Annotated in this window: 98 protein-coding genes, 1 tRNA gene and 2 pseudogenes (1 of these 101 only partly in view); 35 read left to right on the top strand and 66 right to left on the bottom strand. The window is 69.7% G+C overall.

From position 1 onward, the window contains the following. The 3 genes in view from ACFO8M_RS22930 to ACFO8M_RS22920 are tightly spaced (at most 53 nt apart) and all read left to right on the top strand, a layout consistent with a single transcriptional unit that may run on beyond the window. Positions 1–1,760, top strand: partial view of a Tex family protein gene (locus ACFO8M_RS22930; RefSeq protein WP_387979927.1) — the 3' portion only. It extends 583 nt beyond the left edge of the window; the window shows 1,760 of its 2,343 coding nt (coding positions 584–2,343); the start codon falls outside the window, past its left edge; the stop codon is at positions 1,758–1,760. A gap of 53 nt (positions 1,761–1,813) precedes the next feature. After that, on the top strand, positions 1,814–2,953 hold the full coding sequence (locus ACFO8M_RS22925) for a sensor histidine kinase (protein WP_387979926.1): 1,140 nt from the start codon (positions 1,814–1,816) through the stop codon (positions 2,951–2,953). Beyond that, entirely contained in the window at positions 2,950–3,621 is a 672-nt protein-coding gene (locus tag ACFO8M_RS22920; protein WP_387979925.1) for a response regulator, read from the top strand. The genes ACFO8M_RS22925 and ACFO8M_RS22920 overlap by 4 nt, the downstream gene beginning before the upstream one ends. Before the next feature lie 117 nt (positions 3,622–3,738). Here the strand turns inward: ACFO8M_RS22920 and ACFO8M_RS22915 are convergent, their stop codons facing one another. Further along, entirely contained in the window at positions 3,739–4,758 is a 1,020-nt protein-coding gene (locus ACFO8M_RS22915; RefSeq protein ID WP_387979924.1) for an ice-binding family protein, read from the bottom strand. Between the two features lie 423 nt (positions 4,759–5,181). Here ACFO8M_RS22915 and ACFO8M_RS22910 point away from each other — a divergent pair, with 423 nt between their 5' ends. Further along, the gene (locus tag ACFO8M_RS22910; RefSeq protein WP_387979923.1) at positions 5,182–7,311 is read left to right on the top strand and encodes an MMPL family transporter; all 2,130 of its coding nucleotides are present in this window, start codon (positions 5,182–5,184) and stop codon (positions 7,309–7,311) included. A gap of 47 nt (positions 7,312–7,358) precedes the next feature. Here the strand turns inward: ACFO8M_RS22910 and ACFO8M_RS22905 are convergent, their stop codons facing one another. Beyond that, positions 7,359–8,027, bottom strand: coding sequence for a hypothetical protein (locus ACFO8M_RS22905; protein WP_387979921.1), 669 nt, complete (start codon positions 8,025–8,027; stop codon positions 7,359–7,361). 155 nt (positions 8,028–8,182) lie between these two features. Between ACFO8M_RS22905 and ACFO8M_RS22900 the strand changes: the two genes are divergently transcribed. The 3 genes from ACFO8M_RS22900 (at position 8,183) to ACFO8M_RS22890 (ending at position 14,444) form a co-directional block, all read left to right on the top strand. Further along, positions 8,183–11,662 carry a tetratricopeptide repeat protein gene (locus tag ACFO8M_RS22900; protein WP_387979919.1) on the top strand — a complete coding sequence of 1,160 codons (3,480 nt, stop codon included), beginning with the start codon at positions 8,183–8,185 and terminating at the stop codon, positions 11,660–11,662. Positions 11,663–11,791: 129 nt separating this feature from the next. Beyond that, positions 11,792–12,352, top strand: coding sequence for an HdeD family acid-resistance protein (locus tag ACFO8M_RS22895; RefSeq protein WP_387979917.1), 561 nt, complete (start codon positions 11,792–11,794; stop codon positions 12,350–12,352). A gap of 91 nt (positions 12,353–12,443) precedes the next feature. Beyond that, positions 12,444–14,444, top strand: coding sequence for an acyltransferase family protein (locus ACFO8M_RS22890; protein ID WP_387979916.1), 2,001 nt, complete (start codon positions 12,444–12,446; stop codon positions 14,442–14,444). 44 nt (positions 14,445–14,488) lie between these two features. Here the strand turns inward: ACFO8M_RS22890 and argH are convergent, their stop codons facing one another. The 9 genes from argH to ACFO8M_RS22845 form a co-directional block, all read right to left on the bottom strand. Continuing rightward, on the bottom strand, positions 14,489–15,889 hold the full coding sequence (argH, locus tag ACFO8M_RS22885; RefSeq protein WP_387979914.1) for an argininosuccinate lyase: 1,401 nt from the start codon (positions 15,887–15,889) through the stop codon (positions 14,489–14,491). A gap of 31 nt (positions 15,890–15,920) precedes the next feature. Next, positions 15,921–16,472, bottom strand: coding sequence for an arginine repressor (locus ACFO8M_RS22880; protein WP_387979912.1), 552 nt, complete (start codon positions 16,470–16,472; stop codon positions 15,921–15,923). Further along, positions 16,469–17,386: an ornithine carbamoyltransferase gene (gene argF, locus ACFO8M_RS22875; RefSeq protein ID WP_387980794.1), complete on the bottom strand. Its 918-nt coding sequence runs from the start codon at positions 17,384–17,386 to the stop codon at positions 16,469–16,471. The genes ACFO8M_RS22880 and argF overlap by 4 nt, the downstream gene beginning before the upstream one ends. 2 nt (positions 17,387–17,388) lie before the next feature. Next, entirely contained in the window at positions 17,389–18,615 is a 1,227-nt protein-coding gene (locus ACFO8M_RS22870) for an acetylornithine transaminase (RefSeq protein WP_387979911.1), read from the bottom strand. Next, positions 18,612–19,514 (bottom strand): acetylglutamate kinase, encoded by a 903-nt coding sequence (gene argB, locus ACFO8M_RS22865; protein WP_387979909.1) that lies wholly within the window; start codon positions 19,512–19,514, stop codon positions 18,612–18,614. Before argB ends, ACFO8M_RS22870 begins: the two co-directional genes overlap by 4 nt. Further along, positions 19,511–20,665, bottom strand: coding sequence for a bifunctional glutamate N-acetyltransferase/amino-acid acetyltransferase ArgJ (argJ, locus tag ACFO8M_RS22860; protein ID WP_387979907.1), 1,155 nt, complete (start codon positions 20,663–20,665; stop codon positions 19,511–19,513). The genes argB and argJ overlap by 4 nt, the downstream gene beginning before the upstream one ends. Further along, positions 20,662–21,675 (bottom strand): N-acetyl-gamma-glutamyl-phosphate reductase, encoded by a 1,014-nt coding sequence (argC, locus tag ACFO8M_RS22855; RefSeq protein ID WP_387979905.1) that lies wholly within the window; start codon positions 21,673–21,675, stop codon positions 20,662–20,664. The genes argJ and argC overlap by 4 nt, the downstream gene beginning before the upstream one ends. 194 nt (positions 21,676–21,869) lie before the next feature. Then, positions 21,870–22,526, bottom strand: coding sequence for a response regulator (locus ACFO8M_RS22850; RefSeq protein WP_387979903.1), 657 nt, complete (start codon positions 22,524–22,526; stop codon positions 21,870–21,872). Then, positions 22,523–23,764 (bottom strand): sensor histidine kinase, encoded by a 1,242-nt coding sequence (locus ACFO8M_RS22845; protein ID WP_387979901.1) that lies wholly within the window; start codon positions 23,762–23,764, stop codon positions 22,523–22,525. Before ACFO8M_RS22845 ends, ACFO8M_RS22850 begins: the two co-directional genes overlap by 4 nt. Before the next feature lie 116 nt (positions 23,765–23,880). Between ACFO8M_RS22845 and ACFO8M_RS22840 the strand changes: the two genes are divergently transcribed. Continuing rightward, positions 23,881–24,306 carry a YrdB family protein gene (locus ACFO8M_RS22840; protein WP_387979899.1) on the top strand — a complete coding sequence of 142 codons (426 nt, stop codon included), beginning with the start codon at positions 23,881–23,883 and terminating at the stop codon, positions 24,304–24,306. Here ACFO8M_RS22840 and ACFO8M_RS22835 read toward each other — a convergent pair. The 12 genes and pseudogenes from ACFO8M_RS22835 to ACFO8M_RS22780 all read right to left on the bottom strand — a co-directional run bounded on the left by ACFO8M_RS22835 (position 24,284) and on the right by ACFO8M_RS22780 (position 34,671). Then, a complete protein-coding gene (locus ACFO8M_RS22835; protein WP_387979897.1) occupies positions 24,284–24,724 on the bottom strand; it encodes a DUF4190 domain-containing protein in 441 nt (146 codons plus the stop codon). The two genes, ACFO8M_RS22840 and ACFO8M_RS22835, sit on opposite strands and share 23 nt — an antisense overlap. 193 nt (positions 24,725–24,917) lie before the next feature. Then, positions 24,918–25,292, bottom strand: a pseudogene (locus ACFO8M_RS22830) (phosphatase PAP2 family protein); the annotation flags it as partial. 248 nt (positions 25,293–25,540) lie between these two features. Then, on the bottom strand, positions 25,541–27,121 hold the full coding sequence (locus tag ACFO8M_RS22825) for a penicillin-binding transpeptidase domain-containing protein (RefSeq protein WP_387979895.1): 1,581 nt from the start codon (positions 27,119–27,121) through the stop codon (positions 25,541–25,543). 135 nt (positions 27,122–27,256) lie between these two features. Further along, a complete protein-coding gene (gene pheT, locus ACFO8M_RS22820; RefSeq protein ID WP_387979893.1) occupies positions 27,257–29,737 on the bottom strand; it encodes a phenylalanine--tRNA ligase subunit beta in 2,481 nt (826 codons plus the stop codon). Between the two features lie 3 nt (positions 29,738–29,740). Beyond that, positions 29,741–30,808, bottom strand: a complete 1,068-nt coding sequence (pheS, locus tag ACFO8M_RS22815; RefSeq protein WP_387979891.1) for a phenylalanine--tRNA ligase subunit alpha — start codon at positions 30,806–30,808, stop codon at positions 29,741–29,743. A 186-nt stretch (positions 30,809–30,994) separates the two neighbouring features. Continuing rightward, the gene (locus ACFO8M_RS22810; protein ID WP_387979890.1) at positions 30,995–31,795 is read right to left on the bottom strand and encodes a TrmH family RNA methyltransferase; all 801 of its coding nucleotides are present in this window, start codon (positions 31,793–31,795) and stop codon (positions 30,995–30,997) included. Next, entirely contained in the window at positions 31,796–32,179 is a 384-nt protein-coding gene (gene rplT / locus ACFO8M_RS22805; RefSeq protein WP_387979888.1) for a 50S ribosomal protein L20, read from the bottom strand. A gap of 50 nt (positions 32,180–32,229) precedes the next feature. Continuing rightward, the gene (rpmI, locus tag ACFO8M_RS22800; protein WP_387979886.1) at positions 32,230–32,424 is read right to left on the bottom strand and encodes a 50S ribosomal protein L35; all 195 of its coding nucleotides are present in this window, start codon (positions 32,422–32,424) and stop codon (positions 32,230–32,232) included. Positions 32,425–32,502: 78 nt separating this feature from the next. Continuing rightward, positions 32,503–33,192 carry a translation initiation factor IF-3 gene (gene infC / locus ACFO8M_RS22795; RefSeq protein WP_387979885.1) on the bottom strand — a complete coding sequence of 230 codons (690 nt, stop codon included), beginning with the start codon at positions 33,190–33,192 and terminating at the stop codon, positions 32,503–32,505. A gap of 272 nt (positions 33,193–33,464) precedes the next feature. Next, positions 33,465–33,935: a PH domain-containing protein gene (locus ACFO8M_RS22790; RefSeq protein ID WP_387979883.1), complete on the bottom strand. Its 471-nt coding sequence runs from the start codon at positions 33,933–33,935 to the stop codon at positions 33,465–33,467. Between the two features lie 32 nt (positions 33,936–33,967). Further along, the gene (locus tag ACFO8M_RS22785; RefSeq protein ID WP_387979881.1) at positions 33,968–34,363 is read right to left on the bottom strand and encodes a hypothetical protein; all 396 of its coding nucleotides are present in this window, start codon (positions 34,361–34,363) and stop codon (positions 33,968–33,970) included. Next, positions 34,360–34,671: a ribbon-helix-helix domain-containing protein gene (locus ACFO8M_RS22780; protein ID WP_387979879.1), complete on the bottom strand. Its 312-nt coding sequence runs from the start codon at positions 34,669–34,671 to the stop codon at positions 34,360–34,362. Before ACFO8M_RS22780 ends, ACFO8M_RS22785 begins: the two co-directional genes overlap by 4 nt. A 187-nt stretch (positions 34,672–34,858) precedes the next feature. On the opposite strand from ACFO8M_RS22780, the gene ACFO8M_RS22775 reads away from it, so the two are divergent. From ACFO8M_RS22775 to ACFO8M_RS22755, 5 genes are all read left to right on the top strand, one after another. Continuing rightward, complete coding sequence (locus ACFO8M_RS22775) at positions 34,859–36,352, top strand: aminopeptidase P family protein (protein WP_387979877.1); 1,494 nt, start codon at positions 34,859–34,861, stop codon at positions 36,350–36,352. Between the two features lie 389 nt (positions 36,353–36,741). Beyond that, entirely contained in the window at positions 36,742–39,462 is a 2,721-nt protein-coding gene (gene acnA / locus ACFO8M_RS22770) for an aconitate hydratase AcnA (RefSeq protein WP_387980792.1), read from the top strand. Between the two features lie 70 nt (positions 39,463–39,532). Next, on the top strand, positions 39,533–39,943 hold the full coding sequence (locus ACFO8M_RS22765; protein WP_387979875.1) for a VOC family protein: 411 nt from the start codon (positions 39,533–39,535) through the stop codon (positions 39,941–39,943). Positions 39,944–40,033: 90 nt separating this feature from the next. After that, on the top strand, positions 40,034–40,492 hold the full coding sequence (locus tag ACFO8M_RS22760; protein WP_387979874.1) for a DUF3291 domain-containing protein: 459 nt from the start codon (positions 40,034–40,036) through the stop codon (positions 40,490–40,492). A gap of 89 nt (positions 40,493–40,581) precedes the next feature. Further along, positions 40,582–41,667 (top strand): NAD(P)-binding domain-containing protein, encoded by a 1,086-nt coding sequence (locus ACFO8M_RS22755; RefSeq protein ID WP_387980791.1) that lies wholly within the window; start codon positions 40,582–40,584, stop codon positions 41,665–41,667. On the opposite strand, the gene ACFO8M_RS22750 is transcribed toward ACFO8M_RS22755, so the two are convergent. The 5 genes from ACFO8M_RS22750 to ACFO8M_RS22730 form a co-directional block, all read right to left on the bottom strand. Further along, entirely contained in the window at positions 41,600–42,514 is a 915-nt protein-coding gene (locus tag ACFO8M_RS22750; RefSeq protein ID WP_387979872.1) for an endonuclease/exonuclease/phosphatase family protein, read from the bottom strand. The genes ACFO8M_RS22755 and ACFO8M_RS22750 overlap by 68 nt on opposite strands. 41 nt (positions 42,515–42,555) lie before the next feature. After that, positions 42,556–43,479: an endonuclease/exonuclease/phosphatase family protein gene (locus ACFO8M_RS22745; RefSeq protein WP_387979870.1), complete on the bottom strand. Its 924-nt coding sequence runs from the start codon at positions 43,477–43,479 to the stop codon at positions 42,556–42,558. A 550-nt stretch (positions 43,480–44,029) separates the two neighbouring features. After that, positions 44,030–45,445: an FAD-dependent monooxygenase gene (locus ACFO8M_RS22740; RefSeq protein ID WP_387979868.1), complete on the bottom strand. Its 1,416-nt coding sequence runs from the start codon at positions 45,443–45,445 to the stop codon at positions 44,030–44,032. 221 nt (positions 45,446–45,666) lie between these two features. Beyond that, positions 45,667–46,833 carry a VLRF1 family aeRF1-type release factor gene (locus tag ACFO8M_RS22735; protein ID WP_387979866.1) on the bottom strand — a complete coding sequence of 389 codons (1,167 nt, stop codon included), beginning with the start codon at positions 46,831–46,833 and terminating at the stop codon, positions 45,667–45,669. 94 nt (positions 46,834–46,927) lie between these two features. Continuing rightward, positions 46,928–47,644, bottom strand: a complete 717-nt coding sequence (locus tag ACFO8M_RS22730; RefSeq protein ID WP_387979864.1) for a DsbA family oxidoreductase — start codon at positions 47,642–47,644, stop codon at positions 46,928–46,930. A 156-nt stretch (positions 47,645–47,800) separates the two neighbouring features. Here ACFO8M_RS22730 and ACFO8M_RS22725 point away from each other — a divergent pair. Then, positions 47,801–47,875 (top strand) — tRNA-Val (locus ACFO8M_RS22725). A gap of 211 nt (positions 47,876–48,086) precedes the next feature. Here ACFO8M_RS22725 and ACFO8M_RS22720 read toward each other — a convergent pair. Continuing rightward, positions 48,087–49,178 (bottom strand): epoxide hydrolase family protein, encoded by a 1,092-nt coding sequence (locus ACFO8M_RS22720; protein WP_387979862.1) that lies wholly within the window; start codon positions 49,176–49,178, stop codon positions 48,087–48,089. A gap of 535 nt (positions 49,179–49,713) precedes the next feature. Between ACFO8M_RS22720 and ACFO8M_RS22715 the strand changes: the two genes are divergently transcribed. Continuing rightward, on the top strand, positions 49,714–50,013 hold the full coding sequence (locus ACFO8M_RS22715; protein WP_387979860.1) for a hypothetical protein: 300 nt from the start codon (positions 49,714–49,716) through the stop codon (positions 50,011–50,013). Between the two features lie 902 nt (positions 50,014–50,915). After that, positions 50,916–51,989 carry a phosphotransferase enzyme family protein gene (locus tag ACFO8M_RS22710; protein WP_387979858.1) on the top strand — a complete coding sequence of 358 codons (1,074 nt, stop codon included), beginning with the start codon at positions 50,916–50,918 and terminating at the stop codon, positions 51,987–51,989. A gap of 499 nt (positions 51,990–52,488) precedes the next feature. Here the strand turns inward: ACFO8M_RS22710 and ACFO8M_RS22705 are convergent, their stop codons facing one another. The 11 genes from ACFO8M_RS22705 to ACFO8M_RS22655 form a co-directional block, all read right to left on the bottom strand. Then, complete coding sequence (locus tag ACFO8M_RS22705; RefSeq protein ID WP_387979856.1) at positions 52,489–52,914, bottom strand: SRPBCC family protein; 426 nt, start codon at positions 52,912–52,914, stop codon at positions 52,489–52,491. A 275-nt stretch (positions 52,915–53,189) separates the two neighbouring features. After that, on the bottom strand, positions 53,190–54,824 hold the full coding sequence (locus ACFO8M_RS22700) for a glycoside hydrolase family 13 protein (RefSeq protein WP_387979854.1): 1,635 nt from the start codon (positions 54,822–54,824) through the stop codon (positions 53,190–53,192). Further along, positions 54,817–56,469, bottom strand: a complete 1,653-nt coding sequence (locus ACFO8M_RS22695; RefSeq protein ID WP_387979852.1) for a sugar ABC transporter substrate-binding protein — start codon at positions 56,467–56,469, stop codon at positions 54,817–54,819. The genes ACFO8M_RS22700 and ACFO8M_RS22695 overlap by 8 nt, the downstream gene beginning before the upstream one ends. A gap of 58 nt (positions 56,470–56,527) precedes the next feature. After that, positions 56,528–57,523, bottom strand: a complete 996-nt coding sequence (locus tag ACFO8M_RS22690; RefSeq protein WP_387979851.1) for an LLM class flavin-dependent oxidoreductase — start codon at positions 57,521–57,523, stop codon at positions 56,528–56,530. 14 nt (positions 57,524–57,537) lie between these two features. Continuing rightward, positions 57,538–57,831 (bottom strand): ArsR/SmtB family transcription factor, encoded by a 294-nt coding sequence (locus ACFO8M_RS22685; protein WP_387979849.1) that lies wholly within the window; start codon positions 57,829–57,831, stop codon positions 57,538–57,540. Positions 57,832–57,899: 68 nt separating this feature from the next. Then, positions 57,900–58,523 (bottom strand): GyrI-like domain-containing protein, encoded by a 624-nt coding sequence (locus ACFO8M_RS22680; RefSeq protein WP_387979847.1) that lies wholly within the window; start codon positions 58,521–58,523, stop codon positions 57,900–57,902. A gap of 43 nt (positions 58,524–58,566) precedes the next feature. Next, positions 58,567–59,805: an ROK family transcriptional regulator gene (locus tag ACFO8M_RS22675; protein WP_387979845.1), complete on the bottom strand. Its 1,239-nt coding sequence runs from the start codon at positions 59,803–59,805 to the stop codon at positions 58,567–58,569. Between the two features lie 24 nt (positions 59,806–59,829). After that, the gene (locus ACFO8M_RS22670) at positions 59,830–62,418 is read right to left on the bottom strand and encodes a beta-galactosidase (protein ID WP_387979843.1); all 2,589 of its coding nucleotides are present in this window, start codon (positions 62,416–62,418) and stop codon (positions 59,830–59,832) included. Further along, positions 62,415–63,341 (bottom strand): carbohydrate ABC transporter permease, encoded by a 927-nt coding sequence (locus ACFO8M_RS22665; RefSeq protein ID WP_387979841.1) that lies wholly within the window; start codon positions 63,339–63,341, stop codon positions 62,415–62,417. The genes ACFO8M_RS22670 and ACFO8M_RS22665 overlap by 4 nt, the downstream gene beginning before the upstream one ends. Further along, entirely contained in the window at positions 63,341–64,309 is a 969-nt protein-coding gene (locus ACFO8M_RS22660; RefSeq protein ID WP_387979839.1) for a carbohydrate ABC transporter permease, read from the bottom strand. The genes ACFO8M_RS22665 and ACFO8M_RS22660 overlap by 1 nt, the downstream gene beginning before the upstream one ends. 9 nt (positions 64,310–64,318) lie before the next feature. Further along, on the bottom strand, positions 64,319–65,590 hold the full coding sequence (locus tag ACFO8M_RS22655; RefSeq protein WP_387979837.1) for an ABC transporter substrate-binding protein: 1,272 nt from the start codon (positions 65,588–65,590) through the stop codon (positions 64,319–64,321). Between the two features lie 273 nt (positions 65,591–65,863). On the opposite strand from ACFO8M_RS22655, the gene ACFO8M_RS22650 reads away from it, so the two are divergent. Continuing rightward, positions 65,864–67,630 carry an ABC transporter substrate-binding protein gene (locus ACFO8M_RS22650; protein ID WP_387979835.1) on the top strand — a complete coding sequence of 589 codons (1,767 nt, stop codon included), beginning with the start codon at positions 65,864–65,866 and terminating at the stop codon, positions 67,628–67,630. A gap of 66 nt (positions 67,631–67,696) precedes the next feature. Beyond that, positions 67,697–68,638 carry a cation diffusion facilitator family transporter gene (locus tag ACFO8M_RS22645; RefSeq protein WP_387979833.1) on the top strand — a complete coding sequence of 314 codons (942 nt, stop codon included), beginning with the start codon at positions 67,697–67,699 and terminating at the stop codon, positions 68,636–68,638. On the opposite strand, the gene ACFO8M_RS22640 is transcribed toward ACFO8M_RS22645, so the two are convergent. From ACFO8M_RS22640 to ACFO8M_RS22625, 4 genes are all read right to left on the bottom strand, one after another. Then, complete coding sequence (locus ACFO8M_RS22640) at positions 68,625–69,803, bottom strand: hypothetical protein (protein ID WP_387979831.1); 1,179 nt, start codon at positions 69,801–69,803, stop codon at positions 68,625–68,627. The genes ACFO8M_RS22645 and ACFO8M_RS22640 overlap by 14 nt on opposite strands. Before the next feature lie 141 nt (positions 69,804–69,944). Then, positions 69,945–71,231, bottom strand: a complete 1,287-nt coding sequence (locus ACFO8M_RS22635) for a pectate lyase family protein (protein ID WP_387979829.1) — start codon at positions 71,229–71,231, stop codon at positions 69,945–69,947. A 176-nt stretch (positions 71,232–71,407) separates the two neighbouring features. Continuing rightward, a complete protein-coding gene (locus ACFO8M_RS22630) occupies positions 71,408–71,872 on the bottom strand; it encodes a peroxiredoxin (protein ID WP_387979827.1) in 465 nt (154 codons plus the stop codon). A 129-nt stretch (positions 71,873–72,001) separates the two neighbouring features. Then, positions 72,002–72,418 (bottom strand): DUF3052 domain-containing protein, encoded by a 417-nt coding sequence (locus tag ACFO8M_RS22625; protein WP_387979825.1) that lies wholly within the window; start codon positions 72,416–72,418, stop codon positions 72,002–72,004. Between the two features lie 377 nt (positions 72,419–72,795). On the opposite strand from ACFO8M_RS22625, the gene aceE reads away from it, so the two are divergent. Further along, on the top strand, positions 72,796–75,528 hold the full coding sequence (gene aceE, locus ACFO8M_RS22620; RefSeq protein WP_387979823.1) for a pyruvate dehydrogenase (acetyl-transferring), homodimeric type: 2,733 nt from the start codon (positions 72,796–72,798) through the stop codon (positions 75,526–75,528). Between the two features lie 118 nt (positions 75,529–75,646). On the opposite strand, the gene trxA is transcribed toward aceE, so the two are convergent. Then, complete coding sequence (gene trxA / locus ACFO8M_RS22615; RefSeq protein WP_387979821.1) at positions 75,647–76,021, bottom strand: thioredoxin; 375 nt, start codon at positions 76,019–76,021, stop codon at positions 75,647–75,649. A gap of 116 nt (positions 76,022–76,137) precedes the next feature. On the opposite strand from trxA, the gene ACFO8M_RS22610 reads away from it, so the two are divergent. From ACFO8M_RS22610 to ACFO8M_RS22575, 8 genes and pseudogenes are all read left to right on the top strand, one after another. Continuing rightward, positions 76,138–77,307 (top strand): PucR family transcriptional regulator, encoded by a 1,170-nt coding sequence (locus tag ACFO8M_RS22610; RefSeq protein WP_387979820.1) that lies wholly within the window; start codon positions 76,138–76,140, stop codon positions 77,305–77,307. Positions 77,308–77,400: 93 nt separating this feature from the next. Further along, positions 77,401–78,309, top strand: a pseudogene (locus ACFO8M_RS22605) (ACP S-malonyltransferase); the annotation flags it as partial. Positions 78,310–78,329: 20 nt separating this feature from the next. After that, entirely contained in the window at positions 78,330–79,283 is a 954-nt protein-coding gene (locus ACFO8M_RS22600) for a beta-ketoacyl-ACP synthase III (protein WP_387979819.1), read from the top strand. 26 nt (positions 79,284–79,309) lie between these two features. After that, positions 79,310–79,546, top strand: coding sequence for an acyl carrier protein (locus ACFO8M_RS22595; RefSeq protein WP_387980789.1), 237 nt, complete (start codon positions 79,310–79,312; stop codon positions 79,544–79,546). A gap of 2 nt (positions 79,547–79,548) precedes the next feature. Then, positions 79,549–80,766 carry a beta-ketoacyl-ACP synthase II gene (gene fabF / locus ACFO8M_RS22590; RefSeq protein ID WP_387979817.1) on the top strand — a complete coding sequence of 406 codons (1,218 nt, stop codon included), beginning with the start codon at positions 79,549–79,551 and terminating at the stop codon, positions 80,764–80,766. Between the two features lie 360 nt (positions 80,767–81,126). Next, on the top strand, positions 81,127–82,326 hold the full coding sequence (locus tag ACFO8M_RS22585) for a DUF418 domain-containing protein (protein WP_387979815.1): 1,200 nt from the start codon (positions 81,127–81,129) through the stop codon (positions 82,324–82,326). 75 nt (positions 82,327–82,401) lie between these two features. Further along, positions 82,402–82,941, top strand: coding sequence for a hypothetical protein (locus ACFO8M_RS22580; RefSeq protein ID WP_387979813.1), 540 nt, complete (start codon positions 82,402–82,404; stop codon positions 82,939–82,941). Positions 82,942–83,021: 80 nt separating this feature from the next. After that, the gene (locus tag ACFO8M_RS22575; protein WP_387979811.1) at positions 83,022–85,697 is read left to right on the top strand and encodes a Dyp-type peroxidase; all 2,676 of its coding nucleotides are present in this window, start codon (positions 83,022–83,024) and stop codon (positions 85,695–85,697) included. Positions 85,698–85,759: 62 nt separating this feature from the next. On the opposite strand, the gene ACFO8M_RS22570 is transcribed toward ACFO8M_RS22575, so the two are convergent. Continuing rightward, positions 85,760–86,596, bottom strand: a complete 837-nt coding sequence (locus ACFO8M_RS22570) for a phosphoribosylaminoimidazolesuccinocarboxamide synthase (protein WP_387979809.1) — start codon at positions 86,594–86,596, stop codon at positions 85,760–85,762. Positions 86,597–86,749: 153 nt separating this feature from the next. Here ACFO8M_RS22570 and lipA point away from each other — a divergent pair, with 153 nt between their 5' ends. Further along, positions 86,750–87,652: a lipoyl synthase gene (gene lipA, locus ACFO8M_RS22565; RefSeq protein WP_387980787.1), complete on the top strand. Its 903-nt coding sequence runs from the start codon at positions 86,750–86,752 to the stop codon at positions 87,650–87,652. A 72-nt stretch (positions 87,653–87,724) separates the two neighbouring features. Continuing rightward, positions 87,725–88,420 carry a DUF4191 family protein gene (locus tag ACFO8M_RS22560; protein ID WP_387979807.1) on the top strand — a complete coding sequence of 232 codons (696 nt, stop codon included), beginning with the start codon at positions 87,725–87,727 and terminating at the stop codon, positions 88,418–88,420. Between the two features lie 90 nt (positions 88,421–88,510). Here ACFO8M_RS22560 and ACFO8M_RS22555 read toward each other — a convergent pair whose 3' ends face one another. From ACFO8M_RS22555 to ACFO8M_RS22540, 4 genes are all read right to left on the bottom strand, one after another. Then, positions 88,511–88,930, bottom strand: coding sequence for a DUF3040 domain-containing protein (locus ACFO8M_RS22555; RefSeq protein WP_387979805.1), 420 nt, complete (start codon positions 88,928–88,930; stop codon positions 88,511–88,513). Positions 88,931–89,098: 168 nt separating this feature from the next. Next, positions 89,099–90,283, bottom strand: coding sequence for a DNA polymerase IV (gene dinB / locus ACFO8M_RS22550; protein ID WP_387980785.1), 1,185 nt, complete (start codon positions 90,281–90,283; stop codon positions 89,099–89,101). Positions 90,284–90,588: 305 nt separating this feature from the next. Continuing rightward, on the bottom strand, positions 90,589–91,749 hold the full coding sequence (locus tag ACFO8M_RS22545; protein WP_387979803.1) for an alkaline phosphatase family protein: 1,161 nt from the start codon (positions 91,747–91,749) through the stop codon (positions 90,589–90,591). Positions 91,750–91,862: 113 nt separating this feature from the next. After that, positions 91,863–93,989, bottom strand: a complete 2,127-nt coding sequence (locus tag ACFO8M_RS22540; protein ID WP_387979802.1) for an MMPL family transporter — start codon at positions 93,987–93,989, stop codon at positions 91,863–91,865. A gap of 263 nt (positions 93,990–94,252) precedes the next feature. On the opposite strand from ACFO8M_RS22540, the gene ACFO8M_RS22535 reads away from it, so the two are divergent. Further along, positions 94,253–95,344 carry a hypothetical protein gene (locus ACFO8M_RS22535; protein ID WP_387979800.1) on the top strand — a complete coding sequence of 364 codons (1,092 nt, stop codon included), beginning with the start codon at positions 94,253–94,255 and terminating at the stop codon, positions 95,342–95,344. Positions 95,345–95,372: 28 nt separating this feature from the next. Here ACFO8M_RS22535 and ACFO8M_RS22530 read toward each other — a convergent pair whose 3' ends face one another. From ACFO8M_RS22530 to hisI, 15 genes are all read right to left on the bottom strand, one after another. Next, the gene (locus ACFO8M_RS22530) at positions 95,373–96,035 is read right to left on the bottom strand and encodes a response regulator (protein WP_387979798.1); all 663 of its coding nucleotides are present in this window, start codon (positions 96,033–96,035) and stop codon (positions 95,373–95,375) included. After that, positions 96,032–97,213, bottom strand: coding sequence for a sensor histidine kinase (locus tag ACFO8M_RS22525; RefSeq protein WP_387979796.1), 1,182 nt, complete (start codon positions 97,211–97,213; stop codon positions 96,032–96,034). The genes ACFO8M_RS22530 and ACFO8M_RS22525 overlap by 4 nt, the downstream gene beginning before the upstream one ends. 105 nt (positions 97,214–97,318) lie before the next feature. Then, the gene (locus ACFO8M_RS22520; RefSeq protein ID WP_387979794.1) at positions 97,319–98,083 is read right to left on the bottom strand and encodes a methyltransferase domain-containing protein; all 765 of its coding nucleotides are present in this window, start codon (positions 98,081–98,083) and stop codon (positions 97,319–97,321) included. A gap of 160 nt (positions 98,084–98,243) precedes the next feature. After that, positions 98,244–98,840, bottom strand: a complete 597-nt coding sequence (locus tag ACFO8M_RS22515; protein WP_387979792.1) for a maleylpyruvate isomerase family mycothiol-dependent enzyme — start codon at positions 98,838–98,840, stop codon at positions 98,244–98,246. Positions 98,841–98,950: 110 nt separating this feature from the next. Then, positions 98,951–99,715 carry a WecB/TagA/CpsF family glycosyltransferase gene (locus ACFO8M_RS22510; RefSeq protein WP_387979790.1) on the bottom strand — a complete coding sequence of 255 codons (765 nt, stop codon included), beginning with the start codon at positions 99,713–99,715 and terminating at the stop codon, positions 98,951–98,953. A 2-nt stretch (positions 99,716–99,717) separates the two neighbouring features. Beyond that, positions 99,718–100,701, bottom strand: a complete 984-nt coding sequence (locus ACFO8M_RS22505; protein ID WP_387979788.1) for an NAD-dependent epimerase/dehydratase family protein — start codon at positions 100,699–100,701, stop codon at positions 99,718–99,720. A 39-nt stretch (positions 100,702–100,740) separates the two neighbouring features. After that, positions 100,741–101,724 carry a hypothetical protein gene (locus ACFO8M_RS22500; RefSeq protein ID WP_387979787.1) on the bottom strand — a complete coding sequence of 328 codons (984 nt, stop codon included), beginning with the start codon at positions 101,722–101,724 and terminating at the stop codon, positions 100,741–100,743. 21 nt (positions 101,725–101,745) lie between these two features. Further along, complete coding sequence (locus ACFO8M_RS22495) at positions 101,746–102,249, bottom strand: GNAT family N-acetyltransferase (protein ID WP_387979785.1); 504 nt, start codon at positions 102,247–102,249, stop codon at positions 101,746–101,748. Between the two features lie 268 nt (positions 102,250–102,517). Continuing rightward, positions 102,518–103,672: an FAD-dependent oxidoreductase gene (locus tag ACFO8M_RS22490; RefSeq protein WP_387979783.1), complete on the bottom strand. Its 1,155-nt coding sequence runs from the start codon at positions 103,670–103,672 to the stop codon at positions 102,518–102,520. Positions 103,673–103,697: 25 nt separating this feature from the next. After that, complete coding sequence (lgt, locus tag ACFO8M_RS22485; protein WP_387979781.1) at positions 103,698–104,738, bottom strand: prolipoprotein diacylglyceryl transferase; 1,041 nt, start codon at positions 104,736–104,738, stop codon at positions 103,698–103,700. Between the two features lie 123 nt (positions 104,739–104,861). Further along, positions 104,862–105,650 (bottom strand): tryptophan synthase subunit alpha, encoded by a 789-nt coding sequence (gene trpA, locus ACFO8M_RS22480; RefSeq protein WP_387979779.1) that lies wholly within the window; start codon positions 105,648–105,650, stop codon positions 104,862–104,864. Positions 105,651–105,652: 2 nt separating this feature from the next. Next, entirely contained in the window at positions 105,653–106,846 is a 1,194-nt protein-coding gene (trpB, locus tag ACFO8M_RS22475; protein WP_387979777.1) for a tryptophan synthase subunit beta, read from the bottom strand. Positions 106,847–106,926: 80 nt separating this feature from the next. Further along, complete coding sequence (gene trpC, locus ACFO8M_RS22470) at positions 106,927–107,727, bottom strand: indole-3-glycerol phosphate synthase TrpC (RefSeq protein WP_387980783.1); 801 nt, start codon at positions 107,725–107,727, stop codon at positions 106,927–106,929. Between the two features lie 6 nt (positions 107,728–107,733). Next, positions 107,734–108,321, bottom strand: coding sequence for a Trp biosynthesis-associated membrane protein (locus ACFO8M_RS22465; RefSeq protein WP_387979775.1), 588 nt, complete (start codon positions 108,319–108,321; stop codon positions 107,734–107,736). Further along, positions 108,318–108,662, bottom strand: a complete 345-nt coding sequence (gene hisI / locus ACFO8M_RS22460) for a phosphoribosyl-AMP cyclohydrolase (RefSeq protein ID WP_387979774.1) — start codon at positions 108,660–108,662, stop codon at positions 108,318–108,320. Before hisI ends, ACFO8M_RS22465 begins: the two co-directional genes overlap by 4 nt. Before the next feature lie 79 nt (positions 108,663–108,741). Between hisI and ACFO8M_RS22455 the strand changes: the two genes are divergently transcribed. The 4 genes from ACFO8M_RS22455 (at position 108,742) to ACFO8M_RS22440 (ending at position 112,841) form a co-directional block, all read left to right on the top strand. Further along, positions 108,742–109,410 (top strand): RibD family protein, encoded by a 669-nt coding sequence (locus ACFO8M_RS22455; RefSeq protein ID WP_387979772.1) that lies wholly within the window; start codon positions 108,742–108,744, stop codon positions 109,408–109,410. A 117-nt stretch (positions 109,411–109,527) separates the two neighbouring features. After that, complete coding sequence (locus ACFO8M_RS22450) at positions 109,528–111,291, top strand: BCCT family transporter (protein ID WP_387979770.1); 1,764 nt, start codon at positions 109,528–109,530, stop codon at positions 111,289–111,291. A 53-nt stretch (positions 111,292–111,344) separates the two neighbouring features. Next, positions 111,345–112,307: a quinone oxidoreductase family protein gene (locus tag ACFO8M_RS22445; protein ID WP_387979768.1), complete on the top strand. Its 963-nt coding sequence runs from the start codon at positions 111,345–111,347 to the stop codon at positions 112,305–112,307. 51 nt (positions 112,308–112,358) lie between these two features. After that, on the top strand, positions 112,359–112,841 hold the full coding sequence (locus tag ACFO8M_RS22440; protein ID WP_387979766.1) for a GNAT family N-acetyltransferase: 483 nt from the start codon (positions 112,359–112,361) through the stop codon (positions 112,839–112,841). On the opposite strand, the gene ACFO8M_RS22435 is transcribed toward ACFO8M_RS22440, so the two are convergent. Next, positions 112,804–113,811, bottom strand: coding sequence for a GlxA family transcriptional regulator (locus tag ACFO8M_RS22435; RefSeq protein WP_387979764.1), 1,008 nt, complete (start codon positions 113,809–113,811; stop codon positions 112,804–112,806). The two genes, ACFO8M_RS22440 and ACFO8M_RS22435, sit on opposite strands and share 38 nt — an antisense overlap. A gap of 112 nt (positions 113,812–113,923) precedes the next feature. On the opposite strand from ACFO8M_RS22435, the gene ACFO8M_RS22430 reads away from it, so the two are divergent. Then, a complete protein-coding gene (locus ACFO8M_RS22430) occupies positions 113,924–114,850 on the top strand; it encodes an NADP-dependent oxidoreductase (protein ID WP_387980781.1) in 927 nt (308 codons plus the stop codon). The last annotated feature ends 256 nt before the right edge of the window (positions 114,851–115,106 follow it).

The following is a 115,106-nucleotide window of genomic DNA, read 5'->3' as shown; positions in this document are numbered from 1 at the left end:
CCGGGGCCGAGGAGAAGGGCGCGAAGTTCTCCGACTACTTCGATTTCGCCGAGACGTTCACCACGCTCCCGTCGCACCGGGTGCTCGCGCTCATGCGCGGCGAGAAGGAGGAGGCGCTCTCGCTCGCTCTGGAACCGGGCGAGTCGGAGGAGGACGGGGCCGACTTCGAGGGCATGATCGCCGCGAAGTTCGGGATCCGGAACGACGGGCGGCCCGCGGACGCGTGGCTCGCGAAGACCGTCTCGTGGGCCTGGCGCACCCGCATCCTCGTCAAACTCGGCGTCGACCTGCGGATGCGGCTGTGGCAGCTCGCCGAGGACGAGGCCGTGAAGGTCTTCGCCGCGAACCTCAAGGACCTGCTGCTGGCGGCCCCGGCCGGGCCGAAGACCGTCATGGGGCTCGACCCGGGCTTCCGCACCGGCGTGAAGGTGGCCGTGGTCGACGCCACGGGCAAGGTCCTCGACGCCACCGCGATCTACCCGCACCAGCCGCAGAACCAGTGGGACGCTTCGCTGGCGACCCTCGGCGCGCTCGTCAAGAAGCACGGCGTGCAGCTCATCGCCATCGGCAACGGCACGGCCTCGCGCGAGACCGACCGCCTCGCGGCCGACCTCATCAAGGCCTTCGCGGGCACCGCCGAGCTGGCGAAGATCGTCGTCTCCGAGGCCGGGGCCTCGATCTACTCGGCTTCGGCGTACGCCACCAAGGAGCTCCCGGGCATGGACGTGTCCCTGCGCGGGGCCGTCTCGATCGCCCGCCGGCTGCAGGACCCGCTCGCGGAGCTGGTGAAGATCGAGCCGAAGCACATCGGCGTCGGCCAGTACCAGCACGACCTGACTGAGTCCAAACTCACCAGATCCCTTGAGGCCGTTGTCGAGGACGCGGTGAACGCCGTCGGCGTGGACCTGAACACCGCCTCGGTGCCGCTCCTGTCGCAGGTGTCGGGGCTCTCCGAGGGCGTGGCCGTGAACATCGTGGCGCACCGCGACGAGCACGGCCGCTTCGCCGACCGCAAGGCACTGCTGAAGGTGCCCCGCTTGGGCCCCAAGGCCTTCGAGCAGGCCGCCGGGTTCCTCCGGGTCGCCGACGGGGCGAACCCGCTCGACGCCTCGGCCGTGCACCCCGAGGCCTACCCGGTGGTCGAACGCATCCTGGCGGCCACCGGGGCGCCGATCGGCGCGCTCGTGGGCGACGCGAAGACCCTGCGCAAGCTCAAGCCCGGCGACTTCGCCGACGACCGCTTCGGCGTGCCCACGGTCTCGGACATCCTCGCCGAACTCGAGAAGCCCGGCCGCGACCCGCGCCCGGAGTTCAAGGCCGCCACGTTCAAAGAGGGCGTGGAGAAGGTCTCGGACCTCCAGCCCGGGATGCTCCTCGAAGGGGCCGTGACGAACGTCGCGGCCTTCGGGGCGTTCGTCGACATCGGCGTCCACCAGGACGGCCTGGTCCACATCTCGGCGCTCGCGAACCGCTTCGTCGAGGACCCGCGCGAGATCGTCAAGCCCGGCGACGTCGTCAAGGTCAAGGTCATCTCCGTCGACCTCCAGCGGCAGCGGATCGCTCTGACGATGCGGCTGGAGGACGAGCCCGAGAAGGGCGGCGGTCAGCAGGGCCAGCGCCGCGGCCAAGGCCAGGGCGGCGGAGGCAACAAGGGCGGCAAGGGGAACGGGCGGCAGCAGCCGCGCCAGCAGGGCGGTCGTCAGGCCGCCCCGGAGAGCGCGATGGCCGAGGCGCTGCGCCGCGCGGGCCTCACGAAATAACGTCAGAGGAGCGCCCGGCTCCGCGACGGGCGCTCCTCATTAGGCTGGGATGCGTGCTGAACCGCTTCGCCGTGCAACGGGTCGACCTCGTCGTCGGGTTCGTCAACGCCGTGATCGTCGTGGGTTGGACGCTCGTCGCGTGGTCGCTGAAGATGCGCGACACCGAAGGGCTCAACGAGCCGCTGGCCTGGCTGATGATGGCGATCACCGTGGTCGTGCTGTTCTGGCGCAGCTCGTACCCGCTCACGGTCACGCTCGTCACGCTGGCCTGCACGCTCGTGTACTACCCGGGGTCGTCCACGGACGGGCCGATGCTCCTGGCGTTCGTCATCGCGCTGTACACGCTCGCGGCACTGGGCCACATCTGCGCTGCGGGCATCATCGCGGGCCTGACCTTCGTGGTCATCGTGGTCTCGGAGGTCATCGCGGGTTTCACGCACATGACCGCGAGCGAGACGTTCATGCTCGGCGGGTGGGTCATCGCGGTCCCGGCGATCGGGGCGGTGGTGGCGAACTTCCGGCGCTACCGGGCCGAAACCACTGTGGCCCTTGCCGAGACGCAGAAGCGGAGCGTGGCCGAGGAGCGGCTGCGGATCGCGCGGGAGCTGCACGACGCGGTCGGCCATCACCTGTCGCTCATCAACGTGCAGACGGCGGCGGCGCTCCGCAAGCTCAAGCGGGACCCGAAGTTCCGGACCGAGGAGACCCTGCAGGTCATCGCGGACACGAGCCAGTCGTCGCTGCGGGAGCTGCGGGCGATGGTCGGGGTACTGCGCGAGCCCGGGGAGGCTTCGCCGACGGGGCCGGGGCCGAGCCTGGAGCAGCTGCCGGCGCTCGTGGACGCGGCACGGGCCTCGGGGCTCGACGTGGATCTGCGGGTGGACGGCAGCGCGGTGCTGCCGGTGGCGGTCGACGCGTCGGCGTACCGGGTGGTGCAGGAGTCGCTGACGAACGTGCTGCGGCATGCGAAGGCGAAGCGGGTGCAGATCAAAGTGGTCACCGGGACTTCGACGCTGGCGGTCGCGGTCCTCGACGACGGCCTGGCGGATGCCAAGGGCGCCAAGGCGGCTGGAAACGGACTGACAGGGATGCGCGAGCGGGCCGAGAGCCTCGGCGGTACGTTCAACGCGGGGCCGCGCGACGACGGCGGCTTCTCGGTCGAGGCCACGTGGCCGCTGGAGGTTGACAAGTGATCCGGGTGATGCTGGTGGACGATCAGCGGCTGGTGCGGGCGGGGTTCGCCTCGATCCTCGGCGACGAGGAGGACATCGAGCTGGTCGCAGAGGCGGGCGACGGGGCCGAGGCCCTGGAGTTGGCGCGGCGGCACCGTCCCGACGTGGCGCTCATGGACATCCGCATGCCCAATATGGACGGCTTGGAGGCGACCGAGCGGATCGGCCGGGACTCCAAGCTCGACGGCGTCAAAGTGGTGATCCTGACGACCTTCGACGAGGACGACTACGTGTACCGGGCCCTGCGGGCCGGGGCGAGCGGGTTCCTCGTGAAGGACACCGACCCGGACGAGCTGATCCACGCGATCCGGGTGGTCGCGGCGGGCGAGGCGCTGATCTCGCCGAAGGTGACGCGGCGGCTCATCGGCGAGTTCGCCGGGCGCATCGCCCGGCCGGAGCCGAGCTCGAAGCTCAACGCGCTCACCGAGCGCGAGACCGAGGTCCTCAAGCTGGTGGCCACCGGCATGAGCAACGACGAGATCGCCGGAACCCTGTTCCTGGCTCCCGCGACCGCGAAGACGCACGTCAGCCGCATCATGTCGAAGCTCTCGGCGCGCGACCGGGCCCAGCTGGTCGTCACGGCCTACGAGTCGGGCCTGGTGCGCCCGACCTGGACCGACGGCGAGTGACCCGACTCCGAGAGTAGGGCTCCCGGAGCACCTGTCATCCGGGGGAAGGCGGAGATGCCGGGAGCCGGTGCGCTCAGGCGCAGCCGGTCCGTGCGCAGTCGGACCGGCCGGCGTTGATCAATCCTGTCGTGCGCGGCGCCGTGCGAAGATCGCGAGCAGTCCACCCGCTGCGATAAGCGCGAGTCCCGCGGCCACGACGGTCGTCAAGACTCCGTTGCCGGTGGTGGGCAGTCCTTCTCCGTACCCGGAACCGCCGGCCGAATCATTCGAGCCCAAGCCCGAGCCAGAGCCCGAGCCTGAGCCCGAGCCCGCGCTGTCGTTGTCAGAGTCGGAGGACGACGTCGCCCCGCCGGAGCCACCGGAACCGCCACCGGGACCGTCCGTCCCGCCAGGGCCACCAGGGCCGTCGGTCGGGTTGTCCGTCGGACCGTCCGTCGGCGGGGACGTCGGCGCGCAAGCCGGCGCGGTGATGGTATTGGTGTCGAGCGTCACCGCAGCGGTCTGCGCCAATGCGCGGCCCTCGAGCGTCGCACCGGTGTTCATGGTGATCGACGCCGAGGCCATGATGTTCCCGATGAAGTCGGTCCCGGTCCCGAGCGTCGCCGAACTGCCGACCTGCCAGTAGACATTGCACGGCGAGGCGCCGTTGACGAAGATGACGCTGCTGTCCGACGCGGTGATGAGTGTCGAATCGATCTGGAAGATGAAGACGCCCTCGGGATCTTCCTCGAGGTCGAGCGTCAGTTGACCGGTGAGCTGCGCCGCGGAGATCCGGTAGACCCCGGCCGTCAAGGTCTCGCCGCCCAGTTCCGCGGCCAGATTGGTGAACGGGGTGCGTCCGGCCGCGTCGTTGTAAGCGGTCGTGAGGTCGAGCTTCGCCTGGTCGGCGACGCCGTCTGCCAGATGCGTCTCACCGCCGACGGTGCCGGGCGGGAAGCCTACGGCCGCGCTGCCGGGGCTGACGCCGAGGCTCTGCTCCAGCGTGGTGTCCCCTGTGTTGGTGACGGTCGAGCCCGCCAGAACCGAGAAATCGGCGGCCGTCCCCAATCCGACCGGCGCTTCCTGGGCCTGGGCGCCGCCTGGGTACGACAAGGTCAAGGCGGCGGCGATTCCCACGGTCGCGGGTATGGCGACCACTGGTGTGAGCGTTCGCCACCGAAGTCTCCGCAGGCCTGCCTTCATTTGGTTCCCCCGTTTCCGCCGTCCGGCAAGGAGTTCCATGTCGGAACGACGATCGTCTCGAGCGATGCTCCAAAGAGCACGCAATGACCACTCAATCACGCATTCAGCTGATATGACGCAGTCTTGTGATTTCGGCGTGCTTCCGTCAGACCGGGGCCGAACGAATCCGAGGCGACCGTACGGACGGCACGACGCCGATGACGGCGCGGCCTGGCGTGATTGCGGAGCAAGGCGAAAGACCAGGCCATCAGCGCCTCGCACTAGCGCGTATGCGACCGGGGATGTACGTCCGGCGGCAGCCCTGATCTCCGAGGCGTAGGGCAATGAACGCTGCTGAGACGATGCGGAGAGGCGGCCTCGACCACGACAGTTGTCGGCATGGAACCACACACACCCTCGAAGCCCTCGGCGATGGCGCGCCTGTCCGGTTGGACGCAGCGCCGCCCGCTGATCGCACTCCTCCTCTGGGCCTTGATCTTCGCCGCCGCCATCGGTGCGTCGAGCGCGGTCGGCTCCGCCTTCGAAGACGACAACGCGATGCCCGGCACCGAGTCGCAGGAGCTCTCCGACCTCCTCGACGAGCGCGCCCCCGATGCGAACGAGACCACCGTCCAGATCGTGTTCGGAGCCGACGATGTGGCCGCCGAGCAGGACCGCGTCGCGGACTTCCTCGCCGACCTGGCCGACGAGCCCGGCGTGACCGCCGTGAACGACCCGTTCGCCGAGTACGGCGCTCTCAGTGAAGACGGCACGGTCGGCTACGCCACCGCGACCTGGGACGGCACCACCGCTGAGGCGGCGGAACTGATCCCGATGGCCCAGGAGGCCTCCGGCGACGGCGTGACGTTCGCGCTCGGCGGCGACCCGATCCGCGAGGCCGGCGAGGGCGGCGGCGGTGCGGCCGAGGGCATCGGCATGCTCGCGGCCCTGGTCATTCTCGTGTTCATGTTCGGGTCGTTCCTGGCCGCGAGCCTGCCGCTCATCACGGCGGTGTTCGCCGTGGGCACGGCGTTCTGCCTGTCGATGCTGGTGTCCCATGTGGTCACGCTGCCGACGTTCCTGGCGCCCATCATGTTCCTCATCGGCTTCGGCGTCGGTGTGGACTACGCGCTGCTGATCTTCGCCCGCTTCCGCTCCGAGCTCCAGAACGGCGCGAGCCGCAAGGCCGCCGCCACGACGGCGCTCGACACGGCCGGACGCTCGGTCCTGTTCGCCGGCTCCGTGGTCATCGTCGCGCTCATGGGCCTGTTCGCGCTCGGCCTGGGCTCGCTCCAGGCGGTCGCGATCGCGGTGGCGCTCACGGTCCTGGTGACGATGCTCGCGTCGGTGACGCTGCTGCCCGCGCTGCTGGCGCTGTTCGGCAAGCGGATCGAGAAGTCCGTGCGCAAGAAGGCCGCGAAGGCGAAGCGGGCGCCGGGCGCCCGCTGGATCGGCTGGTCGCGGTTCGTGGAGAAGCGGGCGTGGCTCGCGATCATCGTGGTCACGGCCGGTCTCGCGGTCCTCGCGACGCCGCTGCTCGACCTGCGCCTGGGCTTCGCCGACGCCGGGACCGACGCGGAGGGCACGACCAGCCGCGAGGCGTACGACCTGCTCTCCGACGGGTTCGGCGAGGGCTTCAACGGCCCGCTCATGGTCGTCACCGACGGCACCGAGGCCGAGGCCGCAGCCGCCTACGAAGCAATGTCTGATATGGACACGGTCGAGATGGCCTCGCCGCCGTTCGCGATCGGCGACGACCTGTGGATGTCCACGGTGGTCGGCACGGCGGGCCCGGCCGACCAGGCCACGGTCGGTCTCGTCCACGAACTGCGGGACGAGGTCCTGAACGACGTCGAGGGCACGCAGCTGGTCGGCGGCTCGACCGCCGCCGCGATCGACTTCAGCGACATCATGATCGAGAAGGCCCCGCTGTTCCTCCTGTTCGTGGTCGGCCTGTCCCTCCTGCTGCTCATGGTCGTCTTCCGCTCGGTCCTGATCCCGATCAAGGCCGCGATCCTCAACCTGCTGACGATCGGCGCGAGCCTCGGCGTGGTCGCGTGGATCTTCCAGGAGGGCATGTTCGGCATCCCGGCCGGACCGGTCGAGGCGTTCGTCCCGGTGATGTCCTTCGCGATCATCTTCGGCCTGTCAATGGACTACGAGGTGTTCCTGGTGTCCCGGATGCGCGAGGAATGGCAGCGCACCGGCGACGCCCGCGACGCGGTCCGCCGGGGCCTGGCCTCGACGGGCGGCGTGGTGACCGCCGCGGCGGCGATCATGATGGCGGTGTTCGGCTCGTTCGTCCTCGACGACGCCCGCCTCCTCCAGCAGTTCGGCATCGGCATGGCGGTCGCGATCTTCATCGACGCCTTCGTGATCCGCTGCCTCCTCGTCCCGGCCGTCATGAAGGTCATGGGACGCGGCGCCTGGTGGATCCCGAAGTGGCTCGACAAGGCCCTCCCCCACGTCACCGTGGAACCCGAGACCGCACCGCGGCCGGCCGAACGCGAACTCGCGCCAACCCGCTAGAACCGCAAAGGAAACCCGAGGCCCCGGCACTGCGCCGGGGCCTCACCCTATTGACCGGCTGCGGACCGGAACTCGGCCAGTTCAGCCGGGGACGACAACCGCACCACCGCGCCGATCTCGGCCATGTACCGGCGCCGTTCGGCGGGGAAGCCCGCGAGGACCGCCGCGGGGTTCTCGAGGAGTTCGGCGTAGATCTGCTTGCCCTGAGCGAAGAACAGGTCGACGAGTTTGAGAGCGCCGTCCAGCGCGGCCATCACGTTCGCGGGGTTGCGGTCGAGGCCGCCCCAGTACGGGATCGCCTCGGCTACTTCGGCGTTCAGCCGCTCGGCCTCGTTCCGGACGGCCGCGACCGGGTCCTCCGGGTCGGCCTGATCCCAGCGCCTCCAGACCGCGGCGGCCTGGTCGTACTCGGTCGAGGTCAGGAACTCCATGACCGTGAGCCGACCGCCGCCCTCCAGCGCCGAGTCCAACTCGACGCGCGGCAGCAGCGGATTGCCCGGGCGCGCCCGGCACAGCCGCACGAAGACTTCGTAGGCCGGCTCGAACGGGCTGACCCGCGCGGCCAACTCGCCGTCGGGCGAACGCCACACGGTGGCCCAGTCCCCGACCCCGCAGACGTTCCACCCGTCGGCCAGCAGCCAACCGGCGGCCTCCCGATGGTTCAACTCCGCCAAAGCGGCCGGATCGGACAAGAACCCGCGCAGCACATCACTCACGCCCGCAGCCTACGCAAGCGCGGAGCGCCGGCGAAGCGATTTTCGGCCCGACGCCCCGCGGAGATCGGGCTCCTTCCGGTCCGCGCCAAGGGTGGTGCCGCAATAGACTGACCGGCAGCAGTTCAGCTTCCCTCTCACCGCCAGGAGTGGACGACTTGACCGGCGACATCCCGAGCCTGCAAGACGTGCTTCGGCAGCGCCAGCCGCACGACTTCGTCGGCAGAGGCGCCCGATTGGCCGAATTCGGTGCCAACCTCGCCCTGCCCCTCGCCGACCCCGACCGGCGATTCATCGTGAACCTCCACGGTGTCGCGGGTGTCGGCAAGACCTTCCTCGCCCAGCAGTACCGGCGGCTGGCCGAATCGAAGGGCGCCGTCTGCGCCTACGTCGACGAGGACTGCTTCGACATCGTGGAGACGATGGCCGCGGTCGCGGCGGACTTCGACCTCCAACAAGTGCGGATGCCCGGGTTCGAGACACAGTTGGCGACCTATCGCCAGCGCCGCCACGAGCTCGAGAGCGACCCGAAAGCGCCCATCGGCGACCTCGTCACCTCGACGACGGTGCGGATGAGCATGTCGATGATGAAGACGGTTCCCGTGGCGGGGATGGCCGCCGAGGTGATGGACCCGGACGCGGTCGCCAACCAGCTGAACCGGCTCCGCCACTACCTGGGACAGCGATTCAGCAAGAGGGCCGACATCGACCTGCTGCTGAAGCCGGTCGAGGTCCTGTCGAAGGCGTTCGTCGCCGGGCTCAACGACTTGGCCGAGGAGCGGCCGGTGGTGCTGTTCTTCGACACGTTCGAGCGCACGGCCCCGTTCCTCGAGACCTGGCTGCTGGACCTGTTCGGAGGCAGGTTCGGGAACTTGACCGCGAACCTGGTGACCACGATCGGCGGACAGCATCCGCTGTCGAGCAGCGGGTGGATGCCGCTCCGCAGCCTCATCGCCACGCACCCGCTCGAGCCGTTCACCGAGGAGGAGGCCCGAGACTTCCTGGCTCGGCGCGGGGTGTCCGAGGCCAACGTGGTGAAGGTGATCCTCGGGCTGTCGGGGCGGATTCCGATGTGGATGGCGACGCTGGCCGAGAAGAACCCGCAGGATCCCGGCAGTGTGCTCGACCCCAGTGAAGGGGCGGTGCAGCGGTTCTTGAAGTGGGAGCCCGATCTGGAGCGGCAGAACATCGCGAAGACGGGCGCACTGCCGAGAAGGTTCAATCGCGACATCCTCGCCGCGGCCGTCGGCAGCGAGGCGGATGTCGAAACGCTGTTCGGATGGCTTTGCCTGCTGCCGTTCGTCTCGCGAAGCTCGGAGCACTGGCGGTACCACGACGCGGTCCGCGATCCGATGGTGCGGCTCTCCCGCACGACCTCGCCGCAGCAATGGCGTGAAACGAACCAGCGGCTCGCCGATTTCTTCACCGCGGAACGGGCCGCACTCGGATTGTCCGAGGAGGACGGCTGGGCCGACGCGGGCTGGCAGAACCTGCTGATCGAGGAGCACTACCACCGCTTGTGCGCGGCACCGAACAAAGCGCTCGCCGCGGCGCTCGAGCTCGCGGCGAGCTCGACGGTGGAAGGCATCTCGTTGGCCCGACGGTGGACGGCGATGCTGACATCAGCGGGCGCTGCCGCGGATTCCGAGCAAGTGCAGGGCTGGGGTCGACGACTGACGGAACTGCTCCAGGGCGAAGAGGCCGACATCATCGCCTTGCTGACCGAACTCATCGAGCGTGCCAAGCTCAGGCCCGAGGGCAAAGCGATCGCCCTCTCGATCCGCGGTGAGGCGAGAAGAAAGCAAGAGCAGTTCGCTCTCGCGTTGACCGACTTCGACCAGGCCGTCAACGTCCTCCCCGATCGGCCCCGACTTCATCGGCGGCGCGGCGCCATCATGCGTGGTCTGGGACGTTTCAGTGAGGCGCTGACCGACTTCGACCGGTCGATCGCGCTCGATCCCGACGACGGGCAGTCGCACGCCGAACGCGGCGAGACCTACCGGCTGATGGGCCGTGACGAGGAGGCCATCGCCGACCTCGACCGAGCCGTCGCACTCGACCCCGGAAACGATTGGGCCATCGCCTCGCGTGCGGCCGTCTACGAGAAGTCGGGACGCTTCGAGGAAGCCCTTGCCGATTTCAACCGCGTCATCGAACTCGACCCCGACTACGCCTGGGCCATCGCGAAGCGGGGCGTCACCTTTCAGTCCCTGGGACGCTTCGAGGAAGCCCTTGCCGATTTCAACCGCGCCATCGAACTCGACCCCGATGACGCCTGGAACCTCACCGCGCGCGCCGCTGCCTACCGATCCGTGAACCGCGACGAGGAGGCCTTGGCCGATCTCGGCCGCGCCATCGAACTCGGTTCGGAGAACGGGTGGACCTCTGCCGAGCGCGGGGCCTACTACCAATCCCTGCACCGCTATGAGGAGGCGCTGACCGACTTCAACCGCGCCATCGAGATCAAACCCGACTACTCCTGGGCCATCACCCAGCGCGGCCGGGTCTACGAAGCCGTGGATCGCTATGAGGATGCTCTGGCGGATTACAGCCGCGCTATCGAACTCGACCCCAAGAGCCGACTACCGATCGCCCTCCGCGGCTCCATGAATCGGGAATTGGAACGCCACGAGGACGCCCTGTCCGACTTCGACCGGGCACTTGCGATCGACTCCGACATCGATTGGGTCCTCGCCGAGCGCGGTGCCACTCACCGCGCCCTCGGGCAATACGAGGCGGCGTTCACGGACTTCGACCGCGCCATCGAACTCGACCCCGAATACCAGTGGGCCATCGCCCAGCGCGGCGGCACGTATCAGCAGTTGAAACGCTACGAGGAGGCGCTCGCCGACTTCGACCGCGCCGTCGAACTCGACCCCGCAGACGACGTGGTCATCGCCATGCGCGGCAGCGTCTACCGGAGCTTGGGCCGCTACGAGGAGGCGCTCGCCGACTTCGACCGCGCCGTCGAACTCGACCCCGAATACCAGTGGGCCATCGCCATGCGCGGCAGCGTCTACCGGTACCTGATCCGCTACGAGGAGGCGCTCACCGACCTCGACCGCGCCATCGAACTCGACCCCGGTGCGGATTGGGTCCTTGCCGAACGCGGATACGCCCATCAAGCCCTGAACCACTATGAGGAGGCGCTCCTCGACCTCGACCGCGCCATCGAACTCGACCCCGATTATGAGTGGGCCATCTCCGTTCGCGGGTACGTTCAGCTCCGCAACGGCCGGTACGCCGAGGCTCTGGCCGATCTCGACCGCGCCGCCGAGCTCGATCCATCGAGCAGCTGGACCCGGTTCTTGAAAGCGTGCGTGCTGCGCCTCCAAGGCGACGAGCAGCAGCACCGCCGGGAGATTCTCGCCGCGATCGAACTGGTACTGGCCGAGGCGCAGGCCGAACCGGACGACGCGGTCCACAAGTTCAACCTCATCGTCTGCCGGATCGCTCAGGGACAGGCCGCGGCGTCGAGGGAGATCCTCGGCGACCTGATGAGTGCCGCCCCGGCCGACCTGGCGATCATCGAGTTCCTCGAGGACCTCGAACTCCTCTGCTCGTTGCCCGGAATCGACCTTGTACTGGTCGCCGAACTCGAAGCGCGCGCCCGGACCGGGCTCGGGCGGTCTCGATGAACGCCAGCTTCCGCGGTCGGGCGCCCAGGTCGGCAGCGCAGTCGCATTCGTCCGAAATAGCGCTCCTCAGTCCTGTTGGGTCTAGCCTGAGGCTGAGAGTGTTATCGCAGGTGGAACGGGGTGGTCGCGGTGCTCGAATTGCTCGCCAAGAACTGGGCCTGGGTGCTGGTGCGGGGCGTCCTCACCATCGTCTTCGGTGCCATGGCCGTCTTCTGGCCGGGGATCACGCTGTACGTGCTCATCATCCTGTTCGGCGCCTATGCCATCGTGGACGGCGTCACCGCGATCGTCATGGGCACGCGGCGGTCCTATGGGCGCGGGTTCCTCATCGCAATGGGCGTCCTCGGTGTCGTCGCGGGCCTGATCGCCCTGCTCTGGCCGGGCATCAGCGCGCTCGCGCTGCTGTACGTCATCGCGTTCTGGGCGATCGTCACCGGCATCGGCTCGATCGTCAGCGGCTTCGGGGTCTCCCGCGATGCGGGCGGGCGCTGGCTCTTCATCATCTCCGGTCTCGCCGGGGTCGTCCTGGGCGTCCTCCTGCTCGTCAACCCGGAGGAAGGCGCGGTCGCGCTGGTCGTGACCATCGGGTTCTTCGCCATCATCTGGGGCTTCTTCACGGTCTTCACCGCCGTGCGGCTCCGTCGCCTCGCCAAGGAGCTCGACGCCCGGCAGGACTTCACGGATTTCTAGGACTGTTCGGTCAGCGAGCCTCCATTCGCTGTTCACCTCGGGTGCAGCCCTGGAAAACCTTTGACTCGCGGCTTTTGCGTAGAATCCTCGCGTGCCGACTAGAACTGAATTCCGCCCTGAGCTTCAGGGACTGCGCGCCTTCGCGGTCCTCCTCGTCGCCGTCTACCACATCTGGTTCGGCCGGGTCTCCGGCGGCGTCGACGTCTTCCTGTTCCTGACCGGGTTCCTCATCACCGGTTCACTCGTGCGCATGGTCGAACGCGAAGGCCGAGTGCGACCGCTGACCTTCCTCTCGCGGCTCGCCCGGCGCCTGCTTCCCGCGACCGCCGTCGTCCTGATCGCAGTGCTCGCCATGGGATGGCTGCTGCTCCCCGAGACGCGGCTCTACGACGTCGCGGCCCAGACCGTGGCTTCCGGCCTGTACTACGAGAACTGGGCCCTCGCGGCGAACGCCGTCGACTACGTCGCCCAGGACAAGCCGCTGAGCCCGCTCCAGCACTTCTGGTCGCTCTCGATTCAGGGCCAGTTCTATCTGGTCTGGCCCGCGCTCATCGCCGTCGCGGCCCTGTTCGCACGGAAGTTCAAGGCGCGCTTGCGCATCGCGGTGTTCGCCGCGTGCGCTGCGGTGTTCGCCGTTTCCTTGGCCTACTCGGTGGTCACCACCGCCGAGCGGCAGGCCTGGGCGTACTTCGACACCGGGGCCCGGCTGTGGGAGTTCGCACTCGGCGGGATGCTCGCGATCGCGCTGCCGTACCTGCGACTCCCCCACCGCGCGCGGGTCGGGCTCGGCTGGGTCGGCCTCGCCGCGCTGCTCTCGTGCGGTGCGCTGCTCGAGGTCTCGACGCTGTTCCCCGGCTGGATCGCCCTGTGGCCCACCGGAGCCTCGCTCCTCGTCGTCGTCGCGGGCACGACCGGCAGCAGGTGGGGCGCCGACCGACTGCTGACATGGCGGCCGCTCGGCTGGATCGGCGACCACTCCTACTCGCTGTACCTGTGGCACTGGCCGATCCTCGTCGGCTACTTCTACATCGCCGGGCGCTCCACGGCCACGATCCTCGGCGGCCTCATCGTGCTCGCCCTCTCGATCGCCGCCGCGGCACTGACGAAGCGGTTCGTGGAGGACCGGACCGCGCCGAGCCGCAAGTGCAGCCGCCGCTGGTCGGTCGCGATCGCCGCCGCTTTCCTGGTCCCGGTCATCGCCACCGCCGGTGCGGCCCAAGCGCAGCTCGCCGTCGAACAGGAGCGGCTCGAAGCCGAGATCGCCGAGGCGCTGGAGGACGGGGACGCCTACTACGGCGCGGCGGTCCTCGACGACCCGTCGCTCGCCGAATCACTCCCGGACGAGGTCCCGCCCATCCCGCCGCTGCAGACCGTCGCCGAGGACGTTCCCGCGGTCTACGAAGGCGAGGAGAGCTGCGACGGCGCCAGGCGCCTGTGTGAGCACGGCGATCCCGAAGGGACGCAGACGATCGCGCTGGTCGGCGCCTCGCGCGTCGCCCAGTACTTCCCCGCGTTCGAACGGGCCGCCTCGGACAACGGCTGGCGGCTCCTCGTGTTCTCCAAGAGCAGCTGCCAGTTCACCTCGGATCCCGGCGCCGAGGAGAAGGACGGCGAACCCGACCCCGAATGCGCCGACTGGAACGACTGGGCGCTCGGACAGCTGGAAGAGCAGCGACCGGACCTCGTTGTGGCGCTGTCGGACAGGGCCCACACCGACGACGAGCGCACGTACCCGGGCTTCGTGGACCAGTGGCGCAGGCTCGACCAGTGGGGCGTCCCGGTGCTGGCGCTGCGCGACCTGCCGCGCTTCCCCGAACCCGTGCCGGAGTGCGTGGCGCGCCTCGGGGCCGGGGCCTGCGTGTTCGACGTCGAGCCGAGCCACGACGACACCGACCCGACAGCCGACCTGGTGTCGGTGCCGGGCAACGTGACGTTCGCCGACCTCACCCCGTACGTCTGCCCCGACGGCGAGTGCCCGGCCGCGATCGGGAACGTCCTCGTCTACAGGGACACCTCGCACCTGACGAATACCTATGCGGCGACGCTCGCCCCGGTCGTCGAGCGGACGGTCATCGAGACCACCGGCTGGTAGGCGAAAGGGCCCGCGCAGCTGCTGCGCGGGCCCCTTACGTCGGATTACTTGGCTTGTGACCAAACGTTCCAGGAATCGATCTGTTCACGGACCCGCGCGAGTTGATCGGCCACGGCCTTCGGGCCCGTCGAGCCCGGGGTCGTGCGGCCGGCCAGCGCGCCGTCCACGTCGAGGACCGCCTTGACGGTCGGGTCGAGGTGCTCGGAGATGCCCGCCAGGTCGGCGTCGGCGATCTCGTGCAGCTCGATGCCGCGCGATTCGCAGTGGGACACGCAGGCCCCGGCGATCTCGTGGGCGCTGCGGAACGGGACGCCCTTGCGCACCAGCCAGTCCGCGATCTCTGTCGCGAGGCTGAAGCCCGTGGGGGCCGAGGCGCGCGGGACCTCCACGTTGAACTTCATGGTCGCGACCATGCCGGTCACGGCCGGGAGCAGGAGCGCCAGGTTGTCGAGGGAGTCGAAGACCGGCTCCTTGTCCTCCTGAAGGTCCTTGTTGTACGTGAACGGCAGGCCCTTGAGCGTCACGAGCAGGCCGGTCAGGTTGCCGACGAGGCGGCCCGACTTGCCGCGCGCGAGTTCGGCGACGTCGGGGTTCTTCTTCTGCGGCATGATCGACGAGCCCGTGGAGAAGGCGTCGTCGAGCTTGACCCAGCCGAACTCCTGGCTCGACCAGAGGATGACCTCCTCCCCCAGGCGGGAGAGGTGGATGCCGATCATCGAGCACGCGAAGAGCAGCTCAGCGGCGAAGTCGCGGTCGGAGACGCCGTCGAGCGAGTTCGCCACGGGGCCGTCGAAGCCGAGTTCCTCGGCCACGGCCACCGGGTCGAGCGGCAGCGACGAACCGGAGAGAGCACCGGAGCCCAAAGGAGACAGTGCGGCGCGCTTGTCCCAGTCCCGCAGGCGGTCCAGGTCGCGCAGGAGGCCCTGGGCGTGGGCCAGGAGCTGGTGGCCGAGGGTGATCGGCTGGGCGTGCTGCAGGTGGGTCATGCCCGGGGCCGGGGCGTCGACGAGACCGGCGGCCTGCTCGGTCAGGGCGCTGACCAGGTCGGTGAGGTCGGCGGCGAGGCCACGCGCGTGGTCGCGGCAGTACAGGCGCAGGTCCGTGGCGATCTGGTCGTTGCGCGAGCGCCCGGCGCGGAGCTTGCCGCCGAGATCGCCGAGGCGTTCGACGAGGCCGCGTTCGAGCGCGGTGTGCACGTCCTCGTCCGCGACGGTGCCGGTGAAGGCCCCCGAGGCGACGTCCTCGCCGAGTTCATCGAGGGCGGTGAGCATCTGCTCCAGTTCGGACTCGGTGAGGAGTCCGGCCCGGTTGAGCACGCGCGCATGGGCTTTCGAGGCCTTGAGGTCGTACGGCGCGAGGCGCCAGTCGAAGCCGATCGAGGCGTTCAGTGCCTCCAAGGCGGCGGCCGGGCCGCCCGAGAAGCGGCCTCCCCACAGTTTCGACATTACGCCGCGTCCCCCTTGCTGTGCTGCACGGTCATTGCTGGTTCTCCTTGGCGTCGTTCGCAGTCGCGGACTCGTTGGCGGCGTATGGGTCAGGCCCCTTGCCGGCCCAGTGGAGCATCTGGTCGGCCACTTGCGCGCCGGTCACGCCGTCGCGGGCGATCACGGCGATGGTGTCGTCCCCGGCGATCGTGCCGATGACGTCGTGCAGGCCGGAGCGGTCGATCGCGCTGGCGAGGTACTGGGCTGCACCGGGCGGGCACCGCAGGACGGCCATGTTGCCGGAGTGGTCGGCGCCCACGAGGAGTTCGCGCAGGAGGCGCTGCAGGCGGTCGGAGGCGACCTCGGTGTCCCGAAGGGGCCGTTCGCCTTCGGCGAAGATCGAGTAGACGGCGCTGCCGCCGTCGGTGCCGCGGACCTTGACCGCGCCGAGCTCTTCGAGGTCGCGCGAGAGCGTGGCCTGGGTGGCCTCGATGCCGTCGGCGGCGAGGAGGTTCGCCAGTTCGGTCTGGGAGCGGATGGGGCTGCCCGAGATCAGCTCGACGATGCGGGCCTGGCGGGCCGCCTTCGTGGTGGGCTGGTTCATGACCGGTCCCCGACGAGCCAGGCGAGGAGGGCCTTCTGGGCGTGGAGGCGGTTCTCGGCCTGGTCGAAGACGCGCGACTGGGGTCCGTCCATCACCTCGTCCGTGATCTCCTCGCCGCGGTGGGCGGGGAGGCAGTGGAGGACGATCGCGTCGTCTGCGGCGTGGGCGAGGAGTTCCCCGTTGAGCTGGTACGGGGTGAGCTCATCGATGCGCTTCTCGCTGTCGGCCATGCCCATCGAGACCCACGCGTCGGTCGAGACGACGTCGGCGCCGGTCACGGCCTCGACCGGGTCGGTGGTGACGACGACGGACCCGCCGGTTTCCGCGTTGATCTCGGCCGCGCGGGCCAGGACCTCGGCGGCGGGCTGGTAGCCCTCGGGGGCGCCGACGCGGACGTGCATCCCGGCCATGGAGCAGGCGATCACGGTGGAGTTGCCCATGTTGAACGCGGCGTCGCCGAGGTAGGCGACGCTCGTGCCCTTGAGCGGGCGGTGCTCGGCGATCGTCTGGAGGTCGGCGAGGAGCTGGCAGGGGTGCCAGCCGTCGGTGAGCGCGTTGACGACCGGGACGCTCGCGTTCGCGGCGAGCTCTTCGATGCGGTCGTCGCCGAAGGTGCGGATCACGATCGCGCTGACGTACCGGGAGAGGACCCGGGCGGTGTCGGCGACGGTCTCGCCGCGGCCGAGCTGGGTGCCCTGGGCGTCGATCACGACCGAGTGGCCGCCGAGCTCGCCGATGCCGATGTCGAACGACAGCCGGGTGCGGGTGGAGGGCTTCTCGAAGACGACCGCGACGGCCTTGGGGCCCGCGAGCGCGGGGTAGCCGTGACGGTCGGCCTTCAGCTTCGCGGCGAGGTCGAGGATCTCGGCCTGCTGCTGGACGGTGAGGTCGTCGTCTTTGAGGAAGTGCTTCAGGGTCACGGTCGACCTCCGGGGGCGTGAGGCTTGTGGGGCGACGGGTGTGGGTGAACGATGTCGAGTGCTTCGATGAGCTTGTCGCAGAAGGCGTCCAGCTCGGCCTGGGTGATGGTGAGCGGGGGCGCGATCCGGATCGTGTCGGGCCGGGGGGCGTTGGCGAGCACGCCGAGGCCGATCAGCCGCTCGACCACTGCGGGGGCGACGGGCTCGGAGAGGGCGATGCCGCGCCACAGGGCCTGGCCGCGGATCTCGGTGACGCGGGGGTCGGCCGCGAGGCGGGCGTCGAGGTGCTCGCCGAGGGCGAGGACGTTCTCGAACAGGTGGTCGCGCTCGATGGTGTCGATGACGGCCAGCGCTGCGGCGCAGGCGATCGGGTTGCCGCCGAAGGTCGTGCCGTGGACGCCGGGCGTGAAGCTCGCGGCGACGCCGGCTCCCGCGATCATGGCGCCGATCGGGACGCCGCCGCCGAGGCCCTTGGCGACGGTGATGATGTCGGGTTCGACGTTCTCGGCGTGGTGGGCGAACCAGGCGCCGGTGCGGCCGAAGCCGGACTGGATCTCGTCGAGCACGAGGAGCGCCCCGGTTGCGGCGGTGAGTTCCCTTGCGGCCGTGAGGTAGCCGGGGGCGGCGGGGACGACGCCGCCTTCGCCTTGAACGGGTTCGAGGAAGACCGCGGCGGTCTCGTCGTCGACGGCGGCCTTGAGCGCGTCGACGTCGCCGAAGGGCACGAACTCGACGTTGCGGCCCAGCGGTTCGAACGGTTCACGGATGGCGGGCTTGCCGGTGATCGAGAGGGCGCCGAGGGTGCGGCCGTGGAAGCTGTTCTCGGCGGCGACGATCTTGGTCCGGCCGGTCTCGGCGCCGGAGAGGAGCGCGAGTTTGAGGGCGGCCTCGTTGGCCTCGGTGCCGGAGTTGCAGAAGAACACCTTGCCGTCGATCTGCGCCAGGTCGAGCAGCTTCTCGGCGAGCTCGACCTCCTTCTCGTGCAGGAAGAGGTTCGAGGTGTGGGCGAGCCGGGCGGCCTGGGTGCTGACGGCCTCGACCAGCGCGGGGTGGTTGTGTCCGAGGCTCGAGACGGCGATGCCGCCGATCATGTCCAGGTAGGTGTTGCCGTCGACGTCGGTGAGGGTGCGGCCCTCGCCTTCGCGCAGGACCACCGGCGGGAGGCCGTAGTTGCCCATGAGGAAGGTGGAGAACCGGGTCTTGATCTCGTCCGAGTAGGTCATTTCGCCTCCATGACCATGGTGCCGACGCCGTCGGTCGTGAAGATCTCCAGCAGCGTCGAGTGGGGGACGCGCCCGTCGATGACGTGCGCTTGGGGGACGCCGCCCTTGACCGCCCGGAGGCAGGCCTCCATCTTCGGGACCATGCCCGCTTGGAGGGACGGCAGCATGCCGGCGAGTTTGTCGGTGGTGATCTGCCGCAGCAGCGAGGCCTTGTCGGGCCAGTCCTCGTAGAGGCCTTCGACGTCGGTGAGGACGATGAGCTTCTGCGCGCCGAGGGCCTCCGCCAGGGCGGCGGCGGCGGTGTCGGCGTTGAGGTTGTAGAGGACGCCGTCGTGGTCGAGGGCCACAGTGGAGACGACGGGGATGCGCCCGGCGTCGATGAGGTCGTCCACGGCGGCGGTGTTGACGGAGGCCACGTCGCCGACGCGGCCGACGTCGACCTGCTCACCGTCCACATCGGCCCAACGCCGCTTGGCGGTGAACAGCTGGGCGTCCTCACCGGACATGCCGACGGCGAACGGGCCGTGGTTGTTGATGAGCCCCACCAGTTCCCGGCCGACCTGGCCGACCAGGACCATCCGGACCACGTCGGCGGCCTCGGGGGTGGTGACGCGCAGGCCGCCCTTGAACTCGGAGGCGATGTTCAGCTTCGCGAGCATGGAGGAGATCTGCGGGCCGCCGCCGTGCACGACGACGGGCTTGATGCCGACGTAGTGCAGGAACACCATGTCGGCGGCGAACGCGGCCTGCAGCTCGGGGTTGATCATGGCGTTGCCGCCGTATTTGACCACCACGATGGAGCCGGTGAAGCGCTGGAGCCACGGCAGTGCCTCGATGAGGGTCTCGGCTTTGCCGAGGGCCTTCTGGAGGTGCGGTGCGAGGTCGTCGGTGAGACTCATGTGCTGTACGCCGAATTCTCGTGAACGTAGTCGTGGGACAGGTCGTTGGTCCAGATCGTCGCGGACGCGGGCCCGTTGTGGAGCTGAATGTCGATCTTCACTTCGCGGCCCTTGAGGTCGACGAGGTCGCGCGGTTCGCCCGCGGCGCCGGCCTTGCAGATCCACACGCCGTTGACGGCGACGTCGACCGCGTCGGCGTCGAAGGGCGCCTTGGAGACGCCGACGGCGGCGAGGATGCGGCCCCAGTTCGGGTCGGAGCCGAACAGGGCGGTCTTGACGAGGTTGTCGCGGGCGACGCAGCGGGCGACCTCGACGGCGTCGTCCTCGACCGCGGCACCGGAGACGGTGATCGAGACGTCCTTGGTGGAGCCTTCGGCGTCCGAGAGCAGCTGGTGCGCCAGGTCCTTGCAGAGTTCGGTGAGCGCCGAGATGAACTCGTCCGCATCGGCTTCGCCGCCGGAGGCGCCCGAGGCGAGGAGGAGCACGGTGTCGTTGGTGGACATCGACCCGTCGGAGTCGAGCCGGTCGAACGAGTACCGGCAGGCGGTGCCGAGCGCGGCGTCCGCGAGCGGCTGGTCGACGACCGCGTCGGTGGTGAGGACGACGAGCATCGTCGCGAGGCCCGGGGCGAGCATGCCCGCGCCCTTGGCGATCCCGCCGACCGACCAGCCCGCGGGGCTGCGGACGACGGCGTTCTTCGCGACGGTGTCGGTGGTCATGATCGCGGCCGCGGCCTGCTCGCCGCCGTCGGCGGTGAGCGCGGCGGCGGCGGCCTCGACGCCGGGCAGGAGCTTGTCCATCGGCAGCTGCTCGCCGATGAGACCGGTCGAGCAGACCGCCACTTCGACCGCGCCGCAACCGAGGAGCTCCGCGGTCTTCTCAGCGGTGGCGTGCGTGTTCTGGAAGCCCTGCGCACCGGTGCAGGCGTTCGCGCCGCCCGAGTTGAGGATGACGGCCTTGAGCTTGCCGGTGGTGAGGACCTGCTGGGTCCACTTGACCGGGGCGGCCTTCACGCGGTTGCCGGTGAAGCGGCCCGCCGCGACCTGCAGCGGGCCCGTGTTCTCGACGAGCGCCATGTCCGGCTTGCCGGAGGCCTTGAGCCCGGCCGTGACACCGGAGGCCTTGAAGCCCTTGGGAGTCGTGATGGTCACGGTGCCACTCCGTTCACGGTGAGGCCCGCGGCCTCGGGGAGGCCGAGCATGAGGTTGGCGCACTGCACGACCTGACCGGCCGCGCCCTTGCCGAGGTTGTCGATCGCGGCGGTCACGATGATCCGGCCCGAGTCCTTGTCCACAGTGCCCTGCAGCTGGACGGCGTTGGTGCCGTAGGTCGCCGCGGTCGAAGGCCACTGGCCCTCGCGCAGGACGCGCACGAAGTGCTCGCCGTCGTAGGCCTTCGACAGGGCCGCGTGCACGTCGGCGGCGGTCACCTCGGCCGTGGCCTTGGCGGTGACCGTGGAGATGATGCCGCGCGGCATCGGGGCCAGCAGCGGCGTCATCGAGAGCGACGCGGCGCCGGAGGCCTGCTTGATCTCGGGCACGTGCTGGTGCGCCCCCACCTTGTACGGGCTCATCGAGCCCATGACCTCGCTGGCGAGGAGGGCCTTCTTGGGGGCGTTGCCCGCGCCGGAGGTGCCGGAGGCCGCGACGACCACGACGTCCCCGGGCGAGGCGATGCCCGCGTCCAGGAGCGGCCGCAGCGCGAGGATCGTGGCGACGGCGTAGCAGCCGGTCGCGGCGACCCGGGTCGAGGCGGCGACGGCCTCGCGCTGGCCGGGCAGCTCGGGCAGGCCGTACGTCCAGGTCCCGGCGTGCGGGCCCGGGTAGTAGGCTTCCCAGGCCGCGGCGCTCTCGAGGCGGTGGTCGGCCCCGAGGTCCACGATCTTCTGGTCGGCCGGGAGCTGGGCGGCGAGCGCGGCCGACTGGCCGTGCGGGAGGGTCATGATCACCAGGTCCGCCTCGGCGAAGGCCTCCGGGCTCGTCGGGGTGAAACGTCGGTCGCCGTACGCGGTGAGGTGGGGGTGGACTGCGGTGATGAACTCACCGGCGTTGCTGTGCGCTCCCGCGGCTACGACCTCGAGCTGCGGGTGGTCGGCGAGCAGCCGGAGCACCTCGCCCCCCGCATAGCCGCTGGCGCCCGCCACGGCGACCTGGTACGTCACTGGAAACCTCCGAGTTGAATGACTATGCAGAGTACTGTATCAGCATTCAATCGAAGTTTCACACTGGTATTCCGGGAGCTGGGACGTGATCATCGCCCCTGTTCGCGGGCGACGACCGACCACCCCGCCCCGCTCTCAGCGGACCTGCTCGCGGGCGACGACCGACCGCTGGCCGCCAGGGCCCTGCCCCGCCTTCAGCGGGCCCGCTCGCGGGTGAAGATTGCGGCCTGGACGCGGCTGGCGAGGCCCAGCTTGGCGAGCACGCGGGTGACGTGGGACTTCACCGTCGCCTCGGCCATCCCGAGCTCCGCGGCGATCTCCGCGTTCGACATGCCCTCGCCGATGAGCGCGAGCACCTCGGTCTCGCGCGGCGTGAGGCTCGCCAGCCCCGCATCGTCGACGCTGATCGGCGCGTAGGCCGGGCGCGAACGGGCGAACTCGGCGATGAGGCCGCGTGTCACCGCCGGGGAGATGAGCCCGTCGCCGCGCGCGATCGTGCGCACCGCCTCCACGAGGGTCGCGGCGTCCGCGTCCTTGAGCAGAAACCCGCTGGCCCCGGCCCGGAGCGCGTCGAACACGTTCGCGTCCTCGCCGTAGCTCGTCAGCACCAGCACGTCGGCCTTGCCGCGCAGCTCCGCGGCGGCCGCGATGCCGTCCTTGCGGGGCATGCGCACGTCCATCACGACCACGTCGGGACGCAGCTCCTTCGCGAGCGCGACCGCCTCGACCCCGTCGGCGGCCTCGCCGACCACCTCGATGTCCGCGTCGCCGTCGCCGTTGCCGCTCTCCAGCAGCATCCGCAGCCCGGCGCGGACCGCCGCGTGGTCGTCGGCGAGCAGGACCCTGATCATCGGCGTTCACTCCATTTCGGGAAACGGTTCGCTTGCGGCACTTGCGGTGCGGGCCCGTCGAGCCCGCCGGTGGGAATCTCGGCCCGGACGCGCCAGCGGCGGCCCTCGGGTCCGGCCCGGACCTCGCCGCCGAGGATCCGCACCCGCTCGGTCATGCCGACCAGTCCCGCTCCCCCACCTGGCACCTCGCCCCCGCCCGGGCGAACTGCGTTCTCGACCTCGACGGTCACTTGCGCGTCCTCGTAGCGAATCGCGACCGAGGCGTCCGAACCGTACTTCAGCACGTTCGTCAGCGCCTCCTGCACCACCCGGTAGGCGGTGAGCTCCACCTCGCCGGGCAGCGCCCGCTCGGGCCCCTCGACGGTGAAGTCCACGTCGAGGCCGACCTTGCGCATCCGCTCGACCAGCTCGGGCACCTGGTCGAGCCGGAACGACGCCAGCTCCTCGCCGATCCCGTTGTCGGCCGCGCGCAGCAGGCCGATGATGCGCCGCAGCTCCGCCAGGCCCTCGACGCTTGACGAGCGGATCGCGGCCACCGAGGTCCGCACCGTCTCGGCGTCGAGGTCCTTGCGGGCCTGGAGCGCCGTGGACTGCAGGGCGATCGCGGACAGGTAGTTGGCGACCGTGTCGTGCAGTTCGCGCGCCATCAGCGTGCGCTCGCGCAGGACCGCTTCGCGGCGGCGCACGTCGGCGAGCCGGTCGGTCTGCTCCGCCCGCTCCGCCTCGAGCTCCGCCCGCTCGTGGGCCTGGCGCACGATGATCGCCGTGAAGATCGGCGAGGCGATGACGAGTGCCGCGATCGCCATGATGCTGATGACCGGCGCGAGCCGGCCGTCGACCGCCGCGACGTAGACGCCCGTCGCCAGCACGGCGGTCACCGCGACCGGCAGCATGATCTTGAGGCCGCGCCGGGACCCGTAGCGGGCGTACGCGTACAGGTTGTCGGTGAACACGAACACGACGGCGAGGGAGAACCCGATCGCGGCTTCGGCGCCGAAGCCGACGAGGCCGAGGGCGAGGGTCATCCCGGGCCAGGTCCGCCGCAGGACGACGCCGGTGCAGACCAGGGCCAGCGGAATGAACCGCACCGCCTGCGGCACTGCGATCCCGAACCGCTCGTAGCTGCCGAGGGCGAGCAGGACCGACCCCACGGCGAACAGCAGGACGGCGGCGATCACGGAAGGGCGATGCACGCCGGTGAAGCGGTCGGCGATAGAGCTGCGAGGCGGACTGGGCATGTCCCCATCCCATCACGTCCCGACCGGCCCGGCCTCGGTCTGGATGCCTATCCCCGCATACGACTTTGGTCGTACCCGGCGCGACCGGCCGGTCCCGGGGACGCCATCATTGACGCGTGTCCAAAAAAGAACACCCCTCGACCAACGGCGCTGTCCCCGCAGAGGCCGAATGGGCCCGGTACGCCGGACCCGCCCGAACCCTCGTCCTGCTCAACGCGCTCCTGGCGTTGACGCTGGAACTGACGATGTTCGCCCTCGTCGTCTGGTGGTTCCTCGCGCTCGACCTCACGCTGTGGGCGCGGGTGCCGCTCGCGGTGGCGGCCTTCACCGCGTTCGCGACCCTGTGGGGGCTGCTGGTCTCGCCGAAAGCCCGGTACCCGTTGCCGACACTGTGGACCGTCGTGTTCAAACTGGCCGCGTACGGCTGCAGCACGCTGGCCCTGTGGGACCTCGGCTACCCGGTCGCGGCCATCGTCTTCGCGGTGCTGGCGGCGGCCAACACCGCGGCGGTCACGTACGTCAGAACCAGGCCGGCAGTCTGAACATCCAGGTCGGGTCGTCGGTGGGCCACGAGTCAGAGGTGGGCCAGTCGCCGTTCTCGAGCTCGTTGACGGCGGAGCCGAGCAGCGCGAACATGGCGATGTAGTAGACGATCCAGACGATGGTCGCGGCGATCCCGATCCAGCCGCACACCACTCCGGCGGTGGCCATGCCGTCGCCGCCCTCGCCCGTCTCCTTGATCTGGCGCTTCGCGATCGTGCCGAAGATGACCCCGAGGATGCCGAGCGGGCTGCACACGCCGACGATCCCGCAGACCATCGCCGCGATCGCCATGCCGTTGGTCGGGCGCGGCGGCTGGTACGGGTAGCCGTAGGGCGGCGGGTACGGCGCGTACGGGGGCGGCACGGGCGGCTGCTGCGGGTACTGCGGCGGCTGGGCGTTGGGGTCGGGCGTCGACATCGGGTACCTCTCGGAAGGATCGGGCGTGCACCCAGCTTAAGCGCAGGGAGCCAGTCCCCGGCGCCCCAGCGGCGTTCGCGTCGGGCGAGCCGCCTTCGCGAAGGGCGCGTTCACGATCGAGCAGGGGCGTCAGCGCCCACCAGGCGAAGACGGCGACGCCCCAGCCGATCGCGGCGCCCGCGATCGTGTCGGTCAGCCAGTGGGCGTGCTGCCAGTTCCGGGCGAGCATCATGGCGAGCGTCAGCAGGACCCCGACCGGCCACCAGAGCTTCAGGTGCCGGGCCGGGATCACCAGCACGCCGATGACGACGACGAGCGCGGCCATCCGGGACGTGTGCCCCGAGGGGAACGCCCAGGAAGCGGTGTCGACCATGATGTCGACCGGGCGCGGGCGTTCGGCGATCGCCTTGCCCAGATCGGTCACCAGTTTCGTGGCCGCGAGCGCCGTGCAGGCGTAGACGGCCGAACGCCAGCGCCGCAATACGAGCAGGGCCACGATGCCGATCGCGAAGACGCCCAGGCCGATCTCGGCGCCGAGGCGGTTCAAGGACTCGGCGAAGCTCCACATCAGGCCCTCGTCGGGACCGCCTACGAGGCCGTTCCACCAGTCGTCGAGCCCCTGCCACGGTGGCCCGGTCGGATCGGCGCGGACCCAGATCGCGTCCCCGATCACCGCCAACGGGACGACGATCGCCAGGATCAGGAGCAGCCGCGATCGTGGGAAACCGTTGGGAGTCATGCGCGGCATCGTATCCAAAGGGGTAACGGTCGCCTTCCGGTGCGGTTCCCGGTTCGGGAAGCCGTCGCGCCCTAGCCTCAGCAGAGCGGCCAGTTGCAGTCCTCCGTGGTCGACGGTTCAGGATCGGGTTCCGAGGTCGTCGGGTCCGGCTCTGGCTCTGCTGTGGTCGGGTCGGGGTCGGGGTCGGGCTCCTCGGAGGTCTCATCTTCCGAGGGCGAGTCGGATTCGCTCGGGGACGCCGATGCGCCGCACCCTTCGGCGTCGGGGTTGGTCTGGCAGTACTCGCTGTCGGGGTCGATCTGGCCGTCGTCGTCGACGATGTCCTCGGTGAGGTCCTCGCCCGCGCCGGAGGCTCCCGGCAGCTGCTCGGCCTCGTAGCCGTTCTCTTCGATGGCGGCGTCGATGACGTTCTGCCACAGCGGTATGCCGCCGTCGGCCGCGGCCGTGCCGTTGGCCCAGGCGGCGACGCTCAGCTGCGGTATCGCGCCCACGAACCAGGACTGGGTGGTCTCGCCGTAGAAGTCGGCGGCGACGCCGAAGAAGTCGCGGTCCTCGATGGCCTCGGCCTCCCCGAGGCCCACGTACTGGAGGTCCTGGGCGGTGGTCTCGGCGAGGGCCTGGTTCGTGCTGATGCCCTGGTCGGCATCGACCTCGGCGTCGCCGGAGTCGATGACGCGTTCGATGAAGTGGGTGTCGGCCTGGAGGCCGTCCGCGGCGATGGTGGCGTAGACGCCCGCCATGTCGACCACGCTCACCGGGTAGGTGCCGAAGTCGGTGGCCTTGAGCCCGCCGTACTCGCCCGTCGCGAGGTCGTAGACGGTGCCCTCGCCGTCGGCGATGGTCTTGAGCCCCATGCCTTTCGCGGTTTCGAGCACCGCTTCGACGCCGTACTTGTCGGCGACGGCGTCCATCGCCGCCATCCGGTTCTCCTGCACGGCGGCGGCCAGCGTGACGTCGGTGTCCTCGTCGCTCCACCAGGATTCGATGGAGGCGCCCGCTTCGAGCGCGGTCGCGGCGGTGATCATGTCGAACACCGAGGACGGCGGATGCGGTGCGGCCGCGCTGATCTGGTCGGTGCCGGTCTCGCCCTCGGCGCCGTAGTAGCAGCGCACCGCGCCGGTGCCGGGTTCGATGGCGACGACGCCGGCTTCGCCGGAGGTCTCCTCGGCGGCCTCTTGGAGGGCCTTGTCGAGGGTGAGGACGACACGGAGGCCTTCGGGGCGGGAGGCCTCGTCGTAGAGCTGGTCGGGGGTGAGGCCGTAGCGGGCTTCGAGTTCGGCGTTGATCTGCTCGGCCAGCGAGGGGTGCTTGTCGGCGAAGTCGGCCGGGAGGGCCTGGCCGCCCGCGTAGAGGTAGGCGGCGTTCTCCTGGTCGCCACCGCCCGCGCCGCCGTCGGGGAGGTTGCCGAGCACGATCGAGACGCCGATGGCGATCACGAGGCCGACGGCACCGGCGACCGCCAGGTGGAGCCGGTTGAGCTCCAGGTCGTTCAGTTTGCCAGGCAACGGAATCGCGATGGCCGAGGTCGCGGCCGCGCGGCGTTTGCCGCTGTAGCCGGAGCCGGGGGCTCCGGCTCGGCGGTGCCCGGACGGGCCGCCCTGCTGCGAGCCGGTCCGCCTCCGCCGCCTGCCGACGCGAGAGGGGTTCCCGTTATTCACAACACGTACCTTAAAAGGCCCGGACCATCCGGTAACCCCCGGCTCCGGTCTTACACGGCGTAACCGTCTGACGCGGTCACGCGAAAGGGGCGCAGCATCGCACCTGCGATATTGCGCCCCAAGCGTTTTCCGTGACTATTCGCGAATGGACGCGCCGAAACGGTCGGCCGCGACCGCGACCGCCGAATCGCGCACGGCCACGCCCTCCTCGTTGGTGAGGGTCCGGTCGGCGGCGCGCAGCTCGAGCTTGAACGCGAGGGACTTGCGGCCCTCGCCGAGCTTCGCGTCGCGGTAGACGTCGAACAGGCGCAGCGAGTCGAGCAGTTCGCCGGCGCCGTCGCGCAGCGCGGCCTCGACATCGCCTGCCGGCACGGTCTCGGCGACCACCACGGCCACGTCGATGAGCGTGGCCGGGAAGTGCGAGATCACCGGCGCGGGCGCCAGGCCGGGCAGCGGCAGGGCCGTCAAGTCCAGCTCCATCGCGACGGTGCGGCGCGGCAGGCCGAGACGCCCGCAGACCTCCGGGTGCAGTTCACCGGCGTGGCCGACGACGACGCCGTCCACGCGCAGCTCCGCGCACCGGCCCGGGTGCCACGGCGCGGCCTCCCCTTGGGCGACTTCGAGCTTCACGCCCGAGGCGTCGGCGACGACCTCGGCTGCCTCGACCGCGTCGGCCCAGTCCACGGCCCGTCCGGGCACGTCGACCCCGGCGGGCGCGGCCTGGCCGCACAGCACCGCGGCCACGTGCCGCGGCTGCACCGGCAGCCGCCGGATCGCGGCGGCGATGGCCTCGTCGGCGGGCCGCTTGGAGACCGGCAGCTCGACCACGTCGAGCTCGGTCCAGCCCTCGGCGGGCTGGAAGACCAGGCCCTCCTCGAAGACCGCGAGGTCCTTCGTGCCGCGCGCGAGGTTGAGGCGGACCGCGTTCAGCAGGCTCGCGAGCACGGTGGTGCGCAGCAGCGGCGCGGCGTCGTCGAGCGGGTTGAGCACGGCGACGGCCTCGCGCTGCGGGTCCTTCTCGTCCAAGCCGAGCTCGTCGGCGCGGTCGCGGGTGACGAACGGGAACGTGTAGGTCTCCACGAAGCCGTTGTCCGCCAAAGCGCGAGCCACGCGGCGGCGGCGCCGTTGCGAGGACGTCAGTCCGGTCCCGGCGATCGCACGCGGGATCGAGGACGGGATGTGGCCGTAGCCGTGGAGCCGGGCCACCTCCTCCACGAGGTCGGCCGGGTCGGTCAGGTCGGGGCGCCACGAAGCGGGCGTCACGGTCAAGACCTCGTCGCCCTCCACAGTGCATCCGGCGGCCTCCAGCATGGACACCACGGTCGCGCGGTCGTAGTCCACACCGATGGTCTTGGACGGCAAGGTGACCGGGATCGAGATCGGCGTGATCGGCTCGCGGTGGTCGATGTCGGCCACGGTCTCCACCAGGGTGCCGCCGCCGTACTCGACGAGCAGGTCGGCCGCGCGCTGGGCGGCCAGCAGCGAGATCGCCGCATCCGCGCCGCGCTCATAGCGCTTGGAGGCCTCTGAGGTCAGCTTGTGCCGCCGCGAGGTGCGCGCGATCGACGTCGGGTTCCAGTGCGCCGCTTCGATGAGCACGTTGCGCGTGGTCGGCCCGACCTCGGAGGTCTGGCCGCCCATGACGCCGGCGAGCGACAGCGGGCCGGTCCCGTCGGTGATGACCATGTCCTCGGGGTCGAGCTTGCGCTCCACGTCGTCGAGGGTCTTCAAGGTCTCGCCCGGCTTCGCGCGACGCACCACCATGACGTCCTCGAGCGCGTCGCGGTCGAAGGCGTGCAGCGGGTGCCCGAGCTCGAGCATCAGGTAGTTGGTGACGTCGACGGCCAGGCCCAGCGGGCGCATCCCGGCCTGGGCGAGCCGCTTGGCCATCCACTCCGGGGACTCGGCGTTCGCGTCCACGTCGCGCACTTCGCGCAGCGTGAACCGCGTGCATCCGCCGTTCTCCACAACGCTCTTGTCAACAGTGATCGGGTAGGGCGGGTGCTCGGTCGCGGCGGGCTCGACGGCCTTCGCGGCCGGGTCGGTGAACGCGACCCCGAGGCGGTGGGCGACTTCGCGCGCGACGCCGCGCACCGAGAAGCAGTAGCCCATGTCGGGGGTGATCGCCAGCTCGAAGACCACGTCGTCGAGGCCCACGAGCGGGCGGGCGTCGGCGCCCACTTCGCCCTCGGGCAGGACGATGATGCCGTCGTGCTCGTCGGAGACGCCGAGTTCACGAGCCGAGCAGATCATGCCGTCCGACAAGCGTCCGTAGGTCTTGCGCGAACCGATCTTGAAGCCGCCGGGCAGCTCGGCGCCGGGCAGCGCCACGACGACCAGGTCGCCCTCGGCGAAGTTCCGCGCGCCGCAGATGACCGAGCGGGGCTCGGCCTCGCCGACCTCCACCCAGCAGTGGCGGATCGGCTTCTTGAACTCGGTGAGCTCTTCGATGGAGGCGACGCGGCCGACCACGAGCGGGCCGGAGACGCGCCCGCGCAGGTCGTCGACCTCTTCGACTTCGAGCCCGGCCTCGACCAGGGCGGCGTCGAGCGCCTCCGTGGTCAGGTCCTCGGGCAGCGCGGCGTACTCGGCGAGCCAGGAAACGGGAATCCTCATCGCTTACTCCTCCACCTTCAGCCCGGCGGGGAACCGGACGTCGCCGTCGATGATGTCGCGCAGGTCGGTGATGCCGTGGCGCAGCATGAGCGCGCGCTCCACGCCCATCCCGAACGCGAAGCCCGAGTAGACCTCGGGGTCGATCCCGCAGGCGCGCAGCACGCGCGGGTTGACCATGCCGCAGCCGCCCCACTCGATCCAGCGCGCGCCGTCCTTGTGCGCGGCGAACCAGACGTCGACTTCGGCGCTCGGCTCGGTGAACGGGAAGTACGAGGGCCGCAGGCGGGTGATCGCGTCGGGCCCGAAGACCGACTTCGCGAAGTGGTCGAGGGTGCCCTTGAGGTCGGCCATGGTGATGCCCTTGTCGACCACGAGGCCTTCGGTCTGGTGGAACACGGGCGAGTGCGTCGCGTCCACCTCGTCGGTGCGGTACACGCGGCCGGGCGCGACCGTGTAGATCGGCGGTTCCTGCGTGAGCATGGTGTGGATCTGCACGGTCGAGGTGTGCGTGCGCAGCACCATGTTCGAGCCGTACTCGCCCTTGCCGTCGGCGATGTGGAAGGTGTCCATCATGGTCCGGGCCGGGTGGTCCGGGTGGATGTTGAGCGCGTCGAAGTTGAACCACTCGAGTTCGACCTCGGGGCCTTCGCCGATCTCGTAGCCCATGGCCACGAAGAGGTCGGCGATGCGGTCCATCTGGACGTTGATCGGGTGGCGCGCGCCTTCGCGGCGGCGGGCCGTGCGGGCCGTGACGTCGACGGTCTCCTCGCTGAGGATCCGGGCCGCCTCGGCGGCCTTCAGGATCTCCTCGCGGGCCTCGAACAGGCCGGTGATCTCGGTGCGGGCGGCGTTCACGTTGCGCCCGGCCTCACCCCGTTCCTTGCCCGGGATCGAGCCGATCGCCCTGCGGGCCAAGGAAACCGGTGCCTTGTCGCCGAGCGTGGCGGACTTGGCGGCGGCGAGTTCCTCAAGGTTGGAGGCGGCCTCGATGATCGCGGCGGCGTCCTTGACGGCCCCGGCGAGGGCCTCGGGCTGGAGCAGGCCAGCCTCGTTCTCGTTGTCTGTGCTCATACGTCTTTCTCCTGGCGGGACCGAAAAGGAGTCTAAAGAAGGCACGCGGCTCGGCCGCAGCCCGCCAAGGAGGGTGTGGACGACTAACGCCACAGCCCGCACCCGGCGGGCTGGATAAATTCGCGGTAGCCGTAAGACATGACGTCATTCTAACTTCCCTCTTCGGTGAAGCTTGCGAGCCGTCAATCAGCGCCGCTGGGCAGCCGCACTCGCGTAAAGGCACACCCCGGCCGCTACGGCCAGGTTCAGGCTCTCGGCCTTGCCCCAGATCGGGACGCCGACCTTGCGGTGCGCCAGCGCGGCGGTCGCTTCGTCGAGGCCGTGGGCCTCGGAGCCGAACAGCCACACGGTGGGCGCAGCCAGGTCTCCGGCGGCGTCGAGCGCGTACAGGTCGTCGCCGTCGGCGGCCGCGGCCAGGATCTGGGCGTGGTCGAAGACGTCGAGGAGGTCGGCGGTGTCGGCGGCGCGGACCACCGGCAGGTGGAACAGGCTCCCGGCCGAGGACCGCACGCACTTGCCGTTGTACGGGTCGACCGAGTCGGTCCCGAAGACCACGCAGTCGGCCCCGGCCGCGTCGGCGGCGCGCAGCACCGTTCCGGCGTTGCCGGGGTCGGTGATGCCGTGGAGCACCGCGACCAGCTTCGCCTCCATGGGGAGGCTCTGGTCGAGGAAGTGGCAGACCGCGACGAGCCCTTGCGGGGTCACGGTCTCGGCCAGCGCGGCGAGGCCGTCGTCGGTGCACGGGTGCACATGGGCGCCCGCGCTGACCGCTGCATCGATCAGGTCCGAGTGACGGGCGTCGGCTTCGAGGTCGTAGAACAGGTCCTCGACGACCCCGGCGGCGATGGCCTCGCGGACGGCCTGCGGCCCTTCGGCGAGGAACCGCTCGGCCTTGTCGCGGCCGCGGCGGCGCTGCAGCTTCCGGGCAGCGACAACCCGGGACGATCGCGCGGTGAGCGCATCCGTCCCGGGTTCGTCGACTGACATCTACTGCTCGGCGGGAGCGTTGACGTCCGCGGGGAGGGCCTTGCGGGCGACCTCGACGAGGGCGGTGAACGCCGTCGCGTCGTTGACGGCCAGCTCGGCGAGGATCTTGCGGTCCACCTCGACCTCGGCGAGGGACAGGCCCTGCATGAAGCGGTTGTAGGTGATGCCGTTCGCACGGGCGGCCGCGTTGATGCGGGTGATCCAGAGCTTGCGGAACTCGCGCTTGCGGTTCTTGCGGTCGCGGTACGAGTAGGTGTACGAGTGGAGCAGCTGCTCCTTGGCCTTGCGGTACAGGCGCGAGCGCTGCCCGCGGTAACCCTTGGCCTCTTCGAGTACGACGCGGCGCTTCTTCTTGGCGTTCATCGAACGCTTGACGCGTGCCACAGTTCAGTCTCCTTGCTTTAAAACCGGATGGAAGTCAGACGGGGGGACGGCTACTGGCCGAGCAGCTTCTTGACCTGCTTGACGTCGGCCGGGGCCACCTGGACGCGGCCGTCACCGGCGCGCTTGACACGGCCCGACTTGTGCTCCATCAGGTGGTTCTTGCCGGCCTTGCGGCGCATCAGCTTGCCCGAGCCGGTCACCTTGAACCGCTTCTTGGCACCGCTGTGGGTCTTCATCTTCGGCATCGTGTTCTCCTCTGTGTTCAATGCCGGTCGGGTGCGGGCGCACGGGGGCGCCCGCTTCCGGCCGGTGAATGCTCGGGGTCAGGCCTCGGGTGTTTCGGCGGGCGTCTCGGTGGGCGCCTCCGCCGGGGCTTCTTCGGCCTGCTGCTCGGGCTGCTCGGCATCGCTGCCGCGGCTGCTCTTGCTGCTGGTGCGGCCGCCGCTCTTGGCGATCTCGCCCTTGGGGCGGATCGGGGCGACGACCATGATCATGTTGCGGCCGTCCTGCTTCGCGGCCGACTCGATGATCGCGAGATCGGCGAGCTCTTCCGCGAGCTTGTCCAGCAGACGCCGGCCCAGCTCGGGGCGCGACTGCTCGCGACCGCGGAACATGATCGTGATCTTGACCTTGTCGCCGGCCGTGAGGAACCGCACGATGTGACCCTTTTTGGTCTCATAGTCGTGCTTGTCGATCTTCGGCCGAAGCTTCATCTCTTTGATGACGGTCTGCTGCTGGTTGCGGCGCGAAGCGCGAGCCTTCTGGGCGGACTCGTACTTGTACTTGCCGTAGTCCATGAGCTTGCAGACCGGCGGACGGGCTGTGGGCGCGACTTCGACCAGGTCCAGGTCGACGTCCGCGGCCAGTTGCAGAGCCTTGTCGATCGACACGATGCCGACCTGTTCTCCTGCTGGGCCGACCAGGCGCACTTCCTTGGTCCGAATCTGGTCGTTAATGCGCAAATCGCTGATGGGGCCTCCTTGGTTCGCGATTCTCGCCGGTGCGATGTGCACTGGCGCCCCTGTGGCTGTTCCGGTCGTCGGGACGGATGCCCCGGCGGCTTGTCGTGCAAGCGTGACCCAGCACAGGCCTCACGAAATGAGGTCCCCAAAAGAAAAGACCCCAGCCAAAGCCAGGGTCCACTCCAAAGGTACGGCGATCATGTCGCCGTACGTGACCCGTTCGCCTGTCGGTCCCCCGTGAGGGGGTCCCGGCTGCGGGTGGGAGCTGGACTCCGCTTGCTGCACCACCCTCGGGCGGTGCGATCGACACGCAATACTAGCACCTAGCTGCGGGACTGCTCCAAGAGTGCTCGCAGGTGTTTGATCGCCGCCACAGCGCGCCCCTTGTCGCTGACCTGGACGGCCATGATCGACATCTCGTCGTCGTCCGCGAGTTCGACGGTGGCCCAAGTCATCTTGTCGGTGAAGTTGATCGCGGTGACGACCTGCCACGGGAAGTAGCGCTTCGAGGCGACGTTGGTGACTTCGATGCCCTTCTCGTCGGCGCGCACGCGCAGGCGCAGGAAGCTGAGGGCGATGGCGGCGCCGATGACGCCGAGGCCGATCATGGCGATCTGGTCGACCCAGGTGATGGTGCCGCCCTCGTAGGTCCGGTTGCCGAGGGTGAAGGACAGGGCGGTGAAACCGCCGAACGCGATGACCGCGCCGATCCAGGCCCCGATGCGGGACTTGCGGGGCCGGTAGTCGATTTGACCGAGATCGCTCATGGTCTGCTGCTCCTGTACGGCGGTCACGCCCACTCCTCCATTGTCCAGCGGTTCACGGCTCAAGGCAATTGGTCGATCTCGAGACTCGAGTCGAATGCAAGCAGCGTCTTCGGCTCGCCCGTCACGATGGGCCAGCCGGGGCGGTTCAGGCCACACCAGGCGACGTGCCCGGCGGCTATGTTTCCGTGCTGGCGCGAGCGCGACAGCATGAGCCCGACGTCGCGGGCGGACTTCTGGTCGAGGTCCATCACGACGGTGACGGGCAGGCCGAGCAGGACCTGGAGCGCGTCGCGGTCGCGGCGGCGGGCCTGGGACCAGGCCTCGGCGAGGGCCCCGGACGGGATCACCAGGACGACGTTCTGCTCCAACGCGGTGAAGACGACGGCCTGGGGATACGGCATGGAGGTGGCGAAACCGACGATGGCGGACACGTCCAGGATGCGGCCGCCGATCACGTAGCGGCCTCTCCGTCTTTGTCCTTGCCGTCCACGCCGAGCTTCTCGCGGGCCCAGGCCAGGTGCTCGGCGCTGGGGGCGTGGCCCTTGCGTTCGAAGAGGTCCTGGAGTTCGGAGAGCGAGCGGTCCCGTTCGAGGCGTTCGGCGACGGCCGCGGCGACGTACTCGTCGACCGAGGAGGCCCGGCCGACCGCGACGAGGCGGCGGATCTGCTCGAGCTGGGAGCCGGAGAGCGTGACGCTCGGGCGCGAGGGGCCCGCCCCCGCTCCGGCGGGGGGATTGAGCGACGAATTGGCGCGATCGGTCACGATTTCCAGGGTAGCGGTGACTCAGGCGTTCGCACTAGCCGCCATCGCCGTCTCACGGGCCCCTCTCGACGAAGCTTGCGAACCGTGAATTCGCGCCGGCGAAGCTTGCGAGCCGTGAATCGGTGCTGCGGTACCGTCGTGGTGAGGCACATCCACCTCGCATTGACCTTGTTGGGAAGGACCTGTCATGGCTGAGAAGAAGTCCGGCGAGCGGCCCCACGACCCCAAGTTCCCCGAGAAGTTCCTGAACTTCATGCGCACCGGCTGGGGCGCGACGGAACTGGACGTCGCCGAGTCGGCGCAGGCCGCCTACACGGCCCGCCGCCGCGAAGCGGTCTCAGCCGCCTTCCCGGGCGAGACGATCGTCGTCCCCACCGGCGCCGAGAAGACCCGCTCGAACGACACCTTCTTCCGCTTCCGCGCGGGCTCGGACTTCGCATGGCTCACCGGCGACCTCGACCCCGAGGGCGTGCTGGTGCTGCACCCGAACGGCTCCGGCCACGACGCGGTGCTGTACCGGCGCCCGCGCAAGGGCTACGACTCCGACGAGTTCTTCCGCTCGGCGAAGTACGGCGAGCTGTGGATCGGCCGCAAGAAGTCCCTTCAGGAGACCAGTGTCGAGCTGGGCGTCGAGGTCCGCGACGTGGAGCGCCTCGAAAGCGAGCTCCAGGGCGTCGAGCGCGGCAAGGTCCGCGTGCTGCGCGGCTTCGACTCCTCGGTCGACGCGCACTTCGCCGCCGAGGAACCGAACCAGGACGCCGACGGCAGGCCGCAGCTGACCCGCGACGGCGAACTCGCCGCGGTGCTCTCCGAACTGCGCCTCGTCAAGGACTCCTGGGAGCTCGCGCAGCTCCAGGACGCCATCGACATCACCGTGCGCGGCTTCGAGGACGTGGCGCGCGTGCTGCCTTCGAGCGGATCGATCCCGGAGCGGACCCTCGAAGGCGTGTTCGGGTTGCGCTCGCGCCTGGAGGGCAACGGCCTCGGCTACGACTCGATCGTCGGCGCCGGGTCGCACGCGACGACCCTCCACTGGATCACCAACGACGGCCAGACCACGCCGGGCGAGCTGATCCTCATGGACATGGGCGTGGAGAACAACCACCTCTACACCGCCGACGTCACCCGCACCCTCCCCGTGACCGGCCAGTTCACGCCGCTGCAGCGGGAGGTCTACGAGATCGTCCACGCCTCGCAGCAGGCCGGCATGGACGTCATCAAGCCCGGCACCGAGTTCCAGGAGATCCACCAGACCTGCATGCGGGTCCTGGCCGAGGGCCTCAAGGGCCTCGGGGTCCTGCCGGGCTCGGTCGACGAGGCGCTCGACAAGGACTCGATGACCTACCGCCGCTGGACCCTGCACGGCTTCGGGCACATGCTCGGCCTCGACGTGCACGACTGCGCGAACTCGCGTCCCGAGAACTACCACAAGGGCGCCGTGCAGGAGGACTACGTGCTCACCGTCGAGCCGGGGCTGTACTTCCAGGCCAACGACGAGCTCGTGCCCGAGGAGCTGCGCGGCATCGGCATCCGCATCGAGGACGACGTGCGGGTCACCGCAGAGGGCTGCGAGAACCTCTCGGCCGGACTGCCGCGCACCGCCGACGACGTGGAGGCCTGGCTCGCCGCCCAGCGCGAGGCCGGTCCTCGCTTGGCGAGTGCGAGCCGTAAATTTGACTAGCTTGGCGGTGTAGTCGCAGGTAGCGACAGGGGTCACAGGGCCGGTGACGGTCCTGAATGCCCAACGCGTATAGTCCGAATTAAGACTTATATCCACCGCACCGGGCCGGCGGCGGCGAGCATCACCGCACATCAACGCCAGCCGCCGCCGGCCTTTAAACCTCCTCTTGGTCCCGGATGCGCACTCCCGCAAGAAGAAACAGCCTCGCAGCCCCTCGTTAGGCTCGGCTAAGAAACCCCCCTGAAATACCGAGTGCTACAGTTGCGTCAGTTAAATAAGACGGACGTACTGTTTAAGAGTCGGCCGCTCTGCCCGACCCCGGTTCCCGACCCTTCAGGTTGGGGCAGACTGAAGCCGACCTTCAAATCCTGAATCGAGGAGCTCTCATGGTGAGCACGGACTCCTTCGGCGCCCGCGAGACGCTGCGGGTCGGCGAACACGAATACGACATCTTCCGCATCGACAAGGTCGAGGGGCACGAGCGGCTGCCGTACAGCCTCAAGGTCCTCCTCGAGAACCTGCTGCGCAACGAAGACGGCGCGGACATCACCGCCGACCACATCCGGGCGCTCGGCTCCTGGGACCCCGCCGCCAAGCCCAGCACCGAAATCCAGTTCACGCCCGGCCGCGTGATCATGCAGGACTTCACCGGCGTCCCCTGCGTCGTCGACCTCGCCACCATGCGCGAGGCCGTCCGCGACCTCGGCGGCGACCCGTCCAAGGTCAACCCGCTCGCGCCCGCCGAGATGGTCATCGACCACTCCGTGATCGTCGACTTCTTCGGGCACCCCGACTCCTTCAAGCGCAACGTCGAGCGCGAATACGAGCGCAACCGCGAGCGCTACCAGTTCCTGCGCTGGGGCCAGACCGCCTTCGACGAGTTCAAGGTCGTCCCGCCCGGCACCGGCATCGTCCACCAGGTCAACATCGAGCACCTGGCGCGCGTCGTCATGACCCGCGACGGCGTCGCCTACCCCGACACCTGCGTCGGCACCGACTCGCACACCACGATGGAGAACGGCATCGGCGTCCTCGGCTGGGGCGTCGGCGGCATCGAGGCCGAGGCCGCGATGCTCGGCCAGCCGATCTCGATGCTCATCCCCCGCGTCGTCGGCTTCAAGCTCTCCGGCGACCTCCCTGCCGGGACCACCGCCACGGACCTCGTCCTCACCATCACCGAGATGCTCCGCGACCACGGCGTCGTCGGCAAGTTCGTCGAGTTCTACGGCGAAGGCGTCACCTCGGTGCCCGTGGCCGACCGCTCCACGCTCGGCAACATGGCCCCCGAGTTCGGCTCCACCTGCGGCATCTTCCCGATCGACGAGCGCACCGTCGACTACCTGCGCCTCACCGGCCGCAGCGACGAGCAGATCGAACTCGTCGAGGCCTACGCCAAGGCCCAGGGCATGTGGCACGACCCGTCGAAGGAAGCCGAGTACTCCGAGTACCTCGAGCTCGACCTCTCCACCGTCGTGCCCTCCATCGCCGGACCCAAGCGCCCGCAGGACCGCATCCAGCTCGACCACGCCGGGCACCAGTGGCGCCGCGACGTGGCGAACTACGTCCACGACGAAGCCGGCGAAGAGTCCTTCCCGGGCTCCGACTCGCCCGCGCAGAAGGCCAACGGCGACCGCCCGCACAACCCGCAGACCGTCAAGACCGAGAACGGCGAATTCGAGCTCGACCACGGCGCCGTCGTCATCGCCGCGATCACCTCGTGCACCAACACCTCGAACCCGTACGTCATGGTCGGCGCCGGCCTCCTCGCCAAGAACGCCGTCGAACTGGGCCTGCTCTCCAAGCCGTGGGTCAAGACCTCCCTCGCGCCGGGCTCGCAGGTCGTCACCGGCTACCTCAACCGCGCCGGTCTCAGCCCGTACCTCGACAAGCTCGGGTTCAACCTGGTCGGCTACGGCTGCACCACCTGCATCGGCAACTCCGGCCCGCTCCCCGAGGAGACCTCGGCCGCGGTCCAGGCCGGCGATCTCGCCGTCGCGGCGGTCCTCTCGGGCAACCGCAACTTCGAGGGCCGCATCAACCCGGACATCAAGATGAACTACCTGGCGTCCCCGCCGCTGGTCGTCGCCTACGCGCTGGCCGGCTCGATGGACCTCAACCTGACGACCGACCCGATCGGCCAGGGCAAGGACGGCCAGGACGTGTTCCTGCGCGACATCTGGCCCACCGCCGAAGACATCCGCGAGGTCGTCGACAGCAACATCGGCCGCGAGATGTTCCTCAAGGAGTACGCCTCCGTCTTCGACGGCGACGAGACCTGGCAGTCGCTGCCGATCCCGACCGGCAACACCTTCGAGTGGGACGACGACTCGACCTACGTGCGCAAGGCCCCCTACTTCGAGGGCATGCCGGCCACCCCGGCCGCCGTCGAGGACATCGCGGGCGCGCGCGTCATGGCGAAGCTGGGCGACTCGGTCACGACCGACCACATCTCCCCCGCCGGCTCGATCAAGGCCGACTCGCCCGCCGGCTCGTACCTGAAGGACCAGGGCGTGTCGCCGGCCGACTTCAACTCCTACGGCTCGCGCCGCGGGAACCACGAGGTCATGGTCCGCGGCACCTTCGCGAACATCCGCCTGCGCAACCAGCTCGCGCCGGGCACCGAGGGCGGCTGGACCCGCGACTTCACCCAGGCCGGCGGCCCGGTGTCGACCATCTACGACGCCTGCCAGAACTACGCCGCCGAGGGCACCCCGCTGGTCGTCTTCGCGGGCAAGGAATACGGCACGGGCTCCAGCCGCGACTGGGCGGCCAAGGGCACGCGCCTCCTGGGCGTCAAGGCCGTCATCGCCGAGTCGTACGAGCGCATCCACCGCTCGAACCTCATCGGCATGGGCGTGCTCCCGCTCCAGTTCCCTGAGGGCGAGTCGCACCAGAGCCTCGGCCTCAGCGGCGAGGAGACCGTCTCGATCTCGGGCGTCACCGCGATCAACGAGGGCATCCCGGCCACGGTCACCGTGTCCGCCGTGAGCCCCGACGGCACCGAGACGACCTTCGAGGCCGTGGTCCGCCTGGACACCCCGGGCGAGGCCGAGTACTACCGCAACGGCGGCATCCTGCAGTACGTCCTCCGCGGACTGCTGGCGGAGTAGCGCCGAAAGCGGGCGAGGGGCGGACCGTTGTCGGTCCGCCCCTTCTCCTTATCCCCCAAGGAGGAAGACCATGACCGACCCCGCCCGGTACCGCGATCCCCGCGGCGCCTCGCCCTTCGGCTACGGCGTCCACCACGTGCAGCTCGCGATCCTCCCCGCGGGCGAGGACGCCGCCCGCGCGTTCTACGTCGAGGTCCTCGGCATGACCGAGGTCGAGAAGCCGCCGGAGCTCGCCAAGCGCGGCGGCCTGTGGCTGCGCACCGACGCCCTCGAACTCCACCTCGGCGTCGACCCCGGCCACGCGCCCTCCGCGAAAGCCCACCCGGGCATCCTCGTCGCCGACCTCGACGCGCTCGCCGCCCGCCTCGAGCCCGCCGGGCACCAGGTCGCCTGGGACTCGGACTTCATCGGCTACCGCCGCTGCTACACCCGCGACCCATTCGGCAACCGCCTGGAGTTCCTGACGCCCCTGGGCGATTGAAGTCTCGGCCGAATCCCAGTCGACTGGGGTCCGACTGGGTTTCGCGCGCGGGCGTTGACGACGGGCTGGCGGCGCTGGCAGGATTTCGCCATGAGTGCGGGATATGAACTGGCGCAAGTGAACATCGGGCGGATCCTGGCTCCCTTCGACAGCGAAGTGATGCGCGGCTTCACCTCCAAGCTCGAAGAGGTCAACGCCGTCGCCGACACCGCCGAGGGGTTCGTGTGGCGGCTGATCGACGAGAACGGGTCGGACGCGACCGACTTCCGGGTGTTCGACGACGAGTGGCTCGCCGTCAACATGTCCGTGTGGACTTCGCCGGAATCCCTGAACGCCTACGTCTACGGGCCCGAGCACCGCGCGATGCTCCGGCGGCGGCGCGAATGGTTCGCGCACCTCACCGAGGCGTACTCGGCCATGTGGTGGGTCCCGGCCGGGCACCGGCCGACCCTGCCCGAGGCCGAGAAGCGGCTCACGATCCTCCGCGAGAAGGGCCCGACCGCCGAGGCGTTCACGATGAAGGAGTTGTTCCCGAAGCCGGAGGCGTAGGGAACGGGGCGGCACAGCCCGGCGCCGGCTGAGTGAACGGCCTCACCTCGCGGAATCGCCGGTCGCCCTGGGCCGTTCCACTAAAGGTGATTCGCGAGGTCGAGGTCGTCGTCATCGGGGCCGGGCAGGCCGGGCTCTCGGCCGCCTACTTCCTGCGGCGGCACTTCGAGCCCGAGACCGAGTTCGCGGTGCTCGACCACGCTCCGCACGCGGGCGGCGCGTGGCAGTTCCGCTGGCCCACCCTCACCTTCGAAACGGTGAACGGCGTCTACCGCCTGCCCGGGATGAGCGTGCCCGAGCCCGACCCGTCGACGCCCGTCTCCGGCGTGATCGCGGACTACTTCGCCGACTACGAACGCGAATTCGACCTGCGCGTCCAGCGACCCGTCTCCGTGAACGCGGTCCGCCCGCTCCCCGACAAGCGCCTCGAAGTCGACACCGACCGGGGCACCTGGATCACTCGCGCGCTCATCAACGCCACCGGCACCTGGGAGCGACCGTTCTGGCCCCGCTACGCCGGACAGCGCACCTTCGCCGGTCGGCAGCTGCACACCGCGCAGTACCGCGGCCCCTGGGAGTTCGAGGGCCTGCGCGTCGCCGTGGTCGGCGGCGGGATCTCCGGGATCCAGCACCTCCTCGAGATCGACCCGCTCGCCGCGTCCACCCACTGGATCACCCGCCGCGAACCGCAATGGCGCTCAGGCGATTTCAACCCCGACCGAGGCCGCGAGGCCGTCGCGATGGTCGAGGACCGGGTCCGCCGGGGCCTGCGACCGCAGTCGGTCATCAGCGTCACCGGCGTGCCGCTCACGCCCGCGATCCAGGCCGCACGCGACGCCGGGGTCCTCGACCGGCTGCCGATGTTCGACCGGATCACACCCGAGGGGCTGAGCTGGGACGACGGCCGGTTCATCCCTGTCGACGTCCTCTTGTGGGCCACCGGGTTCCGGGCCTCGCTCGACCACCTCGCGCCGCTGAAGCTGCGCGGGCCCGGCGGCGGGATCGTCATGGACGGCACCCGCGTCGCGGCCGACCCGCGCGTGCACCTGGTGGGCTACGGCCCCTCGGCGAGCACCGTGGGCGCGAACCGGGCCGGACGCGCGGCCGTCAAGGAGCTGAGGGAGCTCCTCGGTGAGAAGCGGTCTGCCGCCGCGAACGCCGAGGCACAAGGTTGACCAGCGCCTGGACCGGCCAGTGGTCCGAAGGGGTCAGGCCGCCTTCGGTGTAGGCGTTCACGCCGATCTGGTGGATCTCGACGGTGCAGTCCCGGCTCGGTCTGGCGAGGATCCAGTCCATGCGGGTCGGGCCCTCGACCGGCTCGGGCCGCCAGCGGTTGAACGTGGCCCAGCCGGGCGTGACCCGCTCGGCCGCGGTCTCCCAGGCATCGCTGAGTCCACCGCGCGTGAGCGCCCGGTACGTCGCGGAATCGGGCCCGCAGTTGAAGTCCCCGGCCACGATCACCGGGTCGAGGAACTTCGCGATCGTGCGCAGGAGGAGCTCGGCGCCCTTGCGCCGGGCCTTCTCGGAGCGGTGGTCGAAGTGGTTGTCGACCACGTAGAAGCGCTGGCCGGTCGCGCGGTCCTCGAGGTGGACCCAGGTGAGCATCCGGACGGTGCCGCTCCCCCAGTTGCGCGAGCCGATCACGTTGGGGCGCTTGGAGAGCCAGAGATGGTCGTATTCGAGCGGGGTGAGCCGGGCGGCGTCCCAGAAGATCGCGGTGGCCTCGCTCCGGGAGCCGCCGCCGCGCCCCAGGTGGACCCAGTCGTAGCCGTCGAGGTCCTCGCGCAGTTCGAGGAGCTGGCGGAAGCGGCCTTCCTGGGTGCAGACGATCGTGGGCAGTTCGTTCTCGAGCACGGCCTTCACCAGGGGCCGGCGTTTCCACCACGAGTGCGGGGCGTGACCGGAGGCCGATTTGAGGTTGTAGGTCATGACATGCAGGAGCGGGGGCTCGACGGGCCCCAGCAGCGGGTGGCGCCCGTGCGTCGGCGAGCCCGTTGGGGCGGCGATCAGCGCGTCGTTCACGTTTTCGATCCTATTCGCGCCGCCGCCGCCCCGACGCCCGTTTACGGGAGCTCGATGAGCGCCTGGGCCGGGAAGTGGTCGGAGGGCGTGGCGCCGTCCTTGGAGTAGGTGTTCACCGCGGCCTTGACGATCCGGACGTCCGGAGTGGTCAGGATCCAGTCGATGCGCCGGCCGGTCTCGGTGGGGGTCGGATCCCAGCCGTTCCAGGTGGCGTAGACCGGGGTGACCAGCTCCTCGGCGGCGAGCATGGTGTCGACCAGGCCGCCGTCGGTGAGGATCGTGTAGGTCGGGGTCTCGGGCACCTGGTTGAAGTCCCCGGCGGTGACGACCGGCAGGCCCTGCTCGATGAAGGGGGAGATGACGTCGAGGTTCATCTGCGCGCCCTTCTGGCGCGCGTCCTCGGACTGGTGGTCGAAGTGGTTGTTGACCACGTAGAAGTCCTTGCCCGTGCGCAGGTCCTGGAAGCGGACCCAGGTGAGCATCCGGACGACGTTGTTGCCCCAGCTCTTGGAGCCGATGAGCAGCGGGGTGTCGGAGAGCCACAGGTGGTCGTACTCTAGCACCTTGAGGCGCCGCCGGTCCCAGAAGACCGCGGTGGCCTCGCTCTTGGAGCCGCCGAGGCGGCCGAGGTGAATCCAGTCGTGGTCCTTGAGGTCTTCGAGGACGTCCTGGTTCTGGCCGTAGAGGCCCTCCTGCGTGAACAGGATGGTGGGCCTCTCCCTCATGAGGACGGTCTTGACGAGCGGGCGGCGCTCGTCCCAGGTGCGGGGCGACGGGTCGCCGCCTTCGTAGCGGAGGTTGAAGGAGATGAGGTGGAGCTCATCGCCTCGGGGAGCGCCGATCAGGGATTCGCTGAGGGTCTCCTCCGCGTGGGCGGTGCCGGACAGGGCGCCGGAGGCGACGGCGGTGGCGCCGAACGCGAGGCCGGCGCCGAGGACATTGCGTCTACTGAGGATGTTGGTCATGGAACCTCTATATCTCAGGTGAAACCGGGTGGATGCCAAGTGAACGACAAATGCCGCATTCGGACAACCCACAGTTCGTGAACGCGCAGCGAATTCACCTCGGCCCCAAGGGAAACGCCCTCACCTTCCGGGCCGGGCGTCTCATGATCCTAAAGCGGCAGTGCTCCGGACGCGAGGATCGCGGTCGCCGCGATCAGGCCGGTCCAGTCGAGGGCGCCGACCACGGCAAGCGGATCGGTGACGGGCTTTTCTTGGGGCTCATGGCCTTCTCATGCGACGTCGTAGGTGAGCAGGCCCCACATCGCGGCCAGCGTGCCGCCGGTCCACAGGAGCATCCAGTTCACGGCAGTGCTCGGGTGCATAGGCGCTCTTGAGGAGCTGGTGCCCGACGGGGGTGATGCGGCGTTCGCGGAGCCCGTCGAGCGTGGAGAGGCCGACGGCGATCGTGCTGAGCAGCAGCACGACTCCGAAGGGGCGCCCACAAGAGACGGCGGCGGGCCCGCGCCCGCCGCCGTGTTCCCAGTTTCCCGATGGTCTGCCGCTTGCTGCTTCAGCGCTTTCCGGCGTGGCTTTCGAGGTAGGCGCGGATCGCGGCGGGGTCGTCGGTGCCGGCCCAGCCGATGTAGGCGTCGGGGCGGATGATCTTGGCGGTGCCGTCGGGGGCGGCCGAGGCCGCGTTCGCGACGAACTCACCTTCGTAGGACTCGGTGCTGTCGAGGACCACGAACTTCCCGCCGCGCAGCGCCTCGTAGAGGCGCGAGCCGTCGGCGAGCGCGATGTCGTTGGCGCGGTGGCCGACCAGGGCGTCCTCGCCCTTGTCGTGGCCGTAGTGGATCCCGACGCCGCTGATCATGCCCATGGCCTTGGCCTCGATCGGCTTGATGTGCAGCGCGGTCGCGGCGGCGAGCCCGCCGATGGCGGCCTTGAGTTTGGAGCGCTCGGCCGCGAGGCGGATGATCGCGCCGCTGGAGCGCAGGACCTGCTTGCCGACGGGGTGGCGCTCGCCGTTGTAGGTGTCCAGCAGGGCTTCGTCGGCGCCGCGGAGGACCGCGGCGAGCTTCCAGGCGAGGTTCGCGGCGTCCTGGAGGCCGGTGTTCATGCCCTGGCCGCCCGCCGGGGAGTGGCAGTGGGCGGCGTCGCCGGCGAGGAAGACGTTGCCGTCACGGTAGTTCGGGACCTGGCGCTCGTCGGAGTGGAACCGGGAGATCCAGCGGGCGTCGTGCATGCCGAAGTCGGTACCGAACGCGAGCCGCGCGGCCTCCTTGACCTCCTCGAGTTCGATCGGCTCGTCGTCGGCCTTCTGGTCGGCCGAGTTCCAGGCGAAGATCCGCCAGTACTCGTCGCCGAAGGTGGCGACGAAGCAGAAGGCGCCGTTGATGCCCTGGATGGCCGGGCTCTCGGCCGGTGGCTCGGCGAGCTTGACGTCGGCGAGCATGATCGACTTCAGCACCGACTCGCCCGGGTAGGGCATGCCGATGGCCTGGCGGACAGCGGACTTGACCCCGTCGGCGCCGACGACGTAGCGGGCGGTGTGGTCGCCCCCGGCAGTGTGGAGGGTGACGCGGCCGTCGGCTTGGTCGAGCCCGGTCACCTTGGCGTCGTAGAGGATCGAGGCCCCGGCTTCGAGGGCCCGGCGGCGCAGGACCGTCTCCACGTTGTACTGCGGGGTCATGAGGAGGTAGGGGAAGCGGGTCTCGAGCTCGGCGAGGTGGAGGGTGACGCGGTTGAACAGGCGGATGCCGGGCAGCTGGGCGCCGCCGTAGGCGATCAGCTCCTCGGCGATGCCGCGGGCGTCGAACTCCTCCAAGGTGCGGGCGTGGACACCGAAGGCCCGCGAGAGGTTCGAGAGGTTCTCCCCACGACTTTCGAGGACGAGGACGTCGACCCCGGCCTCGGCGAGGTCGCCCGCGAGCAGGAGGCCGGTGGGTCCGGCTCCGACGACGATGACTTCGGTTTGCTTCGACATGGCGTGCTCCTTGGGGGTGGATCGAGACGATTAATTCATCACCTGATGAATTAAAGGTAGAGCAGCGTGCGCCCGAAGGGAACCCCTACGGGCGCATTGTGATCCAGAAGATAAGAAGGGCCGGAAACGGCTTCAGGGCCGCGGGAGGTGAGAAGCCCGCGGCCCTGAATCGTACTGCCGAAGAAAGGTTAGCATAACCTAACTTGCGACCTCAAGGGCGTTCACCAGCGCAGGAACGCGCCGACCCCGCCCGCTTCCTCATCGAGAAGGACGCCTTCGCTGAGGAACGACACCTTCGCGTCCGAAGCCACCGCCATCTCGATCATCGCCTCGCCCATCTGGGCATCGGCGATGGCCGCGGACAGCTCCGGCTCCCCCGGCGCGATGGAGTCGGCCAGGACCGTCCCCTCCGGGATCCGCCGGCCGCTCCACGTCGAGTCGCGCTCGATGACGAGCCGGTCGACCCGGGCGTCCTGCAGAGCGTCGATCACGGCCTCCGAACCCGCGACGGTCTTGCGCGGGGACTCGGCGAAGTCGGCGGTGAGGCGCTTGTCGCGGTCCGCCCGCGCCGCCGCGATCTCCGCGGCCAGGGCCTGCTGGATCTGGGCGGGCGTGGACTGGCTGAGGACCAGCTGCGAGGCCACGACCTCGGCTTTGAACCCGTTGCGCAGCGACTTGGAGGCCGCTTCGACGAGTTCGGGTTCGCCGGTGACGACGAGCAGCTCCCAGCCGAAGGTCGCCACGTGCTCCTCCAGGCTGGAGTGGGCGGCGGCGAGGAACTTCTGGAGGTGCTCGGCGATGCGGTAGTCGAACAGGTCGTGCTGGTTGTTCGACGTGGCGCTGTCGCGTCCGCCCCAGGCGCTGTGGGAGGCGCCGGGGCCCTTCATGACCCGCCATTCGGCGGTGTCGAGCGCGAAGTGGAGCCCTGAGACCTCCTCGCACTTGCCGAAGCGGCTGTCGAGGATGCGCATGCCCTTGCCGTCGACGACGGCGATGCCGATCGGGGCGCCCTCGGCCCAGGCGCCGAACATCGGGGCGATGTGGGAGCGGGGGGCGAGCGCGACCCGGTCGGTCAAGGGCGTCTGCATCTCGACGTTGTACCTCTGGCCGCTGGCGAGGCCGACGAACAGCGCGCGGCCGATCCCGGGTGCGCCGGGGCGGACGAGCTGCTCGATGTCGAGCTTCATCTCCTCGATCCGGCGTCCGAGCGCGGAGCGCGTGCCGTTGTCGACGGATTCGAGCAGTTGCTTCAGGCCCTGGTCGAGCCGGGTCTTCCAGGGCGGTTGGCTGCCTTCCTGGCGGGGGTCTGCGTTGACGTAGAGCGAGAGCACGCCGGTGTCGTCGCGCAGTTTCACCAGTCTGAGTTGCGTCTCGCGGTCCATCGGCATGGCGATCGCCTCCTCGTTCGAGCGGGATTCGCCTCAGGATATTCCCAGAGGTGCCCGTTCGTGAAGGTTTCGCAAGTTACGCCCGAAGCGGCTGCTAGATCGGGCAGCCGTCGGGGCCGCACGCCTCCGCGTCTTCCGCCCCGGCGATGGTGGTGACCGCCGGTCGTTTTTCGCCCCAAGCCTTCTCGAGGATCTCGGCGAACAGCTCGGTGGGCTGCGCGCCGGAGACGCCGTACTTCTCGTCGATGACGAAGAAGGGCACCCCGGTGGCCCCGAGCGCGGCGGCCTCGGCCTCGTCGGCGCGCACGGCCTCGCGGTAGGCCTCGGTGTCGTCGAGAACGGCCACGACCTCGTCCTTCTCGAGCCCGGCGGCGACCGACACGTCGATCACGCGCTGGCGCTCGAAGATGGAGGCCTCGTCGGCGAAGTTGGCGGCGTAGAACGCCTTCCAGACCTCGGACTCGAGGCCCTTCTCGGAGGCGAGGTGCAGCAGGCGGTGCAGGTCGAAGGTGTTGCCGTGGTCGCGGCCCTCGGCCTGGTAATCGAGGCCTTCGGCGGCGGCGAGGTCGCGCAGCCGGTACTCGCCGGCCTGGGCCTGCGCCGGGCTCATCCCGTACTTCTTGACGAGCATCGACACGACGGGGGCGGTGTCCCCCGGCTCGCGGTGCGGGTCGAGCTCGTACGAGCGGTGCCGGACCTCGACCTCTACCTTGCCGTCGAGCTCCTCCACGGCCTTGTCGAACCGGGCTTTCCCGACGTAGCACCACGGGCAGGCGATATCGGACCAGATGTCCACACGAAGCTTTTCCACGAAGGCTCCAACACTTGAAGCTTCCATTGAATTCCAGGCTGTGCCCCACACCTCCCCCGCGCCCACGATGCGGACTGGTCCCACCACCCGGCACTCGCGCCCAAGTCCCCGTTCAGGTACCCTTTCTCAGGCTCGGCGCGCCTCAGCGCGCCCTCCGGGTGCTTAGCTCAGCGGTAGAGCACCTCCCTTACAAGGAGGTGGTCACAGGTTCGATCCCTGTAGCACCCACCATGCCGCGCTTAGTGCAACTCTTGGCACGGCTAACACCGGATACGCGGACTGCTTTGCGGCCCGCGTTCTTGCGTTCAGACTCGGCCCGTTCGAGGTGCTCGATCAAGGGTTTCATGGCCTCGCGGTATTCCTGCACGCGAACCCACGACCAGACGCGGCGGGGCGAATCATGTCGTCTGGCGACATGATCCGCCCCTGCGGCTTTGACGTTCTAGTCGAGGTTCCCGAAGAACTCGGCGATGTCTGCGGCCAGCTTGTCGGGCGCGACGTGGTGCATGTAGTGGCTCCTGTCCTCGTATACGTTCCAGGAGCGGACGTCGGCGTGGTCGCGCTCGGCGAAACTGCGGATGCCGTGGAAGTCGCCCGCCGAGCCGGCGAGCGCGAGCGGCGCGGTCGTCTGACCGGTCGGGTCCTCGGCCTTGTCGTTCTCGAAGTAGATCCGCATCGAGGAGCCGGCAGTACCGGTGAACCAGTAGATCGCGACGTTGGTCAGGACGAAGTCGTCGTCGCCTTCGTCCATGAGCTGCGCGTTCCAGCCGAGCAGGCCGACCGGCGAGTCCGCCAAAGCGTGCGCCAGCGTCTGCGGCTGCTGGGCCTGCAGCAGATTGAACGCGAATTTGTTCTGCATGAACCAGTCGAGGGTCTCGAGGGTGCGCTGGTCGTCCTCGGTGAGCGTTTCGAACTCGGCGGGGTCGCCGCTCGGGAAGGAGAACACCTGCGTGACGTGCACGCCCGCGACGTGCTCGGGGTCGACCCGCCCGACCTCGGGCGAGATCATCGACCCGGCGTCGTTCCCGGCCGCGCCGTAGCGGGTGTAACCGAGGCGGGCCATCAGCTCGGCCCAAGCGCGGGCGATGCGAGCGTTGTCCCAGCCGGTCTCGGTGGTCGGGCCCGAGAAGCCGAAGCCGGGGATCGAGGGGATCACAAGATGGAAGCCGGCGGCAGTGAGCGGCTCGATGACATCGAGGAACTCGACCACCGAGCCGGGCCAGCCGTGGGTGAGGATGAGGGGGAAGGCGTCCTCGCGCTCGGAGCGGACGTGGAGGAAGTGGATGTTCTGGCCGTCGATCTCGGTCGTGAACTGCGGGTGGGCGTTCAGGCGGGCCTCCCAGGCGCGCCAGTCGTACCCGTTGCGCCAGTACTCGACGAGCTGCTTGACGCGGTCGGCGCTGACGCCGTAAGTCGTCTCGGACCCGGCGATCTGGTCGGTGAACCGGGCCCGGGCGAGGCGCTCGTTCAGATCCTTGAGGTCGGCTTCGGGGACGTCGACGGTGAATCGCTTGATGCTGTGCTCGTTGCTCATGACCCTTACAATTCCGTGCGCGGCGCCGCCCTCGCGGGCCAATTCTCAAACTCCTCGGCCGCCGATCAGCGACGACGGGCAAGTCGGGCTCGACGGGACCCTCATTCTCACCCCCGCGCCGCGTTGCGTTGCAACGTATCTCGAACCGTGCCATACCTCCCTGCATAGTGGACTCTCAGGGAGATGGCAGGCCACGCTGGCACCACCTGAGCAGAAGAGCACGCACGATGCGGAACGCCGAGATTCCCGATTGACATCACCCTCGGCCTGGCGATGAGTGCGGGCGGCCTGTTCGCCCCGGCGTCCGGGTTGATCGCCGAGCGGCACGGTCCGGAAGGGGTGTTCACGGTGCTCTGCGCCGTGCCGCTGGCCGCGGTGGTGCTGAGCGCGTTCCCGAAAGCGCCCGGGCAGCGAACATGAGGAAATCGCTGAAACGCTGACAGTAGCGACCATGCGTTGTGTGATGAGACTGCCGCAGGGCGCAGTGACCACACGGGGGTGGTCCGCCGCGGCGACATCTCTGGAGGTACGTCTCATGCGATTCTGTTTGAAGGTGCGGATCCCGGTCGAGGCCGGGAACGACGCAATCATGAACGGGAAGGTCCAGCCGGCGTTCAAGGAGCTGTTCGACCGACTGCAGCCCGAGGCCGTCTACTTCATCACGCTGGACGGGGCGCGTGGGATGGAGGTGTTCTTCGACATGAAGGAGCCGTCGCAGATCCCGACGATCGTCGAGCCGCTGTTCCAGCAGCTCAACGCCAAGATCGAACTCCTCCCCGCCATGAACTTGGACGATCTCATGGCCGGACTGAAGCAGGCCGAGGAAAGCCGGTAACACGAAGCGGGGCGGCGCAAGGCACTCCGCCCGCCTAGGGGCCTCAGCGCGGCGGGCCGTCGACTCCCGCACGACGAGGCACGTCGCGCGCTGCACGTGGCGCGAGTCCGGGACCTTGCCCGCCGCCAGGTCCAGCACGGTGCGGGCCGCGAACCTTGCCAGCCTGGCGTAGCGACTGCTTGGCGCTCCTCAGCCTGCCGCGAGCCGGTCGACACTGCGGCGGCTGATCCCGTACTCGGCCGCCAGCACCTTCCGGCAGGATCAGGAGACGCTGGTAGCCCTCGGGGGCCAGGCGGTCGCGGATGGCGCGTGGCCGGGCGTCGCGCGAGGCTGCCGCCAGGTCCGAGACTCTCGGTTCGGGCTGACGCCGTTCCGGGGCCGCGGCGGTCGAAATGACGTCCCGGACGCGCACCAATAGGGCCGTGACCTGAGGTGATGAGTTGCAGTAAGCGGTGCCAGGGTCCACAATGGATCGATGATCTGAATATCTTTCATATCCATTGTGTTGCAATGTATCTCACTTGCAGATGGGTAATGTCGGTCAGTCTCGTCTGGCCTGCAATCGAACCGTGTCGCACCCCCTCTCCGCTCTTTGCCGGTCAAGCGTCGGGTCCAAAACCGTCACGAAGCCCGCAGAACCCCCGGCCACGGAACAACCAGGCTGAACCCGTCTCGCTTGGCGGCGCTGCGGCAAGGAGGCTGGTGATCGGGTGCTTGATCCGGCTGGATCGAGTTGGTAGGCTCCGGCTGACGGCGTCGACCGGACGCCGAGTCGTGGAACGTCCGCCCCAGCCGGGGTTCCATCGGCGAAGGGGAAGTCGCCCTCACGGTCGTTGAACGTCACAGGCCATCTCTGCATACCGCGCCGCTGGGGGACGAGGGTGTCACGAGGAGGCTTGCCCATGACGAAGGACGGCAGTTTCAAGAAGATCGTTCGCCACCACGCGAAGGACACCGGTCAGCGTTACACCGAAGCCCTGACTGATCTGGAGGGTCTGGGCGGGCGAATGCATCACGAGCCCGCAGGTGAACGCCTGCTCGCCCATCTGAGGGATCGCTACGACATCGACTCGGTCGCGGCGACCAAGCTCAGCGTGCACAAGACCTACGTCTTCCGCATCGACCGCACGGACGGCGACCCGTGGATCGCACGGGCCTTTCCCCCCGCCCGCCCGCGGGCAGGCGTCGAGGGCGACGCCGCGATCCTGCGGTTCCTGGAGCGACAGGGCTACCCCGCCGAGCGCCTGGCGGTCGATGACGCGGTCTCTGACTTCGACGGCAGCACGGTCCTCATCACGCGGTTCGTTGAAGGCGGCCGGCTCCCCGACAGCCCGGAGAAGTTCGCCATGATGGGTGACCTGCTCGGACGGCTGCACACGCTGCCCCACGACGAGTCCTGGAGCCGACCGGGGGGCGCTAGCGGCGAGGACCCCCGCCGTGAAGGCACCCCGCGCCAGGACCTGCTCGCCGCCCTGGCGTTCCTCGACGCCGTGGACACCAAAGTGCCGGCCGCCGAGCGCGGGCGATTCGAGCGGCTCAGGAACCAGGTGCGCTCAGCCGACGACGGTGGGGGCCTTCCCGAGGGGCTGCTGCACGGCAATCTCCTGCACGCCCCCGATCACGCCATCCTGAGCGAGCAGGGGCCGGTCGCGATCAACTGGAAGGCATCGGGGCGCGGACCACGCCTCGCCGACTTCGCCTACCTGATCTGGGGCACCGGGTCATGGAACCCGCGACGGCCCGACCAGGAGCGCATCGACGCTGCCGTGGGCGCCTACCGCCAGTACGTCGAGCCGACCGACGACGAACTCGACCGGCTCGAAGCGATCATGTACCTCCGGACGCTCTACCTCGCCTGCTTCGGCTACCGACGCGCAGTCATCACCAACTCCCGGTTCGACGAATGGTGGCTCATCCGACCACAGGACTACTTCAACTCCACCGCCCAAGCAACCCGAGCCGCATTCCGTCGATAGGCCACCGATATGCGGGACCGAGACATTGCGGAACTGAGAGCACCATCGCATCTCGTGATCAAGCGGTGAGGCCGTCACGAAGCCTGACACAGAACCGCTACCTCACCTTCAACATCAAGCTTCCCTGGAACCCAACATGCGATGTCCTCCGCTCAAACCGCCAGGAGCCGGTAGATGCTGCGGCGGCTGATCCCGTACTCAGTCGCCAGCGCCTTCTTGCAGACTCCGGCACGCGCCGCGACTAGGAGTTGCTGGTAGTCCTCAGGGTCCAAGCGTTCGCGAATGGCCCGAGGTTGACCGTTGCGGGAGGCAGCCGCCAGCTCGGAGACTTGTGGCGCCGACTGGTGCCGTTCCGGGACCGCCGCCGCCGAAATGACGGCCCGTACGCGTGTCAACATGGCCGTGACCTGAGGTGATGAGTTGTAGTAAGCGGCCCTAAGGTCCACCACGATCGGAGCACTTCTCAAGCGCCTGTCATCGCCCTCACGCTCGAATCGCGTCAGCCTTCGGCTTCGATCAAGCGCTCGATGTTGGCGAGGCTGCGCTGCATCGCGGCTGCGAGCTGGTCCCTCATTGAGTCGTCGACGGGGAAGACCGCTCTGATGGTGAGTTTGGTGGTGCTCGGTCGCAAGGACTCGAAGCGTGCGCGGCCCTCGACCCGCATGGGGCCGTCGTTGATCACGGCGCCCATCGCCCGGTCGCGCTCGAACTCGACGATTTCCATGGTCCCTTCTACCGGTGTGCCGAATCTGCTGTTCCGTCTCTGAATGACGGTGCCGACCCCGAGGGGCTCGTCCGAGTCCAGCCACAGCTCGATGTTCGGGTCCCAGCGCGGGTGGTTCTGGACGTGATGGTCCGCGTAGAAGGAGAAGACGTCGCTGACCGGCCGCTCGATGACGGCTGAGACCTCAATGGCGACACTCATGTTCCCCCCTCGTCCTTGCGTGGACAAGGGCATTCTGAGTCCGGGCAGGGCCACGCACCAAGTAAATGCGGGCATCGATATCTCTCGCTGCGGCAGCGCCGCCTGGCGGGTCGGGGCCGGGATGGAGCTGCGAGTCGATCCATAACGCCAACGGTCAGCCCGCATTCGCATGCCGCCACGTCGATCGCGGCGGCGGCGAACCGGCCGGCATCATCGTGCTCACTCTGGCGGGTGAGCGACCAGATCACTCGATTCCTGCCGCTGCCGCAGCAGCACTAGCCGGTCCAGACCGCGCAGTCCGGCGGCAGCATCCCGGCGTCGACTGGAGCGCTCGAGAGGAGCGGTGCGCCTGGGAGGCCCAGGTGTTCCAGGGGGACCGGGTCGGAGTTGAAGCTCACCGCGCAGGCGAAACCGGGGCCGCGGGTGAAGGCGAGGATTCCCTCTGGGGCGGGTCGCAATGCGAATGCGCCGCCGCGCAATTCGGCTCGGGTCCGGCGGAGGGCTATGGCGCGCTGGTACAGCGAGAGCGTCGAATCGGCCGCGCCGCGCTGCTGGGCCACGCTCAGGCGGCCCCATGTGGACGGCTGCGGCAGCCAGGGATCCTGGCCGCCTTTGGGACTGAAGCCGAACGGGGCCTCGTCGCCGTCCCACGGCAACGGGATGCGGCACTCGTCTCTTCCCGCCCTCGCACCGCCCGAGCGGTGCCAGATCGGGTCCTCGTGGAACGCCGCCGGGAGCGGCGGCGCCTGCGGCAGGCCCAGTTCGTCGCCCTGGTACAGGTACGCGGAGCCGGGCAGCGCGAGGCTCAGGAGGGCCATCGCCCGCGCCCGCCGCAGGCCGACCCGCTCGATGCGGTCCAGGTCGCCGTCGAGGTCCGGGCCGTCGAACCACTCGACGTCGCCGCGGTCGCGGGCGCTTTCGGCGGCCAGGCGCGTGGCCGCGCGGACCTCGTCGTGGTTGCCGAAGACCCAGGTGGGGGTCTTGCCGACCGCCGCCATCTCGTCGATCGAGCGGCTGATCGCGTCCCGCACCGTGTCGAGAGACCAAGGCGCCCAGAGGAACGCGAAGTTGAACGCCTGGTCCATCTCGTCGGGCCGGGCGTAGCGGGCCACCCGCTCGACGTCGCGCAGCCGCGCCTCAGCGACCATGATCCGGTCGGGCTCGTACGAGTCGAGGACCTTCCTCCACTCCCGGTAGACCTCGTGCACGCCGTCCTGGTCGAAGTAGGGCCGGTTCCCGCTCACGCCCGCGAACGCCGTGTCGGGCAGCCCGTCCGGTTTGATCAGGCCGTGCGCCACGTCGACGCGGATGCCGTCCACGCCGCGGTCGAGCCAGAACCGCAGCACGTCGGCGAACTCCTCGCGGACCTCCGGGTTCTCCCAGTCGAGGTCCGGCTGCTCGGGTGCGAACAGGTGCAGGTACCACTCGCCGTCGGGGAGCCGGGTCCAGGCCGGACCGCCGAAGACCGACCGCCAGTTGTTGGGCGGCTCGGCCCCGCCGGGGCCGCGGCCGGGACGGAACACGAACCGTTCGCGGGCAGCCGAACCGGGTGCGGAGGCCAGCGCCTCTCGGAACCAGGCGTGCCGGTCGGAGGTGTGGTTCGGGACCACATCGGTGATGACGCGAAGGCCCCGCTCATGCGCGGCCGCCAGCAGCTCGTCGAAGTCCGCCAGGGTCCCGAACTTCGGGTCCACTCCGCGGTAGTCGGCCACGTCGTACCCGCCGTCCACCATGGGCGAAGGGTAGAACGGCGTCAGCCATATGGCGTCGACCCCGAGTTCGACCAGGTAGTCCAGTCGGGAGCGGATGCCGGCGAGGTCGCCGATCCCGTCGCCGTCGGAGTCGGCGAAGCTGCGCACGTAGATCTGGTAGATCAGCGCCGCCGCACTCCAGTTCGAGCCGCTAGTCAATCCGCTCCCCCGTCCTCTGCTCCGGCAACCCTTCGATCGCCCTGCGGCCCAACACCTCCTCGAGGCGCCTCGAAAGCTGCCGTGCCGCGGGAGCGACCTCGTCGCCGTCCACCAATTGCACCATTGTCCGCTGCATCGCGGCCCACACCTCCCCCATCTCGGGGATCGACGGCATGAGGTCGCCTACCCGACAGGCCTCGTAGAACGACCGGACCGCCGGGTCGGACTCGCGGCTGCTGTCCAGGACCTCCCGCAGCGTCGGCACGTGCGGCCACACCTGCCGCAGCTCGGAGGAGACGTCGCTGCGGGTCAGGTGGTCCACGATCAGGTCCCGCGCGATGGCCTTGTTGCGGCCTCGGCGCGTCAGGAAGAACCCGTGGACCGAGACCATGGGCTTGATCGGCGCGACGCCTTCGAAGGGCGGCACCGGTCCGACCGCGAACCGCAGCCCGGCCTGCTGCGCGTCGCTCAGCATCCGCGACGTGCACAGCAGGTATGGCGTCCGGCCCGTCACGAACAGCTCCACGGCCTCGTCGCGGCCGATGCCGGGGCGCAGGCAGTCGAGTCCGGCGCTGCCCAGCTCGCGGAACCGCTCGAAGCCCACGTGGCTCGGCGGCGTGTCGACATGCAGCTCAGCGGGGTTCAGGCTCCCGTCCGCGCCCGACCCGAAGAACCGGCCGCCGCCGGCGAGCACCACCGGGTACATGTAGTACGGGTCGGGGACCTGCATCACGAAGGAGTGCTCGACCGCGCCGGTCCGGCGCAGTTCCTCACCGGCCGCGAGCATGTCTTCAAAGGACGAGGGTGCTTCCGGGGCGAGGTCGGTGTTGCGGATCAGCGCGGTCGAGTCGAACGCGTAGGGAATGCCGTACAGGTCCCCGCGGTACGCCATCGCTTTGAGCGCAAGCGGATCGAAGGCCTCCCGGTGCTTGGGCGACAGGAGGATCGGCTCGATGAGGCCGCTCTCGACGAGGCCGCCGATCCAGTCGTGGGGCCCGATCACGATGTCCGGCACCGGGTCCGAGGCGCCCGTGTCGAGCAGCTCGTCCCGCAGCTCCTCGATCTTCCCCGTCCGGAAGCGCGCCTCGACCTCGAACTCGGCGAGGAACCCGGTGAAGAACTGCCGCAGCGCTTTCACCCGCTTCGCGTCGCCCCAGATGAGCACCCGCTGCCCGAGCTCATGCAGCTGCCCCTGCCGGTCGCGGATCCAGCGCCGGCCCGCGGAGTCGGTGAAGGTGACCTCGACTCGGCAGTGCTCGGGATGCTCGGTTCGCACTGGGCTGCTGTGGACCACCGGCTCTGAGGCGGGCGGCACGACCGCCAGGTCGAAGCGCTCGCTCGAGTTCGGGTCGTGGATGTCGAGGACCGAGAACTTGGCGTCGTACACCGGGGTCTCGGAGGCGTTGCGCACGTAAACGCCCCACCCGCCGTCCACGTCATCGTGGCCCCACCACGCGGAGACCAGCGCGGCCTGGCTCCGCCGCTCCAATGATTCCTGCTTCTTGCGCGTCTCGGCGTTGGCCTCGTCGCGCGAGGACTCGATGCGGTACACGCGCATGGCGGCGATCGCGGCCACCGCCGCGAACGCGAGCGCGCCGAGCGAGGAGACCGCCGAGAGCCAATCGGGGATTTGGGTCCAGTCCACACGCCAAGCCTACGAACCCGGTTCGCCCCATGGGGTTCCGCACGGATCGCGGCGGCGATCAGGCCCGGTGGGCCATGGCCTTCGCCGTCAGTTCGACTGAGCGGACGCGGTCGGCGACCTGTTCGGCGTGGTGGGCGGTGATGATCTCATCGGCCCCTGCGGAGGCGGCGAACGCCTCCAGGAAGGCGCGGACCTCGTCCGGGGTGCCGGCCACGGTGTACTTGGTCATGGCCGAGAGCTGTTGTCCGCCTGGGGAAACGAGGAAGGCGTCGATCTCGTCGTCGGTGAAGTCCCGGCCGCCTTGGCCGCGTGCGATGAAGGCGCGGGCCCGGTTGCGGTAGGAGGTCCGGCGCTGCGCTTCGGCCTCGTCGCGGTCTTCGGCGGCGAAGACGTTGGCCCCGGCGATCACGTACGGTTCGGCCAGCTGCTCGGACGGCTGGAACTCCTCGCGGTAGACGGCCACCGCCTCGTGCAGGGCGTCCGGCGCGAAGTGGGAAGCGAACGCGTACGGCAGGCCGAGCTTCGCGGCGAGCTGCGCCCCGAAGAGGGAGGAGCCGAGGATGTACAGGGGCACTTCGCCGACGGGGACCGGCACGGACTGCACGCCCGGCACCCGCGACTCGCCCTTGAGGTAGCCCTGGAGTTCCAGCACGTCCTGCGGGAACGTGTCGGAGGAGGTCGCGTCGCGGCGGATGGCGCGCATGGTCTGGCGGTCGGTGCCGGGCGCGCGGCCCAGGCCGAGGTCGATGCGGCCGGGGAAGAGCGTCTCGAGGGTGCCGAACTGCTCGGCGATCACCAGCGGGGAGTGGTTGGGCAGCATGATCCCGCCCGCACCGAGCCGGATGGAGTCGGTGTGCTCGGCGACGTGGCCGATCACGACGCTCGTCGCGCTCGAGGCGATGGTCGGCATGTTGTGGTGCTCGGCGTACCAGACCCGCCGGTAGCCGCTGCGTTCGGCGGCGCGGGCGAGCTCGACGCTCGCGGCGAGACTCTCGCGCGCGGAACGGCCCGGCGCGATCGGCGCCAGGTCGAGGATCGACAGGGCTGCGGGCATATCGGGTGCCTTTCTCACAGACTGCGGTGGAGGTCTTCGGTGAACGCGCGGATGCGCTCCTCGTCGCGCCGGTAGTAGATCCACTGGCCGCGTCTGGTGGCCTGGAGGAATCCGGCGCGCTGGAGGATCGCGAGGTGCGCCGACACGGTCGAGGCGGAAGCGCCCGCCTTGACCTGGATCAGCCCGGCGCACACGCCGAGCTCCGCGGTGTCCCCGCAGGGGAAGTTCGCGGCAGGGTCCTTGAGCCAGTTGAGGATCCGCAACCGCGTCTCATTGGACAGGGCCTTGCATTCGTCGAGCACGTCCACCGTCCTTCGGCATTTCGCTAATTTCCGAAACTATCCCGATCCGGGTGCGGTCGGCACCATGAGCCTCGTCACCGCTTCGCGGGCTTCACAGGCTGCCGCAGGATCGTCTTCAGTTTTGCGGGCGCGGTGCGGCGCGCATCGCTGAGGTAGATCTCGTGGTGGTCGCCGTTGAAGGTGAGGTTGTTGTGCGGCAGGTAGTGGTCGTGCAGCTTCTCCAGCGTCGGCGTCTCGCTGTCGTACGAGCCGATGTGCAGGATCTGGACGCAGGTGCCCTCGTTGATCGTGCGCAGCCGGAGCTTCGCGAGCGCGGGGTTCGCCTTCTTGCTCCCGGCCTTCTTGACGGCTGCCACGACCATGTCCTTGTCGATCCAGTCCGGCTGGCCGATCAGCATGGTCCACTTCCACTCCTCCTTGCGGCGGGTGAGGAACACGCTGGGGTCGTCGGCCCGCCACAGCCCTTCCATCGGGGCCACCACGAAGTCCCTGCCGAGGTCGTTCTTGCTGGCGAACTTCAGCGCGTAGGCCGTGCCGTAGAGGGCTTCGACGGCTTGCCCGTACACGGCGGAGGTGTTCGGGTCGCCCTTGCCTTCGACGGCGAGGTACTGAAGCTCGGGCACCTCGACCACTTTGAAGGCCTTGGTCGGTGCCGTGTAGAGCGCTTTGCGGGCCTTCTTGACGTCGTACTTCTCCATGCCCCGCAGTCTTCCATTGCGGTGCGACACAAGTCGTCGAAGCTCAGATGGCGGTCGGGACGCGGGTGGTCACGAGGCCGACGTCGCCGAGGAAGCGCTCCAACGCGATGGTCGCTATGCCCGTGGCGACCGAGTTGCCGCGGACCGTCGAGACCTCGATGGCCAGGTCGGCGGCGGAGTCGCCGGGGGCCTCCTCGTGCACGCGGCGGCGCACGGCCGGGACGAGGTGGTCGCCCAGCGCCCATGCGGTCCAGCCGGTCAGCGTGATCATCTCGGGGTTGACGATCGCGACGAGGTCGGCGATCGCGGAGCCGAGATACCGGGCGGTGCGTTCGAGGGTCTCGGTCAGCGCGGGGTGCGCGGGCGGCTCGAGCGCGGCGGCCAGTGCGCCGATGAACTCGCGCTGCAAGGGCACCGCGGCGAGCGGGTGCTCGGGGGCGATCGCGGCCAGGGTCTGCTGGATCCCGGCCGCGCCCACATAGGCCTCGACGCATCCCTGTCTGCCGCAACGGCACCGGCGGCCGTCGAGGGCGAGGAGGCTGTGGCCCCACTCCCCCGCGCCGTTCTGGGCGCCGCGCAGGATCGTGCCTTCGAGGACGATCCCGGCGCCCACGCCGGTGCCGAGGTTGACGGTGATCATGCTCTTGTGGCGGCGGCCCTCGCCGAACCACAGCTCGGCGGTGGCGATCGCCTTGAGCGGGTTGTCGACGACGATCGGCAGGCCGATCCTGTCGCGCAACCGGTCCACATGGAGCCAGGCCTCGTTCGGCACCACCACGGAGACCTCGGTCCAGCGCTGCATCCCGCCGGGGAGCGAGATGCCCACGCCGAGCACGTCCTCACGGGCGACGCGCGCACCCTCGACTGCGCAGTTCTCAAGCGCGCAGTCGAGGGCTCGCACGATCGCGTCGATGACGTAATCGGGCTCGTCGTGGTGCTCGTCGGTGGCGACCTCGGCCGAGGCCAGCTCGTCGAGCGCGGAGTCGAACACGGTCGCCCGCACGTACGTCTCCGCGACGTCGACCCCGACGATGCGGCCGCGGTTCCCGTTGAGCCGCAACGTCGTCGTCGGCCGCCCGATGCGCCCGCCGGTGCGGCGGGCCTCGGTGACGATGCCGCCTTCGAGCAGGTCGCTGACGACCGTGGCCACCGTCGCGTTGCTCAGGCCCGTCACCCCGGCCAGGTCGCCCCGGCTCGCCTCGCCCGCCGCCAGCAGCGCGTGCAGGACGTCGAGCCGCGACTCGCTGCGGATGTCGCGGGAGGTGCGCCGGGTGACGGCCATGTGGACTCCTGGTTCGCTACTGGATCATTCCGGCGTGGCGGCGGCGCTCACGCTCGCGAGGCGCGGCCGGTCGCCGCCGGCGGTGCCGCGGACCAGCAGGCGCACCGTGCCGGTGTTCCATGATTCCGGAATCCACAGTCGCCCAGGGTCCCCGCCGGTGAACTTCGGCCGGGCCGCGTCGTCGAGCCAGACGCGTCCCAGCAGTTCACCGCGCACGAACGCGCTGACGCGCACCTGCTCGCCCTCGAACCGCAGCGAGCGGCCGCCGGACGGGACGGCCACGTCGAGCCAGGTCTCCTCGCCGGGCGCGAGTTCGAGCGGCAGCTCGATCCCGGTGCCGCTGCCATCCTTTTGGGACAGTTCAAGGAGGGCGTCGTCGGCTTGCGCCTCGACCTGCCAGTCTCGCACAGCCTCCAGGCGCAGCAGTGTCGCACCGCCGCCGTCGACCGGCCAGTGCGACATGGTGATCGCGACTTCCCGGCCCGCGCCGGGGGCGAGGTGCACCCACGGGTCGTTCGGGCTCACGATGCTGGAAACGCCGTCCACCGTGATCTCGCACGGGGTCTGGAGTCCGTCGAGGTGCAGCGCGTAGCCGCTGGTGCCGTCCACGGGCAGGGCGCGCCGGTACGTGGCCGGGCGCCCGATCCGGGTGCTGCTCCAACCGGCGAGCGTGCGCACCGGGGCCGGTTCGCCGGCCCACTGCTCGCCGCCGTCGACGGTCCACAGTGAGGCGATGTCCTCGCTCGATGCGATCGCCCAGACGCGGCCGAGGCCGCGCAGGGAGCCGATCGCGAGACCGGGCAGACGTGAGTCGTCGAAGTTGGCGTGGCCCCAGGTCTCCACCGTGGCGTCGAGCCGCGAAGCGCCTCCGACCGGGATGCGAACCGTCGCACCGAACTTCGCGAAGCTCGGCAGCGCCGAGCCGTCGAGCGCGAGGTCCACGATGTCGCCCGCGCCTTCGATCAGGAGCTCCGCGATGCCGTCCACGGCGGCCGCGTAGTGCGTGCGGCCCCGGTAGACGCCGACCGCTTCCGAGGCCGGGGGGAACTCGTGCGCGGTCGTCTCGCCGGAGCGGGTCTCCAAGTCGAGACGCGTTGCAACGGTGAGGATCTCCGGTTCCGGCAGCGGCTCGGAGATGACACCGAGGGTGTCGTCCGGGGTCGCCACGTCCTCGGGGTGGAAGACCTCGACGGTCCAGCGGTCCCCGCCGGAGTACACCTCGGTGAGCACGGGCGCACCGAGTTCGGGCGCGTCGAGCTCGACGAGTTTCACGCCGTCGGCGCCTTCGAGCGCGATCGTGCTCGGCACGCGCGAGGCGAACTCGAGCCCTTGGGAACCGGCGCCCACGAGGTCCGCCGAAGCGAGCCGAAGCGTGCCGGGCAGGCCGAAGCCCGCGAGCGGCAGGTCGCGCAGGACCAGCGCGCACGAGAAGGGCGCCAACGCGATCGCGGTCTCGGGCAGGTCGCCCGAAGCGGCGAGGGTCGCCGTGCCCGCCTCGTCGCCGAGGTTAGGGACGCCGGTCACCGTGCCGCCGCCGTCCAGGACCAAGGTCGAGGCGGAGGCGCTGGTGGAGACGGTCGCGTCAACGAGCGCTTCGGCGGAGGTGGCCTCGGCCCTGGTGAGGGCCGGGCCGAGCGTGCGGGCGAAGGCCGCCAGGACGCGGGCCTCGGCCGTCTCCGAGCGCGATTCGCCCACAGGGGACAGATAGCCGCCGAAGTCGTAGTCGTGGGTCATGAACCCGCCCGGGTCGCCCCAGTTGCCGACCGAGGGCGTGTACCCGAAGTCGTAGCCGGAGGCCTGGAGGTACGGCGCGAGCAGGGTCGCGCCGCTGACCAGGAGCCGCCGCAGCGTCGTGTGGGCACGGTTGGTCTCGGTGACGAGCAGCGGGAGTCCCTTGGCGCCCACGAGGTCGGCGTAGCGGCGGACCTCGGCCTCGACGAACGGCGAGCGGTCGTCGGGGTAGAAGTTGAACGCCGGGGCCACGCCTTCGACACCGCCCGTGGAGCCGATCAGGTCGCCCTGGCCGGCGCAGGCGACGAGCGGCACGTCGATGCCGTGGCCGATCGCCATGTCCCGCAAGGCGGTGAGGTAGGCGTGGCGGTCGTGCGTGTCGAAGAAGTCGAGCTCGTTCTCGAGCTGGACGGCGATCACGCTGCCGCCGCGGCCCCACTGGCGTTCGGCGAGGAGCGGCATGGCCTGGTCGAACCAGCGCTGGACCTGCGCGAGGAACTTCGGTTCCGCTTGGCGCAGCCGGAGTCCGTCTTCGAGTGCGAGCCACGAGGGCAGCGCGCCGCCGTCCCATTCGGAGCAGATGTACGGTCCGGGCCGGGCGATGACCGCGAGACCGGCCTCGTGCGCGAGGTCCAGGAACGCGCCGACGTCGTGGCGGCCCTCGAAGTCCCACTCGCCCGGGGCCGTCTCGTGGAAGTTCCACGGCAGGTAGACGTCGATCGCGCGGTAACCGGTGGCGCGGACCTGCGCGAGGCGCGCCTCCCAGACCTCGCGGGGAAGCCGGAAGTAGAACAGCGACGCGCACAGCAGCGCTTCCTCGCGGTCGTCGAGGACGAGCCCAGAGCGTCCGAGCCGGACGGTCGCGGTGGACGGATCAGTCACTTCACACCAGCACTTCCACCTTGAAGGTTCATTTCGTACAGGTACTTCTGGCCGAGGTAGTAGATGACGATCATGGGGAGCGTCAGGATGATCGAGCCGACCATGACGAGGTTCCACGGCGGCAGCTGCATCTCGTTGCTCGTGCCCGTCATGTACTGCAGGCCGAGGGCGAGCGGCATCGATTCCTCGGAGTTGAGGTAGATGAGCGGGCCCATGAAGTCGCCCCATGCGTGCGTGAGCGTGAAGATCGCGATGGCGGTGAGGATCGGCCACATCATCGGCAGGACGATCCGGCGGTAGACGCCGAAGTAGCCGAGCCCGTCCATCTGAGCGGCCTCGTCGAGCTCGCCCGAGATGCGGGAGACGAACTGCCGCACCAGGAACACGTTGAACGCGTTGGTGAAGAAGTTCGGGATGATGAGCGGCAGGTACGTGTTGACCCAGCCGAGTTCCTTGAACAGCAGGAACTGCGGGATCATCGTGATCTGCGCGGGGATCATCATCGTGGCGAGCACGATGAGGAACATGACGCCCTTGCCGGGCGCGCGCAGCCTCGCGAAGGCGTAGCCGACGAGCGACGAGGACAGCACCTGGCCCACCGCGGACAGGGTCGCGATGATGACCGAGTTGGTCACGAAGCGCCCCACGGGCAGGCCGGTCGCGGTGAAGACCTCGGTGAAGTTCCTCCACTCGAACTCGGTCGGGATGACCGTGAACGCGTTCTGCGAACTGGTCAGGTCGCTCGACAGCGCGATCGAGATCATGAGGATGAACGGCACGAAGAAGATCGCCGAGACGACGAGCAGCACCGCGTAAGTGGCGGGCGAGGCCTTGAAGACCGACAGCCCCCTCGTGGCGAAGTCGGCCGCGGACTTCTTCCGGCCCTTCTCGACCGCGTGGTCGGGACTCTGGGTGGCGGTCATCAGCGCACCTCCGTCTCGTAGAAGACCCATTTGCGGGACGTGCGGAACGCGATCAGGGTGAAGGCCATGATCACGACGAAGAGCAGCCAGGCGACCGCCGAGGCGTAACCGAAGTGGTAGAACTTGAACGCCTCGTCGAACAGCAGCGGCACCACGGTCTTGCTGGCGTTGTTCGGACCGCCACCGGTGAGGATGTACACCTGCGAGAAGATCTGGAACGCCCCGATCAGCCCCATGATGAGGTTGAAGAAGATCACCGGGGTGATCTGCGGGAACGTCACGGACCAGAACTGGCGCCAGGGAGTGGCTCCGTCGATCTCGGCGGCCTCGTAGAGCTCGCGCGGGATGCCGTTCATCGCCGACAGCAGCAGCACGGTCGCTCCGCCTGCGCCCCATGCGGACAGGACGATCAAGGCGGGCTTGACCCAGGCCTCGTCGATGAGCCAGTTCGGCCCGTCGATGCCGATCCACCCGAGCAGGTCGTTGAGCGGACCTGAAGGCGCGAGCACCATCTTGAAGACCATCGCGGTCGCGACGAGCGGGACCAGCGTGGGCAGGTAGATGAAGGTGCGGAACAGCTTGCGTCCGCGCACCCGCTTGTTGAGCAGGTTCGCGAGCCACACGCCGATGACCAGGCCGAGCGGCACGGAGATGAGCGCGTAGTAGAAGGTGTTGCCGAGCGCCTTCCAGAAGATCGGGTCCTCGGTGAGCGCTTCGGCGTAGTTCTGCAGCCCGACGAACTCGGGCGCCGTGAACGAGTCCCACTCCGTCAACGAGATGTAGATGGAGGCGATCATGGGGCCGAGCAGGAACCCGACGAACCCGATCAGCCACGGCGAGATGAAGAGCCAGAAGTAGAAGGCTTCCTTCTTGCGGCGGCGGGACATTTTGGCGCGGGGGCGGCGCCCGCCGGCGCGGCGCGCAGTGGTGCGCGCCGCGCCGGTGGCTTCGCCGACGTCGATCGACATGAGAGCGTCCTACTCGATGGTGGACTCGAGTTGCGTCTGGATCTTGTCCAGCTCGGTCTGGGCGTCGCCGCCCTCGTTCCAGAAGGTGCCGAGGTTGTCGTTGAAGGCCGCCTGCATCTCCTCCCACTCCGGGATGAACGGAGCGCGGAAGATGAACTCGGAGGACTCGCCGAACGCGGCCATGTTCAGGCCCTCAGGCGCCCACGCGGGCTTGAGGAACGCGTCGGACTGCTGCACCGCGATGTTGGCGGGCACGTCCTGGGCCTTGTCGATGATGACCGTCTGGGCCTCGGTGTCGGTCAGGAAGTCGATCGCTTCGAAGGCCTTCTCGGGGTTGTCGCTGTCGCGGGTGATGGACAGGCCGGAACCGAAGGCGGAGACCGCCTGCTCCTGGCCGCCCCACAGCGGGGCGATGCCCCAGTTGATGTCGGACTCCAGGAGCCCGCCGATGCCCCAGAAGCCGGTGGCGTTCATCGCGACGGTGCCCGCGGCGAAGGCGGGGTCGCCGCCCATGTCCGGGCCCATGTCCGCGTACTCGGCCGCGGTCGGCGCGTAGTGGTACTTGTACTGCAGGTCGTTGGCCCACTGGAGGGCTTGGACGACCTCAGGGGAGTTGACCGTGGGCTTGCCGCTGTCGTCGATGATCTGCCCGCCGTTCTGGTAGGCGAAGCTCCACCACTGGGCCCACCAGCCCGCGCCCGAGAAGCCCCACTGCTCACCTGGGATGGTCAGTTTCTCCATGGCGGCCTGGGCGTCTTCCTGGGTCCAAGCGGCCGTGGGGTACTCGACGCCCGCGGCGTCGAACAGGTCCTTGTTGTAGTAGAGGATCATCGCGCCGGAGCGGTCCGGGATCGCGTAGGTCTGGTCCTCGTAGGTGTACAGCTCTCCGGCAGGTCCGAAGCGCTCGTCCATGTTGAGGCCGGCCGACTCGATGTACTCGTCGAGGGGAAGCAGCTGGCTCTTGGAGGAGTACGAGTTGACGTTCTCGGCGACCTGCATGATGTCGGGGCCGTCGCCGCCCGCGATCATCGTCTGGACCTTCTGCGCGTACTGGTCCGAGGGGATCAGCTGGAGTTCGATCTTGGTGTCGGGGTTCTCGGCCTCGAAGAGGTCGATGCGCGCCTGGTAGGTCTCCTTGTCGAGGTCGCCGCCCCAGACGACCATCTTGAGGGGCCCGTCGTCGCCGGAGTCGCCTCCGCCGCACGCCGCCAGAGCTGCTGCACCGAGCATCACCGTTGCGGCGAGCCCGGCGCCTCTGCGCCACTTAGCCTTGTCCACCATGTCTTCCGCCTCCTTGCGGTCGGGGGTTCGGACGCCGACGGGCCGTCGGCGCGAGTTAAGACAAGGCAAAATCTAACCCATAGATTAAGGGTTGAATAGATGCGATGGATAACAATTTCGCTGCGGTGAACATGGGATGACAGGACTGAGTTGGCGATCGAACGCAGATACACTAGTATTCCTATCGTTTTAGTTGACTTCCATTTCGAGTGGCATTATGGTGTGATGCGTGCCTGTGGGCACTTCCCCCCATATATCGCGAAAGGGTCTGCCATGCCCGAGACCGAGCCGCGTCGCGGCTTTTGGACCAAGTCAGCAGCCGTCGCCACCGCCGCCCTCACCCTGGTGGCGAGCGCCTGCGGCACTGATGATGCCGCCGAGACCGGTGCCGGCTTCGAGGACTGCCTGACCGAACCCACCACCTGCAACTCCGGGCCCCGAGCCGAGGGCGGCGACCTGGTGTGGGCCGTGGGCGGCCAGTGGGAGGCCTGGGGCCAGGCCGACCTCTACGGATCCAGCCTGTCCACTTCGATCGTCAACCAGCCGCTGCGCCCCACCGTCTTCACGTACGACCAGTCCGGCGAGATCCACTACAACGACGGGATCTACTCCGAAGGCCCCGAACTGCTCTCGGAGGCGCCGATGACGGTGGCCTACCACCTCAAGGAGGACACGACCTGGGGCGAGGGCACCCCGATCGGGATCGACGACTTCCTCTGGCACTGGAAGGCCACCTCCACCGACGAGGCCCAGTGCGCCGGCTGCACCCCCGCGACCGACTACGGCTCCAATGTGGCCTCCATCGAGGAGGGCGAGGACCACACGATCGTCGTCACCTACAAGGACGACTACCTCGACGCCGAGTGGTACGCCGCCCAGGTCATCACCCACCCCGCGCACATCGCCGAAGCCCGAGGCCACACCGACTGGCGCACCGACCCGGCCGTGATGGCCGCGTCCGTCGCCGACTTCTCGGAGAACCCGCCGCTGGACTACAGCGCCGGCCCGTTCAAGATGGTCGAAGGCGTGCTCGGCGACTACGCGAAGTACGAGCCGAACCCCGAGTGGACCGGCTCGCAGCAGTCGACACTCGACTCCTTGACGCTCAAGTACATCGAGGGCGCCGACGCGATGGCGACCGAGCTGCGGCAGGGCACGATCGACGGCGCCGCGCCGAGCAGCTTCGACCCGGAGATCCTGGACCAGCTCGCGGGCGAGCAGGACCTGAAGTTCAGCGTCGCGCCCCAGTCGGGCTGGTCCCACATCGACGCGAACTTCGACAACCCGTTCCTGGCCGAGGAGCCGCTGCGCAAGGCGATCTTCACCGCGATCGACGCCGACGAGGTCAACGCCCGCGCGTACGGATCGGCCTTCGCCGACACCGAGACGATGAGGAACGTGCTCTTCCGTCCCGACTCGGAGTACTTCACCGACCAGATCGGCGACTCCGGGCTCGGCTCGGGCGACCTCGACGCGGCCCGCGCGATCCTCGAGACCGCCGGGTACACCTGGAACGGCGACGCGCTCCTCACCCCTGCCGGCGAGCCGGTGTCGCTGCGCTTTCGCACCGGCATCGAAGGCGAGGCCTTCAACCCGATCATCCAGGACCTCGTCATCACGTACCTGGGCGACCTCGGGGTCGAGGTCACGACCGACCCGATCCCCAACGGAGAGCTCAACTCCGTGCTCGAGGCCCGCGACTGGGACCTGATCCTGTTCTCCTGGATCGAGACCCCGCTGTTCGCCGCCTCGGCGCTCGACTACTGGGGCGAGGGCAACCACACCGGGTTCCAGAGCGCCGAAGTGGACGCGATCGTCGCCGAGCTCGCCACCACGCTGGACCGCGACCGCGCGGCCGAGCTGAACAACCAGGCCGCGCAGATCTCCCTCGACGAGTCGGTGCAGCTGCCGCTCGCGTGGACGCCGGCGCTGGTCATGGTGAACAAGGACGTGGTGAACGTCCGCGACAACTGGGCGACCACGATGCGGGTCTTCTACAACGTGGGCGAGTGGGGCTACCTCGACGAGAACGCCGAATAGGCCGATGCGGCCGGGCTTCGGCCCGGCCGCGGCATCTGCCGACCGCGCTCGCATAGGCTCGGAGCCGTGAGCGATGCGGCAGAGGTGAAGTCAGAGAGCGTGATCACGGTGCTGGTGGCCGCGCTGATGAACCTCGGCATCGCCGTGGCGAAGCTCGTCGCCGGGCTCCTGGGCGGGTCGGCCGCGATGGTCTCGGAGGCGGCGCACTCGGCGGCCGACACCATCACCGAGCTCATGCTCTACATCGCCTTGCGCAACAGCGTGAAGCCCGCCGACGAGCGGCACCCGTTCGGCTACGGCAGCACCCAATACATGTGGGCGGCGCTCGCGGCGGCGTTCACGTTCGTGGCGGGCGGCCTGTTCTCGATCACCCACGGCTTCCACTCGATGAACGGCGGCGCCGAGGGCGACTACCGCATCTCGTATGCGGTCCTTGCCATCTCGTTCGTGCTGGAGGCGGTCTCGTTCGGACGGACCATCGTGCAGCTGCGGAGCGAGTCCCGGCACTGGAACGTCCGCCCGCGCCTGTTCCTGCGGCACACGCCGGACACGAGCCTGAAAGCGGTGTTCCTGGAGGACCTCGCCGCGCTCATCGGCCTCGTGCTGGCCGCGACGGGCCTCCTGCTCACCGAGTTCACCGGGAACCCGGTCTACGACGGGACCGCGTCAGTCCTCATCGGCGTGCTGCTCCTGATCGTCGCCGTGCTGCTCGGCCAGGCGAACCTGTCGCTGCTCATCGGCAAGAGCCTGCCGTCGCGCTTCCAAGAGGAGCTGCGCGCCGAGCTCGAAGCGGGCGAGGACATCGCGGCAGTGCAGGAACTCCTGACCCTCCAACTCGGACCGACATCGGTGATGGTCGCCGCCAGGATCGACTTCCGCGACAGCGCGAACGGCGAGGCCATCGAACGTTCCTGCCGGGCGCTCGAGGCGCGGCTGCGCGAGCGCTACCCGATGGTGCGGTACGTGTACCTGAGCCCTTGGGGGGACGCGGACCTCACCCCTCGATGACCTCCTGGGCGTTCGCGAGGTAGCCGCGCATCTCCTCCTGCCAGGCGTACGTCTCGTCTTCGATGTCGAGGTAGTAGCGCAGCTGCGCCTGCTCCCAGGCGTGGTCGGCGGCCTCGCGGAAACCGGACTCATCGCCGCACGCGGCGAAGTCCGCGGCGAGGTCGCGTTCGAACGCGAGCCAGGCTTCGACATCGGCCACGTCGGGGACCTCCTCGGGGACCTCGGGCCAGGGCCCGGTGGTCTCGGTGCCGATGTCCGCCGGGTTGACCGTCTCGCCGGCGGCGACGAGGTATTCGCGGACGAGGATCCGGTCGTTCTGGAACTCCCAGCCGGTCGAACCACGGTCGGCGAGGCAGTCGAGCAGGGGGCCTTCGGCGTCGGCGGTGCGCTCGGCGTACCGCTCGTGCATGGCCTGCCCGTCGCCGTTCGGCGGCTCGGGGCGGTAGAGCCAGTCGGTCCAGCCCTCCTCCTCGTTCTCCGAGGCCTGGAACTCGCCGTAGACGGCCTCGACCATCTCCAGGAGGCAGCCCTCGGGGGGCGGGTTGACGTAGACGCCCTCGCCGCTGGCGTCGGTCTTGGTGCCGGGGCCGCCCAGGTCGGGGTACTTCGCGGCGGCCCAGGTGTCGCCCCCGTAGGCGACGTACCAGGCGAACTGGTCGGCGGGATCCTGGAGGTAGAACTCGTCGAGCTCGTCCGTGAACATCTCCGCGGCGAGCTCCTCGCCCATCGACAGCGCCAGCTCGGCCTGCAGCTCGGCCTCGTGCTCGGCGTAGAGGGCCGCATCGAAATCCTCGGCGCCGTCCAGGGCCGCCCACTGCCAGAAGCCCCGCCGCTCGGCCTCTTCCACAGTGGGCAGGAAGGTGTCGTACGGCGGCGCACCGAGCAAGTTGTCGGTCTCCGGGGGCACCATGGAGTTGAAGATGCCGGGGTCGTGGAGGGTGAAGCCCTGTTCCTCCAGGCAGTCCTGGATGATCCGGGCCTCGGACTCGTCGAGTTCTGCGGTGAGGCGGTTGCTCTCGTTGTACATGTCCGTCAGCCGGCCCTCGTAGGCCGCGAAGTCGAGGTCCTCCTCCGGTTCTTCGAACCAGGAGCAGCCGGCGGCGGCGGTCAGGGCGAGGACGGCGGCGGCGATACCGATCCGCTTGAGCAGCAAGGGGAATCCCATCGTCGGAGTCATCGCCGCATAGACGCGCCGAGTCCGTTCCCGGGTTGCACCGCTTCGCGGCTTTTCTCCGGCCGGCGAACGGGCCGCCTTCGCGAGGCGGCCGGGCGCACCGATCGGTCGGATCGGTGCGCCCGGTTGCCGTCAGCGGAGCTTTTCTGCTCCGGCCCAGGCTTGGACCAGGCCCGGCACGGCCCAGGTGGTGTGGATCTTCCCGTGGAGCTCCGGGAACTCCGTGATCTCGCTCGTCATGGGGGCTTCGGGGTGCGCCTCGTTCCAGGCGGCGAGGAGGTCGACCCACTCGCCGTTGAAGAGGCTGCCCTCGATGTGCATGGCGTCGCCGCCCCAGTTGTAGAGCGCCTGCGAGGGCTCGACGCCCTCCATGTCCCAGGCGTTGTTCTCGGCGTAGATCGCCGAGTACTTGCCCGAGCCGATCGAGTAGTAGTACGGGTAGTCCGTGTCGGGGTCGCGCGTGAAGTAGTTGTTGTACACGTGGGCCTGGCCCCAGCGCAGTCGCGGGGAGCGCTGGCCGGTGGTGTCGAACCAGTTGTGGTGGATGGTGACCCGCAGCTTGTCGGCCTCGCCGTAGCGGTCGGAGTCGGTGTTGCCGATGAGCATGGTCTTGTCGTGCGCGCCGATATGCGACCAGGAGACCGTGATGAGGTCGGAGGCGCGCACGATGTCGATGCCGCCGTCGAGGTGCTCGACGTGGGCGCCCCAGATCTCGGGTTCGGCGTAGTCGTCGTAGCCGCCGTCGTCGACGGTGAGGTGGTCGAGCCACACATGGGTGGCGCCGCTCAGCTCGAAGTTGTCGAACTCGCCGTCCCAGGCGTCGCCTTCCCAGGCGGGGAAGCAGTCGTAGGAGTTGTGGATGCCGAGGTTGCGGACGATCACGTTGTCCACGTTGCTGATGTAGAACGAACCGTGGGTGACCGAGGCGGCGCCGTCTCCGACGATGGTGGTGTTGGCGCCGATGTTGAGCAGCACGTGTTCGCGGTAGGCGTCGTAGGAGCGGTCCCGGGCCTCTTCGACCGGTCCGGCGGGGGCGTTCCAGCCCCAGACCTCGGGATCGTAAGTCTCCAGGTAGGACTCCCAGGTGTAGCCGGGGTCGTTCCAGGCTTCGCAGGTGAGCGCGCTGCCGTCGGCGTCGGTCCAGGCGTCGATGTCGCCCTTGACCTTGACGATCTTGGGCTCGTCGCCTTGGACGGCCTCCTTGAGCTCGGCCCAGGTGTCCACGGTGTACACGTGGTCGCGGGCGGCGTCGGCGCCGCCGGTGGTGCCGCCGTCGTAAGCGGCCCAGCCGTCGTTCGCGGCGAGGGTCTGGCGGCCGAGGTCGTGGCGGCCGTGCGCGTCGGCGGCGCCGGGCACGGACGTGGCGGCCAGTGCCGCGATCGCGGCAGCGGCGAGGACTCGTCTGACAGGACCGTTCATCGTCGAATGTCCTTTCGGGGTGAGGGGGCGCCCGGTTCACGGAAACCGGTTGCAGGAAACCGATTGCCCTAGCCTGTCGCAACAGGAACCCCATGTCAAGCATTCGACTATGTCAATATCAGCGGACACGGAGAAGGGTCGCCGAGGAAATCCCCCAGCGACCCTTTCGGCTCGTCCTAACCCTGCAGCTCGGACAGGGCCTTCTGCCAGGCGCCCTGGTCGCGGGCCTCGCCGGGCATGTTCATCTCGGCGAAGCGCACGACGCCCTGCTTGTCGATGACGAAGGTGCCGCGGTTCGCCATGCCCTTCTCCTCGTTGAAGACGCCGTAGGCCTGGGCGACCTCGCCGTGCGGCCAGAAGTCGCTCAGCAGCGGGAACTCGAAGCCCTCGCGCTGCGCCCAGACCTTGTGGGCGAACGGGGAGTCGATGGAGACGCTGAGGACCTGGACGTCGTCGGTCTGGTAGGCGTCGAGGTTGTCGCGGATGCCGCACAGCTCGCCCTCGCACACGCCGGTGAAGGCGAACGGGTAGAACACGAGCAGGACGTGCTTCTCGCCGAGGAAGTCGGCGAGGCTGACCTCCTGGTTGTTCTGATCTTTCAGGGTGAAGCCGGGGGCCTTGGTTCCGGGTTCGATCGGCATGCGCGCTCCTAGCGGTCCGGCCCTCGGCGGAGGGCCTGCTGGTCTCTGGCGCCCTGAACGTTATCGCCATCCGCGCGCGCCGTGGACCGGGCCCGCCCGGAGAGGACCCTCGCGACAGCTCCCGTCCGCTCAGCGGCGGGCGACGACCATCCGGGAGGCGACCCAGTCCGGGGACGCGTTCAGGGTCTTCGTCGATTTGAGACCGGCGAGGGCCATGGACTCCTCGATGTCGGCCGGCTCGATGTGCCCGGGCCGTCCGGCCTTGGGGGTGAGGAGCCAGACCACGCCGTTGTCGGCGAGGGGGTCGCGCGCGTCGAGCAGGAGGTCGACGAGGTCACCGTCCTCTTCGCGGCACCACAGGAGCACCGCGCCCACGATCTCGTCGGAGTCCTCGTCGAGGAGCTCCCCGACGGCGTCGATGACGGCGGTGCGCAGGGCCGCGTCGACATCGGTGTCGAAGCCGATCTCCATGACGGATTCGACACCGTCAAGCCCGAGTCGCTGCACCACACTCGATGAGTCCACCGGGCTGCTCGGAGCGTTCACTACATCCCCTCCATAAGTTGGGCTGCCAGAGCGTACCGCTCGGCTCTGCACAGCATATGAACTAGAGCATATGGCGTGCGGCATATCCGGCGCTCGCGCCCGCGCGCGAAAGAAGCCCGGCCGGGCCGTTCGCAAAGCCGTGCGGGATGAAGGTGCGGACACGTTCACATGGCGGTGATCTCGCTTTCCGAGACAGCTCGGACGGCGTCGCAGGTGAGCGCGTTTCACGACTTCGGGGAGTGTGTGCGCGGTCGCATCAAGGCGGGTGGGTCGACGATGCTCGCGGTAGATTCAAGGGAGGATGGTAGAAAACGATGACACTCTGCTGCCTGAAGAGCAACCCTGCAAAGCCGCAGTCTTAGAACGAGGGATCGCCCGTGACCACGGAACAGAACCGGCCGCCCATCAGTGACGGATTGCCGACCCAAGTACCGGACACTGACCCTGGGGAGACCAGCGAGTGGCTGGAATCCCTGGACGGCCTCCTCGACGGCGGCGGGCGCACCCGTGCCCGCTACGTCGTGCAGCGACTGCTCGAGCACGCCCGCAAGCGCCAGATCGGCGTACCGGCGTCCACGAGCACCGACTACGTGAACACCATCCCGGTCGAGGCCGAGCCGCACTACCCCGGCGACGAGGCCATCGAGCACCGCATCCGCGCCTTCGTGCGCTGGAACGCGGCGATGACCGTCCACCGCGCGCAGCGTCCCGGCATCGGCGTGGGCGGCCACATCTCGACCTACGCCTCCGCGGCGAACCTGTACGAGGTGGGCTACAACCACTTCTTCCGCGGCCGCGACCACGTCGGCGGCGGCGACCAGATCTTCTTCCAGGGCCACGCCTCCCCCGGCATGTACGCCCGCTCCTTTGTGGAAGGCCGGCTGACCGAGGACGACCTCGACGGCTTCCGCCAGGAGGTCTCGCGCCCGCAGGGCGGCCTGCCCTCGTACCCGCACCCGCGCCTCATGCCGGACTACTGGCAGTTCCCGACCGTGTCGATGGGCCTCGGCCCGATCAACGCGATCTACCAGGCGCTGTTCAACCGCTACATGGACGACCGCGGGATCACGGACACCAAGCAGCAGCAGGTGTGGGCGTTCCTCGGCGACGGCGAGATGGACGAGGTCGAGTCGCGCGGCGCGCTGCAGTTCGCCGCCGGGGCCGAGCTCGACAACCTCACCTTCGTCGTCAACTGCAACCTCCAGCGCCTCGACGGTCCGGTGCGCGGCAACGGCAAGATCGTCCAGGAGCTCGAGTCGTACTTCCGCGGCGCGGGCTGGAACGTCATCAAGGTCATCTGGGGCTCGGAGTGGGACCCGCTGCTCGCAGCGGACGCCGACGGCGCCCTGGTGAACCTCATGAACACCACCCCCGACGGCGACTTCCAGACGTTCAAGGCCGAGTCCGGGGCGTTCATCCGCGAGCACTTCTTCGGCCGCGACACCCGCACCAAGGCCATGGCGAACAACCTCTCGGACGACGAGATCTGGGCGCTGCGCCGCGGCGGCCACGACGACCGGAAGATCTACGCCGCGTACAAGGCCGCGATGGACCACGAGGGCCAGCCCACCGTGATCCTCGCCCACACCGTCAAGGGCTACCGCCTCGGCTCGACCTTCGAGGGCCGCAACGCGACCCACCAGATGAAGAAGCTCTCGCTGGACGACCTCAAGGGCTTCCGCGACGCGCTCGAGATGCCCGTCACCGACGCGCAGCTCGAGGCCAGCCCGTACCTGCCGCCGTACGCCAAGCCGGAGCCCGGCTCGGCCGAGCACGAGTACCTGCAGGACCGCCGCGCCGCTCTGGGCGGTCCGATCCCCAAGCGCCGCAACACGGTCATCCCGTTGAGCCTGCCGGGCGAAGAGGCCTACAAGTCGGCCAAGCGCGGCTCGGGCAAGCAGAAGGCCGCCACGACGATGGCGCTGGTGCGCCTGCTCAAGGACCTCATGCGGGACAAGGAGACCGGCAAGCGCTGGGTCCCGATCATCCCCGACGAGGCCCGCACGTTCGGCATGGACGCCATGTTCCCGACGGCGAAGATCTGGTCCCCGCACGGCCAGCAGTACCTGTCGGTGGACCGCGACCTGTTCCTCTCCTACAAGGAGTCCGAGCAGGGCCAGCTCATGCACGTCGGCATCAACGAGGCCGGTTCCATGGCCGCGTTCACCGCCGCCGGCACCGCGAGCGACACGCTCGGCGAGCCGATGATCCCGTTCTACATCTTCTACTCGATGTTCGGGTTCCAGCGGACCGCCGACGCGATCTGGGCCGCCACGGACCAGCTCGCGAACGGCTTCCTCATCGGCGCCACCGCCGGACGCACCACGCTCAACGGCGAGGGGCTCCAGCACGAGGACGGCCACTCGCTGCTCATGGCGCACACCAACCCGGCGGTCGTCTCCTACGACCCGGCGTACGGCTACGAGATCGGGCACATCGTCCAGGACGGCCTGCGCCGCATGTACGGCGAAGGCGAGCACGTCTTCTACTACATGACCGTGTACAACGAGCCGATCGTGCAGCCCGCCGAGCCCGAGAACGTGGACGTCGAGGGCATCCTCAAGGGCATCCACAAGGTCCAGAGCGCCGAGGGCACCGGCCCCCGAGTACAGCTGCTGACCTCCGGCTCGGGCATGTCCTGGGCGATCAGGGCCGCCGAGCTGCTCGCCGCCGACTGGGGCGTGGCCGCCGACGTCTGGTCGGTCACCTCCTGGACCGAGCTCAGCCGCGACGCCATCGAGGCCGACCGGCACAACCTGCGCCACCCGGAGGCCGAGAAGCAGGTCCCGTACGTGACCTCGAAGCTCGCGGACGCCGAGGGGCCGTTCATCGCCGTCAGCGACTACATGCGGGCCGTCCCGGACCTCATCAGCCGCTGGGTGCCGGGCGACTACACCTCGCTGGGCACGGACGGCTTCGGCCACTCCGACACCCGCGGGGCCCTGCGCCGCCACTTCAACGTGGACGCGGAGTCGGTCGCCGTGGCCGCCCTCCTGCAGCTCGCCGCCCGTGGCGAGGTCAAGCCGGAGCTGGCCGCGCAGGCCGCCGCCAAGTACCAGATCACCGACCCGACCGCCGCCGAAGCCGGCGAGGCGGGCGGCGACTCCTAGTACGTATGGCGAAGGGCCGCAAGCGATCCGCTTGCGGCCCTTCGCCTTGCAACAGAAACGGGCCGGGGATGCCCCCGGCCCGATTCAAGCCTGTGCCCGCTTTGAGAGTCCGGAAGGCCTAGGAGACCTCCTCGGCCTCCTCCTTCTCGATCTCGGCGCGCACGGCGTCCATGTCGAGTTCCTTCACCTTGCCGATGATCTCCTCGAGCGCGGCCGGCGGGAGCGCCCCGGGCTGGCTGTAGAGGAGGATCCCGTCGCGGAAGGCCATGAGCGTCGGGATCGACTGGATCCCGGCCTCGGCCGAGAGCTCCGGCTGGTCCTCGGTGTCGATCTTCCCGAAGACGACGCCCTCGTGCTTGTCGCTCGACGCCTCATACGTGGGCGCGAACATCTTGCACGGACCGCACCAGTCGGCCCACCAGTCGACGAGGACGATCTCGTTGCCGGTGACGGTCTCCTCGAAGTTGTCCTTGGTCAGTGCAACCGTGGCCATTGGGCCGCCTCTCTGTCGTGGCTGGTTTCGTGCTCTTTTGCGCAACAGTAGTGGCGGCCGAGCTATTCCGACAGACGGCGGTGCGCGGCGCACGCCACGTCTGGCAGGCTATAGGCATGGATCTGGCCACGACCATTCAGAACATCGAACGCTCCTCATCGGCGCTGACGACCCAGTCGCTCACCCGCATGGACGAGCGCCTCCCCTGGTTCCGCGACCTGCCCGCCGAGCAGCGCTCGATGGTCACGCTGGTGGCACAGGCCGGTGTGCGGCAGTTCCTCGAATGGCTGCGCAACGGCGGTGAGGACCTCGGGTCCTCCGACATGGTCTTCGAGGCCGCCCCCGTCGAATTGGCCCGCGCGATCAGCCTCCAGCACACCGTTGCACTCATCCAGGTCGTCATCGACGTGGTCGAGGAGCAGGTGCCCGCCCTCGCCGCGGACGGCGAGACGGACCAGCTGCGCGAATCGGTGCTGCGCTTCAGCCGCGAGATCGCCTTCGCCTCCGCCCGCGTGTACGCCCGCGCCGCCGAGACCCGGGGCGCCTGGGACGCGCGACTCCAGGCAATGCTCGTGGACGCGCTCCTGCGCGGGGACAACTCCGACGAGCTCATCAGCCGCGCCGCGGCCCTGGGCTGGTCCGAGACGCAGACGATCACCGTCGTCTGCGGCGCCACCCCCGGCGGCGAGGCCACGCTCGTGCTCCACTCCGTCCAGCGCGCCGCCAGGCGGCTCGGACTCGACATCCTCGCGGGCGTCCACGGCGCCCGCCTCGTGCTCCTCTTGGGCGGCGTCAAAGAGCCCGTCGAGATCGTCGAGAAGCTCACCGGGCAGTTCGGCGACGGCCCGGTCGTCGTGGGCCCCACCGTGACCGGGCTCGCCGACGCCTCCAGCTCGGCCCTCGCGGCCGTCGCCGGGCACCGGGCCGCCCCCGCATGGCCCGACGCGCCCCGGCCCGTGACCGCGACCCAGCTCCTGCCGGAGCGGGCCATCGCCGGAGACGAGGAAGCCCGCCGGGCCCTGCGCGAGAGCGTCTACATGACGCTGCGCCGCGCCGGCGGCGAGCTGCTGGAGACCATGGACGCGTTCATCGCCTCCGGCGGCGTCCTCGAGGGGACCGCCCGGGAGCTGTACGTCCACCCCAACACGGTCCGCTACCGCCTCCGCCGCATCCAAGAGGTGACCGGTTTCTCCCCCACCGAACCGCATGAGGCCTTCGTCCTCCGTGTGGGGTTGACCATAGGGCGCCTGGAGAACGCTTCGAGCACCCGGCGTTCTCGCAGTTGACAACGAGTGTTGTAGATTCCCTACAAGAACCGAACGGGCTTTCAGTCCTCCGACTGCTCCCGTATTTCCTGTTGTCGATGCGAAAGTCTTAGTGTGCTTGCCATTCTCGCTCCCGGGCAGGGCTCGCAGAAGCCCGGGTTCCTGACGCCGTGGATCGAAGACCCCTCCGCCGAGGCCCGCCTCCGCGAGTGGTCCGAGATCATCGACCTCGACCTCGTCCGCCTCGGCACGACCGCCGAGCAGGACGAGATCACCGACACCGCCAACACCCAGCCGCTCCTCGTGGCCGCCGGGCTCCTGGCGGCCGAACGGCTCCTCGCCGACGGCACCGCGCTCGGCAAAGCCGACCTCGTCGTGGCAGGCCACTCCGTCGGCGAACTCACCGCGCTCGCGATCGCCGGGGTCCTCAGCCCCGAGGCCGCCGTCCGCCTCGCCGCCGTCCGCGGCCGCGAGATGGCCGCCGCCTGCAACATCGAGCCCACCACGATGGCCGCCGTCCTCGGCGGCGTCGAGGACGAGGTCCTCACCGCGATCGAAACGGCCGGCGCCTGGCCCGCCAACCGCAACGGCGCCGGCCAGATCGTCGCCGCCGGACCCGTGGCCGCGATCGAGAAGCTCACCCAGAACCCGCCCGCGAAGGCGCGGATCATCCCGCTCAAGGTCGCCGGGGCGTTCCACACCCCGCACATGGCGCCCGCGCAGGAGGCCCTCGAAGCCCTCGCCGCCGAAATCACGACCGCCGACCCGGTCCGCACCCTCCTGTCCAACCGGGACGGCAAGGCCGTGGCCTCCGGCGCGACCGCCTTGCAGCAAATCGTGGCTCAGGTCACGTCGCCGGTCAGGTGGGACGCCTGCATGAGTACGCTTGATGGACTGGGCGTCACGGCGGTCATCGAGCTGCCGCCTGCAGGGACGCTCACCGGACTGGCCAAGCGGGCACTCAAGGGCGTGGAGCGTGTCAACGTGAACACCCCCGAGGACCTGGCGGACGCCGCCGGACTCGCAGAGAACGAAGGAGCCGAGTGAGCGTCAACGGATCGCGCGTCGTCAGCGTCGGGCACTACCAGCCGGAGAAGATCCTCACCAACGACGACCTCGCCAAGATGGTCGACACCAACGACGAGTGGATCGTCTCGCGTGTCGGCATCAAGGAACGCCGCATCGCCGCCGAGGGCCAGAAGGTCGCGGACCTCGCGATCGAGGCCGCCCGGCAGGCCATGGAGAACGGCGGCTTCACCCCCGAAGACATCGACATGGTCATCGTCGCCACGGTCTCCGCCAAGGACCTGTGCCCGAACACCGCCTGCCGCGTCTCCGACGCGCTCGGCATCGGCGCACCCGCGGCCATCGACATCAACACCGCCTGCTCGGGCTTCGAGTACGCGCTGGCCCAGGCCGACATGGCCATCCGGGTCGGCAGTGCCAAGCGCGCCATCGTGATCGGCGCCGAATGCCTCAGCGCCGTGACCGACTGGGAGGACCGCTCCTCGTGCGTCCTCTTCGGCGACGGCGCGGGCGCGGTCATCGTCGAGGGCACCGACAACCCGGAGCTGGCCATCAGCCCGGTCCTGTGGGGCTCCGAGCCGTCGATGAGCGACGTCATCCGCATCGAGGAGGACGTCCCGTTCATCAAGCAGGCCGGCCAGACCGTGTTCCGCTGGGCCACCACCCAGCTCGCGCCGCTCATCGAGCAGGTCGCCGAGCGGGCCGGCCTGAAGGTCAACGAACTCGCGGCCTTCGTGCCGCACCAGGCGAACCTCCGGATCATCCAGGGCATCGCCAAGCGCCTCGACTTCAGCGACGACTGCATCGTCTCCGAGGACATCGTCTACTCCGGCAACACGTCCGCGGCATCGGTGCCCCTGGCGCTGTCGAAGTTGGTACAAAGTGGCAATGTGGCCTCCGGCGCCCCGATCCTCCTGTTCGGATTCGGCGGCGGGCTCACCTACGCCGGGCAGGTCATCCGCTGCCCGTAACTATCGAGAGGAAATAACTCATGGCTCTGTCTCGTGACGAGATCCGCGAAGGCCTGTCCGACATTCTCGAAGAGGTCGCGGGCGTCAACCCCGATGACGTCGCCGACACCAAGTCGTTCACCGACGACCTGGACGTCGACTCGCTCGCCATGGTCGAGGTCGTCGTGGCCGCTGAAGAGAAGTTCGGCGTCAAGATCCCCGATGACGAGGTCGCCAACCTGAAGACCGTCGGCGACGCCGTTTCCTACATCGAAAAGGGCTAAGTGTGACTGAGGTAGTCGTCACCGGGCTCGGTGCCACCACTCCCCTCGGCGGGGACGTGGCGTCGACCTGGGAAGCACTCGTGGCCGGACGGTCGGGTGTCCACCTGCTGCAGCACGAGTGGGCGCAGGAACTCCCCTGCCGCATCGCCGCCGAGCTGGCAGTGGAGCCTTCCGAGGTGCTGCCTCGGGTCCGGCTGCGCCGCCTCGACCGCTCCGAGCAGATCGCGCTCATCGCGGCTCAGCAGGCGTGGGATGACGCGGGGCTGAACGACGACCTCGAAAAGGAACGCCTCGGCGTCGTCTTCGGTTCCGGCATCGGCGGCGCACTGACGCTGCTCGCCCAGGACGACATCCTGGAGCAGAAGGGCGCCCGTTCGGTATCCCCGTTCACGGTGCCCATGCTCATGCCCAACGGCCCTGCGGCCGTCGTCGGTCTGGAGTTCCACGCCAAGGCGGGTGTGCACGCCCCCACCAGCGCGTGCGCGACCTCCGCCGAGGCGATCTCCTGGGCGGCCGACATGATCCGCGTCGGCCGCGCCGACGTGGTCGTGGCCGGTGGTTCGGAAGCGGTCATCGGCGGCCTGCCGATGGCCGGGTTCTCCTCCATGAAGGCCATGTCGACCCGCAATGACGATCCCGAGCACGCGTCCCGGCCCTGGGACCGCGACCGCGACGGCTTCGTCATGGGCGAAGGCGCCGGCGCGCTGATCCTCGAGCGCCGCGACCACGCGGAGGCTCGCGGAGCCAAGATCTACGCAGTCGTCGCCGGTACCGGCCTGACCTCCGACGGGTTCGACATCGTCCAGCCCGACCCGGAGTGCCGGGGCGGCGGCCGGGCGATGGCGGCGGCGATCAAGCAGGCCGGCATCGACCCGAAGGAGATCGGCCACGTCAACGCCCACGCCACGTCCACCCCGGTCGGTGACATGGCCGAGGTCAAGGGCATCAAGCGCGAGGTCGGCGACCACGTGGTGCTCACGGCGACCAAGTCCATGACCGGGCACCTGCTCGGCGGTGCGGGCGCGGTCGAGTCGATCGCCGCGATCATGGCGATCGTCGAAGGGGTCATCCCCCCGACGATCAACCTTGAGAACCCCGACCCGGCCCTGGATCTGGACGTCGCGGCGAACGAGGCCCGCAAGGTGGACCTCAACGCTGCGCTGAACACGGCGTTCGGCTTCGGCGGCCACAACGCGGCGCTCTTGTTCACGAAGGCATAGCAAGGTCAAATCCGAAGGGCTCCACCGCAAAAGCGGTGGGGCCCTTCGGCGTTTCGATTTCGGGAACGTCCGGGAGCGTCTCGGCGGGTCTACCACAAAACGGACAGAAGAGGGATCCGACCTCGGCGAAGCTTGCGAGCCGTGACTTTGGTATGCGCAAAAATACTTCTGGGGTACGACATCTCCCCGGACATGATCCTTCCTCGGGATGAGACAGGTCGGTACCGCAGGCTGGAGCATTCGACGGGGGCCAGCACTACCTTGAGAAGCGGGGTCTGCGTACCCGTGAGACACACGCGGATTCCCTAGACTGAAACCGGAAACCAGCGCAAGCCCGCCGCGACCACAAAGGAGCCCGTCGTGTCCACCGCCACCCCCCTCGCCACCACCGGACCACCAGGACCGCCCACCTCGATCACCAAGTCCGAGCGCTCACTCGCACCCGACATCGCGCGCGGCTTCATGCTCCTGTTCATCGCCCTCGCGAACGTCCCGGTTCACCTGTGGGGCATGGGACTCGACAAGTACAACCACAACACGGGGCAGTCGACCGCCGACCACATCGCCTACTTCGTCGAGCAGCTCCTCATCGCCGAGCGCTCCCGCCCGATGTTCGCGATCCTCTACGGATTCGGCATCGCCATCATGGCCTCGCGCATGTTCGCGCGCGGCATGGAGGCCAAGGGCGTCCGCAAGATCCTGCGCCGCCGCTCGTGGTGGCTGCTCGCCTTCGGCTTCGTCCACTCCGTCTTCCTGTTCTACGGCGACATCCTCGCCCCGTACGGCGCCACGGGCCTGATCGCCCTGTTCCTGGTCCACCTCTCCGACAAGTCGCTCAAGCGGTGGCTGCTGGCGTCGATCGCCTACGTCGTGCTCATCGGCAACGTGATCATGGCGTACTTCTTCACCAGCGCCGGCGGGACGCCGGAGTTCGACGTCGCGCCCTACGTCGGCCAGATGATCTTCGGCGCGATCGTCTCGCCCATCGGCGTCGTCGGTCTGATGGTCTCCGGTTCGTTCTTCCCGTTGGTCATCGCGGGCATGATGCTCCACCGCTCCGGATGGATCGAGCACCCCGAAGCGCATCTGCCGCAGCTGAGGAAGGTCTTCTACTCCGGCATGGCCGTCAACGTGCTGAGCTCGCTTCCGGTGGCGCTCATCGGACTCGGCGCCTGGGAACCCTCGCACGGGTTGTGGGTCGCGGCGGTCTACGCGACGCTTCTGGGCGGCATGTACGCCGGCCTCGGCTACATCTGCGGGTTCGCGCTCCTCGCGCACAAGCTGCGCGGCTTCGGCCGCCGCGGCGTGCCCGGGGCGCTGGCGGCGGTCGGCGAGCGGTCGCTCACCAGCTACCTGCTGCAGTCGTTCATCATGGCCCCGCTGCTCACCGCCTGGGGCTTCGGCCTCGGCGAGGACCTGGGCTACCTCGGGGCCTTCGGCGTCGCGTTCGGGACCTGGCTGGTCACCGTGTTCGTCGCGGTCGCGCTCGACAAGGCCGGCAAGCGCGGGCCCTTCGAGGTCCTGCTGCGCCGCCTCACCTACGGCCCCAAGCGGGTCTAGCGGTACCGCGCACCCCCGTGTCGGATGCCTGACGCGGGGGTGTCTCCGTGTCCGGGGCCGTGCCACAATACGCCCGTGCAAGTGAGACAGACTCCGTTCCGACTGCTGCGGGCCGCCGTGTTCGCAGCGGTCTCGGGGTCGGTCTCGCTGCTGCTGCACCTGTGGAGCGGCGGGAACGCGCCCGGCCCGCTCCAGTTCGCCGCCGCCGTCGGCCTGCTCTTCGTCGCCGCTTACGGCATCGGCGGACGCCAGCGCGGTTTCCTCGCACTCTCGCCGTTGTGCTTCGCGGCGCAGTTCGGGCTTCATGAGTTCTTCGAGATCGGTGCGGTCGCGACGGCGGGTCACGCGCACGGCGCGGGCCTGAGCATGTGGCTCGTGCACATCGCCGCCGCGTTGGCGCAGGCGTCGTGGCTGGCGCGCGGCGATGCCGCGTTCGCGACGCTGCTCGATGCGTTGACGCTGCTCTTCGCGCGTGCGATGCGGGTGCTCGGCGCGGGCGCGCTCGTGGTGATCCGGCCCCGCCGGTTCGCGATGCGGGCGCAGACGCCGCGTCCGGTTCCCTCGGTTCGCACGGCCATCTCGCATCGCGGTCCACCGTTGTTCGCTTTTTCCTGAGTCTCTTTGTCCCCCAGCGCCTTCGGCGTTGACTCCTGCCTGGGATGCGGCTTGCTTCCGGGCTGCTCAGAAAGCGAACAATGTCCGATAAACCCAAGATTTCGGCTGCCCTGAGGCAGCTGCTGCTCCGGCTGCATTTCTACGCCGGCATCCTCATCGCCCCGTTCCTGCTGGTCTCGGCCGTGACCGGGCTGGCCTACGCCCTCTCCTATCCCTTGGAGGACGCGCTCTACTCGGATCTTCGGACCGTCGACGTCGGCGATGGGCGCATCGGCCTCGCCGCCCAGGTCGACGCCGTAACTGAAGCCCACCCTGATTGGACGGTGACGGCGGTGCGGCCCGCCGCCGAGGACGACGCCTCGACCACGGTGCTCGTGGACGACGGCGTGGTCCGCGAGTCGGGTGCGATCGCCGCGGTCTACGTCGACCCGTACACCGGTGAGCTGCTCGGCGAGTCGACCACGTACGGGTCCTCGCAGGCCGGGCCGGTGCGCGAGTGGATCTCGACGCTGCACCGGAACCTGCACCTCGGTGAGCCGGGCCGGCTCTACAGCGAGCTCGCGGCCGGTTGGCTTTGGGTGGTGGCTCTCGGCGGCCTCGTCCTGTGGCTGGGCAAGCGCCGCAGGAACGGCGGCCTCCTGCGCCCCAAGCCGAGCGGTTCGGGTCGGGCCCGGACCCTCGCCTGGCATGGCCCGGTGGGGCTGTGGCTGGTCGCGATCCTGCTGTTCCTGTCGGTGACCGGTCTGACCTGGTCGCGGTACGCGGGTGAGAACGTGTCGGAGCTGCGGGAGGCGTTGAGCTGGACCACGCCGTCGGTCGCGGTCGATGCCGATGCGCCGGTGGGCGACCACGCCGAGCACGACCATTCGGGTGCGGCGGGCGCCTCGGCGTTCGCGGTGACGCTGCTGGACAGCGTCCACCAGGCGGCGCTCGACGCGGACATGAACGGCCCCTTGCAGATCACGTTGCCCACGGGCACGGGCACGCAGTACCTGGTGGCGGAGACGCAGCGGTCGCTGCCGCTCGAGCAGGACCAGATGGTCGTCGACACCGCTTCGGGCGCACCGGAGGTCGCCGAGGAGCTGCGGTTCGCGGACTGGCCGTTCATGGCGCAGGCGACGAACGTGTTCATCGCCGCGCACATGGGTCTGCTGTTCGGTTCGGCGAACCAGTTGATCCTGGCTGTGGCGATGCTCGCGGTCGTCCTGATGATCGTGTGGGGTTACCGGATGTGGCGGCAGCGCCGTCCGAAGGGCGGGCTCGTGGGGCGGCCGTATCCGCGCGGGACGCTGCGGCGGCTGCCTTGGCCGCTGGTGGCCGGGATCGTCGTGGTCGCGGGCGGTGTGGGCTGGTTCTTCCCGCTGCTGGGGATCTCCTTGGCCGCGTTCGTCGTGATCGATGTGGCCGTTGGGTTGTGGCAGCGGTTCCGTAGGCCGCCGCAGGCGAACGAGTCCGGTGAGGCCACGGTTTCGAGGCGGACGGCGCTCGCCGGGGCGACGATCTCGGCCGCGGTCGGGGCCGGGGTCGGTATGGCGATCGCCTCGACGCAGGACGGCGAGGGCGGGGCCGCGGCGGAGGAGCCCGGCGTGGAGCCGTTCTTCGGGGAGCGGCAGGCCGGGATCACGACGCCCGCGCAGCAGCATGCGCTGTTCGCGGCGTTCGATCTGGCCGAGGTCGAGATCGGGACCGGGACGGCGCTCGACGCGGCCGCGATCGCGGCGAATCTCGAAGCGCTGCTTGCGGACTGGTCCGCGGTGGCATCGGCCCTCGCGGCCGGTGAGGCGCCGCCGAAGGCGCCGATCGACGGTGACGACCAGTTCGACGCCGAGGCGGTCGCGGCGGGCCTGGCCCCCGCGCGGTTGACGGTGACCTTCGGGATCGGTCCGGCGGCGTTCGGCAAGGCCGGTCTGGCGACCGCGCAGCCGTCGAAGCTGGCGGAACTGCCGGAGTTCGACGGCGACAAGCTGAACCCGGCCTGGTCGGGCGGCGATCTGCTGCTGCAGATCTGCGGCGACGATCGGCAGGTGGTGAGCGGTGCGTTCCTGGAGATGCGCAAGCGGGCCGTGGGCCGGGGTTCGCTGCTCTGGATGCAGCACGGCTTCTCGTCGGCTCCCGCAGACGGCGGGACCCCGCGGAACCTCATGGGGTTCAAGGACGGCAGTGCGAATCCGAAGGCCGGGAGCGAGACCTTCGACGCCCGCGTGTGGGCGGTCGATTCGGAGCCGTCGTGGTTCGAGGGCGGCACGTACCTGGTGTTCCGCAAGATCCGGATGCGGCTGCCGGACTGGTCGGTGCTCACCGCGGACGACCAGAACCTGACGTTCGGGCGCGAGCGGGATTCGGGTGTCCCGCTGAGCGGCGGCGGCGAGTTCGACCACCCGGACTTCACGGTGCTCGACGATTCGGGGCTGCCGGCGGTCCCGGCGGATTCGCACATCGCGGTCGTGCACGACGCGCCGATGGTGCGGCGCGGCTACAACTACGACTACGGGTTCCTGACCCAAGGTGACGTGAGCTCGGACGCGGCGACCGACGGGCATCTGGACGGCCACATGCACGCCGAGCATCCGTACGACGCGGGGCTGCTGTTCGTGTCGTTCCAGGCCGATCCGCAGGCGTTCATCGACACGCAGGAGAAGATGGCGGCCTCGGACCGGTTGAACGAGTTCGTCACCGCTGAGGGAAGCGCGGTCTTCGCGGTCCCGCCGGGCGCGGCCGCGGGCGGCTTCGTCGGCGAGGGCCTGTTCAAGCCCTGAAGATGATGGTGGCCGTGCGGGCCGTTTCGCGAAGCGGCCCGCACGCACTTCTCAAGCGGGCCTTAGGACCAGCGCCGACCCGTCAGGAGCTCGTAGGCCTCGATGTAGCGGGCGAGGGTGGCGTCGACGATGTCCTGCGGGATCTCGGGGGCCACGGCGTCGTCGGGGCGCCAGCCGGTGGACTTGGCCCAGTCGCGCACGAACTGCTTGTCGAACGACGCCTGGGACTTGCCGGGGTCCCAGGCCGCGGCGTCCCAGAAGCGGGAGGAGTCGGAGGTGAGGACCTCGTCGGCGAGGCGGAGGGTGCCTTCGGCGTCGATCCCGAACTCCAGCTTGGTGTCCGCGATGATGATGCCCTTCTCCAGGGCGATCTCGGAACCGCGGCGGTAGACGGACATCGTGAGATCGCGGACGCGGGTGGCGAGATCGGTGCCGAGGGCGTCCTCGGTCTCCGCGAAGGTCATCGGCAGGTCGTGGTCGCCGACGTCGGCCTTGGAAGTGGGCGTGTAGATCGGTTCGGGGAGCTTCGAGCCGTCGACCAGGCCCGCGGGCAGGTCGATGCCGCACACGGAGCCGCGCTTCTCGTACTCGGCGAGGCCGGAGCCGGTCAGGTAGCCGCGGACGACGGCCTCGACCTTGACCATGTCGAGGCGCTTGACGCGCACGGCCCGCCCGGCGAACTCGGCGGGCACGTCCTCGACGGAGACGATGTGGTTCGGGACGATGTCGGCGAGCTGCTCGAACCACCAGAGGCTCAGGGCGGTCAGGAGGGCGCCCTTGCCGGGGATCGGTGTCGGCAGGACCACGTCGTAGACGCTGACGCGGTCGGAGGCGACGAGGATCAGGTCGCCGCCGTCGGCGTAGACGTCGCGGACCTTGCCCTGGTGAATGAGTTCCACTGCGGTTCCCCTTTTCGCTCTCCCCAATTAGACCAGCGGGAACGTCATCCTACGTTTCATCTGCGCTGCCGCTGTGCCGAGCGACACCTGCCGTCTCGCACGAGTGCGGCGTAGTCTGGTCCGGTGACTTCTGTACAGCCTGAAGGACGCCGGATGCTGCGCCTCGAAGTGCGCAACGCCCAGACCCCGATCGAGAAGAAACCCTCCTGGATCAAGGTCAAGGCCAAGACCGGCCCGGAGTACACCGAACTGCGGGGCCTCGTCAAGAGCGAGGGCCTGCACACGGTCTGCCAAGAAGCCGGTTGCCCCAACATCTACGAGTGTTGGGAGGACCGCGAGGCGACGTTCCTCATCGGCGGCTCCCAGTGCACCCGCCGGTGCGACTTCTGCCAGATCGACACCGGCAAGCCCGACCCGCTCGACCGCGACGAGCCGCGCCGCGTGGCCGAGTCGGTGCAGACGATGGGCCTGAAGTACGCCACGATCACCGGCGTCGCCCGCGACGACCTGGACGACGGCGGCGCCTGGCTCTACGCCGAGACCGTCCGCCAGATCCACGAGGCCGTCCCCGGCTGCGGGGTCGAGCTCCTCATCCCCGACTTCAACGCCGTCCCCGAGCAGCTCGCCGAGGTCTTCGCGTCCCGCCCGGAGGTGCTCGCGCACAACGTCGAGACGGTGCCGCGCATCTTCAAGCGCATCCGCCCGGCGTTCCGCTACGAGCGGTCCCTCGAGGTCATCACGAAGGCCCGCGCCGCCGAATTGGTCACCAAGTCGAACCTCATCCTCGGCATGGGCGAGACCCGCGAGGAGATCTCGCAGGCCCTCAAGGACCTCCACGCCGCCGGGTGCGAGCTCATCACCATCACCCAGTACCTGCGCCCGACCAAGCGCCACCACCCGGTGGACCGCTGGGTCAAGCCCGAGGAGTTCGTGGAGCTCTCCGCCGAGGCCGAGGAGATCGGCTTCGCGGGAGTCATGAGCGGGCCCCTGGTGCGCTCCTCGTACCGGGCCGGGCGCCTTTACCGACAGGCGATCGAAGCGCGGGCAGCGGCCTAGTCTCGGCGAAGCTTGCGAGCCGTAAATCAGCCCAGTCTTTAGCCCTCCAATACGCACACTAGAATTGACGGCATGGCAAAGCAGCAGGAAAAAGAGACGTTCGGGTCGCGCCTGAAGACCATCGGCATGGCCATCAAGTTCACGAACCAGCGGGACAAGCTGTTCCTGCCTCTTGAGGCCGCCGCGATCCTGCTGCCGTTCGTGATCATCACCGCGCTGGTCGTGTTCGCGAAGTTCTCGCTGCTCTGGTACGTCAGCGCCGTGTTCGTGGCGCTGCTGGCCGGGTTGATCGTGCTCAACATGCGCACGAGCAAAGTGGTGAACAAAGAGGCGATCGGGAAGCCGGGTGCGGCGTACGCGCTCATCGACGGCATCCGCGGCTGGCAGGTCACCCCCGGCGTCGCGGCCCTGTCGGAGACCCAGATGGTGCACCGCGCGGTCGGCAAGGCCGGCGTCGTGCTCCTCGGCGAGGGCGGCGGCAAGGTCCGCAAGCTCCTCGGCCAGGAGAAGAAGCGGATCTCCCGCGTGGTCGGCTCGACCCCGGTGTACACGTTCCTGGTCGGCGAGAACGAGAGCGACGACTTCTCGGTGACCGAGGTCCGCAAGCGCCTCATGAAGCTGCCCAAGAACATCGACTCCAAGGACGCCAACCACATCGCCAAGCGCCTCGACGCCCTCGGCATCGGCATGGCGATCCCGAAGGGCCCGATCCCGACCAGCGCCAACGCCGGCAAGGGCGCCCGCCGCGCGATGCTGCGAGGCAAGTAGACCCGAAGGCGCACAACGTGAACCGGCCCGGTGGGGAACTCCCCCACCGGGCCGGTTCTTCGCTGTCTGTGCGCTGACTCGCAGGACCGATCAGAATATGTCGCCGTTGTCGCGGCGGCGGCGCCACCGCTCCTCCATGCGCGAGGTGAATCCACCGGCTTTCGGGGCCTTCGGTGACTTCGAGCCGCCGACGGTCCGACTGGCGTTGCCGTCGACCGCCTTGAGCTTCACATTGGTGCCGCGGCGCTGCGCCCACAGTCCGAGGATCAGACCGCCGAACATGAGCACCGCGCCGATCGGGGCGCCGAACACGGCGACGTCGCCCCCTGCGATGACGGAGCCGATGACGACGCCGATGCCGATGACCGAGATGATGCCGGCCAGGATGAACCTGCGCCGCGTCACATGCGCCGGATCGTGGGCGCGCACAGCGGAGGCGAACTGCGGGTCTTCGGACAAGGACTGCTCGATTTGCTCGAACAGACGTTGTTCGTGGTCGGAGAGCGGCACGACACTCCTCCTGCGCTAGTGCTCTGGGGGCCCCACCAAGCCGGCGGCCCCACTGCTTGCATCCAAGTCTACGAGGCTTTCGCCCGAGGCGGAAGGCAGTTCGTCCTTGAATCAGTCCGTTCTGGCCCCAGTGCGTCCGCTGGCGGAGACCCATGGGCGCGACGGCGCTCAATGGCCCGGGTTCCCCGAATCCGAGGTGTCTACACGCGAGTCCCGGCGCGCAAGCCGGCCCGCCGAGCGGACCGCCCCCTTGCCGAATTTAGCGCTCGCTCGGTCGATCGCCGTCTCGATGTCCCGCCAGCCGTGCTCCGGCTCGCCGAGGGCGACCTGACGGCCCACCGCGGCCGCCTCCACGAGGTGGTCGAGCCGCACGCCGATGAGCCGCACCGGCGCCGTCGCGGCCGCGTCCGCCAGCTCCCGTGCGGCCGCATAGATCTCCCGGCCCACATCGGTGGGCGCGGGAAGCATCCTCGAACGCGTGATCGTACGGAAGTCGCCGAACCGGATCTTCACGGTCACCCCGCGGCCCGCCCAGCCCGCCTTGCGCGCCCGCGACGCGACCTTGCGCGACAGCTCCAGCAGCACCGGGCCCCACACCGCGCCGTCAGGAGCATCACGGTCGAACGTGGTCTCGTTGCTGATCGACTTCTCTACCCGCTCCGGCCGCACCGGCCGCGGGTCGATGTTCCGCGACAGCGCGTACAGGTGCTCGGCGCTGGCGGTGCCGACCGCGGCGGCGAGGCTGTCGACGTCGAGGCGGGCCAGGTCGCCGACGGTGCGCATACCGAGGCGGGTGAGCTTCTCGGCGGTCTTCTCGCCGATGCCCCACACCGAGCGGATCGGCAGGCGGTGCAGGAACTCGAGTTCGGTGGCGGCGGGGACGACGCCGAGGCCGTCGGGTTTGGAGGCCTCGCTCGCGAGCTTGGAGAGGAACTTCGTGGAGGCGATGCCGACGGTGCAGGTGATGCCGTGCTCGGCCCGGACGCGTTCGCGGATGGCGGCGGCGATCTCCACGGGCGAGCCGATGAGGCGGCGCGCGCCCGAGACGTCGAGGAACGCCTCGTCGACCGAGATGGGCTGGACGTGCGGCGTGTACTCGCGGAAGATCGCCATGACCGCCCGCGAGACCTCCCCGTAGGAGGCGGTGGGCGTGATGAAGACCCCGTGCGGGCAGCGGCGGCGGGCGATCGCGGTGGGCAGGGCCGAATGGACGCCGTACTTGCGGGCTTCATAGGACGCGGCCGAGACCACGCCGCGCGGCCCGAGCCCGGCCACGATCACGGCCTTGCCGCGCAGGGAGGGGTCGCGCGCGATCTCCACGGACGCGAAGAACGCGTCCATGTCGACGTGCATGATCCCGAGGCCGTCATCTGACAGGTCGGGACCGATGAACCGATCAAGATCGCTGGCCACCTCCGAAGCCTAACCAGAGGGTCCGACAACCCGCGGCAACCGGCCCGAACGGCCCCGTGCCCGACCCTCGAATCCCCGGTGAACTGCGCAAACGCGCCTATGTCGGACCCATGTGGGAGTGTGGTCCTTTTCGGTTGGTCGGAGGCGGATGCGGGTGGGAAGGGGCACGCCCTATACGCCCGGGGCGCCCGGGGCGCCCGCAGGCGCCGCCGACCCGGGGGCCGGACGCGCCCGCCACGCCGCGCTCAGCCGTTCCGGTAGCTCCAGAGCGGGACCGCCATTTCCGAGGCCGTGAGGCCGCCATGGTGGCCGATGAGCCGCGCCACGTGCGGCGGCTCACCCTCCACCCCGACGATCGCGAACGTGTCCCGGCAGACCACCACCAGGTCGCCGATGCGCTCGCGGCTCGTCTCCCTGACCTTCGGGCCGAACCAGCCGCGGTCGATCGCGTCGTCCTTGTAGATGACCTCGGCGCGGCCGCCGACCGCCTCCGCCCACGCCTGCCGGACCTCCTCGATCGCGCCCGGCACGGCGTACAGGTACCGCATCCGCCCGTCCCCGGCGACCGCCTCGACCGCCTGCGTCAGGTCGGGCCGACGGTCGACGTGCAGCCGGTCGGTCACGTTCACCATGCCGTGGTCGGCCGTCACCAGCAGCGCCGCGTCCCGCGGCAGGCCCGTGAGGATCCCGTCGATCGCCTCCGCGACCTCCGACACCGCTTCGAGCCACTCGGGCGAACCGATGCCGTGGAAATGCCCGGCGGTGTCCACGTCCGGCAGGTACGCGTACACGAGGCTCCGGTCGCCGCGCGCCAGCGCGGACAGCGTCCCTTCGGCGACCTCGTGCGGAGCGATCGCGGGGAGCCAGTCGGCGCCGCGGTAGATGGCGCGGGTCAGACCGGTGTCGCGGAAGGTCCCGTTCGAGACGATGGTGCAGGCCACGCCGTCGGCGGTGGCCTGCTCGAAGCAGGTGGGCTCGGGCTGCCAGGTCTCGGGGTCGGGGGCGCCCTCCCAGCGGATGTGCGTGACGAGGTCGCCGGTGTCGGGGACGCGCACGGTGAAGCCGATGATGCCGTGTTCGCCGGGCGGGAGTCCGCACGCGAGGGAGGCGAGGCTGATCGGGGTCGAGGAGGGGACGGTCGCGGTGATCGGGGTGAGGGTGCCGATTTCGCCGTGGTGCATGGCGCCGAGGGTGGCGCTGGCCTGCGCGGCCTGGCCGAGGAGGTGGTAGCCGAAGCCGTCGAGGAGGAGCACGGCGATGCGCTGGACGCCGTCGAGCTCGGCTTCGCGCAGGTTCACGCCTCTGGTGGGGATGCCAAGGGCCGCAAGGGCGGTCGGCATGACGTCGGCGAGCGTGCCGGTGCCGTAGGCGGGCCGCATCGCCGTCAGGTAGGGGCTCGAAGGCATGGCCTGAGGCTAGCCGGTTTCGTGTCGGTTCGGCCACATCAGGTGCGGATGCCGGTGCGGCGGCCTGTGGAGGGGGCTGCCGCACCGTTCGGTGGTTCGCAGGTCCGGGCGGGTCAGACGCTCGCTTCCTGGGGTTCGGGTTCGCGGGTTTCGGCGTGTTGTTCGGCGATGCGGCCGGGCCACCAGAGTTTGTCGCCGATCCACAGTGCCAGTGCGGGGACGAGGAGGGTGCGGACGATGATCGCGTCGAGGAGGACGCCGACGCAGACCACGATGCCCAGTTGCATGAGCATCGTGAGGGGCATGAGTGCCAGGACGGTGAAGGTGGCGGCGAGGACGATCCCGGCCGAGGTGATGACGCCGCCGGTGAGGGTGAGGGCCCGGAGGGTGCCGACCCGGTGGCCCCAGCGCGGGACTTCTTCGCGGACGCGGGTCATGAGGAAGATCGTGTAGTCGATGCCCATCGCGACGAGGAAGAGGAATCCCATGAGCAGGAAGCTGGTGTCGACGTTGCCGTGCCCGGTGGCTTGGAAGATCAGGTTGGCGGCGCCGACGGCCGCGGCGTAGGACAGGACCGTGCAGGCCATGAGCACGAGTGCGGCCGTGATGGCGCGCAGCAGGAGCACGATGACGAGGAAGACCACGGCGAGGATCAGCGGGATGAGCAGTCGCAGGTCGCGATCGTTGCCGTCGGCGAGGTCGATCTGGGTGGCGGTGGGGCCGCTGACTAGTGTGTCGGTGCCGTTGTCGGCGAAGGCTTCTCGCACGTCGAGGACGGTGTGCTCGGCGGCGTCGGATGAGGCTTCGTCGGCGAGGACCGCGTCGATGCGGACCCAGTCGGAGGCGGCGGCCTGGACCGGTTCGTTGATCTGGGCGATGCCGGCCTCGGCTTCGAGGACGGCGAGCGCGGCCGCCGTGTCCTCTTCGTGGAGGTAGATCTCGACGGGTTCGGAGGATCCGGCGGGGTAGTGCTCGGCCATCCTGGCGCTGACGCGTTGGGATGCGGTTTCGGTGGTGAGCAGTTCCGACCGTTCCAGGCCTACGGACAGGCTGGTCCAGCCGAGGGTGAGGAGGATCAGGCCGGTGGTGGTGGCGAGGGCGATGAGCCGCGGCCGGACGCCGACCGCTGCGGCGATGCGGCCCCAGAAGCGGTGGCGGTGCTGGGCCGGTGCGTGGGCTTCGGCGGGGTCGTAGCGCGGGACGACGGGCCAGAACACGGCCCGGCCGAAGAGCGAGAGCACGGCGGGGAGCAGGGTCAGGGAGGCGAGGACGGCGCTGACGACGCCGGCGATGAGGACCGGGCCGAGGGCCGCGGTGCTGGAGACCGAGGCGAGCGGCATGACCGCGAGCGCGAGGATCACCGTTCCGGCAGAGGCGACGATGGCGGGCATGGAGCGGGTGAGGGCTTTTCGCATGGCGGCGAAGCGGTCGTCGTCGCGGAGCAGTTCTTCCCGGTATCGGGAGACCAGGAGGAGCGTGTAGTCGGTGGAGACGCCGAAGACGAGGACGGTGAGGATGCCGGTGTTCTGGCCGTTGATGGTGACGTTCGCGTAGGTGCCGAGGAGGTAGGCGAGGCCGGTGGCGAGTTGCTCTGACAGGGCGATGCAGACCAGCGGGAGCAGGAGGAGCAGCGGGGAGCGGTAGGTGAGGATCAGGACGAGGGCCACGACCGCGACGGTCATGTAGGTGAGGGGGCCGTCGAGCTGTTCGAACGCGGACTCCATGTCGAGGGAGGCCGCGGCGCCGCCGGTGAATCCGGCTTCGAGGCCGTCGGGGAGTCCTGCTTGGATGATCGAGTCGGCTTCGGCGAAGAGGGCTTCGCCGTCGTCGTCGATGGCGGTTTCGGCGATCGGAACGACGAGCATGAGCGCTTCGCCGTCGTCGGAGGGGATCGGGCCGGCGGTGTTCTCGCCGGGGGCGGCGAGTGCGTCGAGGGCGGTCCGGTCGGCCTCGACCGCGGCGTGATCGCTTGGGGTGAGCGGCGTGTCGGCGGTGTAGACCACGAGCAGGGTGGTGAGGCCGTTCTGGTTGAACTCGGCTTCGGCGACACGTTTGGCTTCGGTGGATTCGGCGTCGGCGGGGAGCCAGTTGATCTGGGCGTCGTCTTGGATGTCGGCGAGCTGGGGCGCGAGGCTGAAGCCGACGGCGGCGAGGAGGGCCCAGACGGCGAGGGCGAGCCAGCGGCCGCGGCGGGTTCCGGCGAACGCGAGTACGGCGCGCTTGGGGGGCGGAGTCGACATGGGACGGTTCCTTTCGGATCGGAGTGCCATGTCTCCAATCTCGCCGCCCCGGGCCGCAGCCGCATCGGCACCGCGACGTGTTCGCGTCTACGTCGCTGCGACTAGGGGCGTCCGGTGGCCTCGGACTGCTGCGCGCAGTTCGCGGGCCGCTTCGCGCATCGCCGCGCCCGTTTCACTCACGAACGCGCACACGTCGGCGCCTGTCGGGTTGCGGTCCGGCCGGTTCTCCATACAGAGATGAGCGCTCCTCATACCCTGAGGTCATGTCCCAGCCTCAGAACTATGGCGGACCGCCCGAGGGCAGGGACCCTTATGAGTCCTCGGGCGGGTCGGGGCCGGTGCGTCCGGAGGGCGGGCCGAACCCGCAGCAGCCTCCGGCCGGACCCGGCCCGCAGCAACCGCCGAGCGGTCCCGACCCGCAGTATCCGCCGCAAGGCCCGCAGCAGCAGCCGGGTGCGCCGTATCCGCCGGGCAGTACCGGTTCGCCGTATGTCAGCGGCGGTGGCGCGTCGTATCCCGGACCGTCCGGCCCGCAGGTCCCGGGTGCTCAAGGCCCGCCGTATCCGCCGCCCGGGGGCCCGGGCGGCTACCAGCAGTCCCCGTACGGTCCGCCGCCCTCCGGCGGCCGCAGGACCGGCCTCATCGTCGGCATCGTCATCGCGGTGGGCGTCCTGCTCGCCGGGGTGATCGGCCTGATCGGCGTCAACATGTTGCGCAATGGCGACGACGAGGCCGCCTCCGATCCCACGACGCAGGCGTCTCCCGAAGACGAGGAGACGACCGGGCCGCCGGCAACGGTGGACGCCGTGGGCAAGTGCCTGCCGGAACAGCCCCTCCTTGCCGCGTTCGGGTTCGACTTCAACACCGCATGCGACAGCGCCACCGCGTTCTGGCAGGTGACCAATGCCAGTGACTCGACCGGCGCCACGGTCGAAGCCGACGGCACGCTGACCGACAACCAGGTGGCGATCGATCTCTGCGGCACCGAGTACGGCGGATTCCAACTCGGCGAGCTGTGGAAGGACTTCTACTTCACGTACGACAGCACCACCGGCCTGGTCGAGCAGTTGCTGTGCGTCGAGGCGATCGGCAACCCGGACGCGTCGGGGCGCCTGCCGATCACGCCCGACACCGGATCCTGCTTCGACGACAGCGACCAGTGGTGGACCGTCTCGTGCGAGCAGCCGAGCGCCGTGTACGTCGTGGTCGACACCGTCGCCGTCGACCCTCCGGCGGTGATGACCTCCGACGAGGCCGACACGGCAACCGCGCCATGCTCCGGCGGGACCCTGTTCTGGCAGGTCGTCGACGTGGAGGGTCGAACGACCGGCATCCTCTGCGGCGATCAGCATTGAACGGCCTGACGACGTCCCCGGGGCGGGTTCAGACCTCGGGGACGTCGAGGCCTGAACGGTAGGCGAGGGCGACCAGTCCGGCCCGGTCGCGGGCGGCGAGTTTCGACAGGAGCTTCCCGACGTGGGTGCGCACGGTGGCCGGGCTGATGAACAGGCGCTCGCCGATCTCGTCGTTGGGCAGGCCCGTCGCGACCCAACGCAGGATCTCCAGTTCCCGGTCGGTCAGCTCCCCCAGACTCGGGTGCGGTCTCGCCGGGCCGGTGCCGCGTTCGGCGTAGGCGGCGATCACCTTCCGGGTCACGTCGGGGCTCAGCAGCGAGTCGCCCGCGGCGGCGAGGCGCACCGCCTTCAGCAGGTCATCGGGCGGCGCGTCCTTCATGACGAAACCCGCTGCGCCGTTGGAGAGCGCGTCGAAGATGTAGTCGTCGACCTCGAAGGTCGTGATCATCACGACGCGGGTGGCGGCCAGGTTCGCGTCGCGGCTGATGCGCCGCAGCACTTCGAGTCCGTCGATGCCGGGCATGCGGATGTCGAGCAGGGCCACGTCGGGCTTCAGCTGCGAGACGAGGTCCCAGGCCTCCTGGCCGTTCTCGGCCTCCGCGGCCACGTGGATGTCGTCTTCGCTGTTGAAGAGGTTGCGCAGCGCCATCCTGATGAGGCTCTGGTCGTCGGCGATCACGAGCTCGATCATGCGCGTTCCTCCAAAGTGGCCATCGAGCGGGCCGTCACTTCGTGCTGGGGGGCGTAGGGCATGTCGGCCTTGACGGCGAATCCCCCGCCTCGCTTCGGTGCGGCGCTGAAGACGCCGCCGCTCGTCACGACCCGCTCCATCATGCCCGTGACGCCCTGGCCGATCCGGTCCGGGTCGATCGGGCCGCCGCGGCCGTCGTCCTCGACCAGGATTCTGATCCACCTTGGGTCGCAGTCGATCCGGACCGTGGCCTTGGCCGCCTCGGCGTGGCGGATGACGTTCGTCAGCGACTCCTGGACCACCCGGTAGGCCGTCGCGGCGATGTTCGTGGGCACGAGCTCGGGCTCGCCGGTGACCGTGCACTCGACGTCGAGACCGCCGGTTCGCACGGCCTCCACCAGACTCGGGATGTCGGCGATCGCGCCGGTCGGACGCAGCTCGGGCTGGCGGCCCTGGCGCAGCGGCGCGAGGGTGGCGCGCAGGTCCTTGAGCGCCCGGGTGGAGGCGTCGCGAATGGCCTGGAGGTTCTCGACCACCTCTGGCGGGGTGCCCGGCCGCTTCTCCAGCACATGCAGGGCCACACCGGCGTTCATGCTGACCACGGCCAGGCTGTGGCCGACCACGTCGTGGATCTCACGGGCCATCTCGACGCGCTCGTCGGCCCGGTACCGCTCGCGCTCGGCCTCGCGCTCGCGCGACCGGGAATGGCGGGCCTCGCGCACGATCCGACCGCCCGCGGCGGCGATGCCGAGCCACACGAACGTGATGCTGGCGTTGACCCACAGGTCGGGGATCTCGCCGAGGACGAAGGTCTGGAACGACGTGTTGACCACGAACAGGCCCGCGAGGACCACCAGGAGCGTCTTGAGCGGCCGGGCGAACGCGTAGAAGAAGACCGCGACCGCCGGGAGCAGGTAGATCGGGCCCTCGGGCAGCCCGAGGTAGAGGTAGACGTAGAGGCCGGCCAGCGAACCGGCGAGCGCGACCTCGGGCCAGTGCCGGCGCACCGCCAGGAACGCGGCGGTGATCCCGATGAGGACGAACGCGAGTGCACCGGGGTGGTGGTCCGGCGTCGCACCGACGGTCGAGCCGCTGGTGATGAGACCGAGCAGCACGGCGAGGCCGATGTCGAAGACGAGGGCCGGGACCTTGGCTCGGGAGGTGGTCGGCGTGGTCACGGCTCCAGGCTACGGTCCAGCGGCCCCCTTGCCTTCGGCGTGAGGGCGTAGTCGCGTCTACGCGCCTCGACGTAGCGGCGGCCCTTGCGGGCCGCCGCCGACCGGTCAGCGCATGGGTTTGCGGGCGAGCAGGTGGATCTGAGTGGCCATGTCCCGGAACGGCACTCGCGCGGCGGTGGCGAGTTCGAACTCGCGCAGGGCCTCGCCGCTCTCGGACTGGGCCGCCGACGCCGGGAGGAGGTCCCCCACCACGCCGACGCCGTGGACCTGCTCGGTGACGAGCTTGGAGCCGCCCACGAGCGCGGTCAGCGTCGCGGTCTCGAACCGGCGCTTGATGGTGTCGCGCCCGTCGATGACGCCGTCGATGTGGGTGAGGAGGTCCAGCGCGGTCTGGAAGTGGCCGGCGAGGGCCTTCCCGAAGACCGCGGCGATGCGGTTGGCGACGAGGATGCTCACCGCGCCGCCGGGCGCGCACACGTTCGCGAGCGCGTCGAGCGCCGTGTCCGGGTAGTCGACCATCTCCAGGACCGAATGGCACAGGACGAGATCGGCCGTGCCGGGTTCGGCGACGTCGGGAAGCTCGTCGGCGTCGGCCTGGACGGCGCGGACGCGGTCGGTGACGCCCGCGTCGGCGGCGCGCTGGTGCAGCGAGGCGAGCGCGTTGGCGCTGGGTTCGACGACGGTGACGTCGTGGCCGAGTTCGGCGAGGGGAACGGCGAAGCCGCCGGAGCCGCCGCCGACGTCGAGGATGCGGAGGGTCGCTCCGGTCCCTGCGGCGAATCGCTCGATCTCGGCCGACAGGACCGACCACACGACGGCCATACGGGGGTGGTGCCCGGTGTGCGTGATCTCTTTGGGAATGTCGACCATGCGCCACAGCCTAGCGCCGTTGCGGCGTGCGGGTCAGGTAGGTGGGGCGAGCAGAAGGTGAACGGAGGGTCCCGGCAAATCGGACATCGTTGGGCCCCCGACAACAACCCTGGCACGGGGGTGCGACAGCGCCGTGCCGCGCTCCTGGTCCAGGTGTTCCTCAGACGCCGGTGTTCGCGTCTCGGAGTGCGGCCACGGCGTCGGCGTCGCCTGCGAGGCGGACCTCGGCGGCCTCGCGGCGGCCGCTGAGGTACAGCAGCAGCTCGGTCGGTTCGCCTTGCAGCACAGCGCCTCCGGCGGGTCCGAATCGACGGGGTTCGCCTTCGGGCCGCCGGAGCTCGAGGCCGTACGGCCGGATCTGGCGGGCGGCACGCCGGCCGAGGAAGCCGGTCATCCGCCAGGCGAGCGCGTCGAGGTCGGGGCGGTCCGTCCGCGGGCCCAGCCCGTTGGCGCGACGGACGTCCTCGTGGTGGATGAGGTACTCGACGCCGTTCATGAGTGTGCGGAGCCCGGGCAGGCGCCACGGCACCAGCGGTGCACCGTCGCGCAGCCGGTCGATCAACGCCGGCAGGCCCTTGGCCTTCTCGGCCGCCATGCGCTCATCGGTCCCGAGCTTGAAATGCTCGCGCAGCACCAGGTGGGCGGCGAGGTCGCTCGTGGTCCAGCCTTCGCACAGGGTCGGTGCGTCCGGGCCGAGCTCGGCCAGCAGGTCGCACAGCTCCTCGCGTTCGCGCATGTCGATCGGTGGACTGCTCATCGCATCGCTCCCTTGCCAGGGGCCACAGGTGGGGGCCGCCGCTGACACCGATGCTATGCCGCTGCGGCCGCCTTCCCGTATGGGAAGGCGGCCGCAGCGGTGTCGAAGTGCTAGTCGCGCAAGAACGGCGGGCGTTTGCGGATCGCCCGCAGGTACGCCGGGTTGTTCTGGAAGTACCGGCGCCAGAGGCGCTTCGGTTCCTTCGTGAGCCGGTAGAACCATTCGAGGCCGTTGCGCTGCATCCACGGCGGGGCCTGCGGGACGAGCCCGGCGTGGAAGTCGAACGCGGCGCCGACCCCGAACATCGCCGGGGCGTTCAGGCGGTCGCGGTGCGCGGCCATCCACCGCTCCTGCTTCGGCGTCGAGAGCCCCACCCACACCAGCTGCGCGCCGGAGTCGTTGATGCGCTTGACGATCGCCTCGTCCTCTTCTTCCGTCAGCGGACGGAACGGCGGCGAGTACATGCCTGCGAACTTTACGCCCGGGATGCGCTCGGCGAGTTTCTCCGCGAGCAGTTCGGGCACGCCGTCCTTGCCGCCGTAGAGGAACGAGGTCCAGCCGCGCTCGGCGGCACGGGCGAGCACGTTGAGCATGAGGTCGGGCCCGTAGACCCGGTCCATCCACTCGGCGCCGGCCTTGTGCCCGGCCCACACCATCGGCATGCCGTCGGGCGTGGTCAGCCCGGAGGCGTTGTGGATGGCGAGGAGCTCGGGGTCGCGCTGCGATTCCATGACGCCGTGCACGCCGGTGACGCACACGTAGTGGCGTTCGCCGGCGTCGACCCAGCGGGTCACCTCGGCGAGCGCCATGTCCTGGTTGACGGTGGAGACGCCGACGCCGAGGACGTCGACGCGGCGCAGTTTCGGGTCGGTCATCCTTACAGGCTGTACTTGGCCTTGACCTGGTCGTAGACCCAGGAGTAGGTCTTCGCCATGCCCTCGCGGAGGCTGATGGACGGCTCCCAGCCGTAGTACTTCTGGATGAGCGTGTTGTCCGAGTTGCGGCCGCGCACGCCCAGGGGGCCGTCGATGTGCTTGAGCTCGATCTCGATCCCGGCGATGTCGGCGACCAGGTAGTACAGGTTGTTGATGGTCGTCAGCTCGGAGGAGCCGAGGTTGAGCGGCTCGGTGACGTCGCCGCGGGTGAACATCTTGGAGCCCTGGACGCAGTCGTCGATGTAGGTGAACGAGCGGGTCTGCTCGCCGTCGCCCCAGATCTCGACGGTCTTCTCGCCCTTGAGGGCGGCGAGGGCGATCTTGCGGCAGGTGGCGGCGGGGGCCTTCTCGCGGCCGCCCTCCCACGTGCCCTCGGGGCCGTAGATGTTGTGGTAGCGGGCGATGCGGGTCTCGAGGCCGAAGTCCTCGCGGAAGTGGCGCGCCATGCGCTCGCTGAAGAGCTTCTCCCAGCCGTAGCCGTCCTCGGCGTCGGCGGGGTAGGCGTCCTCTTCCTTCAGGGCCTCGACGTTCGCCTCGGTCTGCTTGTAGCCGGCGTAGACGCACGCGGAGGAGGAGTAGAAGAAGCGGCCGACCTCGGACTCCTTGGCGGCCATGAGCATGTGGGTGGAGGGCAGGACCGAGAGCATGCACAGGGCCTTGTTGTTCTCGATGAAGCCCATGCCGCCCATGTTGCAGGCGAGGTTGTAGACCTCGCCGGCGCCGTCGCCGACGGCTTCGCGGCAGGCCTCGAGGTCGGCGAGGTCCCGCTGGAGGTTCTCGGTGTCGCCGTGGACCTGGTACCACTCGTCGAGGGGCTTGACGTCGACGGCGCGAACGGTCTTGCCCTCGGCGAGGAGGCTCGCCACCAGGTGCCCGCCGATGAAGCCACCGGCTCCCGCCACTACCGCGTCCACGTTTGCCGCCATCGTCGCTCCTCTAGGTTTCGGGTACGGGGGAACAGGGCCTCAGCCTACCCGTCGCATTTCTGCGCCCACCAGCCGGGAAATGGGGGCTAAGTCACCTTTGGGCGCCGCTTCAGGGACGGCTGCGGGCTCCTTCGCGCCGCGGCGCAGCAGCTGTGCGGGGCCGATCACGAAGAGGTCCGGGTCGGTGTCCTCACTGATGCCGGGCTCGAAGCGGGGGGCGATGCAGTAGAGGCGCACCTTCGGGTCGCCGAGGAGGTGTTTGACGTAGCGGAGGCGCTTGAGCTGGCGTTCGACCATCCGGAACTTCCAGCGGACGGTGCCGAGCGCGACCGCTTCGCCCTGCTCGTTCCAGGCGGCGAGTTCGAGGCTGCGCAGCTGCCGGAAGCGCGGGTCGGGGACGGTGATGCGGGTGGTCGCGGCGGCGGCCGGGTCGTTCAGGGCCCATTCGCGGGCGAGCCGGTGGAACTCGGGGCGGCACACGTACCGGTCCCAGCGGGCGTGGGTCATGCGCCACAGCTTGTCGGTGATGTAGCCGCGGCGCCAGCGCGCCAGGTGGTCGGCGACCATCGCGTAGTGGAAGCGCGCGAGGCGGTGCTCCATGGTCCAGTACGGCGCTTCGGGTTCCAGCGGGTTCGCGTCGGCGCGGATCAGGCCGGCCGTTTCGAGCCGCGGGAGGAGGACGTCGAGGTCGGCTTCGCTCAGGCCGGTCGCGGCGCGCAGGTCGTAGGGGGTGCGGGGCCGGGTGGTGACGGCGCCGAGGACGCCGTCGATCGCCTTGTCGGGTGCCTCGCCGAGGACCGCGGTGACGGCATCGGCGACGGTCTCGAGGTAGGGGCCCTCGGGCCGGAGGAACTTGGCCTTGACCCAGTCGTCGGTCTCCTGGCGGGTCTGGGGCAGGTCGCCGGCCGATTTGAGGAGGGCGGGGTCGGAGCCGAGGAGGGCGTGGACGCCGATGGCCGATTCCGGGTCGGCGACGCCCAGGGACAGGATGGACTCGCGCAGTTCGTTCATAGCGATTTTCATGCTACACAGGCGATGCGCAGCTCACAGTTCGCGGAACATGAGATGCATGCCGACCAGGCCGAGCGTGGGGTGGCGGAACGTCTCGGGGAGGACCGCGAGGGTGCGGAAGCCGAGGGAGTGCCAGAGGTCGACGGCGCGGGTGTTGGTGGCGACGACGGCGTTGAACTGCATGGCGGTGAAGCCGTCGGCTTTGGCGCGGGCGAGGGCGGCCTCGCCGAGGGCGCGCCCGAGTCCCTTGCCGCGCACGGTCGGGTCGACCATGAACCCCGCGTTGGCGATGTGGGAGCCGCGGCCGGGCTGGTTGGGGTGGATCTCGGCGATCCCGGCGACGCGGCCCTCGGCCGATCCGTCCTCGACGACCGCCACGAGGGCGCTTGCCGGTGCCGTCTTCTCGATCCAGTAGGCGCGCAGGCGTTCCTCGGGGGTGTCGGGCTCCCAGACGAAGTGCTCGCCGGAGGCGACGATCGGCGCGGCGAAGTCCCACACGGCGGGCCAGTCCTCAGAGCGGGCGTCACGGATCTGCATGGGCCGAAAGCGTAGTCGGCGGTGGCCGGAGGCGCCAGCGCGCAGCGCGGAGCGGAGGCGATTCGGCTGGTCGCCCGCCTTATTCGCGGGCCCCCGGTGCAATGACCGAAGCACGGGGGTCCGACAAGACCGTGTTCGAACCGTGCCCGGCACCAACTCTCGTACCCCGCTGCCAGGGTTGCTACTGCGCCAATTTACGGCTCGCAAGCTTCGCCGAGAGCGGACCCAACGATGTCCAGTTTGCCGGGACCCTCCGTTCACCTTTCGGTCAGCGCGGAGGCTGCCAGTCCGAGAGCGAGGCGGCCTGGCTCTGGACCCACGAGTCGGGGACGGCCCGCAGGAGGCTCTTGGTGACGCCGCGGCCGCCCGAGGCGATCGTGTGGACGCGGCGCGAGAGCCGCGCGACGCGCTTGACCCGCGCCACGCGGGCCCGGTCGTAGGAGGCGAGGGCGTCCGGCACCGATTCGGGATGGCGCCGCAGCGCCCACCCGAGCGTCACGGCGTCCTCCAGCGCGAGGCTCGCGCCCTGCGCCAGGATCGGCGCCACGCCGTGCGCGGCGTCGCCCATGAGCGCGATGCCGCCGTCTCCGACCGGCTGATGCAGCGCCGCGGGCACCGGCCACACGTACCGGACCGGCTGCTGCGTCAGCTCCGAAGGACGGGTCGCGGCGATGAACTTCCCCACGGGCGCAGGCCAATCGGCGAACCACCGGTTGATGAGCTCGTGCTGGATCTGCGGCGACTCGGGGCGCATCCCGCCCGGCACCGTCGCCCACCAGCAGGCCCCGGCGTGCCCGAGGTCGCCGTAGCCGAAGCGGCGGCGGTCGGGCCCGTAGATCTCGACCGCGTCCGTGGTGCGCTCGGGGGCGCGGTGGGCGGGGATGATGCCGCGGAAGCACACCACCCCGGCGTCCACTGTGGGCGAACCGGGGGCGATGAGCGTCCGGGTCGGCGAGTCGATGCCGTCGGCGGCGACCACGAGGTCGGCGTCCCAGCGGCGCGAGGCGTCCCCGGCGGCCAGGTCCACCATGTCGATCCGGTCCACCTGCGTGGCCGGGTGGACCTGCACGTTGTCGCCCAGTCGCGACACGAGCGCCTCGTACAGCATCGCGTTGTGGATCATCACCGAAGGCGTGCCGTCGTCCGCCCCGAGCACCGCCGCGGCGAACGAGCTCGACAGGCGCTCCTCGTTGCGGAGCTCGAACCGGTCCACCGGGGTCCCGGAGGCGTCGAGGGTCGCGTCGACCCCGAGCGCGCGCAGCGCGCGCACACCCGAGGCCCACAAGACCATCCCCAGGTCATCGCCTCGGAGGCGCTCGCGTCGCTCCAGCAGCGCCACCCTCCAGCCCAGCTTGGACAGGACGATCGCGCTGGCGAGCCCGGCGACGCCGGCACCGACGACTACGGCTCTTCGGTTCTGCATCTGCACCTGCCCGGGGAAGCGGCGGTCAGTTGTCGTCGCGGGACTTGCCCGCGTCGGCCGGCGACTCCTCGGCGGACGGGTCGTCGGGGATCACGTCGTCCTCGGGCCGGTCGGGTTCGGCCTCGTCATCGTCTGCTGCATCGTCAGCGGCGGACTCGATCTCGCCCGGCTCGGCGCCCTTGGGGAGGGCGCCGTCGACGTACCCGGCGGCCTTGGCAGCGTCGGAGTCCCAGTCGACGACGACGCGGTCGCCGCCGTCGAGGACGAAGACCCGACGGGTGCCGCGCACCGCCAGCAGGTAGATGACGGCGAGGACGACGACGACGATGCTCACCCACTGGTTCAGGCGCAGCCCCAGCCAGCCCTCGGCCGGGTCGATGCGCAGGCCTTCGATCCAGTAGCGGCCGGTCCAGTAGAGGGCGGCGTAGAGGGCGACGGCGCGGCCGGCCCCGAACTTCCAGCGGCGGTCGGCGAGCAGCAGGACGGCCGCGACCCCGAGGTTCCACAGCGCCTCGTAGAGGAACGTGGGGTGGAAGGTCGAGTACTCGCGGTAGCCGGAGACGCGGTGTTCCATGTCGATCGAGACGGCCCACCAGGCGTCGAGCGGCTTGCCGTACAGCTCCTGGTTGAACCAGTTGCCGAGGCGGCCGATGGCCTGCGCGACGGGAATGCCGGGGATGCAAGCGTCGGCGACCATCGCGAACGGCAGGCCCAGCTGGCGGCAGCCGAGCCACATGCCCACGGCGCCGAGGAGGATCGCGCCGGGGATGCCCAGGCCGCCTTCCCAGACCGCGAGGATCTTCCACGGGTCGCCGTCGGCGCCGAAGTAGGCGTCGGGGCTGGTGAAGACGTGATAGAGGCGGGCGCCGACGATGCCGAAGGGCACCGCCCACACGGCGAGGTCGAGCACCGCCCACTTGGGGGCGCCGCGTGAGCGCAGGCGCGCCTCGGCGATCCAGCAGGCGGCGACGATCCCCGCGATGAGGCAGAGCGCGTACGCGCGGATCGGGATGGGGCCGAGGTGCCAGACGGACTCCGACGGGCTCGGAATATAAGCGAGGTCCACGACGAGAAACCTATCGGTTGGGCGAGCGGCACGTGGCACGGGCCTGAGCCGGTCCCAGGAAGCGCTCGCGTTTCGGGTGCGAAGCGGCCCCGCGGGAGCACTCCCGCGGGGCCGTCCAGGTATCTAGCGGCGCACGCCCTCGGCGAGGTCGGCCGTCAGTTCGGCGAGCTTCTGGTGGCCGGTGGGAATGTCCGGCGAGTCCAGGTAGCAGTTGACGATGGCGGAGCCGACGATGACCGCGTCGCCGTAGGCGCCGATCTCGGCGGCCTGGTCGCCGCTCCTGACGCCCAGGCCCACGCCGATCGGCAGGTCCGTGTGCTTGCGGGTGCGCTCCACGAGCAGCGGGGCGGCCACGGAGGTGGCGGCGCGGGCGCCGGTGACGCCCATGACCGACTGCGCGTACACGAACCCGCGGCAGGCCGCCACGGTGGAGGCGATCCGCTCCTCCGTGGAGGAGGGCGCGACCAGGAAGACCCGGTCGAGGTCGTGCGCGTCGGAGGCCGCGATCCATTCGGCCGCTTCGTCGGGGATGAGGTCGGGCGTGATGAGCCCGGCCCCGCCCGCGGCGGCGAAGTCGCGCGCGAACCGGTCGACGCCGTAGCGCTCCACCAGGTTCCAGTAGGTCATGACGAGGATCGGGACGCGGCCGGCGACGGCCTCGGTCACCTCGAACACGTCCTTGGTGCGGAACCCGCCGGCGAGCGCCTGGTCGGCGGCCTTCTGGATGGCCGGGCCGTCCATGACCGGGTCCGAATAGGGCAGTCCCAGCTCGATGATGTCGGCCCCGTGGTCGATCATGATGTCCACGGCCTTGATCGAGTCGGCCAGAGTCGGGAAGCCCGCGGGCAGGTAGCCCACGAGCGCCGCCCGGCCCTCGGCCCTGGTCTTCGCGAAAGCGTCAGCAGCGCGCATCCCTACGCCCCCTTCTCGAAGCCGAAGTACTCGACGACGTTGCCCATGTCCTTGTCGCCGCGGCCGGAGAGGTTCACCAGGACCCGCGAGCCGGCCTTGAGGCCCTTGGCGAGGCGCAGCGCCCCGGCGAGGCCGTGCGCCGACTCGATCGCGCAGATGATGCCCTCGGTGCGGGCGAGCTTCTCCAAAGCGGCCATGGCCTCGGCGTCGTCCACGGGTTCGTAGGCGGCGCGGCCGGTGGCGGCGAGGTGGGCGTGCTCAGGGCCGACGCCCGGGTAGTCGAGCCCGGCGGAGATCGAGTGCGACTCGATGGTCTGGCCGTCCTCGTCCTGCAGCACGAAGGTGCGGGCGCCGTGGAGGACGCCGATCTGCCCGGCGGTGATGGTCGCGGCGTGGCGGCCGGTGTCGTAGCCGTCGCCGCCGGCCTCGAAGCCGTACAGCTTGACGGCCTCGTCGTCGAGGAACGCGGTGAAGATGCCCATGGCGTTCGAGCCGCCGCCGACGCACGCGGCCACAATGTCGGGGAGCGCCCCGGTGCGGTCCAGGAACTGCGCGCGGGCCTCGTCGCCGATGCCGCGGCAGTAGTCGCGCACGAGCTGCGGGAACGGGTGGGGCCCGCCGACCGAGCCGATGAGGTAGTGCGTGTGGTCCACGGAGGCGACCCATTCGCGCAGGGCCTCGTTCATGGCGTCCTTGAGCGTGCGCGAACCGGTCGTGACGGGCACGACCTCGGCGCCGAGGAGGCGCATCCGGGCGACGTTGAGCGCCTGGCGGCGGGTGTCCTCCTCGCCCATGTACACCGTGCATTCCAGGCCGAAGTACGCCGCGGCGGTCGCGGAGGCGACGCCGTGCTGGCCCGCGCCGGTCTCGGCGATGATGCGGGTCTTGCCCATGCGCTTGGTCAGCAGGGCCTGGCCGAGCACGTTGCGGATCTTGTGCGCGCCGGTGTGGTTGAGGTCCTCGCGCTTGAGCCAGATCTCGACGCCGGCCTCTTCGGAGAGGCGCTCGGCGAAGTAGAGCGGCGACGGCAGGTTCCCGTACTCGCGGCCCAGCTTGTCGAGCTCGGCCATGAAGGCCGGGTCGGCGAGCGCCGTGGTGTGGGCGGTCTCGAGCTCGTCGAGCGCCGCGATGAGCGCCTCGGGGACGAACCGGCCCCCGAATTCGCCCCAGTGTCCGCTGGCATCTGGATTAGGCACGGTTGTTCGCTCCCCTTCGCAACTCGCTGCCCGGACGCGCTCGCGCGCACAGGCTCAACCTGTGTTGTCGTCCGCGACCGCTAGATCGGGCGCGGCGTCGCCGGGTGGGACCCGGCGGTGACCAGCTCGGCGACGGCGTCGCGCGGGCTCTTCGTCTTGACTACGCCCTCGCCGACCAGGACGGCGTCGGCGCCGGCGCTGGCGTAGCGGATGAGGTCGCGGGTGCCCCTGACGCCCGACTCCGCGACTTTCACGACGTCGCGGGGCAGGCCGGGGGCGATGCGTTCGAACACCGAACGGTCGACTTCGAGCGTAGTCAGGTCGCGCGCGTTGACGCCAATGACTTTCGCCCCGGCGCGCAGGGCGCGGTCGGCCTCGTACTCGGTGTGGACTTCGACGAGGGCGGTCATGCCCAGGCCCTCGATGCGCTCGTGGAGCGACACGAGGGTGTCCTGGTCGAGCGCGGCCACGATGAGGAGCACGAGGTCGGCGCCGTGGGCGCGGGCTTCGAGCACCTGGTAGGGGGAGACCACGAAGTCCTTGCGGAGCACCGGGATCTGGACTTTGGCGCGCACGGCGTCGAGGTCGTCGAGGCTGCCTTTGAAGTAGTGCTGCTCGGTGAGGACCGAGATGACGGACGCGCCGCCCGCGGCGTACTCGGCCGCGAGCACGGCCGGGTCGGGGATGTCGGCGAGGGCGCCCTTGGAGGGGGAGGCCCGCTTGACTTCGGCGATGACGCTCACGCCGCCGCCGGAGAGCGCCGCGTACCCGTCGAGGGCGGGTCGTGCGGCCTCGGCGCGTTCGCGGATCTGCTCGATGGGGATCGAGGTCTGGCGCCGTTCGAGATCGGCGCGGACTTCGGTGATGATCTGCTCCAGCACGTTCACCTAAGATCGTCCCTTCTTCTGCGCCGATGCCGTGATATTAGGCGACGAGGGGTCCTCGCCGGAGTCGAGGGCTTTCCACAGCGACACCGGGTCCTCTGCTATGGCGGGCTCCCCGGCGGGGGCCGCGTCGTAGCGGGTGCCGGTGTCGGGCCAGCCGCCGGCGCGGGCGGTGGTCGCGGCCCCGGCGAACGCGAGGACGAGCGCGGCGACGCCCATGGTGATCGGCCAGGGGCCCGCGTCAAGGTGGAGCGCGCCGGCGAGGGCGGTCGCGAGCCCGGCGAGGGCGGCGACGACGCCGAGGACGCGGCGGGCGCGGTTGCCGGTGGCGAGCATCGCCAGGAACGCGGCGCCGCCGGCGAGCGCGCACGGCAGGGCCCAGGAGGCGAGGTCGGTGCCGGCCTGGGCGGTGGTGGCGGTGATCCCGGCGTGGCCGGTCTCGGTGGTGGAGGTCCAGTCGCGGGAGGCGGCCAGCGCGGCGAGTCCGGCCGCGGCTATCCCTGCGAGCAGGACGCGGGTGCGCTCGGCGGCGCGCCGTTCGGCGCCTTCGTGGGCGTCGCGGGGCTCGGCGGCCTCGGTGCGGTCGCTCATGCGATCTCCCTTCCGGTGAAGCAGGTGCGCGTGCCGGTGTGGCAGGCGGGCCCGGTCTGGTCGACCTGGAGCAGGACGGTGTCGCCGTCGCAGTCCACGGCCACTGAGACGACCGCCTGGTGGTGGCCGGAGGTCTCGCCCTTGACCCAGTACTCGCCGCGGCTGCGCGACCAGTAGGTGGCCTTGCGGGTGGCGACGGTGCGCCGCAGCGCTTCGGCGTCCATCCACGCGAGCATGAGGACCTCGCCCGTGTCGTGCTGCTGCGCGATCGCGGGGACGAGGCCGTCCGCGTTGAACGTGAGGTCGGCGATCACGTCGTCGCTGCGCTGTCCTGCTTCCACGTTTACTGATTGTGATCGCTCGCCGTCGTGGACCGCCACCCGGGCCCGGTCGGGAGTGCATCGTGGGATTCTCGTGGGCATGGACCGCCCTTATGTGATCGTTTCGGCCGCGATGAGTCTCGACGGCTTCCTCGACGACACCTCCCCCGAGCGGCTCGTGCTGTCGAACGCCGCCGATTTCGACCGGGTCGACGCGGTGCGCGCGGGCGTGGACGCGATCGCGGTCGGCGCCGGGACGGTGCGAGCGGACGACCCCCAGCTGCTGGTGCGCTCGGCGGAACGCCGGGCCGAACGCGAGGCGGCGGGCAAGCCCGGGTCGCCGCTGCGGGTGGTGTTCTCGCCGTCCGGCGAACTCGACCCGCGCGCGCGCCTGTTCGCGGGCGGGGACCGCGTCGTGGTGTACACGACCGATCAGGGCGCGCAGGTCTGCGCTCTGGACCGGGTGGCCGCCGAGGTGGTGGCGATCGGCGAGGGCGAGGTGGACCTGCGGGCGGCGCTCGCGGACCTGGCCGGGCGCGGGGTCGGGCGGCTGCTGGTGGAGGGCGGCGGCATGGTGCACACGGCGTTCCTCGCGGCCGACCTGGTGGACGAGGTGCATCTGGCGGTCGCGCCGTTCCTGCTCGGGGAGCGGGGCGGGGCGCGGTTCGTGTACACGGTGGCGTTCCCGCAGTCGCCGGAGCGGCCGCTGCGGCTGGTCGAGTCGCGGGCGATCGGGGAGGTCGCGCTGCTGGTCTACCGGCGGAGCTGACCGACCCCGCCCGCTGCGTCGTCGGCGAAACCGGACCGGGTCCAAACCGGTCGGACGGGTGCGTTTCGTCACTTATGGTGACCTGAGCGCCGCCCGCCGATGAACGGAGCCCGTCCGATGGCCACGACCGAGACGCCGCCCACTGAACCCGGTGAGGTCCCGCCGATCCCCCTGCCGCCGGTCGAGGCGGAGGATCGGCTGGCCACGTACCCGGTGGACCGGCCGGTGTTCTGGATCAGCGCCATCGTCATCCTGGCCGTGATCGGCTTCGGCGCGGTCTTCCCCGACCGGTTCGAGACCGGTTCCGCGGCCGCATTGGACTGGGTCATCGTGAACTTCGCGTGGCTGTTCATCATCGCCGGGAACATCTTCGTGGTCCTGGCGATCTACATCGCCGTGAGCCGCTACGGCAACATCAAGCTCGCCGCGCGCGCCGACGAGGAGCCCGAGTTCGGCACGCTCCCCTGGATCTCGATGATGTTCGCCGCGGGCATGGGCATCGGCCTGATGTTCTACGGCGTGGCCGAGCCGCTCGCGCACTACTTCGACGCGCCGCCGCCGCTCGAACTGGATCCGGCCTCCCCCTTCTACAACGACGAGCTGACCGAGGGCGCGCTCGTCTACTCGTTCTTCCACTGGGGACTGCACCCGTGGGCGATCTACGCGGTCGCGGGCCTGGCCCTGGGCTATTCGACGTTCCGCAAGCAGCGCGGCAACAACATGAGCGACGCGTTCGCGCCCTTGACGGCCGGGCGGCGCTGGGGTCCGATCACGGGGAAGGCGATCGACCTGCTCGCCGTGTTCGCCACCGTCTTCGGCACGGCCGCGAGCCTCGGCCTGGGGGCGCTCCAGGTCGCGGTCGGCCTCAAGATCGTGGTGGGCGTGCCGGAGTCGACCCAGCTGGAGCTGGTGGTCATCATCGCACTGACGGCGGCGTTCGTGGCCTCGGCGTTCTCGGGCGTCCACCGGGGCGTCAAGTGGCTGTCGACGACGAACGTGGTCCTGGCGCTGTTCCTCGTCGTCTTCGTGTTCTTCGCCGGGCCGACGCTGTTCATCCTCGACGCGTGGCCGAGCGCCATCGGCGGGTACCTCACCGACCTGGTCGGGATCTCCAGCGCGACGGGCGCGTTCGGCGGCGCCGACTGGATGGGGACCTGGACGATCTTCTACTGGGCGTGGTGGCTGTCGTGGGCGCCGTTCGTGGGCACCTTCATCGCCCGCATCTCGCGGGGCCGCACCATCCGCCAGTTCATCGTCGGGGTGCTGCTGATCCCTTCGGCCGCTTCGACGTTGTGGTTCGCGATCCTGGGCGGCACGGCGCTGTGGCAGCAGAACCACGGCGAGGACTTCAGCGTCGCGGCCGGGATGGGCGAGGAGTACTCACTGTTCGCGCTGCTCGAATCGCTGCCGCTGTACAGCCTGCTGTCGGGGCTCTCCATGTTGCTCGTGGCGATCTACTTCGTCACCGGCGCGGACTCGGCCTCGCTGGTGCTCGGGTCGCTGTCGAGCCACGGATCGCTGCACCCGAAGAAGCCCCTGGTCGTGTTCTGGGGCGCGACGATCGGCGCGGTCGCGGCGGTGCTGCTGCTCTCGGGCGGACTCCAGGGACTCAAGAACGCGACGATCATCGTGGCGCTGCCGTTCGTCATCGTCATGCTGCTGCTGTGCGTGGCCCTGATGCGGGAGCTCACGCAGGACCCTGCCGCGCATCCGCTGCGGCACCAGTTGCGGCACAGGGGCTTCCGGGACGCGATCCGCAAGCTCGTGGGCGAGGAGTTCGACTCCCGCACGGCCGCGCAGCCCAAGTGGGGGCGCGGCAGGCTGCGGTTCGGCGTCGGCAACAGCAAGCGCGCCAACCCGGACTCGAGCACGGAGGAGTGAGCGCGCGCACCGCTGCTATTTTATGGGGTGACCCTGTGGCGGAAGGAAACCTCATGAAGGCGATCGTGGTCGAGCAGACCGGCGGGCCGGGCGTGATGCGGCTGCTGGAGGGCGAGGACCCGGGCCCGCGGCCGGGGCAGATCTCGGTGAGAGTGGCCGCCGCGGGCGTGAACTTCATCGACGTCTACCACCGCACCGGCGCCTACGGGCTGCCGCTGCCGTTCACGCCGGGCCTCGAAGGCGGCGGCTACGTCGCGGCCGTGGGCGCCGGCGTCACCGACTTCGCGGTCGGCGACGAGGTGGCCTGGAAGAGCGTCCCGGGGTCCTATGCGGACCTCGTGGTCGGCGACGCCGCCGAGTTCGTGCCCGTCCCCGAGAAAGTCGCGGTCGAGACCGCCGCCGCCGTCATGCTCCAGGGGCTCACCGCGCACTACCTGTGCAACACCGTCTACGCGGTCCAAGAGGGCGACACCGTGATCATCCACGCCGCCGCCGGCGGCATGGGGCTCCTGCTCACCCAGATGGTGAAATCCAAGGGCGGCAAGGTCATCGGCACCGTCTCGACGGACGCGAAAGCGGAGCTGGCGCGCCAGAACGGCGCCGACCACGTGATGCGCTACGAGGGCTTCGGCGCGAAGGCCCGCGAACTCACCGGCGGCGAGGGCGTCGCGGCCGTGTACGACGGCGTCGGCAAGACCACGTTCAGCGAAGGCCTCACCGCGCTGCGCCGCCGCGGCGTCATGGCCCTCTTCGGCCAGTCCAGCGGCCCCGTACCGCCCGTGGACCCCCAGGAACTCCACCGAGGCGGCTCGCTCATCCTCACCCGTCCCACCTTGCATGACTTCACCGCGACCCGCGAGGAGTACCTGTGGCGGGCGGGCGAGGTCTTCCAGATGATCGAGGACGACGACCTCCTCGTGCGGGTCGGCGAGACCTTCCGCCTCGAAGAGGCCCCGGAGGCCCACCAGGCACTGGAGGCCCGCAAGACCACCGGGAAGCTCCTGCTCATTCCCTGAACCGAGTACCCCCTGGGGGTACCGTAACACCGCTGCCCTAGCATCGACGGCATGACCGCGACAGACCCTCGCATCCGCCGCGCCACCACCGACGACGCGGAGCGGTTGACCGCACTCATCCACGCCTCCAACGGATACCAGGGCGAATACGCGCCGATGATCGACGGCTACCGGCTCAGCCCCGAGTACCTCGCCCTGCACCCGACCTACCTCGCCGTCGACGAGGCGGACGGCCTGCAGGGCTTCTACTCACTGCTCGTCGACGCCGCCACTTTGGCGAAGCACGGCTTCACACTGCCCGAACTCAACCTGCTCTTCGTCGACGACCGCCTGCAGGGCAAAGGCATCGGCCGCCTACTCATCGAGCACATGCTCGACCTCGCCAAGCGCGAAGGCCTCACCGAGATCCGCGTCGTCTCCAATCCCCCGGCCGAGCGCTTCTACCTCAGCGTCGGCGCCGAGAAGACCGGGACGGTCCCGCCCACGCCCCCGCGCATCACGTGGGAACGCCCGGAACTGCTGTTCCGGACGTAGCCGCACGCTCCCGGAAGGTCCGGCGGTAGGCCGAGGGCGAGACGCCCAGGACGGCGCGAAGATGCTGGCGCAGTGAGACACCCGTGCCCAGGCCGGTGCGCCGCGCGATCTGGTCCACCGTGAGCTCGCTCGACTCCAGGAGCCGCCGGGCGTGCTCGACGCGCTGGCGGGTGAGCCACTGGGTCGGGCTCTGGCCGGTCTCCTCGCGGAACCGGCGGGTGAAGGAGCGGCGGCTCATCCGCGCCCGGCGAGCGAGCTCGTCGATCGATAGTGGACGGTCGAGTTGCTGGAGCGCCCATTCTCGGACTTCGGCGGTGCCGATCCCGGAAGACTCGGGGACGGGACGCTCGATGAACTGGGCCTGCCCGCCCTCGCGCCAAGGTGGGAACACGCACCGCCGCGCCACCGCCGTCGCCACCCGGCTGCCGTGGTCGAGCCGGACCAGGTGCAAGCACAGGTCGATGGCCGAGCCCGCCCCGGCGGAGGTCAGGATCCGGCCCGCGTCGACGAACAGCACGTCCGGGTCCACTTCGACCTTGGGGAAACGGGTCCGAAGCAGGTCGGTCAGCATCCAGTGGGTCGTCGCGGGCTTCCCGTCGAGCAGCCCCAGCTCCGCGAGCACGAACGCCGCGCTGCAGAACGAGACGATCCGCGTCTCCGGGCGGATCCCCGCGAAGGCCTCCGCCAGGCCGTCGGGCATTTCGCGCACGTCGCAGAGCGGACCGTCGGGCTGCAGCGTCGCCACCACCACCGTGTCCGCCTCCCGCAGGAGCTCCGGGCCGTGTTCCACATTGATCGTGAACCCGCTGGACGTGCGCACCGGGCGCCCGTCGAGCGAGCACACCCGCACGTCGTACTTCGGAGTCAGGTCGTCGAGCATCGCCGCCGAGAACACCCGGTCGGGGATGCTTAGCTCGAACGCGATCACACCGTCCAAGGCCAGCACCGCTACACGGTGAGGATTCGTCATGGCCCGATTCTTTCATATCGTGGCCCTCGGGCCACTAGGCGACACCCCCAGTGCGACAGAGACTGGAACCTGCCAAAGCGCAAGTGTGAGAAGGGAATCCGAAATGACCACCATGCGAACCGTGACCCAGGACGAACTCGGCGGACCCGAGGTACTGCAGATCAAAGAGGTCGAACGGCCCGAACCGGGCATCGGCGAGATCCTCGTGAAGGTCCACGCCGCCGGGACCAACCCGGCCGACTGGAAGGTCCGCACCCACGGCGGCCTGGCGGGCGAGCAGCCCCCGTACACGCTCGGCTGGGACGTCTCCGGCACCGTTGAAGCGGTCGGATTCGGCGTGCGGCTCTTCAAGGTCGGCGACGAGGTGTTCGGGATGCCCCGCTTCCCGCAGTACGCCGGCGGCTATGCCGAATACGTCGCCGCCCCCGCCCGCCAGTTCGCGCCCAAACCGGTCTCGCTGAGCCACGTCGAAGCCGCCGCGCTGCCGCTGGCCGGGCTCACCGCCTTCCAGGCGCTCGTGGACACCGCCGGAGTCGAAGCGGGCCAGAAGGTCTTGATCCACGCCGCCGCGGGCGGCGTCGGACACCTCGCGGTCCAGATCGCGAAAGCCAAGGGCGCCTATGTGATCGCCACGGCCAGCGCCGCGAAGCACGCCTACCTCAAGGGCATCGGCGCGGACGAGGTAGTCGACTACACGGCGGTCGACTTCGCCGAGACGGTGAGCGGGGTCGACATCGTGATCGACGCAGTGGGCGGCGACTACGCCGCCCGCTCAGCACCGGTCGTGCGCGACGGCGGCCACCTGGTCATCCTGCCCGGTCCGGCAGAGGTCCCCGCCGCCGAGGCGGCGCGGATCAAGGCCGGGTTCATGATGGTCGAGATCGACCGGAGCGGACTGCAAGCACTGGCCGCACTCGTGGACGCCGGGAAGCTCACCCCGACGGTCGCGGAAACCTACGCGCTCGACGACGTCGCGAAAGCCCACGCCTCCCTGGAGTCAGGCCGCACGATCGGCAAGATCGTCCTCACCGTCGCCTGACCGACACCCCGCCGGTGACCAGGCAACTCGTCGAACCCTCACGAAGTTATCCACAGGCGCAAAACTTTTGTTGCCGCTCGACTACCCCACGTGTTGTAGTAGATGGCAAAAACGCCGTCCGGCACCGGCGGGATGGCGGCGACACAAGGGGATTCGCGAACGTCGCCATACCGAGGCCGCGTGCGGAAAGCCATCCGCACGCGGTCCCCGCCAGGTGCCGCACCCCTCCGCCTCCGCGGAGGCCGGCCGTGGGGGG

This window comes from Glycomyces rhizosphaerae (genome assembly GCF_042647865.1).
Taxonomy (GTDB): Bacteria; Actinomycetota; Actinomycetes; order Mycobacteriales; family Micromonosporaceae; genus Glycomyces; species Glycomyces rhizosphaerae.
Note: the sequence above shows the minus strand (reverse complement) of the source record. Positions and strands in the feature narration are given on the sequence as shown.

What these genes read in the sequence shown, in the direction of transcription:
- ACFO8M_RS22910 (WP_387979923.1), top strand. Translation starts at nt 5,182, where the DNA reads ATGGAACCACACACACCCTCGAAGCCCTCGGCGATGGCGCGCCTGTCC.
- argH (WP_387979914.1), bottom strand. Translation starts at nt 15,889, where the DNA reads ATGTCGAAACTGTGGGGAGGCCGCTTCTCGGGCGGCCCGGCCGCCGCC.
- ACFO8M_RS22880 (WP_387979912.1), bottom strand. Translation starts at nt 16,472, where the DNA reads ATGAACCAGCCCACCACGAAGGCGGCCCGCCAGGCCCGCATCGTCGAG.
- ACFO8M_RS22870 (WP_387979911.1), bottom strand. Translation starts at nt 18,615, where the DNA reads ATGACCTACTCGGACGAGATCAAGACCCGGTTCTCCACCTTCCTCATG.
- argB (WP_387979909.1), bottom strand. Translation starts at nt 19,514, where the DNA reads ATGAGTCTCACCGACGACCTCGCACCGCACCTCCAGAAGGCCCTCGGC.
- ACFO8M_RS22850 (WP_387979903.1), bottom strand. Translation starts at nt 22,526, where the DNA reads ATGATCAGGGTCCTGCTCGCCGACGACCACGCGGCGGTCCGCGCCGGG.
- ACFO8M_RS22845 (WP_387979901.1), bottom strand. Translation starts at nt 23,764, where the DNA reads ATGCCCAGTCCGCCTCGCAGCTCTATCGCCGACCGCTTCACCGGCGTG.
- ACFO8M_RS22835 (WP_387979897.1), bottom strand. Translation starts at nt 24,724, where the DNA reads ATGTCGACGCCCGACCCCAACGCCCAGCCGCCGCAGTACCCGCAGCAG.
- pheT (WP_387979893.1), bottom strand. Translation starts at nt 29,737, where the DNA reads ATGAGGATTCCCGTTTCCTGGCTCGCCGAGTACGCCGCGCTGCCCGAG.
- pheS (WP_387979891.1), bottom strand. Translation starts at nt 30,808, where the DNA reads ATGAGCACAGACAACGAGAACGAGGCTGGCCTGCTCCAGCCCGAGGCC.
- ACFO8M_RS22810 (WP_387979890.1), bottom strand. Translation starts at nt 31,795, where the DNA reads ATGTCAGTCGACGAACCCGGGACGGATGCGCTCACCGCGCGATCGTCC.
- rpmI (WP_387979886.1), bottom strand. Translation starts at nt 32,424, where the DNA reads ATGCCGAAGATGAAGACCCACAGCGGTGCCAAGAAGCGGTTCAAGGTG.
- ACFO8M_RS22775 (WP_387979877.1), top strand. Translation starts at nt 34,859, where the DNA reads ATGGCTGAGAAGAAGTCCGGCGAGCGGCCCCACGACCCCAAGTTCCCC.
- ACFO8M_RS22765 (WP_387979875.1), top strand. Translation starts at nt 39,533, where the DNA reads ATGACCGACCCCGCCCGGTACCGCGATCCCCGCGGCGCCTCGCCCTTC.
- ACFO8M_RS22760 (WP_387979874.1), top strand. Translation starts at nt 40,034, where the DNA reads ATGAGTGCGGGATATGAACTGGCGCAAGTGAACATCGGGCGGATCCTG.
- ACFO8M_RS22745 (WP_387979870.1), bottom strand. Translation starts at nt 43,479, where the DNA reads ATGACCAACATCCTCAGTAGACGCAATGTCCTCGGCGCCGGCCTCGCG.
- ACFO8M_RS22740 (WP_387979868.1), bottom strand. Translation starts at nt 45,445, where the DNA reads ATGTCGAAGCAAACCGAAGTCATCGTCGTCGGAGCCGGACCCACCGGC.
- ACFO8M_RS22735 (WP_387979866.1), bottom strand. Translation starts at nt 46,833, where the DNA reads ATGCCGATGGACCGCGAGACGCAACTCAGACTGGTGAAACTGCGCGAC.
- ACFO8M_RS22720 (WP_387979862.1), bottom strand. Translation starts at nt 49,178, where the DNA reads ATGAGCAACGAGCACAGCATCAAGCGATTCACCGTCGACGTCCCCGAA.
- ACFO8M_RS22715 (WP_387979860.1), top strand. Translation starts at nt 49,714, where the DNA reads ATGCGATTCTGTTTGAAGGTGCGGATCCCGGTCGAGGCCGGGAACGAC.
- ACFO8M_RS22710 (WP_387979858.1), top strand. Translation starts at nt 50,916, where the DNA reads ATGACGAAGGACGGCAGTTTCAAGAAGATCGTTCGCCACCACGCGAAG.
- ACFO8M_RS22705 (WP_387979856.1), bottom strand. Translation starts at nt 52,914, where the DNA reads ATGAGTGTCGCCATTGAGGTCTCAGCCGTCATCGAGCGGCCGGTCAGC.
- ACFO8M_RS22690 (WP_387979851.1), bottom strand. Translation starts at nt 57,523, where the DNA reads ATGCCCGCAGCCCTGTCGATCCTCGACCTGGCGCCGATCGCGCCGGGC.
- ACFO8M_RS22680 (WP_387979847.1), bottom strand. Translation starts at nt 58,523, where the DNA reads ATGGAGAAGTACGACGTCAAGAAGGCCCGCAAAGCGCTCTACACGGCA.
- ACFO8M_RS22675 (WP_387979845.1), bottom strand. Translation starts at nt 59,805, where the DNA reads ATGGCCGTCACCCGGCGCACCTCCCGCGACATCCGCAGCGAGTCGCGG.
- ACFO8M_RS22665 (WP_387979841.1), bottom strand. Translation starts at nt 63,341, where the DNA reads ATGACCGCCACCCAGAGTCCCGACCACGCGGTCGAGAAGGGCCGGAAG.
- ACFO8M_RS22660 (WP_387979839.1), bottom strand. Translation starts at nt 64,309, where the DNA reads ATGTCGATCGACGTCGGCGAAGCCACCGGCGCGGCGCGCACCACTGCG.
- ACFO8M_RS22655 (WP_387979837.1), bottom strand. Translation starts at nt 65,590, where the DNA reads ATGGTGGACAAGGCTAAGTGGCGCAGAGGCGCCGGGCTCGCCGCAACG.
- ACFO8M_RS22650 (WP_387979835.1), top strand. Translation starts at nt 65,864, where the DNA reads ATGCCCGAGACCGAGCCGCGTCGCGGCTTTTGGACCAAGTCAGCAGCC.
- ACFO8M_RS22640 (WP_387979831.1), bottom strand. Translation starts at nt 69,803, where the DNA reads ATGGGATTCCCCTTGCTGCTCAAGCGGATCGGTATCGCCGCCGCCGTC.
- ACFO8M_RS22635 (WP_387979829.1), bottom strand. Translation starts at nt 71,231, where the DNA reads ATGAACGGTCCTGTCAGACGAGTCCTCGCCGCTGCCGCGATCGCGGCA.
- ACFO8M_RS22630 (WP_387979827.1), bottom strand. Translation starts at nt 71,872, where the DNA reads ATGCCGATCGAACCCGGAACCAAGGCCCCCGGCTTCACCCTGAAAGAT.
- trxA (WP_387979821.1), bottom strand. Translation starts at nt 76,021, where the DNA reads ATGGCCACGGTTGCACTGACCAAGGACAACTTCGAGGAGACCGTCACC.
- ACFO8M_RS22610 (WP_387979820.1), top strand. Translation starts at nt 76,138, where the DNA reads ATGGATCTGGCCACGACCATTCAGAACATCGAACGCTCCTCATCGGCG.
- ACFO8M_RS22575 (WP_387979811.1), top strand. Translation starts at nt 83,022, where the DNA reads ATGTCCGATAAACCCAAGATTTCGGCTGCCCTGAGGCAGCTGCTGCTC.
- lipA (WP_387980787.1), top strand. Translation starts at nt 86,750, where the DNA reads ATGCTGCGCCTCGAAGTGCGCAACGCCCAGACCCCGATCGAGAAGAAA.
- ACFO8M_RS22560 (WP_387979807.1), top strand. Translation starts at nt 87,725, where the DNA reads ATGGCAAAGCAGCAGGAAAAAGAGACGTTCGGGTCGCGCCTGAAGACC.
- dinB (WP_387980785.1), bottom strand. Translation starts at nt 90,283, where the DNA reads ATGCACGTCGACATGGACGCGTTCTTCGCGTCCGTGGAGATCGCGCGC.
- ACFO8M_RS22545 (WP_387979803.1), bottom strand. Translation starts at nt 91,749, where the DNA reads ATGCCTTCGAGCCCCTACCTGACGGCGATGCGGCCCGCCTACGGCACC.
- ACFO8M_RS22540 (WP_387979802.1), bottom strand. Translation starts at nt 93,989, where the DNA reads ATGTCGACTCCGCCCCCCAAGCGCGCCGTACTCGCGTTCGCCGGAACC.
- ACFO8M_RS22535 (WP_387979800.1), top strand. Translation starts at nt 94,253, where the DNA reads ATGTCCCAGCCTCAGAACTATGGCGGACCGCCCGAGGGCAGGGACCCT.
- ACFO8M_RS22530 (WP_387979798.1), bottom strand. Translation starts at nt 96,035, where the DNA reads ATGATCGAGCTCGTGATCGCCGACGACCAGAGCCTCATCAGGATGGCG.
- ACFO8M_RS22520 (WP_387979794.1), bottom strand. Translation starts at nt 98,083, where the DNA reads ATGGTCGACATTCCCAAAGAGATCACGCACACCGGGCACCACCCCCGT.
- ACFO8M_RS22515 (WP_387979792.1), bottom strand. Translation starts at nt 98,840, where the DNA reads ATGAGCAGTCCACCGATCGACATGCGCGAACGCGAGGAGCTGTGCGAC.
- ACFO8M_RS22510 (WP_387979790.1), bottom strand. Translation starts at nt 99,715, where the DNA reads ATGACCGACCCGAAACTGCGCCGCGTCGACGTCCTCGGCGTCGGCGTC.
- ACFO8M_RS22505 (WP_387979788.1), bottom strand. Translation starts at nt 100,701, where the DNA reads ATGGCGGCAAACGTGGACGCGGTAGTGGCGGGAGCCGGTGGCTTCATC.
- ACFO8M_RS22500 (WP_387979787.1), bottom strand. Translation starts at nt 101,724, where the DNA reads ATGAAAATCGCTATGAACGAACTGCGCGAGTCCATCCTGTCCCTGGGC.
- ACFO8M_RS22495 (WP_387979785.1), bottom strand. Translation starts at nt 102,249, where the DNA reads ATGCAGATCCGTGACGCCCGCTCTGAGGACTGGCCCGCCGTGTGGGAC.
- ACFO8M_RS22490 (WP_387979783.1), bottom strand. Translation starts at nt 103,672, where the DNA reads ATGCAGAACCGAAGAGCCGTAGTCGTCGGTGCCGGCGTCGCCGGGCTC.
- trpA (WP_387979779.1), bottom strand. Translation starts at nt 105,650, where the DNA reads ATGCGCGCTGCTGACGCTTTCGCGAAGACCAGGGCCGAGGGCCGGGCG.
- ACFO8M_RS22465 (WP_387979775.1), bottom strand. Translation starts at nt 108,321, where the DNA reads ATGAGCGACCGCACCGAGGCCGCCGAGCCCCGCGACGCCCACGAAGGC.
- ACFO8M_RS22455 (WP_387979772.1), top strand. Translation starts at nt 108,742, where the DNA reads ATGGACCGCCCTTATGTGATCGTTTCGGCCGCGATGAGTCTCGACGGC.
- ACFO8M_RS22450 (WP_387979770.1), top strand. Translation starts at nt 109,528, where the DNA reads ATGGCCACGACCGAGACGCCGCCCACTGAACCCGGTGAGGTCCCGCCG.
- ACFO8M_RS22445 (WP_387979768.1), top strand. Translation starts at nt 111,345, where the DNA reads ATGAAGGCGATCGTGGTCGAGCAGACCGGCGGGCCGGGCGTGATGCGG.
- ACFO8M_RS22440 (WP_387979766.1), top strand. Translation starts at nt 112,359, where the DNA reads ATGACCGCGACAGACCCTCGCATCCGCCGCGCCACCACCGACGACGCG.
- ACFO8M_RS22435 (WP_387979764.1), bottom strand. Translation starts at nt 113,811, where the DNA reads ATGACGAATCCTCACCGTGTAGCGGTGCTGGCCTTGGACGGTGTGATC.
- ACFO8M_RS22430 (WP_387980781.1), top strand. Translation starts at nt 113,924, where the DNA reads ATGCGAACCGTGACCCAGGACGAACTCGGCGGACCCGAGGTACTGCAG.